The sequence below is a fragment of the Desulforhopalus sp. genome, assembly GCA_030247675.1.
Lineage (GTDB): Bacteria > Desulfobacterota > Desulfobulbia > Desulfobulbales > Desulfocapsaceae > Desulforhopalus_A.
In genome coordinates, this window is sequence record JAOTRX010000006.1 from 115,343 (window position 1) to 230,685 (window position 115,343).

Genomic DNA, 115,343 nt, shown 5'->3' on the forward strand with positions numbered 1-115,343 from the left:
ACCAGCGATGTCACCCTGGTGCGGGTCGATTTCTTCGACATGGGCACCGCCCTGGCAAAAGGCGGCATTGACGCCTTTCTCTCCGGCGAGCCCTTTCCTTCGCTGGCGGTTCAAGAGGGCTATGGCCGGATCATCGCCTATCCCTACTTCGGTGAGTCGGTGGGGACAATCAATGCCGCCCTGCTGGTGACCAGGGAGATGGTCGACAAGCAGCCGGCCAGGGTCCAGAAGCTGGTTGACGCCCATGCCGGGGCGACCAGCCGTCTCAACGGCGATCGCGAGGCCTGGCTGCGGCTGGCGGAGACCTTCGGCACGCCGAGGGCCGTTCTCGAACGAGCCGCCGGCAACATCGAGCTGGCCTGGGCGATGGATGAGGACTATGTCGGCAAGGCCAGAGTTCTCGGCGAGCGGATGCAGGCCCTCGGGGTCATCGACAGGCAGCCGGATTATACAAAGCTCTTTGATCTGCGGTTTGTAAAAAATGTTCCCCAGGCTCCGCCCGGCCGCTAGACTTTTGCGGGAGCGGGGCGAGTGGCGAAAAAAGGAGGGGGGATGAAGGCAAGAGAGACACTGCTGGCACTGCTCCTCCCGGCCTTTGGCCTTGGCGCCTGGTATCTTGCCGCAGAAAGCGGCGCCATGCCCGGCTACCTCCTGCCTCACCCGGCAACGGTGCTTCGTGCCGCTGCCATGTATGTCTTCGGCGACCCCGGCGCCGGCCCATATGCCGGGCGGTTCGCCGGTGATTTTTCCGCCTCGCTGACCAGGGTGCTGCTCGGCTTCTTCCTCGCTGCCCTGCTCGGTGTTCCCCTCGGCCTGCTTTCCGGCCGCATCGCCCTGGTGAACCACCTGCTGTCCTCGACGGTAGGTGGCCTGCGGGCGGTTCCCGGGATCTGCTGGCTGCCGCCGGCGATGATCTGGTTCGGCATCGGCCTTAAAACCACAGTGTTTTTGGTGGCGATGGCGGCATTTTTCCCAATTTATCTCAATGCCCTGACCGGTGCCCGCCTGGTGCCGCAAATCTACCTGCAGGCCGGCGCCATGCTTGGTGTCTCCGGTGTCAGTCGGGTATTTGCCGTCCTCATCCCCCACGCCATGCCCAACATCATTGCCGGTCTGCGCCTTGGCCTGGGGATTTCCTGGGCGTACCTGGTGCTTGGTGAGCTGACTGGTGTCCCCGACGGGCTGGGCGCGGTCATCATGGACGCCCGGATGCTCGGCCAGATTGATATCATTGTCGTCGGCATCATCCTCATTGCCGTCATCGGCAGGCTGTGCGACCGGCTGCTGCTTGTTGCCATGCGCCTCTCTTTTAAAAGCGCCGCGAGGATGCAATGAGTACCGCTGGCTTGGAGGTGGAGGGCGGCGTGGGAAAACAATTCCCGGCGCCGTATCTGGCGGTGGAGGGGATCAGCCACGCCTTTGCCGAGAGGGGTGATGGCCGGTTTGTCCTCTCCGACATCTCCTTTACCGTCGCTCGCGGCGAGTTCGTCTGCCTGCTCGGCCAGAGCGGTTGTGGGAAGACGACACTGCTTAATATTCTTGCGGGGTTTCTGACGCCGACCAGCGGTCGGTGCCTGCTTGAGGGCAGGGCCATAAACGGCCCCGGTCCCGATCGCGGTGTGGTGTTTCAGGAGGATGCCCTTTTTCCCTGGTTGACCCTCCGCGAAAATATTGCTTTCGGTCTGAAGGCGATTCCTGGTGGCGGGCAGCGGGCGACTGAGGTGGACCGCTTTCTTGGCCTGGTCGGTCTGGATGGTTACGGCGATTATCTGCCCCGGCAAATCTCGGGGGGGATGAAGCAGCGGGCGGCGCTTGCCCGGGTGCTGATCCGCTCGCCGCGGATGCTCCTCATGGATGAACCGTTCGGGGCGCTGGACGCCCAGAGCCGCGAAACGAGCCAGGAACTCCTGCAGAATCTGGCACTTGGCCGGGAGCAGACCATTCTCTTTATTACCCACGACGTGCGCGAAGCTGTCACCCTCGCCGACCGGGTACTGGTCCTTGGTCGGCAAAGTCAAGGACTGTGCGGTGAGGAGCCGATCCTCCTCCCCAGGCCGCGCGATCCGGATGGGGAGATGTTTCACACCTACTGCCGCAGGCTCCGTGAGCGGCTCAGAGGGTGAGCCGGTCGAGATGATGGTGCCGCCAGTTCCGGTTACCCGTGCTACCGGCCTGCCATGAGTGGTGGGAATTCAAGGAAACAACCTTTAAAAATGGCCTACGGCAAGGAGCGCAACCGGCCAATTTGCTTTCAAAGTCTTGGATCTATCTTCCCGGGGCCGCCGCATTCAGGGGTGTAGCAGGAGACATTTTTAAAAAAACATTTCTCCTTGCAGCTTGGGCATATTTCCGGTGGAATCGACGCTTGCACAGTATTGCCGCAGCTGCTGCACTTCCAAAAGGCATCGGTGTCTTGCACTTGGCTTACCTTTTCCGTGTTCATAACGTCCTCCCGTGGTTCTTTTGTAAAAGCATCCCGCGCTTGGTGGCTGGCCCCGCCAGATGGTGTTCTACTTTTATAGTATAGTAACGAAAACAATATGTAAGAGACTAACTAGGGCGGGGCGACAGCAACCAGGACCGTCAACGGACAGTCTTAGGGTAGAATATCACGAAATGCCGGGCGATACCAGTGGAGCAAAATCTTTCCTGCCTTCCCTCCCCCGAGATTTTACCAGGCCGTGAATCGCCAGTAGAGCACGCGGTAAAACGATATGTTTCATGCTTAAACGGCATTTTGCCAAAGGTATCAAGCAACTGCAGTTGTCGCCGGTGATTGGAATACCTTCCCATAATAAATCCTTGACCAGGCAACAGGAACTACTTACAATTGGTAGTAGTTCTTAATAACAAAGGATTCCTATGCAGCTGCGCATGACCAATCAAAGGGAGATAATTCTCCGTGAGCTTATCAACAGTCAGAGACACCTGGCGGCGGATGAGCTGTATGATATCGTCAAGAAGATTATGCCGCGCATCAGCCTGGCGACTGTTTACCGGAATCTTGAGATCCTTTCGGAAGCTGGGATTATAGGCAAGCTTGAGATCAGCGGCCGACAGAAGCGCTTTGATTATGACCCCTCGGAGCACGATCATATTTATTGTATGGTCTGTCACCGGGTTGATAACCTGGAAATGGCACATAAGGGCTTAACCACAGAGGAATTCGCTGCGGCGGTTGGCTATTCAATTACCGGATATCGACTGGAAATTGTCGGTATATGCCCGGAATGTCAAAAAAAGACTAATACTAAGGAGAATGAAGCATGAGTGGATGTGGTTGCGGTTGTGGAAGCAAGGGAAAGGGGACGGTCAGTGAGTCCAAGCTCATCCTCGAGGCGCTTGCCAAGTGCCAGGCCCCGTGCGGCACAAAAGATGTTGCCGCGGCGACCGGCTTGGATAAAGATGTGGTCAGCAAGCAGATTGCCGAATTGAAAAAGCAAGGTCTGGTGGATAGTCCGGTACGTTGCAAAATTGGTATTACTCCGGCGGGAAGGGCCTCGATCTAAGGCCATTCTCTTGATGTTCCCGGAAGGCGATCAAGGAATCTTCGATTGTCATCAAGCCCATGGATGAAGCGGTCATTCGTGGGCTTTTTTGTACCTGATACGAGTATTTGCTAATTGCCGAGAATTTTTATTGAATGAAGATGGGCGGCCGTCCTCAGGCCTCCCCTGATTGAGTTTTTAGATATTTCTGCCAATTTTCGATTGAAAATGGTAGGATACCTCATTGTTCAAATATGATGGCCAAGAAGTTTTCCCTCTCCATGGTGCTTTATGCAGGAAATTATCGCAAAAACCAGAACCTTCAGACGTTTTAGCCAAAAAGAACCGATCAGTATGGCGACCCTCCACGAACTCATCGATCTGGCGCGGCTGGGTGGGTCGGCCCGCAACGGCCAGCCCTGGCAGTATATGGTCGTTAATACCCCTGACCTCTGTGCGAAAATATTTCCCTATCTCGGCTGGGCAGGCTATCTGACCGATTGGAAGGGGCCAAGCGAAGGGGAGCGCCCCAGCGCCTACGTCCTCTGTTTTCTCAACAAACAGCGGTTGAAAGGCCCGGAGACCGAGGCCCAGTTCGACCTTGGGGTGGCGACACAAAACCTCCTGCTGGGGGCGATGGAAAAAAGGATCGGCGGCTGCCGCATCGGTGCCTTCAACCCGCAGCTGGCAAACCTCTTCAATGTGCCAGAGCATCTCAGTCTGTCGCTTGTCGTCGCCCTTGGGAAACCACGGGAAACGGTCATCATCGAAGAGTGCAAAACCGATGACGATGTCCGCTATTGGCGCGACGAGCACGGGGTGCATCACGTGCCGAAGAGGCCCCTGGAGAGCTGCCTCCTGACCCTTGCGGAGCGCGACTGATATATCCGTAAACAAGGGTGTGGAGGGCGCAGTTCCACCGCTTCTTCGCACCTTCAGCTATCATTGCCGGCAAAGATTTGGCCAGGCGGTTGGCAAGCTTCCCCTCGATTTGGGTCTTCCTTGCCCCAACCGTCGTCACGGCGGCTGCGTGTTTTGCCGGGCCGAGGGTTTTGCTCCTGCCTATCTGCGTGGCAGCGATACTATTGACCGGCAGCTGGCCGCAGGTAAAGAATACCTCTTAAAGGGGCGCTTTACCAAATATTATGCCTATCTTCAGCAGGAAACATCGACGGCCATGCCGGTCGGTGAACTGTTGCCAATCCTTGCCGGGCTTTTGGCCGATGCCGATTGCCTTGGCCTGATCATTTCCACCCGTCCGGATTTTGTTGCCGATACCCTCCTCCGGCCGCTCGCTGACCTGGTTGCGGCAAGCGGCAAGGACTGTCTGTTTGAGCTGGGGCTGCAAAGTGTCCACGAACGGAGCCTGCAGCTCCTCAACCGTCATCACAGTTTTGCTGATTTTACAGAGGCCGCAGAGCGGATCCTGGCGGCCGGCTGTTTTTCCCTTGGTGCCCATCTGATCTTTGGCATCCCCGGAGAAACTGAGGACGATATGCTGACCTCTCTGAAAACGGTGTGCGCCATGGGCATAACCGCCCTGAAGCTCCACCATTTGCAGGTGTTGCGCGGGACCACCCTGGCCGCTTGGTATGCCGAGGGCCGGGTGCACTGCTTTACCCGGGAAGGCTACCTGGACTTTCTCCTCCGCGCCCTGCCACATATCCCGACCAATGTCACCCTTCACCGGCTCTGGGCGACCGCCCATCCCGACCTGCTGATTGCTCCCCGGTGGAATTGCCTGGCCGGTACACTGAGCGCCCTGCTGCAGAAAAAGATGGCTCTGCGGGGGATCTTTCAAGGCCAGCTGGCACCTCCCGTCGGGAAGTAAAACCGGTGGCATAGGTCGAATTGCCGGATATCGCTATTCCCTGATTGGCAAAGATGCCATGAAAATGGTAGGATACAGCGATTGTACCGATAACGAACAATAAGCGCCATAGCGCGTCAACCACAGAGGGAACATCATGGAAGATACTTTTAAGGTTCGCTACGCCGAGCGTATGAATCAGTTGCCGCCGTACCTCTTCGGCATGATCAATAAAATGAAGATGGAGAAGCGCTGGAAGGGCGATGATGTCATCGATCTGGGCATGGGCAATCCCATGGACCCAACCCCCAGTCCGGTGACCGACAAGCTCTGCGAGGTGGCCATTGATCCAAAGGTGCATCGCTACCCGGTGGCCGGGGGCATGAAGAATCTCAAACGGGAGATCGCCCTCTACTATAAGCGCAACTACAATGTCGATCTAAACGGCGAAGACGACGTCATTTGTACCATCGGCTCGAAGGAGGGAATATCGCATCTCTGTCTCGCCCTGCTTGGCCCGGGTGATACCGTTTTAACCCCGGCCCCGGCCTTTCCGATCCACGTCTATGCCGCGGTCATCGCCGGTGCCAATGTCCTGCGTATCCAGCTCGGCCCCGAGGTGGCGATGCTGGCGCAGATTGTCCAGATGTGCAAATCGCTGTATCCCGGGCCGAAACTGCTGATGCTCAACTATCCCCATAATCCGACGGGGGTCTTGGTTTCCAAGGAGTTCTTCGCCGAGGTGGTGAAACTGGCCAAGGAGTACAACTTCATGGTCATCAATGATTTCGCCTACGGCAAGATCACCTATGACGGCGTGGTCGCCCCGAGCTTTCTTGAGGTGCCGGGGGCCCTGGATGTCGGCGTCGAATTCAGCTCCTTTTCCAAATCCTACAACATGGCCGGCTGGCGGCTCGGCTACTGCGTCGGCAACAAGGCGATGATCGGCGGGCTGGCGAAGATCAAGGGCTATTACGACTACGGCATCTTTTCAGCCATCCAGGTCGCGGGAATCGTTGCCATGCGCGATTGCGACGACAACATCATCGAACAGGTGGCGGTGTACCAGAAGCGCCGCGACGTGCTCTGCGACGGGCTGGTGAAGATGGGCTGGGAGGTGGAAATTCCGAAGGCCGGGATGTTCCTGTGGGTGAAAATCCCCGAGCCGTATATCCGCATGGGATCGATCAAGTTCTCGATCGAGATGATGGAACGGGCCAATGTCGCCCTGGCCCCTGGCGCTGGTTTCGGCGTTGAAGGTGAGGGCTACCTGCGTCTTGCTCTGGTGGAAAATGAGAACCGCATCACCCAGGCCTTAAAGCAGATGCGCCGCGCCCTGAAAGAGATCGACTCCGAGGTTGCCGCCGGTACCTTCCAGCTGGCCCCCTAATCCGGCTCAAGTGTTTTATCCCTCCGAGATCCGCGCCAGGAAGGCCTTGAGGTAGCGGGTCTCGGGGATGGCCGGATGCACCGGATGGTCGGGGCCCTGCATCCCCTCCATGAGGATCTGCACATGGCGGTTTTGCCGCCGACCAGCACCGCGCAGGATGTCGATCAGCTCCTCCCGGCCAAGATGCATAGAGCATGATGCCGAAAGGAGGATGCCGTCCCCTTCGAGCAGCTGCATCGCCGATTCGTTGATACGCTGGTAGGCCAGCAACCCCTCTTTGTGATCTTTTTTCCGCTTGATGAAGGCCGGTGGATCGACAACAATGACGTCGAACCGCTCACCCTCCGCCCTCAGCCCCTTCAAGACGGCGAAGGCATCCCCTTCAATGCCGCTAAAGATCTTGCCGACCCCATTCAGTTCAGCGTTTTTCTCGGCCATCTCCAGAGCCGGGCGGGAGGCATCAACCGCCACCACCTCCCTTGCGCCAAAAGCCGCGGCCTGCACGGCAAAACCGCCGACATAGCTAAAGACATCAAGTATCCTTTTGCCGGGGACAAGGTTTCTCAGCCAGGCCCGGTTCGGCCGCTGATCGTAAAACCAGCCGGTTTTCTGGCCGTCGTGCAGCGGGGCGAGGAGGGGCACGCCGTTTTCAACAAGGTCGACGATCTCGGGGGCCTTTCCCCAGGCGACGGTTACCTCCCGGGGCAGCCCTTCGAGGGTTCTCATGCTGCTGTCGTTGCGGAGGGTAATTGATTGGGGAGCGACGACCTCCCGCAGGGCATCGACGACCTCGCCCTGCATCGCTGCCATCCCGGCAGTATTGAATTGCACCGCCAGGTGGACGCCGAAGCGGTCAACAACCAGGCCCGGCAACAGGTCGCTTTCGCCGTAAACCAGGCGATAAAAAGGCCGGTCGAAGAGCTGCTCGCGCAGCTGCAGGGCCTGTTGCAAGCGGTGCAGTAGCAGGGGACGGCCAAGAGAGCGGTCGTCGCGGCTGACCAGCCGGGCGCAGATCAGCGATTGGGGGTTGACATAGGCAATGCCGAGGGCTTTGCCGCCGTGGCTCTCGACCCGTACCTGCTGACCGGGCCGGTAGTTTTGCAACGGCGTCTCACGGGTATCGACCTCGTTGCTGTAAATCCACAGATGACCGCCCAAAAGACGTCGTTCCTCATGGCGCTTGAGGCGCAGGTTTGGCAATTCCATATTCCTCCCCATTTCCGGGGCAAAGATTGATGTATCGAAAAAATTTACTTGGTGATTAGTGTGCAACCCTGATTTTCTTCTCTTGTTCCCAGAGCTCGGTGGGCCCATAACCGGACAGGGTCTGCATCTGTTTGAAGGTGACGAAGGTGAAAAAGGGGCCCTCACCATCCTTTTGCAGGGCAGCAGCCTTGATATAGCGGAACTCGCCTTGTTGCACCCACCAGTCCTTGTCGACAATAACCAGTTTATCAACCGGATCGATGCCCCGATCCTTGAGGATCTTTTTCATCTCGGCCTCCAAAGACATGCTGGTCATGCCGGCGGCGGGGAAGGGTCTCGGGGCGTTGTCCTGGGCGGTTTTCTTGTCCCGCCACTCGTTATCCTGGCTGCGAACCTTGGCGATATCGCCACTCATGGTGGCAAGGGTTTCTGCCGGGATGCCCGGTAGGGATTTCAGGGATTCGAGCCTTGCAGCCATCTCTTCCATGTCAGTTTTGTTGATAATGTAAATCGGATTGCCGGAAGCCGCCGTCCAGGCTTTGTTTTTTTCAAGGATGCCGAGACTGCGGTCGATCTTGGTGCGCAGTTCGGCTACTTGATTGTCGGTCGCACCTTTTCGACCTTTTTCGTAGCCGTTGACGGCCCGGCGCAGGTCATCGATGGCCTGGCCGAGGAAGTGGGTGGATTGGCCGGTCGGGAATTGTTTGGCGTATTCGGCCAGAATGTTCTTGCCGGTAGCGAGGTTGCCATCCATACGGGCCACCAGTTCAGGTTTGCTCATATCCGGGCCGGACGGGCTGATATAGGCCGGGTCGTTGGCGGTGAGGAGGGGCTTGATCCGCGGCAACCACTGATCGTCGATTCCCGCGGCACCCTTTTCAGCGGCGGCATGGTCAATGGCGTTTTTAAAACTGCTGGCATAACTCTGCAATTCGGCGGGACGGCCGAGCGGGAAGGTTGCCTTTTCATACTCGCTCAGGACATTTTTGGCCTCAGCCAGCAGTTCCGGGTGTTCTCCCAGATATTTTGCCTCGCGCGGGGTGGTATAACCTATAAAAGTCTTGCGCCACTGTTCTATCAGCCGGCTTTGTTCCTCCGCGTCGCTTTTCCCCTTGGCCTGGGCGGTCTGCTGTTGCGCTCCCGCCTGATCGACCTGGACAAGGAGGTTGTCGAGGCGTTGTTTGGCGGCTATGACCTCGGGCTGACTGACGAGAGCCGGGTACCGCTTGGCTATCTCCTCATATTTATCGGCGGCACGGGTAAGGCTTGCCTTGCCGAGATCGCCGGTTCCAGCCTGCATGGTCTTTTCGGCGCGATCAAGGTGGCCGGTCATGCCGTTGACAGCGATTGCCGCGACACCGGCGATGGCCTGGTCGACTGAACTTTTCGCTGGGGCGGGGGCGGCAGCCGTTGCCCCTGGGCTGCTTTCAGCCCTGGGTGGAGGAGGTGCGGTGCTTGCGGCCACCGGAGCGCTCTGGCCGATCTTTCTTTGCAGCTGGTTAAGCTTACTGGAAATGGTGATAAGCTTTTTGTTGGCCGGATCGGCCGCCTTCAGTTCCTCAATCTTGACCACCGCCTCATTGATTATTGCCGCTCCCTCCTGGAGATTGCCGCTGAAAATGTTCTTTTCGGCGCTGCGCAATGCCTTATCAATATCGCTTGCCAATTGATCGCCGTTGCCTGCGGCGGTAGAAACGGTGGGAAGAACCAACGATATGGTTGAGAAAACAAGGCAAAACATGAAAATCAGACAAGGGTTTGAGCGTTGCATGGTCTTTCCTCCTGTTGGTAGGGCATAATCTTCGGGAACGACATGTTTATGCGAAATCATCGTCGCCAGGCTACCACTCGCCGTCACTTTCTGCAAGATGGCCGAGGGCGGTGGAGATGTCAGGCTTCCCAGGCCGGGCATGTATAGCCGGCTTGTCCTCTATGTTTTCTCCATTATTCTTTTCTATGCTGCCTTGAAGTCAGGCGGCAGGCGAATTATTGTGCTCAGGGATTATGAAAAAACTGCCGAAGTTGCAGGGTAATGGCACCACCAGCCGATGATGGAACAGGGTGTCTTGGTCATTCAAATATCAAGAGGAGAAAAAATGGCGACAACGACTGAAAACCTGAAAGAAGCCTTTGCTGGCGAAAGCCAGGCCAACCAAAAATACAAAGCCTATGCCAAGAAGGCGGAAAAGGATGGTTTTGCCAATATTGCCAAACTCTTCCGGACCACCGCCGAGGCCGAGCGAATTCATGCGGAAGGCCATCTTAAGGCCCTGGAGATGATCCACTCAACCGCCGAAAACCTGCAGGCGGCCATCGATGGAGAGACCTTCGAGTTCACCAAGATGTATCCGCCGATGGTCGAGCTGGCCCAGGCCGAGAGCCATAAAGCCAAGACCATGTTCAAATTTGCCGTCGATGCCGAAGAGGTCCACGCAAAGATCTACCAGAAGGCCCTTGATGCGGTGAAAAAGGGCGTGGATATGGACGTCAGCGATTTTTATCTTTGCCCGGTATGCGGCTATATAGAGGTTGGCAGCGCCCCGGAGAAATGCCCGGTTTGTGGTGCCCTGAAGAAGATTTTTGTGCAGGTTGATTGATATCCGGCTGATGTTTCCGGCAGGCTGTCGTTGGAGTTCAGCCTGCCGGAAAATGTGTTCAACAAGGCCCGGCAACGCGTATGCCTTGGTTGACGTTCTACCTGAGATGCTTTTCCCGCAATAGTTTTTTATTGATCTTGCCGACGCTGGTTTTATCTATGGTCTCAACGAATTGGACCTGCAGGAGCAGGCCGAGTTTGTTCAACAGTCCCTTGTCGATAAAGGCCTTGACATGGTTGACAAATTCCTTGAGATCGGGCTTCTTGGCATCGGCCTTGAGGACAATCAGGGCCAGCGGCCGTTCGCCCCATTTATCGTCGGCCATGCCGATGACCGCCACCTCTGATACCGCCGGGTGGAGATTGATGATGTCCTCCAGTTCCAGTGACGACAGCCACTCACCACCTATCTTGATCACATCCTTCATCCGGTCGGTGATATTAATATAGTTGTCCGGATTGATCTGGGCAACATCGCCGGTATGCAGGTAGCCGTTGCGCCAGAGATTTTCCGAGTTGCGACTGTCCTTCCAGTAGCCTTGGGTCAGCCATGGGGCGCGAACCACTATCTCGCCGACGGCGGTGCCGTCTTTGGCAACGTCGGCCATTTCCTGATCAACGACGCGCAGCTGCACCAAGGGCAGCGGCCGTCCGGTCTTGCAGCGGATATCTACCTCCATGGCGTCGGTCAGCTCCTGATTGCCGATGTGGGCCAGGCTCAATACCGGGCAGGTTTCGGACATGCCGTAACCGGAGAAGATATCTATACCCCTGGCCAGCGCCGCCTGACACATCTTCTTGGGCAGGGCGGCGCCACCGATGATTACCTTCCATTTTGTTAGATCGGTCTTGATAAAATCCGGGCAGGCCATGAGCATATGCATGATGGTCGGCACGCAGTGGGAAAAGGTTACCCCTTCCTTGGCGATGAGTTGCAGGAGGGTCGCCGGCGCGTATTTCCCTGGGTAGACCTGTTTGACCCCGACGGTGGTGGCGATGTAGGGAAATCCCCAGGCGTGGACGTGGAACATCGGGGTGATCGGCATATAGACGTCCTGCTGGTGAAAGCGGCCCTGGTGGGCGGAGGTAGCCAGGGCGGTTATAGTGCCGAGGGTGTGGAGGACAAGCTGGCGATGGCTGAAATACACACCCTTGGGCATTCCGGTGGTGCCGGTAGTGTAAAAGGTGGTCGCCCGGGTGTTTTCATCGAAGTCGGCAAAGGGGAAGTGGTCGGGGGCTGCGGTGAGGAGGTCCTCATATTCGCCCATAAAGGGCACATTGGTCTGCGGCCGGGTGGCTTCGTTTGAGAGCAGTACAATGCCCTTGACCGTGTCGATTCGGCCTTTGATTTGTTCAATGATCGGCAGGAATTCACTGTTGACGAGGAGGAAGTCGTCCTCGGCATGGTCGATGGTGTAGATGATCTGTTCCGGTGACAGACGGACATTGACGGTATGCAGTACCGCCCCGAGCATGGGGACGGCATAAAAACATTCGAGGTAGCGGTGGCTGTCCCAATCCATGATCGCCACCGTGTCGCCTGGTTTGACACCGAGCGAGGTCAGGGCATTGGCCAGACGATGCACCCGGGAGCGAAAATCGCGGTAGGTAAAACGATACTGGTCACGATAGATGATCTCCTGCTGTGGATTTTCCACCGCCGGGGCGAGAAAAAGGTTTTTGATAATGAGCGGATAATCGTAAGCGGATGCGGTTCTGCTGATAAGCGTGTTGGACATAGGTGTTTCTCCGTCAAATTTGCTGGGGTATTGCCTGGTTATTCCGGTATGTTCTCACCATCTGCGACAGTTCGCGGGTGATTGACAGCACCTTGCGTGCAAGATCGGGGTGAAGCGACCCCGTACCGCAGGAGGGTGCGATGAAGGTCTGGGCCATCAATTGCTGCTCGCTGAAACCGAAGGCAGTCAAAGACTCCAACTGTACCAACCATTTATCAAAAAGTGAAGCTGCGGATTCCTCCGCCACGGCCAGCGGGTCGCCGGTCGGCACGATTCCCCAGGCGAGGATGCCGCCCCTGGCGAGAAAGGCGGACAGCTGTTCTTTGTACAGGATGAAATTATTAAAATAGGAATAGGCGTCGAAGCTGATGATATCGGTGTCCGAGGTAAGGGGCGGGGCCCAGTCACCGTTGGCGCAGATATGTATCCCGGCAAGCCCTCCGGCACCCTTGATGGCGGCGATGACCTCACCAACGGCCAGGCTGGCCATCTCGCCGGAGACACCGGAAAAGCCACTTGTGCCGAAACTCACCAAACCCGGTTCGTCGATAAAGAGAATCGGATGGGCCCCTTTGGTGAACCGGAGCAACTCACCGACCTGCCAAGCAGCCTTCAAGGCGATATGCTTGATGAGCATATCTCGCAGATTATCGTTGTAAAGGATCGAGTTGCCGCTTTCGTCCTTAACGCCAATGCCGGTAGTGACCGGGCCGGTGACCTGGCCTTTGATGGTCAGCGGTGACGACTGGGTTTTTTCAAGGTAATCGATCAGGGTAAAAAAGCCGGCGGCGGAATCTGCGCCCAGAGCAAAACGGGATGTTTGGAGAAAAGCCGGGCTGGCAATTGCCTGCAGATAGTCCTCGTAAAAGGCGGCCATTTCCTCTGCAAAACCGGGCCCGGCGGAATCGATCCAGTAGCGCTTGCCGTCATCGATCAGCCCTGGGAAACCTGTGAGAAACTGGCGGATCATCCCTTCTCGGGGATTTTTCGGTAGCTGCGGCCACAGGGGTATTTCCGGGGTGTGGGCAAGAATGAGCTGCAGTGCCTCGGCGTGATCGGTAAGAGGCAGACTGCCGATGAGAACAGGTAGGCAGTCTGCGGCGACAGGAGGTTTCATTGGTTCTGCCCGAGGTTTTGTCTTGCCTGCCCGGAACCACAGGAGTCGGGGCAACTGGGCTGTTGCGAAATACCCTGCTCCCTGGTGGACGATGATCGCCTGGTTGGTCTTGTCATATTGATTGAGGGCAATTTGGGATTTTTGCCTGGATTGCAGCTGCTCTTCGCTGTTGCAGTTCTGCCGAATATTGTCTTTAATGGGTGTCGCAAAATGTTGTCTTCGTGTTCATTCCCCCGCATTCTTAGAAAGTGCACGGCAGACTGTCAACAGGGAAATAATCCATGGTTCAAGGAATACCAGATCATATGATACGGGCAATCATCTCTTTTTTAGCGAGTGTGTTGACTGCAGTGCAGGGGGTTCTCTTATACACCGGGGAAAAGGGCCTGTGTCTCAACGATGGTTGCGCAATTGTCGACAGTATGACCAAGGTTTCCCCCCTGGTCTTCAATATCGCCGGGTTTGTGTTTTTCCAGGTCCTCTTTTGGCTGTTCTGGTGTGGCCGAAAGGGTGCCGGCTATTGGCATAAGCTGGCCCGATTGCTTCTCCTTGCCGGGCTGTCGGCTGAAGCGGTACTGGTGTTTTTTCAGCAGGCAATCGCTACGGTATTCTGCTCCTATTGCTTAGTGATCTTTGCAATTATTGTCCTTCTCAACATATGCTGCGGCCTGCTCCAGCTGTTTCGCGGGCTGGTCATTTTTGCTGCCGTCTTCGTCACCTGTCTCAGCTTGCAGTTCAGCAGTTCTGCCGGCGGTAAGGAGAAAACCCTTGACTCGGGAAGCATGGCGATGCTTGCCGGCAAGCAGGGTGGAGCAGGGCTGTATCTCTTCTTCTCCTCTACCTGCAGTCACTGCGAAAAAGTGATTGAGGCTATCGGCAGTGACAATATCTGCAGCGTGCGCTTTAATCCTATTGATGAAATTGAACAATTGCAGGTTACAGGGGCGACGATATTCCCAGACTACGATATACAGGTCAACCGCTCGCTGTTGCAGACCCTGTCAATTAAAGAAATCCCCGTATTACTGGCGATGACGAAGGATGACACCCGTGTGCTCAAAGGAGAAAAACGCATCAGGGATTACCTTGATGAAAATTGCCGGCCTGTCCGGGTCAAGGAGTTTTCAGGAGTTTCCAGTGCTCGTCCTTCAGGGTACTCGTTTCTGCCGGGATCGGAAAAACCTGAGGATGATGCCTGCGCGGTCGACACCGATTGCGATACCCCGCCTCTTCCCGGTGTTGGCGGGACGTCGGGTGATTCGGCAAAGCCGCTGCAATAAAAGCCTTTCTTGACGCGCCCGGCAGCAGACCCGCAGGCGCAGGATAGGAGTTTTGATACGAAGAAGTGTTCCGTCAGCTGAGGAGATCTTGCAACTCTTCTCTGGTGAGCATAGACCGTGGTGTCAGTTTGCGCCGATTGGCTATGACCCTTTGGTCATGGTTTTTCCGCCGGTCTACGCCTAGCCGGGATTTGGTGAGGGAACGTAACCATCCCAAGAAGCCGCGGGAGTGCCTTTCCGTGGCGGTTCGGCGGTCAAATCGCCGCTCCTGGTTGATCCGGCGGTCAGAGACCCTTCGGCAGCTGTGCGGCCGCCGTCTTTCAGTCCCGTCCCAAAGGAGTTTCACTGGAGCATTCATGGTTTTGCTGTCCTGCAAAGTAATTGATAATCTGGTAGTTACCTTACTGAAAACAAAGGCCACGACTCTACACAAACGACAATTCTTTGGCAAGCACTTCCAGTGCATTTCGAAGGCATAAAATGCCCTTCCTTCCCTCCTGCTTTTGAAAACTGTCGGATGCAGGTCGATTAGGCACCAGTATCCCCAAAGGGATCCCCGCTGTCCTAATCCCTGGAAAAAAAACCCAAGGCGCAAGCAAAAACCATTTCCGGGATCTAGGTATAAAATGAAGCCTCATTCATCAATAGCATATTATCTTCCTGGTATAACGTTAAAAAAAGGCTATTGAAAAAATTATCTAATCTGTTAAATATAGTTCCGGAAATGTAGTGGCGAGTCTCCCGCTTGGCCGGGAACGGCTCTGATAGACTGTCTGTGGATAAAGGCTTGCGCCGGCAGTATACCGGTGGGTTTTTTGGCTTGGTATTTTTTCTGCCCGATTCTGCCCGAAAGTATCACGGGCGGGCAAAACTTATTCGACCTTGAAAGAGAAGAAACATGACCTTAATGATTACTGCCCAGACTCAATCATTGCAGGCGATTGAGAAACTCAATGAACTGAGTGGCGAAAGTGTGAAGCTGTGCATGCAATGCGCCACCTGTACCGGTATGTGTCCCATGGCCCAGGAGATGGATTTCAGTCCTCGCAAGGTGATGCACATGGCCCAATTCGGTCTGGTGGAGAGATTGGCGGGTATCAATAGCTTCTGGAAGTGTGCGTCGTGCCACGCCTGTTCGGTGAAATGTCCGAGGGGGATCGATATCGCCAAAGTCATGGAGGCCCTGCGGCAGCAGGTATTGCGCAAGAGCCATAATTATATTGAGCCGTCTCAGCTTCCGCCGGCACTCATTGCCGAGATGCCGCAGATAGCCCTGGTTGCCGGATTTAGAAAATTCACCTGTTAAGGAGAGCAATGAAGATCAGTTACTACCCAGGCTGTACCTTGAAGACCAAAGCCAAGAACCTGGACAGGGCGGCGATTGCCTCTCTGGAGGCTCTGGGTGTCGAGGTGAAAGAAATCGACCGATGGAATTGTTGCGGGGCGGTACACTCCCTGACCGCCGATGATTTGATCCATCAGGTTGGGCCGGTGCGCAATCTGGTGCGCGCCAAGGAACAGGGGGCAGACAAATTGGTGACCCTGTGTTCGATGTGCTACAACACCCTGGCGCGGGCCAACCAGATCATGAAAAACGATGCGGTGAAAAGAGACACCATCAATCGTTTCATGGATGAGGAAATCGATTATGCCGGTGAGGTTGAGGTCGTCCATTATCTGACCTTTCTGCAGGAGGCCATCGGCTGGGATGCTCTGCGGGCAAGGGTCAAGGTGCCCCTCACCGACCTGCGGGTTGCTCCCTACTACGGGTGCACCCTACACCGGCCGGCAGAGGTCGGTATCGAACCTTTCGGCAATTTTAATTTGATGACCGGGATGCTTGAGGCCCTTGGCGCGACGGTGCTGCCCTTTGCCGCCGCTGATAAATGCTGCGGATCCTACCAGGTGCTTGGGACGGCGGCCGGGACCAACAGCGCCGCCGCGGCAATTCTCAATCTCGCAGCCGGGGCCGGCATCGAGGCCTTGGCCACCAGCTGCCCGCTTTGTGAGTATAATCTTGGCAAGCAACAACCGCAGATGCTGGCAGGGGGGCGGATCGGCAAAAACATTCCGACCTACTACTTCAGCCAGCTGCTGGCGGTGGCCCTGGGGCTTGATGAAAAACTCTGCCACTTCGAGCTGAACGACCAGGTCAGTATCGAACTGTTGCAGAGCAAAAAATGTCTGGCCGCAGCGTGAGCAAAGAGGCCGGGATTTCCGCAGGAAACGCAAATTATCGAGCATTATTGGAGATATGAATCATGTGTGAAGCAGACCAGAAAACAACGAAAAAGACTCCCAGAGTAGCAACCGGGGACAGGGCCATTCTGCCGGAAGGTGCCAAGGCCATACCAGTCTATATCATGGGCAAAAGGTACGAGGTGCCGGAAACCCTCACCATCATGAAGGCCATGGAGTTTGCCGGCTTTAAATTCCTGCGCGGTGCCGGCTGTCGCGGCGGCATCTGCGGCGCCTGTCCGACGGTATACCGGATGGCCGGTGACTATAAGCTGCACTTCGGGCTCGCCTGCCAGACCGTGGTGGCAGCGGATATGTATCTTGCCCAGATCCCCTTTTACCCCGCCAACCGCGCCAGCTACAACATTAACGAGATCGGCGGCCTGCCCGAGGCAATTCATGCCCTGTATCCCGAGCTGTTTCGCTGTGTTGCCTGCAACCAGTGCACCAAGGCCTGCCCCATGGACGTTGATGTCCTCGGTTATATCTCCGCCCTCAAGCAAGGCAATATCGAAAAGGCGGCGCGGCTGTCCTTTGACTGCATCCAGTGTGGATTGTGCGCCAGCCGCTGCATGGGAGAAATTCCCCAATACCAGATAGCCCAACTGGCCCGGCGGGTCTATGGCAAATATATCCTGCCCCAGGCGGAACATCTGAAAGCGAGGGTTGAAGCCATTGAAAGCGGCAAATATGAAACCATGCTCAGTGAATTGGCGGCGGCAAGCAAAGAGGAACTGCAAAAGCAATATGTGGAGCGGGAGAGGGAACCCGATTTCGCCGAGAGAGGTTCCTGGCAGCCGAAAGAAACTCGCTACCTATAATGAATTACCATCGATCCTCTGCTTGGATTAAGGAGATATAACAATGGCATACACACCAGAATTACAAGAACTGATTAAAAAAGTCGAGGCGACCCGTCCGGCGCGGGTGGCCATGGCCAAACGCAATGAAAACTATCCGGCCCTCTCCATGCAGGAGCGGGAGGAGGTCCTGTCGAAATTCCATCCTGATTATCAAGAAAGCGGCAAGCGTAAGGTGGCGGTTGGTCCGAATAAAGGTGACATTTATCAGGAAGGCGTCGCCGCCCTGCTCGAGTCGAAATCGATGGTCCGGCCCGACAAGGTTGACCTGACCAAGATCGATTTTGATACCGACGTCCTCGTTCTCGGCGGCGGTGGAGCAGGCACCTCGGCGGCGATCATGGCGGCCGATGGCGGCTGCAAGGTCATCATTGCCACCAAGCTGCGTCACGGTGATTCCAACACCATCATGGCCGAAGGCGGCATCCAGGCGGCAACCCACGAATGCGACTCGCCGTATTACCACTTCATGGATACCATCGGCGGCGGCCATTTTGCCAATCAGCGTGACCTGGTAGCGGCCCTGGCTAACGATGCGCCGCTGTCCATCGCCTGGCTGGAGAGCCTGGGGATGATCTTCAATAAGTACGAAGACGGCCGTACGGTTGTTCGCCACTGCGGCGGCTCGTCGCGCAAGAGACTGCAGTCGTCGGGCGATATGACTGGCGCCGAGATCATGCGGGTGGTACGCGACGAGGTCCGTAACCGGGGCGAGCAAATCACCACCCTCGAATTCAGTCCGGCGGTTGAACTGCTCCTTGACAAGGACGGCAAATGCGGCGGTGCCATCCTCTTCAACATGGAGACCAAAGAGTTCTCCATAGTCCGGGCGAAGGCGGTCATCATCTCCACCGGCGGCTTCGGTCGTCTGCATATCAAAGGTTTCGCCACTACCAACCATTATGGTGCCACCATGGACGGCGTGGTTATGGCCTATCGCGCCGGCGTCGGCAACAAGGATCTGCATTCCACCCAGTATCATCCGACCGGGGTTGCCTATCCGGAGCAGAACGTCGGCCTGCTCATTACCGAAAAAGTCCGCGGCCTTGGCGCCCACGTCCTCAATATCGACGGCGAGCAGTTCTGCTTCCCACTCGAACCCCGCGATGTTGAATCGGCGGAGCTGATCTGCGAGGCAATGGAGAAAGGCAAGGGGATCATCACCCCGACCGGACGGGTTGGCCTTTGGCTTGATTCGCCGATGATCGAGGAATTGCACGGTCCGGGCACTGTGAAGAAAGAACTGCCGGCCAAGTTCATCCAGTTTGAGCGGCATGGTATCGATATCAGCAAGGAGCCGATGCTCGTGTATCCAACCCTGCATTACCAGAACGGTGGTATCAATATCAACGGCAATACCGAGACCGTCGTGCCGGGACTGTATGCGGCCGGCGAGGCGATCGGTGGGGTGCATGGCGAGAACCGGTTGATGGGCAACAGCCTGCAGGATATCATTACCTTTGGCCGCCGTGCCGGCAAGAATGCCGCAGCCTACGTCAAGGCGGGCGTCGAGCTCAAGGCCTTAACCCTTGATCATGTGGTCAAGTTTGAGAAAGAGCTTGCCGATGCCGGAATTGACAATCCGGCGGTGGCGCCGATCCTTCTCCCCGATTACTCAACCGATGAGGTTGCTGAACGTCGTTGGCCGGAGGCGAAGACGGTTGTGGAGACCATCCGCTAAACTGCGTATTAACAGAACGGGGCAGAACGGGTTTTTCCTGCCCGCCAATCAACCGCTGGGGCCGTTCAAGGCCGCAGCGGTTTTTTGTTTTTCAGGTACCCTCCTCAAGCGGGCAGAGGGCTTTATAAAAATGGGCAATGGAATTACGACAGATTCTGTGGTAAACATGTCAGCTTGGGAAACGGGAGATCGACTTCATTTTGTGGTTTTCTGCAAAACAGGGGAGCTGGATGAAAAGCAATTTTATTACCACTGTTTACGGGCCGGCCACTCCGGGAATCATTAAGGTCTTGGCGCAGGCCACCCGCGGCTTGGGCGGAGAGTGGTTGACCAGCAAGCTCATCCGACTTGATGGGCAATTTGCCGCGATAATGAACGTTGTTGTTGCTCAGGACCAGGAAAGTGCCCTGAAGTCGAATTTGGAAGCGAGATTCCCTTCCCTGAGTTTTGTATACGCCCCGGTTAATCCTGCTCCTCGGGAGAAGACCAAAACCATCAAGCTCGTCGTTGATTGTATTGACAGACGCGGGTTGACCGGTGACCTGAGCAGCATTCTCGCCAATCTTGATATCGGGGTAGAAGACATGGAATGCAAGCGGTTCGCCATGGATGGTATTGACGACACCGTTTTTTCGGCGCGATTGACCCTTTCGGTTCCCCTTGATGCGGACAGCGAGATTATCGCTGAGGAGATCGAAACTTTGTCGGAGGACGTGCGGGTAAATATCCTCTGACAAGGCGTTAAAAGAACCTAGGCTTGTCGGAGGTTTTACAAGGAAAAGGGGCGGTACCGAAAATTCGGTGCCGCCCCTTTTTTATGTCATTTTTACATCAAGCGTTACCTGCAGCGGCTACCTCTGTTCAGCTCAGTTCTTCGCAGAGCGCCCGGTGCAGGGAGCGCTGGGCCTGGACAAAATGGTCGCGAAGCACCGTAAACTGCATATTGGTCTGCCTGGTGGTCTGGGATACCGAGAGAATGTTGATGCCTTCATCGGCCAGGGCTTGCGCGGCCCTGGCGAGTATGCCGGGTTTGGCTATATTCGAGCCGATGGCACAGACGATGGCAACGTTTTTGGTGGTGACGACCTCGAAGTGTTTGCGCATATCTTCGACCAGGGATTGCGAGCAGTCCTTTTCGGCGATAATGACGTCAATGGTGTTGGCGTTGGTCGCCTTGTTGATATAGCTGACGTTGTGATCCTGCAGGATCTTCATGATTCGCATATCAAAACCGACCTCGCCGACCATCCGGGTGTCATGAATTTCCAGGCAGGTTACCGTTTTTGAGCCGGTTACGATTTCCGTCTTGGATTGCGGGCAGATATAGTCCTTGGTTATCAAGGTGCCGCTGTGACTGGGGTCAAAGGCATTCATTACTCGAATGGATATCCCGGCAACTTCCAGCGGTTTTGAGGCCTTGGGATGGATGGCTTCCATGCCGACATCGGCCAGCTGATCGGCGACATCAAAGTTGGTATTGCCGACTGGATGCACCTTGCCTTCACCGATGATTACCGGATCCCCCGAACAGAGGTGGTATTCCTTGTGGATCACCGCCTCACTGGCGCCAAGCAGGCAGGCGATTTTTGAAAAGGTCACCTCTGAATAGCCGCGGTCAAACTCCCGCATAATCCCTTCCGTACCCTTGGTGTAGCCGGTGGCGACGCAGATGGTCGTGGTTGGATCGAGTTTTGCGAAGGTGTGGCGAATGCGCTCATCAATGGTCCGCTCGCGCCGTTCCTGCCAGCCGCTCAGATCGACGAAGGTGGCGTTGTATCCGAGGTTTTGCAAAATATTGGCGCTGTTGAAGGCGCTGTGCATCTCACCGATCGAGGCAAGCAACTCCCGAGCGGCCAGGAGGACTTCGTTGCGATTGACGTAACCGGAGGAAATGACGTTGTCCATGCTCTTTAAGATATTGACGGCGAAGGAGATGCGTTCGCAGACAAATTGGTCGGCAATCGCAATGTTGAGGCCGATACTCTCAAAGTTGCGGTTCATTTCACAAAGCCGGTTCTGCAGGCTGATCATCGCCGGTTCGTACTCGGCATTTTGCTGAAAGCTCTGGTAGATTCCCGGTTGACCGGTCTTTTTATGTTCGAGTAGTTCGTTGGTGACTCCGGAATAGGCGGAAACCACGTAGATTCTGTTATAAATGTCATTTTTGTCTTTAAGGATGACGTTTTTCAACACCTCCCCGAACCGGGACATGGTGGTGCCACCGATTTTTTCAATTCGAAGCCTGCTTGCAGCCATTATATTTCACCGAGTGATTAGAGCCCAGCCGCCGATTCCGAGCAAAATGCACAATGAATTCAAGGTAAACACTCATGTGCGGAACAATACATCAAAGGCGCCTGTATCCTATCGCAAAGATTTTCCGCCTGCAACTGATTTCCTGATGGAATGGAAGTGGCGGCAATCGGCCTGTTTTTTCCTTTAGGTAGCATGGAGTAAGACTCTAAGTCCTTGTCAAAAAAACATTTTAAAGATTGGGTATTAAATAATCAGGTTAATTTTTGCCGGCTTCTAAACTTTCGGTCTTAGTCAACCGATACAGACTGGAGCGTGTTTTTTGTTGCATATGTCAAGGATGACTGCACCACGCTCTCCATCCCACAACACCAGCCAGGGAGGGCCGGCTCATGAGAATTGCTGATTCCGCAATCCAGCTGTATTCGAAAAACACCGCATTTGCATCTTATCAAAAACGTGAATCCCTGACCGTTTGGCACAATGGTGGGGAGCCGAGAGTCACTGGGGCAAACGGCCGAAGGGGGCGGGAGCTTGATCCAGACAAAGAGATACATCGTCTGGCCGACAAGGTATCCCTGTCTTCACCAGCTGCGGTAAAAAAACGTGAGGTGCAGCCCGCCGAGCTTGAGATCCCCGAAGAACAGGAGATGATGAGCGATCTCAATCTGCGTATTCTCCAGGCGCTTTTTGAAAAACTCACTGGCCGGAAGTTTCAGACCATCGATCCGCTGAAGGTGTCCGGAGCTGTCGTCGAAAATGCCCCGGTGGTTGCGGGTTCTGAAGGGACCGAGGCAGTGGCACCACCGGAAAACAGCAGTGCCGGGTACGGGCTGGTGTACGAGTATCACGAATCCCAATATGAATATGAGAAGATCGAGTTTGCCGCAGCGGGGGTCATTACCACAACTGATGGCCGGACTATCGATTTCTCGGCAAGTCTCAGCATGAGCCGGGAATTTTACAGCGAACAAAATATCAATATCCGTGCCGGAGACGCTCTGAAGGATCCGCTGGTGGTCAATTTTTCCGGCACCGCCGCCCAGCTGACCGAGCGGAATTTTGCCTTTGATATCGATGTCGATGGCAGCGCCGAGCAAATAGCCTTTGTGTCCCCCGGCAGCGGTTTTCTCGCTCTCGACAAAAATAGTGACGGGATGATCAATGACGGTAGCGAACTCTTCGGTACCGCTTCCGGTAACGGTTTTGCCGATCTCAGCGCCTACGACGCCGACGGCAATAATTGGATTGACGAAAATGATGCGATCTATGAAAGCCTGCGTATCTGGTCACGTAACAGCAGCGGCGAAGAGCAGCTGCTGGCCCTTGGCCAGGTCGGCATCGGCGCCCTGTATCTCGGTCATATCGAAACGGCCTTTTCCGTCAAGGACGCGGAGAATGCACTGCTTGGCCAGGTGCGGGAGACCGGGCTGGCACTGCTGGAGAGCGGCCAGGCCGTCACTATGCAGCAGATCGATCTGGTCGCATAGGCGCTGCTTGCCCATCCATCAGGCCATTTTTGCCAACGGTTCAGCCGGAACAGAGCACTTCCTGTTGTTTTAGTTTCACCTGCTTGCGGCGAGGGTTTCTCGCCGTCGCCACGGTTTGCCGAAGATCTCCAGTCGCACGGAAATGCCGTGGCAGCGAGGTACCATTCATGGTAAATACCCTCCATGGTTGCAACCGTTGCGGAAATCAATCGGCAACGAGCTTGCCTCTTGCAAACCCATGGACTTCTTTAGACTCAAACTCTCGCTTTTCCTCCTGCTAGCGACAATCGCTTTTGGTACTTCCGGATATGTTCTGGTTGAGGGCATGCATTTATTTGATGCCTTTTACATGACTATCATAACCATCAGCAGCGTCGGCTTCATGGAGGTGCAGCCCCTCTCCAACTCCGGCAGAGGAATCACTATCGTTATCATTATCCTGGGCATCAGCCTTTTGACCTATACCCTTGGGCAGGTTGCCCGTATCTTTGTGGAAGGTGAGCTTAGGAGAGTTCTCGGGAGAAGAAAATTGGAAAAACAGATTGCCAAGTTGCAGGACCACTATATTATTTGCGGCTACGGCCGGATAGGCCAGGTCATTGTCAAGGAACTCAAGACTGCAAGGATACCCCTGGTGGTGATCGAGCAGGATCCGGCAAGCATTGAGATCCTGGAAGATGAAGGTGTACTCTATCTCAATATGGATGCCACCTCCGACGAGGCCTTGAATGCCGCCGGCCTCGCCCGTGCCAGAGGCTTGGTGACGGCGGTCAGTTCCGATGCCGACAACGTCTTTATTGCCCTTTCCGCCAAGGGCTTGCGCCCGGACATCTTCATCCTCGCCCGGGCCTCGGATGTGCAGAACGAAAACAAACTGCTGCGGGCCGGGGCCTCACGGGTGGTTTGTCCGTACCAGATGGGCGGGCGGCGGATGGCGGAGATCCTTCACAAACCGACGGTGGTTGATTTTCTTGATCAGACGATGATGCATACCGAACTCGGCCTGCAGATGGAGGAGGCAATCATCGGCAAGGGGTCGCCGATCATCGGCAAGACCTTGGTCAGCAGTAATCTCCGCCAGGATTTTGGCGTTATCATCGTCGCTATCAAAAGGGTTACCGGTGAGATGATTTTCAATCCGGGACCCGGCGAGATCTTTAACGCCAACGATGTCATTGTTGCCATCGGCAAAAAGGCGGAATTGCGACGGATGTCCCAGGTCGTCTACTGATCCTTTTTCAGCTACGCTCTCATCCTCTTCCGGCCGAATATCCTTCCTGGGAGTTTTTTTATAAAGTATCATCTGCAGGCAAGGCTTGTTTTCGAATATTCGCCGTACCGAAGGAGGAAATACCTTATGGTAATGTCGAACGGGACACCGCCTGACAAGGAAGTCCTTGGTCCACCAGCTCCCGGCATTGGCTGTTTGCCCCCTCGGCGGTATAGAAGGCCCCGACATAAAGAAAAAAGCTTTCTTCCACTGTGCCAAGAACATACGGAACAACTCCGGTTGCTGCAGTCTTTTTATAGGTTGCGGCGAGTTCTTCCTTGTTGCTAAAGATTCCGATACGGGCGGCATATGGGGTTTTTTTGACAGATTTTCCGGTGAGATGGTGTTTGACAAGGGCGCTTTTTGCCTCGGCCTCGGTCGCAAAGGCCCCGGTAAAGAGCCGGTATTTATCTCCTTCGTCATCAAGCGAGACCTTCACCCAATAACAGGTCAGGCCTTTTTTCTTGTAGAAGGATATTGCCTGTTGGGCATTGGAATGTTTAGAGAGGGTTTCGAGGAGGATGGAAAATGGGTGGTTGCCTGCAGAGAGGTGTACCATTTCCATACCATTTTTCTCTTCGGCCTGGGTCTTTTTCACCGGTTTTTGTTGCGGTACGGCCTCCGGTTGTTTTCGTGGTGCCCGCTTCACCTGGGTGGAGTAGGGGTCAACCATCTGGTTTTCCTCAGTCTCACCGGTATCGGTGAGGAGGCCGATTAAAACTGGTGGTTGCCGGTCAGCGGGAGTGTCAGGTGCTGCCTGGTGCGGCACGGTGTCCGGAGCGGCGGCAGCGCTGGCCACCTGCTGAGGATCCATGGGGGCAAGGGCAGTTTCCGGTGTAGCAGCAGATTTCGGTTTATCTTCTATAGATATTGACGGTTCAACAGGCACTGTCGGTGTTGCGGCGGGAAGGGCACGTTCCAGGTCTTGTGGTGGGGAAAGCACTGCGACAGGCGTTTTTTCAGCTGGAGCAGCAGGCTTTATCTGCGGCACCGGTAATACCGGAGCCGTCGGGGCTCTGAAGACGATCACCGCGAAAAGTACAACGGCGAGGATCGAGAAGATAAGTATTGCAGCAAAAAGTTTCTTCATCTGTTTTCTTCTTCACAAATAGAGGACATACGGGTGAATCTGATTTAAGAGCCTTTCTTTACCATGGGTTTACGGGACGATCAAGTTGTGCATTACTGGGTTTTTCCGGACCTCCCCGCCGCCCGTCATTCCTGTTGACATGGTTTATTGAAAACTTGTATCTTATCGCCTCGGATTTTCAACATTCGCAGACCATTTTTGGAGGTACTATTTATCATGTGGCAAAATATAACTGCAGCACCCGCCGATTCTATCCTTGGCTTGACCGATGCGTTCAGAAAGGATCCAAACCCAAAGAAGGTCAATCTGGGCGTAGGGGTATATAAGGATGAGGCCGGCAAGACGCCGATACTGGATTGCGTCAAAGCGGCCGAAAAACTCCTGCTTGACCAGGAAAGTACGAAAAGCTATCTGCCGATTTCCGGCGATCCACTGTATGCCACCGAGGTTCAGAAACTGATTTTCGGTGAGGGCAGCGAGGTTATCTCCTCCGGCAGGGCGGTGACCGCCCACGCCCCAGGCGGCACCGGTGCCCTGCGGGTGGGCGGCGACCTGCTGAAGAAATTTTATCCCAATGCCAAGGTATGGATCAGCAAGCCGACATGGGCCAATCATAAGGGCGTTTTTACCACCTCCGGATTTCCCCTCGCCGAGTACGCCTACTACAATGCCGGCACCAAGTCCCTCGATTTTCAGGGGATGATCGCAGATCTGCAGACCGTTCCCGCCGGGGATATTGTGTTGCTGCACGCCTGCTGCCATAACCCGAGTGGCGTTGACCTGAACGCCGAACAGTGGCAAAAGGTAGCGGCAATCAGCGCCGAAAAGGGCTGGGTGCCCTTTATGGACTTTGCCTATCAGGGCTTTGGTGAAGGTCTTGAGGCCGACCGCGCGGGCATTGAGGCCTTTGCCGCCACCGGTGTTGATTTTTGCATCTCCAGCTCCTACTCGAAGAATTTCGGTCTCTACAACGAGCGTACCGGCGCCATCACCATCGTCACGCCAAACGCCGCGGAGGCAGCGGTGGCGATGAGCCATCTGAAGGCCACCATTCGGGTCATCTACTCCAATCCGCCGGCCCACGGCGGGCTGGTTGTCGCCACCATTCTTTCCACACCGCAGCTGCGGGAGCAGTGGCTTGCCGAACTGGCCGGGATGCGCAACCGCATCAAGGCGATGCGCGTTGCCCTGGTTGAGGGGTTGACCGCCCGGGGCGTCAAAGGCGACTTCTCCTCGATCACCAGCCAGCGCGGCATGTTTTCCTTCAGCGGTTTGTCCGATGAAGTTGTCCAGTGGTTGCGGGCCAATAAGAGCATCTACGTAGTAGCCGGGGGCCGGATCAATCTGGCCGGTCTCACTGAGGCCAATATCGGCTATGTCTGCGACGCCATCGCCGAGGCAACGCGAAGCTGATACTGATTGGCGCACCTGTTTCGTAACCAAGGGCAACCAGGAAGCTGGTTGCCCTTTCTCTTTTTCAGGTTTCTTCCGATAGTTGGTTGTTATGTGGGGCAGCACAATAATTCGATATTATCGAATTATTGTGCTGTAATTATCTATTTGTTCTAAGAAACTTCTCTTGGTATGCTCATCCCTTCAGGCTGCCCATCGACAGTTGCAACCATTCTAAATACTTTAAAAGGAGACGAAATTAGATCATGGCCAGGTTATGGAAGAGATTTACCCCGATTTTTATGTTGCTTATCGCCTTTGCCCTCATTGAAGGTGGACTAACCACCGATTACGCCGATGCCCGCTCCAAATCGGGCGGGAAGTCCTTCAGTTCAAGCCCCAGCAAGACTCCGGCCAGCACACCGGCAACGGCACCTGCCGCCGGTGGCGGCTTTGGTCGTGGCCTGATGGGCGGTCTTCTCGGTGGCGCCATCGGCGGAATGCTCTTTGGCTCGATGTTTGGCGGCGGCGGCTCCGGTATGGGAATCCTCCCTTTGCTGATTCTCGGCGGTGTTGGATTCTTTCTCTACCGAAAATTTGCCAAGGCCAGGCAAGGTGCCGGCAATGCGACGCCAAGTCAATATAGCCGGCAGGGAGTTCAGGTACCAAACATCCTGAGTGGCGGGGCTGGTAGTTATTCTCAGCCGCCACCGCCTCCGGTTATCGGCGAAAACCTGGTAGACGATGGCCTTCGGCAGATCAAGGAGAGCGACAGGAATTTTGATCCGACCTATTTCACCGAAGTGGCCTCGGATGTCTTCTTCCAGGTGCAGGCGGGATGGATGCGGCGGGATCTCCAGTCCTATCGGCATCTTCTCGGTGAGCAGTTGGCCCGGGAGTATGAAGAGCAATTTGTCGACATGCGCAGTAAGGGCCATATCAACAAGTTGGAGTCCATTGCCATTCGTGGGGTGGAGATCGTTCAGGCGGGTAGCGACGGCCGCGAAGATTTCGTCACTGTGCTGTTTACCGCCAACCTTCTCGATTATACGGTTGACGACAAGACAGGCCAACTCGTCTCCGGCAGCATGACCGAGCCGGTGAAATTCAAAGAAGAGTGGACTTGGGCAAGAGCTACCGGCACCCAGAATTGGAAGCTTGAAGGCATAGAAGAGAGTTGAGAGTCATCGCCGGCACAAGGCATCTTTCGTGCTCTTGTGCCGGCGGTAATACACCTAAGCTAATTCCTGCTCGGTGCGACTGATGATCTCCTCCTGATGTTCGCGGTCGAGATCGACGAAGTAATCGCTGTAGCCTGCCACTCGGACCAGCAGGTTGCGGTATTCGTCGGGATGCTCCTGGGCGGTGCGCAGGGTCTTGCTGTCGACGACGTTGAACTGGATATGGTGGCCGCCGAGGGTGAAGTAGGTGCGGACCAGGCCGGCGAGCTTGTCGAGATCCTGGTCGGTGGCGAGCACGCTCGGCAAAAAGCGCTGGTTGAGCAGGGTGCCGCCCGATTTCAGCTGGTCCATCTTGCTCAGTGATTTGATGACCGCTGTTGGCCCCTGCCGATCAGCACCGTGTGAGGGCGAGGTGCCATCCGATTCCGGCAGACCGGCAAACCGGCCATTGGCCGAGGCGCCGAGCATCTTGCCGAAATAGACATGGCAGGTGGTGGACAGCATGTTCAGATGGTAGGCCGTGCCCTTGGTATTCTGTTTGCCGTCGATGGCGGCGAACAAGGATTCGTATACCCGCTGCATAATTGTGTCGGCCCGGTCGTCGTCATTACCGAAAAACGGGGTCTTGTTGCGGAGTTTCAACCGCAGAGCCTCATCATTTTGAAAATTGTTTCGCAGGGCGCTGAGCAGTCTGGCCATGGGCAGGCTGCCGTCGTCAAAGACATGGGTCTTGATCGCCGACAGGCTGTCGGTCACCGTGCCGATGCCGCAGCACTGGATGTAGTTGGTGTTGTAACGCGGCCCGCCGTCATAGTAATCCCGGCCATTTTCGATACAGTCATGGATGACCACCGACAGGAAGGGGGCGGGTGAATATTTGCTGTACATCCGCTCGATGTAGTTGTTGACCCGGACCTTCAGATCGACGACGTATTGGAGCTGGCGGGTGAATGCCTGGTACAGCTCGTCAAAGGTCGTGAAGGTGGCCGGGTCGCCGGTGGCGATGGTTATCATCTTGCCAGTCAACTGGTCGAGGCCGTTATTGAGGGTAACCTCTAAGATCTTCGGGACGTTCAGGTATCCGGTGAGGATATAGGCCTCCTTGCCGAAGGCGCCGGTCTCGATGCAGCCGCTGGTGCCGCCCTCCCGGGCATCCTCAACCGTCTTGCCAACCCGCACCTGCTCCATGACCACCGCGTCGCTATTGAACACCGACGGATAGCCGTAGCCCTTGCGAATGACCCTGGTCGCGGCCTTGAGGAAGCGGTCCGGGGTTTTGCTGCTGATATGGACGCTCGGCTGCGGTTGCAGAAGGTGCAGTTCGTCGGAGACCTCCAGACAGATATAAGACACCTCGTTACAGGCATCGGCGCCTGACCGGTTCAGGCCGCCGAGATTGATTTGGGTGAAATCGTTGTAGGTGCCGCTTTCCTTGGCGGTGACCCCGACCTTTGGCGGTGCCGTATGATTATTGACCTTGATCCACAGGCAGCTGATCAGTTCCTTGGCCTGGTCGCGGGTGAGAATTCCCTCGGCTAGATCCCTTTCATAGAACGGCTGGAGGTGCTGGTCGATATGGCCGGGGGTCATGGCGTCCCAGCCATTTAGTTCAGTGATGGTGCCGAGGTGGACGAACCAGTACATCTGCAGGGCCTCGTACAGGGTGCGCGGTTTTTCGGCGGGGACCCGCCGGCATATCGCCGCGATGCGGCGCAGCTCGTCGCGGCGCTCCGGGTCCTTTTCGGCCGCGGCCATGGTCTCGGCAAGGTCGGCGTGGCGGTTTGCAAAGACAATGACCGCATCGCAGGCGATATCCATGGCCCGCAGCTGTTCAGCCTTGTCGGCTGCCGCCGGATCGCCTTCGAAATCGAGGCGGCGCAGCCGATCGGCGATCTTTGCCTTAAAATCAACCATGCCCATGCTATAAATGGTGCCGTCCAGGGCGGTGTGGCCAGGCGCCCGCTGCTCCATAAACTCGGTGAACAGGCCTGCTTCATAGGCAACGCGCCATTCGGCGGGGACGTCCTGGAAGATGCGGTCGCGCATCGAGCGGCCCTGCCAATAGGGGATGACCTCTTCTTCGTAGCGGCGGATGTCTTCATCCGTCACCCGGTAGCTGGCCATGGCCCGGGAGTTGAGAATGCGCAGATCCTCGGCGCTGTGGCAGGTCAGTTCCGGAAAGGTCGGCACTACCTTTGGTCCTGGGCCGCGCTCGCCGACCAGCAGTTCGCCTTCGCCAATATGGATGGTCTTGTGGCTGCAGAGATGGTGAAAGCATTTGGCCCGCAGCACCGGCAGGGAGTATTTGCCGTTATTTTCCTTGTAAAAGGCGGTCTCAAGAAGGGCCCGCTCTATGGAGATTGATGGCTGCGCGGCAAAACTTTCTTGCCGCAGTTTTTGTATCCTGCTGTTCATTCTATCCTCCGATACTGACGTCATCAGTGAAATTTCTCAGTGAATATGCAATAGCATCAATGTGCTCTCGGTCCGGGGCGGTGAAGGTCTCCCCTTTATAAACCCGGCCGAGTTTGCGGTATTTGGCGGTAGCCGAAGGATGGTAGGGCAGGATGTCGATGCCCTGCACCCCAGGGCAGGCAGCGACAAAGGCGCCCATTGCCGCGATATTTTCGGTACCGTCATTGATGCCCTGGATGAGGGGCAGGCGCACCCTGACCGCGTGTCCCGCCTGATACAGTTCCTTGAGATTTGCGAGAATCAGGTCATTGGCGACGCCGGTCAACCGTTTGTGGATTGTGCTGTCCATATGTTTGATATCGTATAAAAAGAGCTCGGTGTGCCGGGCGATATCGAGCAGGGTTGTCGTTGGCGCGAAGCCGCTGGTATCGACGACCCGGTGGATGCCCAGATGGCCGCAGGCCTGCAGCAAGGCGAGGAGGGCCTCCGGCTGGCATAGTGGCTCACCGCCTGAGCAGGTTATACCGCCACCGCTTTGGTCAAAAAACGGCAGATCCTTGGATATTTCAGCAACGATCTCGGCGATGCTCATCTTCTTGCCGGTGGACTCGTGGGCAAGGGCCGGGCAGATCGCCACACAGGAAGCGCAGGAGGCACAGACATCTTGAGCGCGATTGATGCCCTGGGTGGTGTGGTGCAGAGCCCTTTCCGGGCAGTGGTTGACACATTCGCCGCAGCCGACGCATTTTTCCGCCAGGAAAAGGATTTTGGCGTCGAAATCAATTCCCTCCGGATTATGGCACCAATGGCAGGCGAGCGGACAACCCTTGAAAAAGATGGTCGTTCGAATGTTCGGGCCATCGTGCAGGGCATAGCGTTTGATGGCAAAGATGTTGGCAAAAACGGTCTTCATCGGGTTATTTAACAATAAATCTCATTCCTGTACAAGGCAAATACTTGCGGCCGGCGAGAATTACAAGGAATACTCAGACGGCAAGGCCAATAAAAATGGGCGACAAAATAAATGTATACTATATATGTATGCAATATTGGCATCTTCGCCAAGGAAAATAATTGAGCTGACAGAGAACTTGAAGAAATGGTAAAGTCCTAGCAAGAAGGGGGCACAGTCGAGCAAAATGACTGCAGCTAATGATCGGTTGAGCAACTTGTCAGCTCACATGAAACGCATGCCCTTGCGGTGTGCCAAGAGTTGTATTTTTAAATGAAAAACGGAGATAACAATATGAAATTGCTGGTACTCCTGGGCAGTCCCCGCAAAGGCAACAGCGAGACCCTGGCCCGCACGGTAGCCGGGGCGATTGAGGCGGGCGGCGGAACCGTTGAATACAAGCGGTTGAACGAGCTAAGTATCAGGCCGTGTCAGGCTTGCGGCGGCTGCGAAAAAACCGGCAGCTGTGTCATCAAGGACGACATGACGGAGATCTACCAGGCGGCCGACGAGGCTGACCGGATACTCCTCGTCAGCCCGGTCTATTTCTACGCCTTGTCGGCCCAGGCGAAGATCTGCGGTGACCGGTTTCAGGCACGCTGGTCGCGGAAATATCTGCTGAAAGAGAGGTTTCGTCAGGGTGAGGGCCGCAAGGGCTATCTTCTTTCCACCTCGGCTACCAAAGGACCGAAGATTTTTGACTGCAGCATTCTGACCGCCAGATATATCTTTGATGCCATGGACGTCCAATATGGCGGCGAGTTTCTCGTCAAGGGCGTCGATACCCGCAAGGCGGTCCTTGGCTTACCGGATGAAATTGCCAAAGCGGAACAGTTTGGTAGGGATATGCTTGCCGGTAAAGCCTGATTTTCGGTGAACCCTCTGCTCAGCCACGTCCCTGGCGCCGATATAGTTATTTATTTTCAGGGCTAAGTCTGCTATGTATGGACGCGCGTTTTCGGGCGTGGCAGGTACCGGATCCTCGATGCTGCGGGGTTTGGCCGACTGTGCGCGCTTTTTGCCAAATTTTGATATGTTGTAACAATGAACAGGGATTTCAACCAACTCCAGTCGACCCAGTTTGACCTCGTCATTGTCGGCGGCGGGATTCACGGTGCCGTCCTCGCCTATGAAGCAGTGCGGGCTGGCTACCGGGTGGCCCTTTTGGAAAAAGGCGATTTCGGCCATTCCACCTCGGCCAATAGCCTGAAAATTATCCACGGCGGTATCCGCTATCTGCAGCACGGTGATCTGCCGCGAATGCGCGAATCGATAGTTTCCCGGCGCCAGATGATGGCCCTGGCACCGCACCTCGTCAAACCGCTCCGTTGCCTGATGCCCACCTATGGTCACGGCATCAAAGGGCGGGAGATGATGCGCCTTGCCTTTGCTATCTATGATCTGATTGCCTTTGATCGCAATAAGGGTCTGCCGCCCGAAAACCATCTGCCCTGCGGTTCGTCGGTTCCCCGTGATGCGGTGAAATGGATCGTCCCCGGTATCGCTGAGGCCGGACTGACTGGCGGGGCGATCTGGCATGATGCCATCGTTGTCGACAGTGAGCGGCTGGTTCTCGAATATCTGAAGGAAGCGGCGCGTTATGGAGCGGCCACCTTCAATTATGTCGAGGCCACCGATGTTGTCATGGCCGGCAACCAGGTGGCGGCGGTGCAGGTCCGCGATCTGGCGAGCGGTAGGGAGTTCAGGGTCGGCTGCCAGACGGTGGTCAACGCCACCGGTCCATGGCTGGAAGGACTCGGTGGCGGGCAGGCAGGGAAAGGCCGTCAGCTGTGGGCGACCGCCGTCAATATTGTCGTGAAGAAACAGCTCTTTCAGGACTATGCGGTAGGGCTTGAGGGTTACACCGAGTTCACCGACAAGGACGCCCTGATTAAGCGCGGCAAACGCCTGTTCTTTTTTGTGCCCTGGCAGGGCAGATATACCATGATCGGCACGACCTACACCCCCTATCATGGTACGGCCGACGGCTTTTCCCTGGCGCGGGAGGAGGTGGCGAAGGTCCTGGAGGATATCAACAAGATCTATCCGCACGGCCACCTTGGCATGGATGATGTGTCGTTTTATCATGCCGGCCTCCTGCCCATCAAAGAGAGCGACGACAGCGGCGCCGATTCGGTGCAGCTTGACAAGTCGTCGCTGATCATCGATCATGGCCCACAGGATGGCCGGTACGGTCTTTTTTCCATCAAGGGGGTCAAGTACACCACGGCCCCGGACATCGCCGGGAAGATGGTCGGAATTCTCTCAGGCAACCGGTGGCTGGGCAAAAGAAAGAAGGGCAGCTATGTCGCCGTGCCGCCGCGCAACCTCGATTTTGGGCCGGCGATCAGCCAGCTCGGCTGGGGGTTCGAGGTGATCAAGAAACATCTCAGCCTCCGGTATGGAACAAGGTGGCGCGAGGTCTTTGGTTATATCGCCAAAAACTACCCCAAAAGCGGCAACGGCGGGGCGCTGTGGATATCCGATGAACCGGCCCTTCTCGCCTGCGAGCTGCAGTACTTTATCCACGAGGAGATGGCCCTGCACCTGGCCGACGTCGTGTTCAGACGAACCAACCTCGCTGCCGCCGAATGCCCGTCCCGGGAGTTTCTCTTTCTGGTGGCAGGGGCAATGGCGGCGGAGTTGGGGTGGGATGCCGAGGAGCAGCAGCGGCAGATCGATGATGTGCAAAAGGTCTTTGCAATACTTCAGAATAGAGGCAGACAGCAATGTTTTTAGAAACCGCCGATATAGAAACGGCGACGGCCGAATACGCAGCACGCTTCAGCGGTGCGGCGGGCGAATACTTCCTTGCCATGCAGGCGGAGATAACCCTTAATCTTCTCGGGGATTTACCCGGAGCGCGGGTTCTCGATGTCGGCGGCGGGCATGCCCAGCTGGCCGAGCCGCTGATACAACATGGCTATACGGTGACGGTTACCGGCAGTGCCGACAGTTGCCGGACACGCCTTGACGAAAGACTTGCCCCGGGGTCGTTCACCTATCAGACCTGCGACTCCCTGGCCTTGCCCTACGCCGATCGTTCCTTTGACGTGGTCATGGCCTTCCGGCTTCTTCCCCATGTCAGCAGATGGCGGGAAATTATCGCCGAACTGAGCCGAGTAGCTGACAAATGCGTGATCTTTGATTATCCTGACCGGCGATCGACGAACATTCTTTATGAACTGCTTTTCAATATGAAGAAGAAAATGGAAGGCAATACCCGGCCCTTCACCCTTTTTTCCAGGGCCGAGATTGCCGCTGCAACCGCCGAGAACGGCTTTGGCCCACCGGTTTTTCGACCGGAGTTTTTTCTGCCCATGGTGCTGCACCGTAAGCTCGGCAATAAAAATCTGTCAATGGGTCTGGAGCGCTGTTTTCAGCTTACCGGCATTACCCGATTGTTCGGTTCGCCAATAATTTTCAGGAGTAACCGCGAGAGATAATGTTTTATCCGTCCGAGTTTTTTTCCTGAGGAGTACAATTTTGTCAGAGACCACACCCGCAACACGCAACATACTGATACTTTCCCCCCAGCCGTTTTTCCAGAATCGGGGAACGCCGATTGCTGTAAGGATACTTGCGCAGGAGCTTGCCCTGCTCGGCCACAGCGTCCATCTACTTGTATATCATGAAGGGGAGGACATCGATATCCCCGGGGTAGTCTTGCACCGGATTCCCAAAATATGGGGGGTAAATAATATCCCGCCATCGCTGTCCTGGAAAAAACTGCTGTGTGATGTCTTCATGTTCTTTAAGGCTATTCAGCTGCATCGCCGCTATCGCTATGAGATTATTCATGCTGTCGAGGAATCGGCCTTCATGGCCCTGGTGATGAAAAAGATCTTCGGCACCCCCTATATCTACGATATGGATTCCTCCCTGGCCGCCCAGGTTATCGAGAAGTTTTCCTTTCTCCGGCCCCTGCGGCGACTCCTGGAATTCTTCGAGAGGCTGGTCATCAATGAGAGCTTTGGCGTGGTGGCGGTGTGTAAGGCCCTGGAGGATATCGCCCTGGCCTGTTCCTCCGATAAACTCGTGGTCCGTCTTGAAGATGTCAGCCTTCTGGAAACAACGGCCTGCGCCGATGAGTTGCTGCGGCAACGCTATAATATCTCCGGGCCGATAATGCTTTATGTGGGGAATCTTGAAAAATACCAAGGTATTGACCTTCTTCTGGAGGGCTTTCAGCTGGCCCTGCAACAGGGTTGCCAAGGCAATGTGGTGATCATCGGCGGCACGGAACAGACCATCGCTGCCTATAAAAAATATGCCGAGGAACTGGATATTCTCAACCACACCTATTTTTGCGGACCACGACCGGTTGCCCTCCTCGGGTACTATCTGGCCCAGGCCGATATCCTGCTATCGCCGAGGATTCAGGGCGACAACACCCCGATGAAACTGTATTCCTACCTCGATTCGGGCAAGGTGGTTCTGGCCACTAATCTACCGACCCACACCCAGGTGCTGCAGGAGGCCTTCGCCTGCCTGGTCGAGCCGACCAGGGAAGGCATGGCCGGCGGCATGGTGCGCTTGCTGGGCGATGCGGAATTGCGCGATCAACTCGGCAAGAAGGGTGGCAAGGTTGCCCGGGAAAAGTATTCTCTTGCGGCCTTCAAAGTGAAATTAAAACGGTTTTACCAAGAGGTTTCCAGAGGTTTGCAGGCCATGTACCGCACGGTCCTGGTCGCTATTACCCTCAATTACGAGGTGGAAGCGGTGGTGCTGGAAATCTTTGCGGGCGGCACCCAGCTCTGATTCCATCTACTCTCCAACGCAGGGATTTCTTATTTGTTAGGAATTTATGAAGATACTCGTAACCGGCGGCACCGGATTTACCGGCCACAATCTCAGTAAAAGACTCCTCCAGGACGGTCATCAGGTCAGGTTATTGGTGCGCAACACGGCTCGTGTGGCCCTTGAGCCCCAGCCGGGCCTTGAGGTTTATGAAGGGGATATCAGAGACCGGGAAGCGGTTAACAGGGCGGTAGAAGGCGTTGCCAAGGTCTTCAACATCGCCGCGATGTTTCGCACGGCGGGTTCGGTTGACAAGGATTATCACGATATCCATGTCGTGGGCACCCGGCATCTTCTGGAGGCGGCGGTGAAAAACCGCGTCGAACGTTTTGTCCACTGCAGTACTGTTGGGGTGCACGGCGACATTAAAGTGCCGCCGGCAAACGAGGAGGCACCCTATGCCCCTGCTGATATCTACCAACGGACGAAACTTGAAGGGGAGCTGATGGCCCGTGAGTTTGCCGTAAAGAACGGTCTTGCTCTGTCAGTGGTCCGGCCGACGGCCATCTACGGACCTGGTGATTTACGGCTTCTCAAGCTCTTTAAGCTGGCGGTCAAAAAAATTACCCCGGTCATCGGCACCGGCAAAATCTTCTACCACATGGTCTATATCGACGATCTGGTGCAGGGCTTCATCCTTGCCTCGGAAAGGCCGGAGGCGATCGGCGAGGCCTTCATCATCGGCGGCGATGAGAACATGATTCTCGACGATCTGCTTTCGACCATCGCCCGGATAACCGGCAGCCCGGATGTCAAGGTGCATATTCCGGCCCTGCCCTTTCAATTGATCGGCTCACTTTGTGAGAAGATCTGTATCCCCCTGGGAATTAATCCGCCCATCTACCGGCGTCGCGTCGATTTCTTCACCAAGAGCCGCTCCTTTGATATCTCCAAGGCCAAAAGACTGCTCGGTTACACCCCGAAATATGGTCTGCAGGAGGGACTGCGCCGGACCGCTTTATGGTATCAAGAACAAGGGGTGTTGTAGTTTTCCGGCATTTTCCTGTCGCGTCCCGCGATCCTTGGCAGGTAAAAAAAGAAAAATGACTTCATTGCCTTGTGGATGGTCAAAGAAGCCGTTTATAATAGTTTGAAAGCCGCGGCAAAATTTCTGCTTTCCCCGGATTGCCGATAATCGGCGTTCTGCCAAGGTCTGAAAAAGAGCTACCAAACTATGGATGTATTTGTTGCACGACAGCCGATCTTCCGGGCCGACAAAAAATTATTTGCCTACGAATTGCTTTTTCGCACTGGTATGTCCAATGCCTTCCCAGGAATCGATGGCGAGACGGCGACCTCAAGCCTTTTGTCCAGCTCGTTTTTTACGGTGGGGATTGAGCATATCTCCGGCGGCAAGGTGGTGTTCATCAATTTTACCGAAGAGCTGCTGGTGCGGGGAACGCCGTCAATGTTTCCAAGAGAGCAGGTCATCGTTGAAGTGCTTGAGGAAGTTCAGCCCACCGAGGCGGTCATCGCCGCCTGTCAAGAGCTGGTGCAAAAAGGGTATACGCTTGCCCTCGATGATTTTGTTTTTCACAATGATCTTCGTCCCTTGTTGGAGATTACCAAGATCATCAAGATCGACTTCCGTCTTACGCCAATCGGTGAAATTGCCGAAATATTATCGCAATTAAGCCAATATAACTGTGAGTTTCTGGCGGAAAAGATTGAGACCCACGAGGAATTCATGGAGGCCAAGGCACTCGGCTTCAGCTATTTTCAAGGCTACTTCTTTGCCAAACCGGAGATACTGAAAAACAAGGATATCTCGCCGTCGCAGATGACGATCATGCAGCTCATCTGTGAGGTCAACCGGGCGGAGTTTCATGTCAAGAAAATGGAACAATTGATCAATCAGGATGTGTCGATATCCTACAAGCTGGTCAATTATCTCAACTCTGCCTATTTTGGCAGGCGCCACCCGGTGTCGTCCATCCAGCAGGCCATTGCCTACCTCGGCGAGCGGGGGCTGCGAATGTTCATTTCGCTTATTGCCACCAGCCGACTGGTTGATAATAAGCCCGATGAATTGTTGAAGATCTCGGCGATTCGGGCAAAATTTCTTGAGCAAATCGCTATCGACTTGAATATGGACAGCGGCGAGTTCTTTATGCTCGGGCTCTTTTCCCTGCTGGACGCCATGCTCGACAATTCCATGGAGCATCTCGTCGGTCAGTTACCCCTGCAGGCCCATGTCAACCAGGCTCTGGTGATGAAGACCGGCAGACTCGCGCCCTATCTGCGCCTTGTCGAATATTATGAGACCTGCGACTGGACGGCACTTGATGAACAGCTTGCTCAGCTGCATATTGACCCGGAGAAAATCCAGAACTACTATATCAATGCAGTGCGGTTGGCGGACTTCTTCTAAAACCCCATCAGGGGACAGGTACCTCAGATACTTCCATGCATCTTGCAGCTGGCTTTTTCCGCGTTATCGTTTGTTTATCTTTTCTTACCCTTGCCCCGTCGGCTATGGCTCTTGAGATGGGTGGCGGGTATTCCAGGCAATTGCTTAATAACACTGCTATTGAGCAATATGAGATGGTGGTCCGTCAGCCGCTGGCCTATAAAGCTGAGTTGAGTGGCTGGTCTGATCAAACGAAGCGTATGCCCTTGCGCATGGTATTCGGCGGGGAACTGCGGATTTCCTCAGTGGTCGAGATGGCTATGGCGGTAATCCGGGAAGCGGATACCGCCCATCCGGCGGTCGGCAAATTCACCATTATGCCGCAGCTGGTTCTCAGGCCGCATAACAGGCTCCATTGGTTTTTTGGACTGGGAGCCGGTCTTATGGGCGGGGATACGGCATTTACCGAGCATGATCTCGGCGGCAATTTCTTCCTGGCCTCCAAGATCGGAACGCGCCTCCTTCTTGGCGATAACTGGGGCAGTGAACTTGTCTACTATCATCAATCCAATGGCGGAATCTACGACCACAACGCCAGCCTCAATATGTGCCAATTCGCTCTTTTCTACAGATTTTAACCCCTTCTTGGGTCTTCATGAGCACATGGAATTGCCGGCGGGCGAGGAGGCTAGGCTGTCAGATCCAGCGCCGCTTGCGGAAATACAGCAGCTGGCCGAAGACGACGCACAAGACGACCACCACGACAATGGCAAAGGCCCAGGGATAATCGGCGCCGGGGATGCCGCCGACATTAATGCCGAGCAGGCCGGTGAGAAAGCTCAAGGGAAGAAAAATTACGGTAACCAGCGACAGGGTGTACATTCGCGAATTCAACTGTTCCGACAGCAGGCTGACCAGCTCTTCCTGGGCAATCAAGGCCCGTTCGTGAATGGAGTCGAGATCCTCGATAATCCTGGTCAGGCTATTGGTGGTTTCGCGCAGGTGCCGGCGATCTCTGGTGCTGATCCAGGAGATGGTTTCCGCCTGGATGCGGGTGAGGGCCTCGCGTTGCGGTGAAAGGTAACGGCGGAGGAGGATGGCCTTGCGGCGGATTGCCGAGATCTGGGTGCGCAGCCCTTTATTGCCGGACTGCACAACCTGCTCTTCCAGCGAGGAGGCCTGATCATCAATGACGTCGATGGCACTCTCGATGTTCGAGGTGAGGAGTTCGGCGAGCACCTCGATAAAGCCACCGCTGGTGGCCGGACCCTGGCCGGCAAGCAGGCTGTCGGCGATTTCGCTGACCGACAACAGGCGGCGCTTGCGGGTGGAGATGATACGCATTTCCTCGGCCCAGATTCGCACCGAGATCATGTCTTCATGGTCCGAGCCCGGGTTGTGGTTGATGCCACGCAGGGTGAGCAGCAGGCCTTTACCGACAGCTATCGACCGGGGTCTGGTTTCTTCACTGAGCAGGGTCCGGGAAACCACCGGGTCAAGCCCACTCCTTTGCTCTATCCAGGACACCGCCCGGTCAGCGTCGTAGGAGAAATGCACCCACAACCGGCCATCGGCCGGTGTCCAGCCTTCTACCTCCTCCCAGGTGAGCGGGCGTCCGCCGCCCTGGCCATCGAGGAGAAACGCGTGAATCAAGCCCTGGTCTTCCATAGTATTATTCAATCACCGCCGGGCGGAGCCGATGGGCAAAAAATTGCTGGGCGGAAAGCGGTGTTTCGCCGGCGGCAGGCTGCCTTCTTTGGTAGCTGCCATCCGGCTGCATGTCCCAGGAAAAGGTATTGTCACTTTCATAAACGGCGAGAATATCTTCCAATTCCGCCTTAATTTTTGGGCTTTCCACGGGCATGATGGTTTCCATTCGTGATTCAAGATTGCGTTTCATCCAGTCGGCCGAACCGATGAGGAAGATCGGGTCGCCGCCGTTTTCAAAACGATAGATCCGGCTATGTTCGAGGAAGCGGCCGACAATGCTGTACACCCGGATGGTCTCCGACAGCCCCGGCACACCGGCCTTCAGGCTGCACAGGCCGCGGATATTCATGGAGATCGGTACCCCGGCCTGACTGGCCAGATAGAGTTCGCGGATGATCTGCCGGTCCTGCAGCTGGTTCATCTTGGTTTTGATCCCCGAAGGCTTACCGGCCTTATGGTTGATAACCTCCTCGCGGATGAGGGCGACGAAGCGATCGCGCATATTGTGCGGGGCAACCAGCAGCAGGTTGTATTCCTGGGCGGCAATGGCCCCGGTCAGCTCGTTGAACAGCCGGCTCACCTCCCAGCCGAGTTTTTCATGGCAGCTGATGATCCCCAGATCGCCATACAATTTCGCCGTTCCGGTGTGGTAATTGCCGGTGCCGATATGGATGTAGCGTTTGATGCCGTCGCTTTCCTCGCGGACGATCATGGCCAGTTTGACATGGGTCTTTAATCCCTCGACGCCATAGACCACGTGGGCCCCGGCCTGTTCGAGGATCTTGCCCCAGGCGATGTTCGGGGCCTCATCGAAACGGGCGGTGATCTCCACCAGGACGGCAACCTGCTTGCCGCGCTGGGCCGCCTCCATCAGGGCCTTGACGATCGGCGATTGGGTGGCGGTGCGGTAGATGGTCAGTTTGATCGCCAGAACCTTCGGGTCGCTGGCGGCGTGCTGCAGCAGGCGGAGGATCGAGGTGTCGAAGTCATGGTAGGGGAGATGGATAAGCAGGTCGCCCCTTTTAATCTCGTTGAAGAAGGCATTGCAGTCATCGGGATGGAGGTTTTGCAGATCCCGGTGGGTTTTCGGCACATGCGGGGCATCGCGAAGGTCGCCCCTGCCGTCGATCTTCAGTTCGAGCAGGTCTTTATAGCCGAGCATGCCGCCGATGGCCATGGTCTGGGTGACATCGATATCCAGTTGTTCTACCAGCCAGGCACGCAGGTCGACGGGGGTATCTTCACTGACCTCAAGGCGGACGATGCCTGCAAATTTCCGGAAATTCAGCTCGGCGGTGACCATGCCGATGATGCTGCCCGGTTCCATGTCCTCGGTCTGCAGTTCATCAAGACGGGCGCGATCCCAGGGGTTGTCTTTGGCCGCCCGGGTAACGCGAAAGTAATAGCAGGCAAAGGCGACTGCCTTTGGGAAGAGGAGGCGCAGGTTATTGGCGATGACCTCCTCAAGGCGGACAAAACCGCGATTGCCGGGCAAGGCCACCCAGCGTTTGCGGTTGGCCGGCACCTTCAGGCGGACAAAACGGGTTCGGTCGTCTTCCTGGGTGATAACGATGGCGATATTCAGACAGAGATTACTGATGAACGGAAAGGGATGGGCAGCGTCAACGGCCAGTGGGGTGAGGATCGGTAAAACGGCATCCTCGAAGTATTTGGTGAGGAATGCTTGATCCTCCTTATCGATGAATGGGTAGGTTTTAAAGTGGATACCTTCCTTGCCAAGGGCCGGCACCAGAACCTTGTCAAACAGGTCGCTGAGGATGCGCGTCTGCCGCAGCAACTCCTCCCAGCAGAGGGCCAGTTCTTCGCAGGGGGTGAGGCCGTCGTAGCTTTGTTTTTCCGGCTTGGTGCGGTTTTTCTGGTGCAGTCCTCCCAGCCTCTTCATAACAAATTCATCGAGGATCATTCCCATGATGCCGGCAAATTTGACCCGCTCCAGGAGTGGCTGGGCCGGGTCTTCGGCGATTTCCAGAACCCTCCGGGCAAAGGCCAGCCAGCTCAATTCCCGGTTGATATAGGCATCCTGGGCATCAACATCGCGTAAGGTGTGGTCGTTCATGGCAGTCGCAGGGGTAACCGAGATACATACCGCTATTCGGTCAGTGATTGTTTGATGAACAAGATGCCCGGGGCCGGCGCCGAAGTCTGCCGAATGAATGCCGCAAGGTTCACCAAGGTGATCAAGCAGGCACCAGGAATCCGTATCCTTGTTGGCATATGGTACCTCAGAAAGAAGACGCTCCGCAAGCACTAGCAGGTCTTGGGCGCGGTTCTTTTTGCACGAATGCGCCATGGAGGATGCGTCAGCTCGCTGGGATTAGATTATACACAAGAAAGTCCTTGCGAAAACCGCTGCGGCAAGCTAGTTCTTTCACCCAGCCAATCGTCGTCACTTTGTTACTTTCAAAAGAAATTAATGCAATGACAAACAAAATACCCTCCCTAGCCGATTTCTCCGCCAATTCCACTACCCCTTCAAGCCGCATGGCCTGGACGATCGCCCTGACCGTCAGTCTGGTTGCCTTTCTCGCGCCAGCCCTGTGGAATGGCTTTGCCCTGGTTTTCTTTGACACCGGCGGGTATGTCCGGCGGGTCTTGGATATTTCCCTGCTCCCCGGCCGGTCACTGTTCTATGGCCTCTTCCTTTACGGATCGTCGTTTGGCTGGTGGTCGTTTTACGGGCCAATTGCCGTGCAGTCGGGGGCCACTCTTTGGCTGGTATATCTCATGCTGCGTTGCCATGGCCTTGCCGTGGGGCCGAAAATGATCGCGTTTTTCTGCGTCGGTCTCAGTCTTGCCACCGGCCTTGCCTGGTCTGCCGGGCAATTGATGCCCGATGCCCTGGTGCCGCTGGTGGTGCTGGCCCTTTGGCTGCTTGGCTTTCGCCTGCAGCAATTGCGGCCCTTTGAACGGGCCGGCTTGACCGTGGTCGCCTTGCTCGGGCTGCTGTCGCATATGTCGGGCATGGCCCTGGCCATTGGCTTGGTGGTGGTCATTCTTGCGGCACGCCTTATTGTGTCGAAACGACGACTTTCTCTGCCGGTAAATTGGCTGCCGCCGCTGGCGGTGGTGATGGCGGGTCTGGTTCTCATGCCAATGCTCCATCTGCTGCTGGTGAACAAGGCGACCTATACCCCCGGCGGGCCAGTGTATATCTTCGGACGGCTGGTACAGGCGGGTATTGCTCAGCGCTGGCTGGCCGAACATTGCCCTGTTCCCGGTATCAAATTATGCGGCCTGCAGAAGCGCATTCCCAAGACCGGCGATGAATTTCTCTGGGGTGGGACATCGCCCTTTAAAGATCTCGGTGAATGGACCGGCACCGCCGATGCCGAGTTGGGGTATCTGGTGAAGATGTGCTTGAAGGCCTATCCGGGGGCGGTTGCCATCACCGCCCTGCAGGCCACCGCCCAGCAGATGTTCATGGTGAAAACCGGTGATCAGCTGGCGGAGGTGCACCATGACACGCGCAATGTCTTCATCAATATTCTGCCAGCGCGTGTCGGCGAGGCCTTCGCCAAGGCACGCCAGCAGCAGGGTGGTGTGACTCAACCGTTCTTTGATGCACTCAACCGCCTCCATGTCCCGGTGGCGCACTTTTCGGTTTTTTGCCTCCTGGTGGTGGCCGGCTGGGGTATGCGGTCCGGACGGCACGACCTGGCGGCGGCGGCGATGTTTGTGCTGATTGCCCTCCTTGGCAATGCCTTTATCTGTGGCGCCCTGTCCAACCCTCACGACCGCTATCAAAGCCGTCTTGCCTGGCTTGGCCCGTTGGTGGTGGGCATGGCGGCGGTCGGATGGTGGCAGTTGCGGGCGAAAACCAGGCTGCCTTGATGGTCGTTATACCAATGAAAAACTGTGGACAACATTTCTTGTCCCGGAATTTTTCTTGACAATTACGTTTGGTTGTTTTACCAAATAAGATAACGTGAGGTGATGATGAACGCAAAAGAGAAGGCCCTGATTGAGGCCAAGGCAAATGTCCTGAAGGCCCTCGGTCACCCGACCCGCCTGTGGATGGCTGAGCAGCTGGCAGCTGGCGAGAAGTGTGTCTGCGAGCTGGTTGATAATATCGATGCCGATTTCTCAACGGTCTCTAAGCACCTCACCGTTCTTAAACAGGCCGGGGTGGTGGTCGACGAAAAGCGCGGCAAACAGGTCTACTACCGGTTGAAGGTTCCCTGTATCCTTCAGCTCATGCCCTGCATTGAGGCGGTGATTCAGGCGACGGCGCAAACCCATATTGATCTCATGAAGTAAATTTTTTTGGCCAAATATTTGGCTATATCGCCAAATGAAGAGAGCGGAGAACGATGAATTGGAAAAATGAATGGAAGATCCTGCTGCTGACCATTGCCGGTTTTGTCGCCTGCTTTTACCTGCCGATCGGCGCCGCTCGCTTTGACACGGCGATACTTGAGGCTTTTCACCTGGTCAAGTGGTATGCCCGGGAGCACGTGCTGCTTTGTCTGGTGCCGGCCTTTTTCATTGCCGGGGCTATAGGGGTCTTTGTCAGCCAGGCCTCGGTGATGAAGTATCTCGGGGCAAAGGCCAACAAGATACTCGCCTACGGGGTTGCCGCGGTTTCCGGGACTATTCTTGCCGTTTGTTCCTGCACCATTCTGCCGCTCTTTGCCGGCATCTATAAGATGGGCGCGGGTCTTGGCCCAGCCTCGGCCTTTCTCTACTCAGGTCCGGCAATAAATGTCCTGGCCATTGTCCTTACCGCCCGCATTCTCGGGCCGGAGATGGGTATTGCCAGGGCGGTGGGGGCTGTCCTGTTCAGTATTATTATCGGGGTGGCGATGGCCTTTATCTTTCGCAAGGAGGAAAAGGCCAAAATGGCCATCCAGATGGCCATGCCGGTCGAGGAGGTAAAACGGCCTCTGTGGCAGACCAGTCTATATTTTGCAGCGATGATCGGCATTCTGGTCTTTGCCAACTGGGGAAAACCGGAGGAGATGACCGGCCTTTGGGGGGAAATTTATACCAATAAGTGGCCAATCACCGCCGGCTTTGCCGCCGCCTTTGCCCTGATGCTGATTCTCTGGTTTAAAATGCCTGCCTGGAAGGTGGCCCTCACCGCCGTGCCGGTGGTTGCCCTTGCTGCCCTGCTTCCCGACCAGCCTCTTCTCGCCTTCACCGCCGGCTTTATTGGCCTGTCGGTCTTTACCAGTACAGACCAAGGAGAGACCGGTTCCTGGTTTGCCTCTTCTTGGACCTTTGCCAAACAAATTCTGCCTCTTCTCTTGTTCGGGGTGTTGATCGCCGGTTTCCTCCTCGGACGGGTCGGCCACGAAGGAGTGATCCCCGCCGGGTGGGTGGCGGGGGCGGTCGGAGGTAATAGTCTCGCCGCCAATCTCTTTGCGTCTTTTGCCGGGGCCTTTATGTACTTTGCCACCCTGACTGAGGTACCCATTCTGCAAGGTCTGATGGCCAATGGTATGGGCAAAGGTCCGGCCCTTGCCCTGCTGCTCGCCGGTCCGGCCCTCAGTCTGCCGAGCATGCTGGTCATCAATACCGTGCTCGGCCTCAAAAAAACCGTGACCTTTGTCGGCCTGGTCATTGTCATGGCAACCATCAGCGGTATGCTCTTTGGCTATTTTTTCTAACATTATTGGAGGAAACAATGAAAATTCATGTTCTTGGACCGGGCTGCGCCAAATGCAGCCAACTTGCCGATGGTGTTGTCGCCGCAGCGGGGGAATTGGGCATCGACATTGAACTGGAGAAGGTCTCCGATTTCAACATGATCATGTCCTTCGGGGTGATGATGACCCCGGGGCTGGTGATTGACGGTGAGGTAAAGGCGGTGGGCAGGGTGCCCTCGCAAGTCGAGTTGAAGGAAATGCTTAAATCAATGAAATAACGAAACATTATAGGAGAAGACTATGATACCGGTACAAGCCCCATGCAGCTGCGGTTGTGGCACCACCAAGTCTGGGCCAAGATTGATATTTTCCTGTTCCGGAGCGGCCGACGTCGGCGAGCTTGCCGACCGCGCGGCGCGTAATCTGACCCGCGAGGGCCTGGGCAAGATGTTTTGCCTGGCCGGGATTGGCGGCAGAGTCAGCGGCATCCTCAAGACCACCGAGGCGGCCACCGCCCTTTTAGCCATCGACGGTTGCCCGCTCGACTGTGCGAAAAAATCTCTGGAGGAGGCTGGATTTGCCAAGGTGCACCATCTTCGCCTCTCCGACCTCGGTTTTGAGAAGGGCCAGACCTTTATAACCGATCAAAATATTGCCAAGGTCATGAAAGAGGCCCTGCGCTATCTCTGAAAAAGGCGGTAACCATGCAAGGTTTTCAAAAAACATATATGGCGCTGTTCCTCGGTCTTCTTGGCCTCCTTATTGGCGCTACTCTCGGCAGTTTCATGGCCCAGGCCGGAGAAGTCCCGCAGCTCCCGGTCCCCGGTAAGGTGACCTTGGTCGACCTCGGGGCCAAGAAATGCGTGCCCTGCAAGATGATGGCACCGATTCTTGAGGCCCTGGAAAAAGACTATAAAGACCGGGCAGCCATCGTCTTTATCGATGTTTGGGACAATCCGGAAGCAGCGGAGAAGTTTGGTATCAGGGTCATTCCCACCCAGATTTTTTATGATGCCGGCGGCAAAGAGATGCTTCGCCATGAAGGTTTCATGAAGAAAGAGGCGATCATTGCCGAGTTGACCAAACTCGGGGTGAAATAGCCCATGGATCAGGTGTTTCTGACGATCAACTCCTGGATGAGCCAAGGCCTGTTGCTCGGTGGCCTTGGCTGCTTTTTCTGGGGGATTGTCAGCGTGCTCTTCAGCCCCTGCCATCTCGCCTCAATTCCCCTGATTATCGGCTATGTCGGGGGACAGAACCATCTTGTCGAGGGACGCCGGGCGACCCTCTATGCGGTGGTCTTTACCAGCGGATTATTCATTACCATAGCGGCCATCGGCCTGATCTGCTCTCTCCTTGGCCGGATGCTCGGGGATATTGGACCATACTGGACCATCGCCATCGGCCTTCTGCTTCTCTATGTCGCCCTTGATATGCTTGGCGTGGCAAGGTGTTCGCTGTCCGGCGGCCTGATGGCCAGGTTGACGGTTAAGGGTCTTCCCGGCGCCTTTATCCTCGGTCTTGCCTACGGAATCCTGTCCGGTTCCTGCACCTTCGGGTTTATTGCGCCAATCCTTGCTGTCATCTCGGTACAGGCCAAACTCTTTACCGGGCTGGTCTTCATTGTGCTATTTGCTATTGGCCACTGCATCCCTATTGTGCTGGCCGGAAGCTCAACCGCCATGGTCAAGACTTTCCTCACCAACAGTTCCTGGCAGCAGGGGAGTCGCGTCTTTAAAAGGCTTTCGGGCTGTCTCATCTTTCTGCTCGGCTGCTATTTTATCCTCCAGCCGTTTCTGCCGGCATAAACGGGTTTGCCCAAGGGACCTGTATCTCACGGAGAGATCGTATGCAACGAAAATTGAAAATTCTCTACCTCTGTACCGGCAATTCCTGTCGCAGCCAGATGGCCGAAGGTTGGACACGGGCCCTGAAGGGCGATAGTATTGAGGCCTATTCGGCGGGGATTGAGGTCCATGGCCTCAATCCGCAGGCGGTAGCGGTAATGGCTGAGGTCGGGGTGGACATCTCCGCCCAGGTCTCAAAGCACCTCGATGCGCTGCGGCACCTGCCCTTTGACGTGGTCATTACCGTCTGCGACCAGGCCCGTGAGACTTGTCCGTTTTTCCCCGGGGCGAAAAGGATGCTGCATGTCGGCTTTGCCGATCCCCCAGCCATGGCCAAAAATCTGGCCGAGGCGGGTGCCGGGGTGGAAGAACAACGTGACTGCTACCGCCGGGTCCGTGACGAGATTCGTGCCTTTGTCTTGACTCTGCCGGATGCCTTGCCAAAAGACCCGCAGGCCGACTTATAAATATCCTCCGGATGGCCGCCGGCCCAACCCTCCCCGTGTGGCCGGCGCGTTGCTTTCTTGCCTCGCCCGCCTTATTATTTTTAGTATATTTCCCAGGTCCCCGCCGGTCGGGGAACAATCACGGCCGAGAAAATCTTCGCTGAAAATGAACCTTTCTTCTTTGCCGGGAGACTAAAGGGTATGCACCGGAGGCATTGATTGGCATTTATCCTCTTTGCTTTGCCTCCCGGCCTGATGTAAAATGAAAAGATGTTCAGATAATCAAGGGGAAGTCTGGTCCGCCGGGAACCGTTTGGGGATGGCCGGTGGCAGGTCGATCGTTTTTCAATACCGGACACGGTATAAGGCCATGGATGATAGGTGGTCGGGGATCGCTTAGTTAATTCAACAACCGCGGAGGGAATCGATGAAAAAGATCATGCTGGCAGCCGCCGTTCTGCTCGTCTTTAACGGGTCAAATGGCTTTGCCGCCTCGACAGTGGAAGGCGTTGCGGCAAACAATGCAGAGGTTTCACAAGCCGCCAATGTGGCGATCGGCGAGGACAACAAGGCAAGTATGGGCTCGCTGAATATAAAGGAATCACAGATCAAGGGTGTGGTCATCAACAACGCCGAGGTTAAACAGGCGGCGAACGTGGCCATCGGCAAGGGCAACACCGCCACCATGGGTTCGACGCAGATCCAGGACTCCACTGTTAAAGGTGCGGTGATCAATACCGCCAACGTCCAGCAGGCGGCCAACGTCGCCATCGGCAAGGATAACACCGCCAATATGGGATCGACCCAGGTGAAGGGCTCGGAGATCAAGGGTGCGGTGATCAACGTCGGCAATGTCAAGCAGGCCGCGAACGTTGCTATCGGTGAGAAGAACACCGCCAACCTCGGTTCGACCCAGGTCGAGGGCTCCAAGGTTCAAGGCGCGGTGATCAATACCGGCAATGTTCAGCAGGCGGCCAACGTGGCGATCGGCAAGGAAAACACCGCCAATCTCAGTTCGACCCAGGTGAAGGGTTCGGAGATTAAAGGGGCCGTGGTCAACGTCGGTAATACCAGTCAGGCGGCGAATGTGGCCATAGGCGAGAAGAATACCGCCAATCTCGGTTCAACGACGGTCGCCGGTTCGAACATCAAGGGCGCGGTGATTAACGTCGGCAATACCACCCAGGCCGCTAACGTGGCGATCGGCAAGGATAATACCGCCAACCTCGGCTCGACCCAGGTGAAGGATTCCGACGTCAAGGGTGCCGTGGTCAATGTCGGCAATACCAGTCAGGCGGCGAATGTGGCCATAGGGGAGAAGAATACCGCCAATCTTGGTTCAACGACGGTAGCCGGCTCCGACATCAAAGGTGCAGTGGTCAATGTTGGTAATACCGCCCAGGCAGCCAACGTCGCCATCGGCAAGGACAATACCGCCAATCTCGGTTCAACCCAGGTGAAGGATTCCACCGTCAAGGGCGCGGTGGTCAATGTCGGTAATACCAGCCAGGCGGCGAATGTGGCCATCGGCGAGAAGAATACCGCCAATCTCGGTTCAACGACGGTAGCCGGCTCCGACATCAAAGGGGCGGTGGTTAACGTTGGTAATACCGCTCAGGCGGCCAACGTGGCGATCGGCAAGGACAATACCGCTAATCTTGGTTCAACCCAGGTGAAGGACTCCACCGTCAAGGGTGCGGTGGTTAACGTTGGTAATACCGCCCAGTCGGCGAACGTGGCCATCGGCCAGGGAAATACCGCCAATCTCGGCTCAACAGAAGTCAAAGGCTCCGACATCAAAGGCGCGGTGGTCAATGTTGGCAATACCGCCCAGGCAGCGAATGTGGCGATCGGCAAGGATAACACCGCCAATCTTGGTTCAACCCAGGTGAAAGACTCCACCGTCAAGGGCGCGGTGGTCAACGTCGGTAATACCGCCCAGTCGGCAAACGTGGCCATTGGTCAGGGCAATACCGCCAACCTCGGCTCGACGGAGATCAAAGGTTCCGACGTCAAAGGCGCCGTGGTTAACGTCGGCAATACCTATGCCGCAGCCAACGTGGCCATCGGCAAGGATAATGCCGCCAATCTCGGTTCGACCCAGGTCAAAGACTCCACCGTCAAGGGCGCGGTCGTCAATGTCGGAAACACCGCCGGCGCCGCCAACGTCGCCATCGGTCAGGGCACCAATGCCAACATGGGGGCAACCCAGATCAAGGGCTCCGAGGTGAAGGGGGCAGTGGTCAACGTTGGTAACACCGCCGGTGCCGCCAACGTCGCTATCGGCAAGAACGCTGACGCCAATATGGGCGCCACCCAGATCCAAGGCTCAAATGTCAAAGGTGCCGTCGTCAATGTCGGCAACACCGCCGGTGCCGCTAACGTCGCCATTGGCCAGAACAGTAGTGCCAATATGGGATCGACCCAGATCAAGGGCTCTGAGGTAAAAGGAGCGGTGGTCAATGTCGGCAATACCGCGGGAGCCGCCAACGTCGCCATCGGCAAAGGCACCAGCGCCAATATGAGTTCGGTGCAGGTCAAAGACAGCACGGTGAAAGGTGCGATCGTTAACCAGGGTAATGTCGGCGCTGCCGCCAACGTCGCCATCGGCAAGAACAGCGATGCCAACATGGCCTCGGTGCAGGTCAAGAACAGCACCCTCAAGGGCGCGGCGGTCAATCAGGCGAACATCGGCGCTGCCGCTAACGTCGCCATTGGCAGCAACAGCAATGCCAATATGGGGGCGATTCAGATCAAGGATGGCTCGTTGAAAGGTGCGGCAGTCAACCAGGCCAACGTCGGCGCTGCCGCAAACGTCGCCCTTGGCAAGGGGGCGAGTGCCAATATGGGCTCTATCCAGGTGAAGGATTCCAACGTCGGCGGCGGTATTGTCAACGCCGGCACAGTGGGTCTCTCGGCCAACGTGGCCATCGGCTCCGGGTCGACCTCAAACAGCATGTCGGTCAGTTCCGATTAATCATCGCCGGCGGCGGCAGCCTTTTTCGCCATGAGCCGCCGCTACCGACTACCCCACTCTTTGATCCCGGCGGAGACCACTCTCCGCCGGGATCTCCATCCCACAAAGGGCCGGGCTTGGGCACAACCAGGACCGGCTTCCTCTTCCATCAATTGTGAAATCGCCCGCAGATTAAGGGTCAATCTCAGGCCGGTATACGGTTTTTCCCGGCGCGCCTCAATACTCTGCACAACCGTCGGTAAAAGCACGAAGGCGATCAGATAATGGTGGGTATCCCAGACAAGGCGTCATCGCCGAGGAGCAGGCGATTCGTCCCCTGGTCGACCTGACAGAGGCTCGGTTTGTACATGGGGCCTATCGGTTCGATCGATTCTTGCCCCTGGAAAAGTGCCAAGGCGGGGATGGTGGTTGTCCACCCACAACCTGCTGCCGCAACCGCTTTCCTGGCCGCTGAGCGGCAGGGATTCTTATTATAAAGGTTTATTCTCTGAGCCAAAAATGATAAAGAATGAGGTGGTTGATGTTGTGCAGGATATCCATACGTGAAATTTTTGGTCTTCCGTTTTCCAGGTCATCGAATGCCCCTGATTGTTGATAAACTTGCCTTCACCTATCCCGGCGCAGAACACCCGCTTTTTCAAGATGTGTCGTTTCACATGACGGCACCGGGATTCCATTCGTTTTTCGGCCCTTCAGGGGTGGGTAAGACAACGCTTGCCAGGATCATCACCGGCGACAATAAAAGATCGGCAGGCACGGTCGCAACCGACGGGCTGAACACCCTCCTTTATTCACACAACAAGGAGCGGCTCCCAGGTTGGTCCGGGGTGGGCCGTCATCTGACGCGGGTCATCCCGCCGGCGCTGCATGGAGATATTGACCACCTGGTGGAGATCTTCGGCCTGTCCGACTGCATCGATTCGCGCTTTGACCAGTTGTCCATGGGGCAGCAGAACCGGGTGAACCTGATCCGCTATCTGCTGCAGGACTGCGACCTGCTGATCATGGACGAGGGCCTGGCCAACGTCGATGAGCTTACCCGGGAAAAGATAATTCTTGCCATCAAGGCGATGTTCCCCCGCCGCTATTTCATCTATATTTCCCATAATGTCATAGAGGTAGCCAAGTTCTGCGAATCCATCCTGGTGTTTCGCGGCAAGGGCAAGGCGCCACAGACCAGGATGGTCCACGGCTGCAACATCATGAAAAAAGATGATTATTCGCGCGCGGCCCTCGACGCGACTCTCCTGGAGATCATGAATGCTGCCTAGACGCGTCCTCCAGTTCCTGATCATCTACATGCTGTTCCTCAGCGGCTTGATGGCGCTGAAGTACAGCCTGGCGCTGTCCGATTACGTTATTCCCTCCCCTTCCGGTATCTACCAGACGCTGGTCGCCGAATATCGCGGGTACAGCCTTGCCACCCTGAACACCATGACCGTGGCGGTGATCGGCCAGATCCTTTCGGTGGCCATGGCCTTTATTATCGGCATTACCGGCCGCGAGGCATCCTGGCTCGGCTCGTTCATCAAGGTTGCCGCCTACAATTTTCAGGCCTACCCCATTGTCGCCCTGGCGCCGATTCTTTTTATCCTGCTCGGCGATGGCTTTTTGACCCGCCTCCTGATCGCGGCGATGATCTGTTATTTCCCGGTGCTGCTCTCGGTCTTAGGGATCATGTCAAAACCGGTCGACGATATTGAACACTTCTACCGGGTCACCAGCCGGATGCGCTGGCAGCTGGAGGTGAAGATCCGCACCTTTGAAAACCTGTCGCAGCTGACCACCGTTATCGCCGGCAGTGCCACCCTGGCCATGGCCGGGACCATCGTCGGGGAATTTATCGCCGCCAATGCTGGCATCGGCTACAATATCCGCATCGCCCTCTACCAAAGCGATCTCGGCAAGATTCTCATCGCCCTTTTTCTGATCGGCATCACCATCGCCATCTACCAGGCCCTGCTGGAGTCGCTCGGGGCAGTTATAAAACGGGCCTGGACCGGAAGGTAATCGACCCGGCCCTTGACCGCCAAAAAAGGAGGAATGATGCTCAGCATTGCCAAACGTCACATTCTGTCTGCTTGCGTCCTGCTGGCGATAGCGCTACTCGTTACGACCGGCGTCCAGGCGGGCGATAAGGTCGCTTACCGCCTGAAATGGCTGCGCAATGTCAGCGTCGTCGGCGCCTTATATGCCGAAGACCAGCAGCTGTTTGCAAAGGCCGGGCTTGACGTGGAGGTTAAAGCCGGCGGGCCGGAGCGGGATGCGATCAGGGAATTGGAGCTGGGCTATGCCGACTTCGGTGAGGCCTCCGCCGATCAAGTGCTGCGGGCGCGGGCTAAAGGGGCGCCGGTGGTGGTTATCGCCCAGTTGTTCCAGGTCAACCCGCTGCAGTGGATGTATCGCCCGGAGGAGCTGGGGATAGGAAAGCTTGCCGATCTGCGGGGCAAGGTCATCGGCGTCACCTTTGGCGGCAACGATGAAACCATCATGAATACCCTGCTGGCCGAGGCCGGGCTGGGTAGCTCCGACGTCAAGATCTTTAGTGTCCGCTATGATTATACGCCGTTTTACCGGCGCCAGGTGCAGCTCTGGCCGGTCTACCGCAATGCCCAGGGGCCGATCATCGAGGCGCAGCTGGCCAAGGCGGGGGAAAAAACCGCCTTTTTCAATCCGGCCGACTTCGGGGTGAAGTTCGTCGCCAACTGCGTCGTCACCTCATCGCGTACCGTGGCGGAAAGGCCCGAGCTGGTGAAGCGCTTCCTTGCGGCGCTGCTTGCCGGCTGGCAGCAGGCGCTCGATCCGCAAAATGAAGAGACAGCCACCCAGACCCTGCAAAAATACGATCCGGACACGCCACGCCAGATCCTGCAAGAGCAGCTGCAGATCACCCGCGGGCTGGTTCAGCCGGAGGCTGGCCCGGCCATCGGCACCATCGATAGCAAGGGCTGGGAGCAGACCGAGGGGATCATGCGGGCACAAAAACAGTTGGCCGGAGCGGTTGATCTCAAGGCAGTACTGCGGCCGATTGGCGGTGGGGCCGAATAGGGAAGGCGGCAGTTTCTGCCCTGCCGATCGCTCTACTTTCCTAGCGCTTGCACTGTCCTTGTAAACAGATGATCCAGTATGGTTTCTGCCGCCGCAAGCTCCTTTGCCGAGGAGAAGGCGGAGTCCAATTCCCCGAAAATCCGTTCGTAACGGGATGACGGAATACCGGTGGCCTTGCGAAGGACTCCCGGTCTGGGAAACAGGCCGTTCTCAAGAAAATAATTGCAGGGGCCGGAGCAGTCGTCGCGGCGATACGACCAGGTCAACTTGAGTTCGGCAAATGCCGCAAAGGCCTGGCCGGCTCCGCTCGCCTGTGCGAAATCGGTAAGCTCCAGACCTCGTCCGAGGCGGATTGCGACTTCCTCGAAATAGGCGGAGACCAGGGCATGCTCGGTCACGATCAGGCCATAGACATACCAGTCGTCGATTACCCTGGTGACAATCGCCTGGTAAACGGCAGGCAGTTTTCTGGTGGACGGGCAAAAGTAGGTTTGGCAGGCCTGCTGCCCGTACCAGCTGAAAGATCGATAATCAACGCCCTTGTTACCCGGCGCCGTCGGGTGGAGGAGGCAACCGACACAGCCTGCCGTCTCGCCGACCAGCCCCAGAAAGGGACAGTGATGAAATCCCGGGAAGGGCCGTGACAGCCTGGGCGGTCCTTTGTTTCTTTGCTTGAAACGGTAGAGTTCGTCTTCGGTTCTGGCAACCTGGGCAAAGTCCTCGGTTCGCTTGGCCAGCAGGCTTACAAGCCTTGTCCGGGAAAGGCCGGGTAAATTATAAAGGCCGCAGCAGGCCCCGCAGGATACTGCCCCGCTCACCTGGCAGAGGTAGGTGCTATTGCTGCTGGTATCCATCGCTTTCCTGTCGCGTCCGAGGCGCCGATCAACCGTGCAGCCCGTCAGTACCTTGCCCGCGCACCCGGTGATCTTGTGGGTTCAAGCTACCCTTCGAGGTTGTTACTTTTCTGTAAGATCAAAGCAATATAATTGACGTGGTGTTTCGCGTGCTGGGTCAGGAAGTAGGCCCACTGGTAGACGTTGAGATGCCCGAGGTCGCGAACGCTCATCCGTACCTTGCAGAGATTGCCCTGGCCGTCGGCAACTTTTGCCAAGAGCCGGAGAAGGTGCTGTTCCTGGTCCTGCAATTTCTCCTGGATTTCAGCCGCACTGAGACTGTTTCTTGGAATCATATGCTGTGGCGGATGCCATTCGAATAGCCTCGGTTGGGAAATCTCGTCAAGAGCGTCAAGTTCGCCAACCTCTTTCGAGTAGTCCCGCAACTGGGCACGTTTCAAGGCTTTTGCCACACTTTTTTCCAAGGTGAGCAAGAGGAAGGAACTGGCGAGATAGATGTGTTCGAGATGCTCAAGGATTGTCCAGGCCCCCTCGCAGTGCAGCTTCAAGGCAAGCACGTCGGCAGGTTCGGAACATCTGTCTACTGCGAAGGTGTAGGCTGCGTGCAGGGAATGCTGTATTTTTTCAATTGCTTCTTGAGCTTTCATCGCAGCACTTCTGCCACCTTGGTTGAGATACGGTTCGGTCGGGTGCGGGGTTTTTCTGCCTGATGGGCTCGTTGGGAGATGGGACCATGCGAGGTAGATGCTCGGGATTATAGTAAATTGCTCTTAACGAAGGGTGGTGTCGCCACGAATGGCTATTAACCAGGCAATCTTTATCTGGAGTTCTTCGTCGAACGCAAACATTTGCTGCTTGCCCGCAGAATGTTTTGGTTGGAATTAAGAATGCTATCCAGTGAATTCTCACTGTCTTCAGAATTCCCGGAAATCGGGTGGAGATTAGATTGAAGACAATGGCGTAGCCTGTCCAAAGCCGACGCAGAGAGCTTTTTCACCCGCAGGCAAAGGACCAGATGGAGTTGTTTTGAAGGTCATGTTCTATGCTCCTTCAACCAGTCGCGCAACGCATTGTCGATTCTCGTTTGCCAACCTCGGCCAGTGGCTTTGAAGCTGTTCAGTACATCCGGCGATAAGCGGATGCTGACCGCCTTTTTAGGGTTGTCTGAAACAGGCCGGCCCATCTTCACAAGGAATTCCAGTTCCGGAAATTGGTTTGCCGGCTTCATCTTTTTGATCATTTCGGCAGTCAAAACCGTGCCATCTGCAACTGCCTGTCGAGCAATATCCCGCTCTTCGATAGTCGAGGGGAGTATGGTTTTTTTCTTAAGTTTCGGCATAAATATTTACCTCTCGCTTATTGGCTTTGCGCAGGCTGATAACCCTGACCGACTCACCGCGTGTTGTGAAAACCAAATGATACAACCGAACACCAATATAACCGATAGCGCAAAATCGCGTCTCGCCGTACTCGTGCCGGGAATCAGGCCATACCACAGCACTGTCCCACTCAAAGGTTGCTACTAGGTCAAACGGCAAGTCTCGTTCCATCCTGTTTTTTTCGGATTTCGCCTGGTCGAATTCGATTTCCATGCACATATTGTATATACAAAATGTATGATTGTCAAGTTGATACAGCTGCTATCCATCGTCAGAGTAACGACGGACAGGTGCTGTAAGATTGCGAAAAGAAAAAATAACGACTAGTGCTCGGTGGTAAACCGTGTAGGGTTCGTTTGAGTAATAAATAGATCTGCCACCTCTGTTGCCTTCGGCGAAGCATGCCAGCCTGTGCTTGCCTGTCCATCTCGTACGGGTTCATTGCGGCCACCATGGGCAGGCAGCATCCCTGAGGTTTTCTATTATAACTTTGGCATTAGAAAATTTTTGATTTGGATATCGTGTCCCCCATTTAAGTCTCCCATTTATTTAGATATTAAGACGGTTACTGATAGCCGTGCATCAAAGGTCCAGTGCCAAACGACCATATTGATGAAATTGCAGAACATATTTTTGCACCAATGTCCGGCATTCGGCGAACAACTTAATAGTTGGACAAATGAAGATATTGATTTCATAAATGCTCATTTTTCAACTTTGAAGATTCGACCCATATTTTTTTACAAGGTTTCTATAATGCCGGGTTTGGTTACATACATACATATGAGTACGGGATCCCACCGAACTGACAAAAACCCGGGCAGGCATTGACTGTCACTCTTGATCGAGCACATCTTGGTTCAAATGCTATTGGTGACGGGCTAAAACCCCAACAACCGCAAGGCTGCATTACAGTACCTGGCCTTAAAATCGGACCTGAAGTATTTACCACAGGATTTGAATATTGCGGGAGTGCGCTTTGGGGAATAGTGCTAGGATTATTTGTATCGAAACCATCTGAAATATTTAGTAGCTCACGCTCAATGATGTCTGGAGCGCATCGCACAACGTCGCCACCACTGACATAAACGCACCCAGCTTGAACAAGACGTTTTGCAAGTTGATGTGTCTGGACTTTTGCGTTGCCGACTTGGATCCTGGCATCGTTTGGGCCAGCACGAAACTCAAATTGGTTATCATTTTTTATTGAAACATAAGGTTTGATTTCTATTGGTCGTTCTCCCTTAACTGTGGGTATCGCTTCCTTTTTCAGCCATTTTTTTAAACTAGCCATTGATGGAGTAGAAATAATAGTAATTATCAGAAGAATAATAGGGTAAAGATAATATTTTCTCATATTCGCCTCCGTTTATTCTTGGTAATAGTTTGCCTTAGTTGCCAACAAGTAATTCTGCTGGTCTGAATATTCCATCGAAAGGAATAATATGCAGAAAGATGGCACAATCTTCTAACCCGATTGTTGCCGTACGATAGTGCTACGCTCCATAAATACATAACCGACTAAGGATGTATTTCACAGTGAAATTATCACGTGGAATTAAGAAAATGGACCATCTCTCACCAAGAGGATGACACGGCAACATCTGCCTTGCCTTGCTGTCAGGTTCTCTGTTGATGCATTGAATTTTTTGAGGGGCATCACATCGAGTCCCCGGAGCTGAATTACCACAACATTCTCAACCCAAATCCCACACGCAACTTTGCTTTCCTCGCAATGCTTTCTCTGGAATCGGTCGCTTATTGATACAATATTGGGAACCGTGTTTGCCTGAAGCAGACGAGTTGTATGCTGTCTAGCCTCTTGACCTTCGATGATGTCGCCTTAGGCGAAGCATGCCAGCCTGTATTGCCTCTCCACCGCGTACGGGTTCAGTGCGGCCACCATGTACAGGCTGCATCCCTGCGCTTTTCTATTATAACTTCGGTATCAGAAGACTTTGGTTCGGTTTAGGTATGGTGTCCCCCTTTTTAAAAAAATTGGGCGGTGTCCTTGTGAAATTCCGGTAAAGAAGATAGGCTTCTGGTGTTGTTGCATCGGATGCCAGGAAGTCTTCGGCACAGTGCGTCTGTTGCCGAACTATCTGTTTTTATTAGGTGAAATCAAGGTCGTGTTATGGAAAATCCGGTTGTCACCCTCCTCCAGAAGACAGTCCTTGCCCATGGCGACAAGGCGGCGCTCCTTCAGGACGAAAAGAGTCTTTCGTACAATGAACTTTTCCGCAGCATAAAGAGATATGCCGGGCTCCTGAAGGGCAACGGGCTTGGCGATGGTGATCGTGTGGTGATCGCCATGCCGGACTGCCCGGAGTTTATCTGTGCGTTTCTCGGTTGCCTTTATGCCGGGCTGGTGCCGGTGCCGGTCAATGATTCGCTGGGGAGAAGCCTTTTTGAGTATATCCTCAATGATTCTGAGGCAAAAGCTGTTTTTACCGTGGCCGAATGTGCCGCCTCCCAAACCGAATCGGCGGCGCTGAAACGGCGCTATCTCCTGGGTGATGCCGGTTTCCTAAGCGAGCTGGCAAAGGCCTCTTACACGACTCCTCCCGCGCCATATAGCGAATCGACGATCGGCTATATGCTGTACACATCGGGCAGCACCGGTTTTCCCAAAGGGGTCCCGCATTACGGCAAGAACATTTTGCCGCAGGTCAATCGATACGGGGATGAGGTCCTCCATGTCTCCGCCGATGACGTCCTCTTTTCGGTCAGTAAATTGTTTTTTGCCTACGGTCTGCTGAATACCATCACCTATGCCCTTGGCTACGGGGCGACCTCCATCCTGATGTATGAGAAGCCATATCCAGCCAAGATTAAACAGATTTTAATCGAGAAGCGACCGACCATCCTTTTTGCCGTCCCCTCCGTGCACAGCATGTTGATCGAAGAGGCGGCCGCTGTCCTTCAGGGCGGCAGTGTTCGCCTGGCGGTGTCGGCGGGGGAGACGCTCTCTGCCCCCCTGTGCACGCTCTTCCAGGAGAAAACCGGGGTGGAAATCCTCGACGGCTTCGGATCGACGGAAGTCGGGCATATCGTCCTTTCCAATTTCCCGGGCGAGGTCTCCCCTGGACGGACAGGGCGTCCCGTTCCGCCCTGGCAGGTGAGGTTGTTGGATACGAAGGGGCGGGAGGTTCCTGATGGGCATCCGGGAAGCATCAATCTTTCCGGCCCGATGTTGCTCCCCTACTATTGGAAGGACAGGGGGAAATCTCCGAGCGTCATCGATTGGTTCGATACCGGTGACATGTTCGTGCGGGAGGAGGGTGGCTACAGGTATGTCGGACGCAGCAATGAGATGTTTAAATGCGACGGCAACTGGGTTTCACCGGTACAGGTCGAGAAAATCATTGAGAGCCATCCCGCCATCAAGGAATGCGGGGTGACAGGCAGAAAGCTTGTCGGAACCATACGCCCGTTCGCCTATGTGGTTCTCAACAGCGGCTACACAGGGTCCTTGAGGCTGGAAACGGAACTGACCAATTTTGCGCGAAAAACCCTTGCCCCTTCGATGTGTCCGGTCGGATATATCTTCTGCAAGGCCCTTCCAAGGACGGAGACCGGCAAGGTTCAGCGGTTTAAACTACTGGAAATTCAATAAAAAGGATGCAATTATGACGATCACCAGAGAACACATTCTTGAAATCTTCAGGGCACTCGACATCAATGATGCGATTACCGATGATATGCTTTTTACCGATCAAGGGCTTGATTCCATAGACCTGCCAAGGGCAGCGGCGGCCATCGAGAGAAAGTTCAATGTCGATATGTCCGATGCCAAGGCCGAGGATCTCAAGACCATGAACCTCCTCCTCAGCTATCTCAACAACAAAACCCGCGGATGAGCCCTGGCGGGCTGCAGGCTCAGTGACGCGCTCGACGGGCTTTATCGTCAAGGACGATGTCGAGCAATCGCTTGGCCTTTTTACTGTAGAGGTGGATTTCTGAAAGCGGATTGGTGCCGAGGTGCTTCTGCATGAGGATCCCATCCGAATGAAACCAGTTGGGGAGCAGTCCGCCAAAAAAGTAGCCCTGGTCCTGCAAAAAATCGACGGCATATCCCGACCATGATTCGGCGGCGTTGATAAAGAACTGCATGTTCTCAACGCCGTGTTGTGCGCCGAGACGTTCCATCTGGCCGACCTTGCCTTTGAAGTCGGCGCCTACCCTTGTGACATTGCATCTGCCGGTCTGGGCAAATGGGAAAAATTTCCTGTGCAATTCAGTCTTTGAGGCCTTTGGCGGCCTGTCCTTGGCAATCCGCAGGGTCCTTGTCGGCAGATAATCGCCGAGCAGAAACTCCGCCGCCTGGAAATACGACTGAGGGACATAGACATCTGCCGGGGCAGTAGCAAACGACTTGAACAGCATGGTACAGGTCACCCTGCCCTGGGCGCTTTGCTCTTTTTCGTAGGCGGATGCAGGCATCAATCCCAGCTCGACAGCCATATCCGACATGCCGACTGCCGCCGATAATTTTTGCGTGGCAATATGGTTGCAAACCGCCTCGCCAAAGATTCCTTCCGGCTGCAAACCCTTCACCACCTCTTCCGCCAGATAGATGAAGACCTTATAGGTGGCAAAGGTCTCCCGGTATGACGGCAGCGTCAGGCCCAGGCCGATTTCATAGAGCTTTTGCGAAAAGGGCGAGCTGAGGTACAGCGCGCCATGGGCCACGATATCGCCAGCCGGGGTCCTGGCGACAGCGGAACAGATGGTTCTCTGGCGATTTTCACGGATGATTCTTTCTGGATGATAGAAGGTCCGTATCGGATAATCCGGGCCATAAATGGCATAAAAAAGCCCGGCGATGCCTTCTGCGTCCTCTTCCTTGAAAGCGTCTATGACAAAGGTCTGACCCGGCTCGACACGCGTTTCAGAGAGTTTTTTCCGGATGGCAGCCATACAACTCCTCCTTGTAGGGGAAGGGCAAAATCGGGTGTCTTTATATTGCCCTGAGTATCTTCGTCTCAGGTTCTTTGCGGCCACGCCTCTTATGCCGATGGCCTGGGGTTCTCCATAAACATCGCTGTGCAGGACTCCATTTCGGCGACGATGAAATCGATGATAACCCGCACCCGGGCTATCTGCCGTGAATCGGGATTGACCTGCAGCCAGAAGGTTCTTTCGGCATACAGCTCCGGCAGTACCGACATCAGCGTCGATTCGGAATGCGCCATAAAATACGGCAGCACACCCACCCCGTTATCGGCCAGGATGGCGTATTTCTGCCCGACCAGGGTCGAGCTGCGAAACTGCGGCCGCACACCTGGATGAAACTCGTTGATGAAATTCAGGTCCTGGTCATACAACAGATCGTCGATATAACCGATGGTCCGATGGCCCCGCAGATCGTCCTTGCTTTGTACCGGGGGGCGGCCTTCCAGGTACCTGTGGGTGGCGAACAAACCAAAGCGGTACGCCGAAAGTTTTCTGACAATGATATTTCCAGCCGTCGGCTTTCGTACGGTAATAAGGATGTCTATTTCCCGCCGGGCCAGGCTGTAATACATCGGCACGGCAATCAGTTCGACCTCAAGGGCCGGATGCAGGCGCTGGAAGGCGGCAAAACGCGAGGCCAGAAAGCAGTTGCCAAGGCCATCCGGAGCGCCAATGCGGATGGCGCCGGAAAGCTGGGTGTTCCTGCCGGAGATCTCCGCCTCAAGACCGAAGACCGTCGTTTCCAGCTGTTCCGCGTAAGGAAGCAAGGTTTCCCCGGCCTGGGTAAGCCGGCAGCCTTTCTCCGTCCGGAAAAAGAGCTGCGACTGGAGCGCCGCTTCCAGGGTTGAGAGGCGCCTGGAAACCGTGCTGTGGGTGACTTTTAGTTCTGCCCCGGCCGCCACAAAGGATTGTGTGCGGCAAAGCACCAGAAAAAACCGCATGTCATCCCAGTTAAGCTTCATCCTTGGTCCTTTTAGGTGATTATTTATGCACATCTACTGCGCACAAACAGGCGTAGATTGTTTAATAATATATGGTCTAATTGAGATACGGAAGAAATATTTCTTCGTAAGATACAATCTTCAGAGGAGGAAGATCATGCAACAGAACAAAAAAATAGACAAATACACTGGATCCGAGAAACAGATGGCAATAGAGGCACTGCTGCACCGGGGTCAACAGTTACATTCCCAGGCGATTTTTGAGCTGTTTGCCGGGATATTCGCAAGATTTCACAGGGGCAGGCAAGCTCACGTGCTTTCAATGCCAACCGCCCGGGGAAAAGCAGCGTAATCGAGAGCGGTATTGTGGTCATGGACGATTCGCCACTGCCCGTCCTGCAGCTGAAAAACGTAGGTGAGCCAGGTACTGAATGGCTGGTCCTCGGCCTTGGCACGATAGTCATATTTGACAAGGACCATGGCCATATCCTCGCCGACGACTTTGTGGACAACCGTCCCTTCCCAAATCCAGTTCGGATCCTTGAACCATTGCTCATGCAGCTGAATTGACTCGGAAGGCGTGGTGAAGGCATGGCCATTCTGGACAATTGTATACAGGATGTCGCCGCCGGTGAGGTGCGATTTGAAGGCCTCGATATCCCTGTTGGTGATCGCTGAAAAATGCTGTTGCAGTGCTGTATCAAAGTCAGGCTTCATTGATCCGCCTCCGTTGTAGGGTGTTTGATATTCGCCATCACCGTATATCCTTCTCGCCAACATCTCTTGGGTACGGTGCAGTTCCCTGACGTTGCGCCAGGCGCCGCCCAAGCTCGACACGAATTGCCTCGACAGTTAATAATCCTTCAATCTTCATCAGGAACTCTCCCTAAAGCTGGTGTATTATGTCGTAAAATGTGACGATATAAAAGGTTCATATGTGTATATTCGTCAGTAATTACGACTTAGAGAGTGAATTCTTGTCCCAGATGGAAACGATCATTTTGGCCCTCCAAAAGGGCAGGGGGGTCTGTGGTGCGGACTCGGAACACAACTTGAGGGATGGCGATATGGAATTACGGGATGAGTTGAATGACGTCAAGAAACTCTGGTGGTTGCATGACTCCTACTGGCATGCAACCGCTGTTAGGGAACTGGGTGAGGAACATGCCAATAAGCTCAACCTCTTGGCCAATGAGCTGTTTTTTAGAAGATATACCCTGATGCTTCTCAAGTCCGGTCAGATCAAGAAACCGGAAAATATCGAGGACCTGGTCGCCATCTTTAAAAGGATCTGGACGAACTGCTTTTTTGATGAAATGTATATTCACGAGCCGATAACCATCAAAGGAAACGAGGCAACCTGGACCGGCCAGCAGTGCAATGCCTTTGATTCTCTGCAGGCAGGCAATATGACGGCCGGATATGCCTGCGGATGTCAGGCGCTCCGCAACGGTGTGATGAAAGCACTCCGGCTCGAGCCGGTGCATTCCATCGAGGAAAGCCTGGTCAACGGCGATGAGCGGTGTGTCATCAAGTTTTCTTTCGTGCCGAAAAATTAGCGTTCTTGCCAAGGAGCAATGTGAAGCCAAATCCCGAATATATAAAAGAATTGCAGGCGATTGTCGGAGAGGCGCCGTACCCGAAGCATATGGCCATGACATTGACCGAGATCGATGCCGGCCTGGCGACCATCGAGCTTGAACTGAGTACGGTTCATTTGCAGCCTTTTGGCCTCGTGCACGGCGGAGTCATCGCCACCATGATCGACACGGCGACGTTCTGGGCGGTGTTCATGGGTATTCCCGAGGATGCGGGACTAGTGAACGTCGATCTCAAGCTCAACTATCTCAAGTCTGTCACCACCGGCAGACTACGGGCGGAAGGTCGCAGTATCCGCGAGGGCAAAACCATCTGCTATTCCGAGGCGCGGGTCTACGACGGTCTCGGTTCCCTGATCGCCCATGGCACCTCGACCTTGATGGTCCTGCCCGGCAAGGGACTGCGGGTGAAGAACAGGAAATTTCTCCCTGCGTAATTCTAAAGGCTGCTGGCTAGCCAATCATCAATTATTCCTTGAATATCTATTTGATGACCGATATAGTAGCCATTAGTTGTCTTAATGACTATTATTTTGGTCTTTTCGCCAGGGTTGGCTATGATGAAACAAAGAGCATATTCAAAATACGCAAAAGAAGCCGTTCTTTTGCTCGGTCAGCACATCAAGCTCGGACGCAAAAAGCGCAAATGGTCTGAGCAAAACCTTGCAACTAGGGCCGGCATTTCCAGAGCGACCCTCCAGAAGATAGAGGCCGGTGAAATGTCTCCGTCCATCGGGCTGGTATTCGAAGTCGCCGCCCTGGTTGGCGTCCCCCTGTTCGAGCAGGAGAGCCGGGCTCTTGCAACCAGTATCGAACTGATGCAAAGTAAAATCGCTCTCCTCCCCAAACGGATCAAAAACAACACAAAAGCGGTGGATGATGATTTCTAAACCGCAAAATAAACAAGCATTTGTCTGGATATGGCTTCCCGGAGAAACGCAGCCCGTGGTCGCCGGTAAGCTTGAAGCGGATAACGGCACTATCCATTTCAACTATGGCAAAAGCTATCTTGATCGGGCAGACGACAAGAATCCGGCCATTGCGATTTATGAGCCGGAATTGCCTCTGAGGGCCGGAATTTTACCCCTGCTTGGCGACCTGGAGATGCCGAATTGCATTCGGGATGCCGCGCCTGATGCCTGGGGGCGGCACGTTATCATCAACAAACAATTCGGGCTGAAAGGTCGAGATGCGGATACCGGCAATCTTGATGAGCTCACCTATCTCTTGGAATCGGGGTCCGATCGGATAGGTGCGCTTGATTTTCAGCGATCACCTACCGAGTTCGTTCCAAGAACTCCACATAATGCCACCTTGGAAGAGTTGCTGGAGTCGGCCGATCGGGTTGAGCAAGGTGTTCCATTAACAGCCGAGCTTGATCAGGCGCTCTTCCATGGCAGTTCCATTGGCGGCGCCCGCCCCAAGGCCTTGCTGGAAGATCGGGGCGCCAAGTATATTGCTAAATTTTCGTCCAGCAGTGATCTCTACAGTGTTGTCAAAGCCGAATACCTTGCCATGAGATTGGCTGCAATTGCCGGGCTTACGGTCGCGCCCGTCAAGCTGGCTAAAGCGGCCGCTAAGGATGTTTTGTTGATTGAGCGATTCGACCGTATTGCGCTCGATTCCGGATGGGCACGAAAATCGATGGTTTCTGCCCTGACCCTGTTCGGCTTAGGTGAGATGACGGCACGTTATGCCAGTTATGAAGACCTTGCCGAAATCATTCGACATCGCTTTGCGCAACCGGTAGAAACCCTCAAGGAGCTTTATGGCCGGCTGGTTTTTAATATCCTGTGCGGCAATACCGATGATCACGCCCGCAATCACGCCGCTTTTTGGGATGGGAAAGAGCTGACCTTGACGCCGGCCTATGATATTTGCCCTCAAGGTCGTACCGGCAATGAAGCGACCCAGCAGGCCATGCTCATAACCGGCGAAAACAGGTTCAGTCAGCTCAAAACCTGCCTCGCTGCCGCGCATCATTTCCTGCTTTCCCGGCAGGCGGCCGTGGGGGTAATTGACCGGATCGAGACCGCCATTCGTGACAATTGGCAGAGGGTCTGCGAGGAAGCGGAGCTTAGCCAGGTTGATAAAAACTATCTGTGGGGACGTCAATTTCTCAACCCGTTTTCCATTGAGCGATGACCCGGAAGAATAAGAGATAAGGGAATTGGCCCTATTTCCCGAGGAATTAGATAAACTGTCCCTGGAATTCGTGTCCCTGGAATTCGGTCTGGAATTCCAGTCCTTTTGCTCGGCGTGGGCCGGTTTTGATGTTCAACTGGATGGTTGCAGAAAATCAGGGAAACCATTGTCGCAGGGCAAAGTAAACCAAGGGCAGGAAGATAGCGGGGAGCAAATTGCCGACCCGTATTTTTGTTATATTTAACATATTGAAACCGATAGCCATGATGAGCAGTCCGCCGACAGAGGACATCTGCGCTATTGTTTCCGGCACCAGGAAGTTTTTCATAAATCCTGCGGTTATTGTTATCAGGCCCTGGTAGAGAAACACGGCGGCACTTGAAAACATCACCCCCAGACCCATTGTTGAGGCAAAGATGACGGAGGTCACCCCATCAAGCACCGATTTGGCGAACAAAGTCTGGTGATTGCCGGTTAAACCGCTTTCCAGGGAACCGATAATAGCCATGGAGCCGACGCAAAACACCAAGCTGGCGGTGACGAAACCTTTGGCAAACGATCTCCTGTCACTACTTTTAGCGGCAATTTTGCTTTCAAGGAAGTTGCCGACAGACTGCAGTTTTGTCTCGATCTTCAGGCCTTCGCCGAGCAATGCGCCGATGACCAAGGAAAAAATAACCACCATGAGATCATTGGAAACCAGAGCGTTTTTGATCCCGATAAGCACCACCGAGAGGCCTACGCCGCTGAGAATTATTTCTTTATAATTATCGGCAATCCCCCGGCTGAAGAGAAGTCCTAATACGCTGCCGGCGATGATAGCCAGAGCATTTGCTATTGTGCCCAACATATTCGTTGCCAACCCAAATTAAAAAAAACGAGAAGGAAATTTCACGATACAACCATTGTCCGCACTCCCCCTCAGCAAGAGCGGAGTTATACCATTAGAAGTCAAGATTACAAATTGCGTGTTATTAACTCTTCAAGCTCATAAACTAGCATGCATCCTGCATTGCGAGCATCCTCCTCGTAACTACCATGTTGCCCCAACACTTGCGAGAATACCAATCATCCGCGCATTAGCCTTTCCCACCTGTGGATCACCAATATGCTGAATGATACGGACATAGGATTGGGTAAAGCGCTGCATAAGTAATTCCAGCTCATTCCTGAACTGTATGTGCCGAACTGGGATCCTCTGTTCATACTCAAGTCCTGGATATTTCTTTGAAAGTTGCCTGACTTTTGGGACAAGTTCTTCCATTTTGTCACAAAGCTGATTCATAGCGATAGCTAACTCCAGAGGATTATCGGTATTTTCAGCAACTTTGAGGTATCTTTTCATCGCTGGGATGTAAGGCTTTAACACCACTGCCGCTTCATCGTATTTGTCTGCTGAAAATCCATACCCAGGCAAAAGCCACAGAATTGAAAGTACAAGTAATGCTATGTTTTTTTTCATAAAAAATATCAAAAATAACTACTATTAAGAATGGGGATTGAATGCCAGTTAGACCTCGATTTCTAATTTAACCAAAGGATGTGGTTAACGACAGGAAATTCTATGATATTTTGGACAGTAAACTGAGTTTCTATGAAAGGGGAGATCTCCACAGGCATGCCTTTGTGACGGTTGATAATCAGAACCTGAGGTTTTTGCTGAGTATTTTTAGTTGGTAGCGGCCATAGAAAGTGTTTTCAGGTAGTTCTGGACTCCAGCTTCCGCGGGAGTGATGTTCAGTCAGAACGTATTGTGAATTGACTAACCCACCTATTTGACGTCACCTTTCTCGTTCAATTGCTCCAGCAATCTGTGGCCTTAATCCGAGCCGTATTCTTTCGTCACAGGCCATCCACTTGGTGAATGACAGACAACACTGCTTCGGCAAATTCCTGAGGGGTTTCCTGCGGGGGATTATGGCCGATTCCCCGCAGCACCCGATGCTCATGCCTTCCCGAGAAAAACGGGCGATGGCTTGCTGTGCCACCGGGAGGGAGAACGCCATCGACTTCGCCATCAAGCGTTATAGTTGGCACGGAGATTTTTGGAAGCTGCGTCAGGCGCTGTTCGGTTTCTTCGACTGCAGGATCGCCAGGAACCAGGCCGAAGCGATGCCGATACGAGTGAATCACCACATCGACAAAATCCGGATTGTCAAAGGCCAGGGCCGATTGCTCGAACTCCGCATCGGTGAATTTCCAGGTCGGCGACCACAATCGCCAGAGGAGCTTGCAGAGTTCGCGGCGATTTTTTGTTAACCCGGCTCGGCCTCTCTCGGAGTGAAAATAGTACTGGTACCAGAATCGGTACTCATTTTCCGGTGTTGAGGGCAGGATCGCTCCCGGAATATCCTGGATGTTATAGCCTCCCACCGAAACGAGGCCGAGTATCCGCTCGGGCCACAGGGCCGTCGCGATGCACGCCGCCCGGCCACCCCAGTCAAAACCGGCCACAACCGCCCTGGCGATTTTCAGTGCGTCCATCAGGGCGATGAGATCGTGGGCAAGCACCGCTTGCTGACCGGACCGCGGTGTATCTGCAGAGAGGAAACGGGTAGGCCCGTAGCCGCGAAGATACGGTGTAATCACCCGACAACCATGGCCAACGAGAAGTGGAGTCACTTCATCAAAGGCATGGATATCATAGGGAAAGCCATGCAGAAGGAATACCGGGACCGCGCCTTCGACATTGTTGTCATAGAAAGAAACCTCAAGTTTGTCCGTCGTAATGTGGTGGAGCATGGTCTGCAGACCTCCTTTTACCCTGAATGAGGGCGTGGCAATTGATTGGGAATTTAAAAAATGGCCTGACCTTAGAGAGCGAGGGTATTGTTCCTCTCGTCAAATGTCTTCTGCGCCTCGATGACCGCGTCGTAATGTTCTTCGGCCCAATGCGTCACGATATGCACGGTATCGGACAGCGTCTTGCCCAGGTCGGTGATGGAATACTCGACGGTCACCGGAACCGTCAGAAAGGCCTCCCGCCGAATCAAGCCATCGCGTTCGAGGTTTTTCAAGGTCTGGGAAAGGACCTTCTGGGAGATGCCATCGATTTCCCGGCGCAGTTGATTAAACCGCACCGTTTCCACCCGCAGGCGATTGAGGATCAGCATCGACCACTTATTCGAGATCCGGTCGAGGATCATTCGGCTGGGGCAATTTTTTGCATACACGTCACATTTCATCTGCCAAACTCCTTTATCGGTTACATCAAGGTAACCAGAATACGTTAAAGTGCCTTCTTGCCACCTGATGTATATTTCATATTATATAGCTAATCAACACTAGGTTACATTTAGAAACCTAGGATCATATAATGTACATCAAGGAGTCGGATATGTCAGAAAAAATTTTAGTGACTGGAGCAAGTGGCCAACTCGGCCATCTGGTGATCAATGCCCTGTTGAAAGACCTGCCGGCGCAGCAGATTGTCGCCGGTGCACGGACTGTCGGCAAAGCCGGCGACCTGGCGGCGCGTGGGGTGCAGGTGCGGGAGATCGATTACGAGCGCCCGGAGACTCTCGATGCTGCCCTTGTCGGAATCGATAAGCTCCTCCTCATTTCCTCCAGCGAAATAGGCAGGCGTGCCCCGCAACACAAGGCTGTCATAGAGGCGGCGCGGAAGGCCGGCATCAAACTCCTTGTCTATACCAGTGTCCTGCATGCCGATACCTCGGTCCTTGGGCTTGCCGGGGAGCACCGACAAACCGAGCAGTATCTGGCGGCCTCAGGGGTTCCCGGCGTCATTTTGCGCAACGGCTGGTACACGGAAAATTATGCGGTATCGATTCCGGCGGCAGTTGCCCATGGCGTGTTTCTCGGTAGCGCCGGGGATGGCCGGATTGCCTCGGCGGCGCGGCGGGATTACGCTGAGGCGGCGGCAAGGGTCCTTGTCTCTCGGGAGGAACAGGCCGGAAAGATTTATGAGCTGGCGGGAGATGAGGCCTACACCCTGGCTGAGCTGGCGGCTGAGGTGACTCGCCAGTCCGGCAGGACGCTTGCCTATCAGGACCTGCCTGAGGAGGAGTATCGTAAGGCCCTGATCGATGCCGGACTGCCCGGACCGGTTGCCGTGCTCCTCGCCGATTCCGATGCTCGTGCTGCTGGAGGGGCGCTTTTTGATGACAGCCATACCTTGAGCCGTCTGATCGGGCGGCCGACCACAACCCTTGCCGAGGTGATCGCGGCGGCGCTTGCTTCATAGTTATCGCCAAGAACAAGAGAAAACAGCCGGGCAGTCAACACGTCAAGACAGTGCCCCGTCTCAAGATGGGGCATGTTTGATTCCGTTACGCCGGATTTCAGGTCCGGTAAGATGTCGAGGGCTTGGGGAGGGAGACATGTGGATTACCCAGTGATAGAAGGGTAGCGGGGTTGAAAGAATCTACTTTCTACCACAAGGGCATAAGTTTCGTACGAGCAGACGAGCTGCTCAACTCAGCTTTATCCCACCCCCTCCTCTATCTGGAAATATCCTTCGGAGGTCTCTGTCGCTCAGAGTCCATCCGGTAGCTGATGACCCGAGCCTTGGCCTTTGCTTTTTCCGTATCACATTCGGACGATCAGGCAATAATCAAGGAGGATCAGTCTACCGGTTTTTCGTTCGTCTGCACTATAGTTGACCCATCACTCACTGGGATCTTCTGCGCTGAATAGAGTTCTAAGGAAGCAAGTAACAACCAAACCTTGGAGCCAAAAAAGGAGAAAAAAGAATGCAAAAGAACAAAAAGGTATTGGTTTTGGCCGGGAGTCCCAGAAAAGGGGGAAACTCCGACCTGTTATGCGATCAGTTTCTGCGTGGGGCCGGGGATGCCGGTCATTATGCGGAAAAAATATATGTGACGGACAAGGAGATCAACCCCTGCACCGGCTGTGGAGCGTGTTTTGAAAAGAAAGGCGATTGCGTTCAGGAGGACGATATGGCTGGGATCCTGGATAAAATGGTCGCTGCCGACGTCATCGTCATGGCAACCCCCGTCTATTTTTACTCCATGAACGGGCAGATGAAGACCCTCATCGACCGGACCTGTCCCAGGTATACTGAAATCAGCAACAAGGAAATGTATTTTATCATGACTGCAGCGGTCGAGGGAAAGGAGCTGCTGGAAAGAACCCTGGAAGGCTTCAGAGGTTTTACTTCCTGTCTGAGCGACGCCAAGGAAAAAGGAATGATCTACGGCACGGGAGCCTGGAATGTAGGGGATATCAAAGGGAGCGCGGCGATGATTGAGGCATATGAAATGGGAAAGAACGCGTAGAAGACGGAGAGCACGGTATGAGCACGAATGATATGAGTAAAAGAGTCAAACCATATTGATGAGCACAAGATAATGCGACTTGCAATCCCCTCTCTGGTTCTCTTCATTTATATTGTTGGCAGTTTGATTACCTTCTTTCCTTGCCGCCCTCTGATAAAGGCGGTTGCCAGTATTGCGCTTCTGGTCATAAGCCAGAAATATCTCATTTATGAAAGGCTCGGTGGCTCCTTTATCGCCCCCGATTTACCGGGTCCTGTGCTGCTGGCCCTGGAAATACTCTATGCCGCCATGGTCATCCTGGTCTTTCTGTTGGTACTGAAGGACGGACTGGCGCTCCTGCTCTGGCTGAGCCGCTGGCTGGGGACTTCCTGGCATCTGCCTTTTACCCCTGCGATCCGGGGCATCGGTCTGGCGGTTATCGCCCTGGTCCTCTGCCTCTATGGGACCTGGCAGTCCATCCGCGTTCCGGGTGTCCGCACGGTGGAAATCACTCTGCCGAAATTACCGGTAAGCCTCGATGGATTCTCCATTGTCCAGCTTTCCGATATCCACATCGGACCCTTTCTAAAAGGTGCCTGGCTCCGGGAGGTGGTGGCGAAGACCAACGCCCTGTCGCCAGACCTGGTGGCCGTTACCGGCGATATGATAGATGGTTCTCCGGAGGAGTTGACGGACGACGTGGCGCCCTTTGGGGATCTGCGGGCCAGGTATGGCGTATACGGGATTACCGGTAATCACGAATATTACTTCCGGGTCGAGGAGTGGCTGCCGGTTTTTGCGAAGCTGGGTATCACCATGTTGATGAATGAACACCGGATCCTGGCTGCCGAAGGTGGCGGGGAGCTGGTCATCGCCGGTGTGGCCGACCAGGCCGCACAGCACTATGGCGGGGCAGGCCCGAATGTCACCACAGCTCTTGCCGGTGCGCCGGATGCGGTCAGGGTGCTGCTGGCCCATCGACCCAATGGCATAGCGGGAAGAAACAATGCCGATCTTCAGCTCTCCGGCCACACCCATGGCGGGCACCTGTTTTTTCTCAAATGGCTGATCTCGGCCTTCAACGGCGGGCTGGTGGGTGGCCTGTACGAGGTCGTCGGCACGAAACTCTATGTCAGTCCGGGCACCGGGCTCTGGGCCGGCTTCTCCTGCCGTCTGGCCGTGCCGGCGGAAATTACCCACATTGTTTTACGAGCGCAGGCACACTAATATTTGCTTATTATTGAAAATCCGAAGTTTTTACCGATAGATAAAGAGGACTTTGGCTGTCCTTCGGCACTGCATAGACATACAATCCAAGGTTGATTCGGAGTATCAGGCAAGAATCAAAGAGGATCGATCTACCGCTTTTACTTTCCCGTGATGTAGTATTGATACAAGCTGACTGAGCGGCTTGGTCTGTTCCAAGAAAGCCTAGCCCTTGGCTAGAAACAGAAAGAAGCAACTGAGAAGCCACAATCGATCACAAGGAGATCATCATGAAATTCGAATTCTATAATCCCACCCGCCTCATCTTCGGTGCAGGAAGTCTCTCCCGTCTAGGCGAGGTCGTACGACAAAAGGGCAAGCGTGCCCTGGTAGTCACCGGCGGCGGCAGTGTCAAACGCAACGGCACCTTCGGCCGGGCGGTTGCAAGCCTTGAGGCGGCTGGCGTCACCGTGGTGGAATGCAGCGGCATCGAGCCCAACCCGCGCATCAGTTCGGTGATTCGCGGCGCGCAGATCGCCCGTGACGAGAAGTGCGAGGTCATTGTCGCCCTTGGCGGCGGCAGCACCATGGATGCCTCGAAGGTCATTGCCGCGGCCGTTCATTATGACGGCGATCCCTGGGACATGATTCTGCACGGTCAGGAGAAAGTGTACGTTCCGACGAAGGCCATGCCGGTGATCACCGTGCCGACGCTCGCCGCCACCGGTTCGGAGATGAATTGCGGGGCGGTTATCAGTAATGCCGAGACAACTACCAAGTCGTTTATCATGAACGAATGCCTGTATCCCTTCGCGGCGGTCGTCGATCCCGAACTGACCATGAGCGTGCCCAAGGACCAGACCGCCTACGGGGTCTGTGACCTGATCACCCACGTCACCGAGGGCTATTTCAACGGGGTCGACGGCACGCCGATCCAGGACCGTTTTGCCGAAGGGGTCATCCAGACCGCCATGGAATGGGGCCCGAAGGCGGTGGCCGATGGCAGCAATCTTGAAGCGCGCGCCCAGGTGCAATGGGCCTCGGTGGTTGCCCTGAACGGCTGGGTACAGGTCGGCACCGATGGCGCATTTCCGGTGCACTTTATCGAGCACACCCTGTCCGCCCACCATGATGTCACCCATGGTGCCGGTCTGGCCGTCGTCAATCCGGCCTGGATGCGTTTTGCCGCAAAAGCCCGCCCGGAAAAATTCGCGCAATTCGCCCAGCGCATCTTCGGGTTGCCGGCCGGAAAGAGCGACCTGAGCTGCGCCCTGGAAGGGATCGACCTCTTTGAAAGATTCCTCCGTTCCATTGGCTGCCCGACACGCTTGTCAGAGCTGAATATCGGCGAAGACATGCTTACACGCTATGCCCAGGATACCCTGAAGATTGTAAGCGACGGCAAAGGCAATCTGCCGGGGCGGCCATTGATGAGTGAGGCCGACATCGCCCTGGTGCTGCGCTCGGCCCTGTAATCACTGAGATGCCCATCAACATGTACAGGTAAAAAAGGAGGCCTTATATGTCTGACTCCATTACCCGCCGGACGTTTATCAAAGGCAGCACCGCTTTCGGGGTCAGTTCGATCCTTGGCGGCGGTATTGACGGCTGGATCCACCGGCCGGCACTCGCCGCCGCCACCGCCGATATCGTGGTGGTGCAGGGGGCCGATTATTTCCAGAGCGCTATGCGGGCCGTGGAGCTCCTCGGCGGCATGGGCAGATTCGTCGCCAAAGGTGCGAGGGTGGGATTGTTGATCAATTCGCCCTGGGACAATCCGGGCAGTTACGTGCGGCCGGATATTGTTCTGGCGGTGCTCCGCATGTGCCGGGAAGCCGGAGCGAAGGAAATCGGCGTTTTCAAGGAGCTCAGCAGCAGTTACTGGAAACGCAGTCCCCTGGCCGCGAAGTTCGCTGACGATATCAAGAGTATCACCACTATTGGTGGTGACCATATGGAGGTGGCCATCCCGCGCGGCAAGACGCTGAAAAAGGCCGATGTCGCCAAGGCCCTTCTCGAATGCGATGTGTTCATCAATATCCCTATCGCCAAAGACCACAGTGGGCTCGGCTTTACCGGCACCTTGAAGAACATGATGGGCCTGACCTCGTTTGCCACCAACATGTACTTCCATCACGGTTCGGGCAAGCTCGGCTGGTATGACGATGTCGATTTCCTGGCTCAGTGCATTGCCGATATCAATCTGTTGCGCAGGCCCGATCTCTGCATCTTCGACGGCACCGAGATCCTTGCGACCAACGGCCCGCGGGGGCCGGGAAAGCTCGTCAAACCGCAGAAGGTCTTCGCCGGTGTCGACCGGGTGGCCCTTGATGTCTATGGTGCCAACCTCCTCGGTATCAAAGGCGATGAGGTGCGCACCGCCCAGTTGGCGCATGAGCATGGGCTGGGGGAGATTGATCTGACGAGATTGCGCATTGAAGAGGTGATGGCATGAGATGGCGGTTGCCGGGAGGGCAGCTCGCCCTCCTCTTGTTCCTTTTCGTGGCAAGCGCTACGGCTGGGCAGGCGGAGGACCTTACCGGTCTCCTGCCGGCGGACGGCGAGGTTGCCGGTCTAACGCAAAGCGACACGCCACAGGTCTTCCACGGCGAAGACCTCTATCAGATGATCGACGGCGGGGCGGACATCTACCATGAGTACGGCTTTCGCCAGGTGTTGAGTGCCGAGTACGCGGGCGATCCTGATAAAATCATCAAGCTCGAACTGTACGAGATGGCAAGTCCGCTGGCTGCCTACGGCCTCTATAGCTTCAAGGTCGGGGAGGGAGGTAAGGAACTTGCCATCGGTCGGGAAGGGCGCCTCGAAGATTACTACCTCAATTTCTGGAAGGGCAACATGCAGGTGACGCTGATCGGCCAGGACGCGGGCGAAGAGACGGTGCAGGGCGTCGTCGCGCTGGCGGAGGCGATTGCCGCCAAAATCACGGCAACCGGTGCCCGGCCGGAGCTGGCCGACCTCCTGTTACGGGAACCGCTGGCCTTTTCCCGGGCCAAGTACCTGCGCGGGCCGATTGGTCTGATGAACAGCTATGTCTTTGACCGGGAGGATATTTTCCGCGTCCGTGATGGGTTTGCCGGCCGGGTCGAGGCTTGTCTGGCCATGGTGTTTCGCTACCCAGGCGCCCCTGAGAGCGCCGGAGCCTATGAATACGCCACGAGCAAGCTCTTGGCCGGGACCAGGTTTTCAAAGCAAAGCCAGCAGGAAAATCACTTCACCATGGTTGACCGCAAGGCAGAGCACATTATGATTACGCAAACGGGGCGGCATATAGCTATCGTTATCGGCAAAGACGTGAGAAAGGTACAATCTATCTCAGCGGGCTTGGTTGCAAAGCTGAAACTCTGAAAACTCGGGAGGATACCATGGACCGTCGTGATTTTATGAAAAAAGCCATCGGCACCGGCATCGTTGCCGGATCGACCGTGGCCTTAGGTGACTACGCCGGGCTCTTTGCCGCAACGGACGCCCCACCGGTCTACGATCTTGTTGCCGTCAAGGGCGGCGAACCGGAGGCCATGTTTGATAAGGCCATTGCCTCCCTTGGCGGCATCGGGGAGTTCGTACCCAAGGGCAGCAAGGTCCTCGTTAAACCGAATATCGGCTGGGACGTCACCCCCGACCGCGCCGGCAACACCCATCCAAAACTGGTCGGCCGCATCGTCGAACAATGCCTTGCCGCCGGGGCCAAGCAGGTCTCGGTTTTTGATCATACCTGCGACCCCTGGGCGCAGTGCTACCGCAACAGCGGCATCGAGCGGGCGGTAAAGGATGCCGGCGGGAGGATCGTTTCCGGCGACAGCGAGGGTTACTACCAGAAGGTCGCCGTGCCGAACGGCAAGCGGCTCAGGGAGGCGAAGGTGCACGAGCTGCTCCTCGAAGCCGATGTCTTTATCAACGTGCCGATACTCAAGCATCACAGCTCGTCGCTGGTCACTATCGGCATGAAAAACCTCATGGGCGTGGTCTGGGATCGCGGCTTCTGGCACCGCAACGACCTGCACCAGTGCATCGCTGACTTTGCCTCGTACCGCAAGCCGACCCTGACCGTGGTCGATGCCTATAATGTCATGAAGCAGAACGGCCCGCGCGGGGTGTCGGCAGGCGATGTCGTGGCGATGAAATCGTTGATCGTATCCAGGGACATGGTGGCCGCTGACGCCGCCGCGGCCAAGCTCTTCGGCGCCGAACCGATGGACATCCCCCACATCCAGCTGGCATCTGAGATGAATCTCGGGCGGATCGACCTCGGTAGACTGTCGATCAACCGCATCAAGCTGTAATGATATGCGGTTGTACCGGTTAAAAACCCTGCGCGTCGGCGTGGCGCTGGTCGTTTTCACGCTGATCGCCTTGGTATTTCTTGATGTCCATAACCTGGTCGCGCCTTCCGTCGCAAAGGGCCTGCTTTACCCGCAGTTCGTGCCGTCGCTGCTGCAGTACCTGGGCGCTCCGGTGCTTGCGGCAAGCGGCTTTATCGTCGTAGTTGTTTGCACCCTGCTATTTGGCCGGGTCTACTGTTCGACCCTTTGCCCGCTTGGAACGCTGCAGGACGCCATCGGTTTTGTCGCCCGGAGAAAACGACGACGGCGCGGTTTTCAATATTCTGAGGAGCATACTGTCCTGAGGTATACCATCCTTATGGTGACGGTGCTTTTGCTCCTGTCCGGCAGCGGCCTGCTGCTTAACCTGCTTGATCCATTCAGCAGCTTTGGCCGGATCGCCACCAATCTCTTTCGCCCGGTGCTCCTCTTTGTAAATAACCTCACCGCCGCTGCCTTCGAGCAGTGGGGAGTGTACGGCCTGCCCCGGGTGCGCTGGGCGGTATTTGCTCCGGCCTCCGTCGGTGTCTCCCTGGCGACCCTGCTGCTGATTGCCTGGTTTGCCGCACGGCATGGCCGCCTCTACTGCAACACCCTCTGCCCGGTGGGGACGCTGCTCGGGCTTCTTGCCGGGATCTCCTGGTTGCGCCTTACCATCAACCGCGAAGGCTGCAAGGGCTGCAAACTCTGTGAAGATGTCTGTAAGGCCGGTTGTATCGATTCCGGCAGGAAAACGGTGGACAGCCGCCGCTGCGTCAGCTGCTATAATTGCCTGACTGTTTGCCGCAAGAATGGCCTGCGTTTTGAAAATAATTGGCGCAGGCGCATCGCCGAGACCCCTCCAAACGAGGAGCGGCGAGGGTTCCTCGTGCATTCCGGGATCTTCCTTTTGGGACTTGCCGGTCCCCCTGAAGACACCAAGGTCATCGTCCAAAGCAAGCCGACGACGATTGTCCCGCAGGTAACCAGTCCAGCCTCGCCGCCAGGTTCCGGCAGCATCGCCCGCTATACCGCCACCTGCACCGCCTGCCATCTCTGTGTCAGCGCCTGCCCGTCGCGGGTGCTGGTGCCTTCGCTCTTTCAATTTGGTACGGATGGCCTGCTGCAGCCGCAGCTGAACTTTCACACCGGTCATTGCAATTACGAGTGCACGATCTGCATGGAGGTCTGCCCGAGCGGCGCCCTGGTGCCGATGGGCGTTGCGCAAAAAAAACTGACCCAACTGGGTGTTGCCAAGTTTATCAAGGAAAACTGCGTCGTCTATACCGACAACACCGCCTGCGGCGCCTGCTCCGAGCATTGCCCGACCAAGGCGGTGGATATGGTGCCCTATGTCAACCCTCTTGCCAGCCTTGTGGGTCCGGCCACCAAGGATCTGAAGATCCCGGAGATGAAGCCGGAGTACTGCATTGGCTGCGGCGGCTGCGAGCACGCCTGTCCCACCAAGCCCTACAAGGCGATTTTTGTCGACGGCAACCCGGAACACAAGCTTGCCAAGAAACCGCTGGTGAAAAAAATCGAAGTTCAGGTTGATAACAACGAGGACTTTCCGTTTTAATACCGTACTGAAGATGTGAAACCCATGGAAAGCTGAAGAGGTAATATGAATCACGGTATTCTTTTTGATCATTGCCGCACTGCCCGCATCGGTCTGCCGGAGGCGGTGTTCTGCGAGGGCAAACCTGCGGCGGCGGTGGTCGAGCTGCTGTCGCGGTTCGGCAGGGGCTCCGGCCATCCGGTCCTCTTTACCCGTCTCGCCCCGGATGTGTTTGCAGAGGCGCCGGAGACGGTTCGCAGCGGCTTTGACTATCACCCCTTGTCGCGCACGGCCTTCGGCGACACCCTGCCATCAAAGGGCAAGGGTCGGGTGGCGGTGGTCTCCGCCGGGACCGCCGATAGCTTCGTGGCCTGGGAGGCGGTGCGGACCCTTAGCTATCTCGGTATCGAGCAGAAGATCTTCGAGGATTGCGGCGTTGCCGGACTGTGGCGGCTGGCGGAACGGCTGGAGGAAATCAACACCTTTGACGCGCTGGTGGTCGTGGCAGGACTTGACGCCGCCCTGATCAGCGTCCTGGGGGGGCTGACGCCCAAGCCGGTCTTCGGCGTGCCGACTTCCGTCGGCTACGGCGTGGCCCAGGGCGGCAAGGCGGCGCTGATGAGCATGCTTGCAAGCTGCGCCCCGGGGGTGGCGATCATGAATATCGACAACGGCTATGGCGCGGCCTGCGCCGCCGCCAGGGTGGTGAACAGTCTGTGAGTGGCGATGAACAGCTTTGACGCCGAATAGCCTCGGTGTTTTCTGGGTCAGTCAGATGGTCCTTCAGCAGCCGCATCCGCAGGAGCCGCCACAGCCGCCATGGGAGAGCCCCTTGGCGACTGCCTGCGCTACTTCCCGGTCGGTGGCATCGGTTACCTCGGCGATTTCGATTGCCAAAGTGAATGTTTCCGGCATGATCTGTAAACCAAGTGCCTGACGTAAAGGGGAGAGAAGATGTCCGAAGAAATCGCCGGCTTTGGCCTTGGTGACGGGTATATGCAGGTCATCACCAACCTGTTTGTCGCAGAGTGCCGCTTCAAACTGGCAGATGCCGCCGCTTCCCACCCCGTAAATGAACTCGAAGGGCACTGGCGAATCAGTCAGGCCCGGCGATTGGGGTTCGCCGCCACTTTTCAGGAGGAGCGCCACTTTTTTCAGATATTGTACAGTCGCAGTCACCTTCATCTCCTTCCAATTCTTACATTTGTCCTGTGAAAGCGTGGTGCACCGCAAAGGCATATGAATAATCTATGTCCCTTTGTAAGCACTGCTGGGCTTTTCTGCAATAGTTCTCCGCTATAGTGTCTTCAGGGTTTCACGGAGAGCAAGATGTCGAGGCTGCGCCGTGTGTGGGATTTACCCTTGGACGTGAATTGCGACAGCACAACGATCAGGCACCGTCCCGATGAAGGGCCTCTCGGATCTTGCTTGCCAATCCTTGTCTGGTGAAGGGTTTCTGTAGAAAGAACACCCCCTCGTCGAGGACTCCGTGATCGGTGATAACATCGGCGGTGTGGCCGGAAATATAGAGTATTCTGAGGCCTGGAGAAGTAGACAACAGGGTTTTGGCCAGGGTGCGGCCATTCATGTCCGGCATGATCACATCGGTTATCAATAATTGAATCTTACCGGCAGAGTTCCGCGCATGCAGCATCGCCTCAGCGGCGGTATTTGCCGTCAAAACCTGATAACCGAGCTGCTCCAGCATTATTGCGGTCATGGTAAGGATGGCTTTTTCGTCCTCCACCAGCAAAATGGTTTCACTGCCGTGGCTGACGGGAGTGACATGGTCTGCAGTGTACTCCGGTGTTTTCTTATCCTGGTGCCGAGGCAGATATATCCGGAAGGCCGTGCCTTTTCCCAGCTCACTGTGAACATGGATAAAGCCGTAGTTTTGCTTGACGATGCCATAGATCGATGCCAGACCGAGACCGGTCCCTTTGCCCACGTCTTTGGTGGTGAAGAAGGGTTCAAACAGCCTCTTCCGGGTTTCTTCATCCATACCGCATCCGTTGTCACTGACAGCAAGCAGCACATATCTTCCCGCCTGGAAACCTTCGTCCAGGTCCCTATAGGTCTCGTCGACATCGACATTGCCCGTCTCGACGGTGATCCTGCCCATGGTGCTGATTGCATCTCTGGCGTTGACGCAGAGGTTGGCCAGGATCTGGTCGATCTGCGAGGGATCAATTTTTACCGGGCCCAGTTCCTTGCCCGGTTTCCATATCAGTTCAATATCTTCACCGATGAGTCTTCGCAGCATGGCCAGCATGCTTTCCACCGTATCGTTGAGATTCAGCACCTTGGGCGCCACTGTCTGCTTGCGGGCAAAAGCCAGGAGCTGTTTGGTGAGTTTTACCGAACGTTGGGTGGCCCTCTGGATTTCCAGGAGAGCGGCATGGATGGCCTGATTTTCCACAGTTCCCTCAAGAATTATTTCCGTGTATCCTTGAATCACTCCCAACATATTATTGAAGTCATGGGCAACCCCGCCGGCCAGTCTTCCCACCGATTCCATCTTCTGCGCCTGGGTAAGCTGTAGCTGCAGCGCTTCTTTTTCCGTGTCCACCTGCTTGCGTTCGGTGATATCCTGGAATGATCCACTGATTTTCACTACCCTGCCGTTTTCGACGAACGGGTATCCTATGGTTCGTACCCATTTATGATTTCCTTTGGCGGTGATCATTTCCAACTCCAGGACATATGGCTTTTTCAGTTCGTTTGCATCGTGAATCGCCTGGATAAGCATTGCTTTCGATTCATCTGTATAAAAACTGATCCCGAGCTCGACATTGGTTGGCAACTCGGGATCAAGCTCATGAATTCTTGCCACCTCCTCCGTCCAGGTGCCCTTTCCGGTAGCCGGATTAAATTCCCAACCGCCAATCTTGGCAGCCTTACCCATCTCTTTCATAAGAAAGGTGTAGTGCTGCAAAGCATCTTCTGTTTCCTTACGTTTGGTTATATCCAGGACAAACTTATCGATGATCGGATAGCCGTTCTGCCCTTCCGCGCTCTCATCGGAGGCCAGTCGGGCATGAATTGACACCCAGATATTCTCGCCGTTTTGTTTTTTCCACTGACATTCGAAATGCTTTATTTTTCCGTGGGTCTGGAGTTCGTGGATTTCCGCCAGCCGCCTGCTGGGATCAACATACACCTGCTCAGCCAGGTTGGAATAGCCGGCTAAAACCTCAGCAGGCGATTCGCAGCCAAGCATGATCGCGCCATCCCTGTTCACCATCAAGACCTTGCCGCTCGTGGTGGTTCGGAAGATTCCAAGGGGCGAATTCTCGAAAAGATGGCGAAACCAGCGCTCGCTCTCAGCCAGCTGCCGGGTGCGTTCGGCGATTTTTGCCTCAAGATCGCCAACCAGCTCCCGTATCCTGCCAACCATCATGTTGAAGGTCCTGCTCAATTGTCCGAGTTCATCCGCTGAATCGTCTTGCCCGGCAATATCCAGGTGACCCTGGCGCAGCTGAGCAGCCACTCCATTCAGATGGAGTATTCGCATGGTGATACTGCGATTAATCGTCCTGACAATAAAGAATCCCCAGACCAGGGCCAGGCCGATCAAGGTCGCAATCAGAAGAAAGGTTACCTGGCGGGAACGAGATATCTTGCCCTTAACTCTCCTGACTTCGAGGTGGGCGGATTCAACCAAGGCTTGCGCAACAGGGATGACGTTTTGTTCCTGCAGAGAAAAATCGTTAAATATTCCCTTGATGGCATTGTCGGTAACAACAATTTCATAGCCAAGCTGCTCCAGAGAAGCCAGCATGGCAGCGACATTTCCTGTGTCGGCCCGAGAATCAAATTCCGCAGTTTGAAGCTGTTGATTGAGGATGTAGATGACATTGAAGGCAGACTGCATGACATGTCGCTGTCGCGAGACCTTGTATTGCAGGTAAAAGGCCATGATCTCATGCAACCGGTCCTTGACCTTCGCTGCATCGGCGGCTTCCTGCATCAGGGTGGCTGCGAGCTTTTCAAATCGATGCTCAAGGCCGTACTCAGGCGCGACCATGCGAGTCAAAAGTTCTATGGATTGGATGGAGGTGTCGGCGAAGCGCCTGGCTGAGGAAAGATAGAGGTTCAGATCAATATTACGATTTTTAAGGGAATGCTTTATGCCGGTCTGGGCAATTTTTGCCATCAGGTCGGAGCTTATGCCTACGGCTTGAGAAATCAGCCTGACCGAAGGCTGGGCATATTCGATATGGGCCTCATTAAGACCGATCCTGGCTTGATACAGGAAGAAGTTGCGATGGAGAAGTTTGGCTTTTTCCAGCTTGCGATCCATATCGAGAACGTTGTTCTCAATTTCTCGGCAATGGTCGATTGCTGTTTCCAGGCGATTCTCCCGTATAAGGGAGACTAGCCAGGCAACCAGTATCATGGCAATCAGCAGGAAAAAACCCAGAAAATTAAGCTGTAGCCGCGCAGCTATTGTTCGATTATTCCAAAAATCCAGCCACCTTGTCATGGGAATGATTTCCTCTGGAAACAACTTTTATTGTGACAGAGAATACGTGTATTTGATGTTTTTCTGTAAAGCGGCGACTCCTTCGCCGGGGTTTTCCATCTGCAGGATATTAAATATTGGAACGGCACAGTCGCCAAACTCATCGCAGGTCAGATGGCCGGTTATGCCGGGGAAGGCGCGGGTTGTATAGAGTGCTTCACGCAGTGCCTGCCTGCCGATATGCAGGGTTCCATCGGGTTCTTTGACGGCCACTTTGTCTATTGCCTTAAAAAGGAGATTGACCGCGTCATAGGCCCGCAGGTAGTAATTAACGGCGGGGGTGGTCTTGAATTTCTCCCGGTAGCGGACATCCAGTAGTTTTACCGCCTCGGATTCAACTGTACTGGGCCCGACAAAATACATGCCTTGGGCCAAATCGCCCATATCGGCGATGAACGAGTTTTCAATGAGAGCTCCGTCTGCCATTAGTAGCACATTTTTCAAGGACTCGAGCTCCCTCGCTTTACGGAGTATGAGATTACCTTCCGGTTGAAAAAGCGGGAAAAAAAGTAATTGTGCTTTGGTATTGGCAACGGCAGTCAGCACCGGCAGCATCTCCCTATCGCCCTTATTGATGGCGGTATCAAGGACGATGGTGCCGCCGAGGGCGCTGAAGACCTTCTTGAAGCCCTCCGTCAATCCTTTGGTATAGATGTCCCCATCATTGATGGTGGCCGCGTTGTGTATGCCGAGAACTGTATAGGCATAGGTTGCGGCCGCCTTGCCGGCAATTTCTTCGTTGTTGGCGGTTCTGAAATATCCCGGATGCCAGTGGGGACCACGCTTGCCGTCGATGGAGGTGAGAAAAGGCGCGCTGTTGTTACCCGAGATCATCGTCAAGCCGGCGTCGGCCATAACCTTGGCAGCCGTGGTCGCTGATCCGGAGCACGTGGTGCCGAAGATGGCGACAGTTTTAGGATCGGCAACAATCTTCAACGCGGCATTTGCGCCACCCTCGCTGCTGCAACCGGTATCCTCAGTCTGTATTTCGACAGAGTGTCCGGCCACCTTGCCCTGCCAGAAGTCCAAGGCAAGTTCAAGCCCGTAGAGCTGCTCTTTACCAAGGGGTGCAACCCTGCCTGACAGTGCCTGGATGACGCCGATTTTAATTGGTTCATTGCCAGAAAGTGATACGCAGCCAATGGCATCAACACACACAAATGGTTGTTTTTCTTGTGAACAACCCAACAGAAGGAGCGGGATGACAAGTATACAGCCCTGGAGAAACGGGAGGATTTTTCCTCTATTATTCATATTCGTCTCGCATGGATGACAGGGAGGTCTGATTGAATAACATACAGAAGAAGCATATTCCACTGCCGGGATATTTTCCAGGGACATTCAATATGTAATAATGTTTTATCCGGTTGGGGGTGTTCTCACAAGAAGACAGCGTACAGCTTGGTTGAGCAGCGGTTTTGCTCTAACGAAACGTATGCCCTTGTGGTGGAAGGTACGAGACTTTCGAAAAAAAGCGGAGCGGCGAAGGATTAGGCGGGCGAGATCGCCTTGCGCTCAGTCGCCGAGTGATGACGCAGACAGGTAGAGATTGATCCTGTCTACGCTGGGCTGCTGGCAGAGGGCATCACCGTGTTGCCGGAGCAAGGATCTGCTTGAGAAAGAGCTGGCTGCGGGGGTTTTGCGGGTTGGTGAAAAACTCGCTGGGCGAGGCCACCTCAACGATCGCCCCCTGGTCCATAAAGACCACCTTGTCGGCGACCTCGCGGGCAAAGCCCATTTCGTGGGTGACCACCACCATGGTCATACCCTCCCGTGCCAGGGTTATCATAACCTCCAGCACCTCGTTGATCATCTCCGGGTCGAGGGCCGAGGTTGGCTCGTCGAAGAGCATGATCTTCGGCTCCATGGCCAGGGCGCGGGCGATGGCTACCCGTTGCTGTTGACCGCCGGAGAGCTGAATGGGGTAATGGCTGGCCCGATCGCCCATGCCGACCTTGTCGAGCAGGGCCATGGCCAGGGCTTCCGCCTTGTCGCGGGCCATTTTTTTAAGCTTGATCGGGGCAAGGGTGAGATTTTCCAGGACCGTCTTATGGCGAAAGAGGTTAAAGCTCTGGAAGACCATGCCCACCTCCATGCGGATGCGGTTGATGTCCTCACCTTCGCCGTACAGATTATGACCATCGACGTGAATGGTCCCGGAATCTACTGATTCGAGGCGGTTGATGGTACGGAGCAGGGTCGATTTGCCTGATCCGGATGGGCCCAGCACCACAACCTTGTCGCCGGTCTTGATGTCGAGGCTTACCTCATTCAAGGCCTTGAAGGTGCCGAAGAACTTGGTGATGCGATGCAGACGGATGATTGGGTCAGCGGCGTTCATAGTGGCTCAACCTGTGCTCCATTATGCTGATGAGTTTTGACAAAACGAGGGTGATCAGGAGATAGATCAGGGCGATCATGGTGTAGGTCTCGAAATAGTTGAAGCTTTCCGAGGCATACTCCCGGCCGCGCCGCAGGATGTCAGCCACCGCCAGGATCGAAACCAGGGAGGTGTCCTTGAGCAGGGCGATGAACTCGTTGCCCACCGGTGGCAGAATGGTCCGCCAGGCCTGGGGAAGAATGACATAGGCCATGGTCTGCCGGCGATTAAAACCAAGAGAGAGGGATGCTTCCGTCTGGCCATAATCGATGGACTTGATGCCAGCGCGAAAGACCTCGCCCATGTAGGCCCCATAACAAAAGGACATGGCGATCACCGCCGCCACCAGGTCCGGCACCCGGACAAAACGGCCCAGGGCGTAATAGATATAAAAGAGCTGCACCAGGAGCGGAATGCCGCGGACCACCTCGACATACAGGGAGGCGATCAGGTTGATGAAGCGGTTGCTGGAAATTCGCCCCAGGCCGGTCAGCAGTCCAATGACAATTGCCAGGGAGATGGAGAAGATCGTCACCTCGAAGGTGATGACGATGCCGTCGGGAACGAAGCGCAGGATGTTGAGGTAGGGATCCGGCTTGAACCATGGCAGGAAGATGAGCAGGCCGATGGCGCCGATGAGGGCGAGCCACCAGGCGGAAACCAGGCCCTTGTCATCCGGGCTGGGGATGGCTGCGCCTTCTCCGACATCGATTTTGGTGATTCCAGGGTCAGGCATGGCTGTTCCGTCCTGAGGTTTGGATAAAAAAAACCGGGCCCAAAGGCCCGGCAAGCGGAAGATCGAAACAGGCCTTTATTGGCCTATCCATTTTACCTTGAGCTCTTTGTCCAGCCCCTTGGCCTTGACCGCGGCGATCCCCTTGTTGATCAGCTCCAGGGTAGCGGTATTGCCCTTGTTGACGGCGATGCCGTAATTCTCGGCCTCACCGGATTCGATGATAGCGGCGATTTTCAGTTTTTCCTTATACTTATCCAGGGCATAGTTGGCAGCTACCGGATCATCACAGACCACGGCGGCAATACGGCCGACATTCAAATCCTCCATCGCCAGGCCGACCTCATCATAGGATTTGGCCTCGACTCCGGCCGCGGCCTTGATGGCAAAATAGCCGGTGGTGCCGATTTGGCCGCCCACTTTCTGCCCCTTCAGATCGGCAAGGCTTTTGGCTGTTGAGGCCTTATCGACGATCAGGGCCTGGCGGACAGTAAAGTAGGGCAAGCTGAAATCCATCTTTTTTTGCCGTTCTTCGGTGATGGAAACGGAACTGACGATGGCGTCATATTTTTTTGCCTCCAGTCCGGCAAAGATACCGTCCCAGGCAGTGTTCTTAAAGACCGGAGTAAAGCCTGCTTCCTTGCCGGCGGCGGTCATGAAAGCGATGGAATAGCCAACCACCTGTTTTTGATCGTTGACGAACTCCATGGGAGGCCAGGTGGCGTCGGTGGCGAAAACGATGGTCGGTTCGGCTGCAGCCGGTTTACACAGGGCCAGGAGCAGCAGGCAAGCGGTAAATAATCTGGTAATCATGTATTCCTCCGTAAAGTAAAAGTGATTGGGGTTTTTCTCCATCTACCACTCAACTGCACTGCTCGCAAGAAAAAGGTGGCAGGTGAGAAGGTGGATGAGGTGAGCAGTAATCACTTTCCCGGGCTTCCCCAAAGAAGACTAGTCCGGTGGAGGACGATCTGAACCAATACGGTATCTTTGAAGACAGGTTTTACAATAATTCTGATTTAGGAGACGATAATCAGCTCGACACGGTATAAAGCTCTGTCGGAATAAATAAAGCTGGATGTTTCAGAACTGTCCGTTGCTTTGGTCGTTGGTTGTTGATTCAAGAAAAAAAACTGCATCTCAATACCATACAGGCAATGGAAAAGTTGCAAAATCTAACACAAAATGGTAGCTTTTGGCCGATGTGTCAGATTAATTTATACAAAGGAGGCGATTTTTTTGAATCACGAATGCAGCTGTTGATCAACGACTTGCCGGTTAGCGCCATAAAATGAATACCCTGCTCCAGATGGAGAGAGCAGAATCGGCAAGTGAGGATCTACCTTAAGCGGCTGCAAAATTTTGAAAACGATGTGAAGAGATTCATGATCGATTTTATTGTTCCATCTCAAACTGCCAGGCTGAAAACGACCTGCGCATGATCAAGGTTCATGCAAAAGGAATCGGGATGTTTCAGCTCGATGTGCGGTACCAAAAAAATTCTGCCGCATGGGCAGTTCCCCTCAATCTGAAGGCCACAGGATATTGCTGGAACCAAAGCTGTGCAAGTGCTCTTCCAGGGAAAGCAGCCATCGTTGAGATCGAAGAGGGGTCCGTCTATCAATATTGAATAGTTGTTGATTGTTTTTCATTTTATATCTTCACACCGCGAACACAAGCCATTGACTATTGATATTCACGCGACCAGAGGACATGACTCTTACGGCTTGATGATATGCCGTTTTTTCATTTGGGTCTGTGTTATGGCGTAAGAAGAGAGGATGCTTTGTCCTCCTTCAGTAGTTCAAACCCAGGTACTCAAGCCTGTGAGCTTTGTGATGGAATTTCAATTAAATGGAAGAAAATATCGGCTAATATCAGCCCAACTGAGCACCGCTGATGCCGAAAAGGATCTTTCCCATCTTTACGCAGGTGAGCTCATTATTGGCACCCAGCGCTACCATGTTCTGGAAGCGCCGCGACAGGCAGCAACACTCTCCGATGGGGCTGTAAGATCCTTGACCAAGCGAGAGATCCAGATAGTCGTGCTTGTTGCCGAAGGTCTGCCAAACAAGCAAATCGCCTATAAGCTGAACATCAGCGAATGGACCGTATCCACTCATTTACGCCGTATTTTTGCCAAGTTAGGCGTCGATTCACGGGCCGCCATGATCTACCGGTCAATAGAGTTCCTGCCGTCGCACATTTAAGCTACCCCGCATCAGGTACCAGTATCGTGTGACTTGAGAAAGGTTGCATGGACGCCGTATATTTCTCCTCAGGCAACGGAGAAGCGAACCTTTCGCCCTCTCCGGATCGCACCTTTTTTTCACATGAGGAGATGAAAAATGAGCGACAGACTGGAAGAAGATCTCATGGAAGATCTGGCGTATGATGAGGCCGAGGGCGCCTCGGAGATGTTCGATGAAGGAGAGGAATTTGAGGGGTTCGATGCCGCCGATGAGGACCTGGCGGAGATGAATGAATTCGAGGATTTCGATGACGGCTTTGAGGAGGGATTTGAAGAGGAGGGATTCCTTGACGAAGGCGACTACGGCGACGAGGCTGATTATGGCGACGAGGATTCCATGGAGGAAGCCATGGCCTTTGCCCTGGGCGCCGAAGATACCGATGAATTCTGGCGTCGGGTTAGGCAGGGCGTGCAAAGGGTTGCGCGTGGCGCGCGCAGGGTAGGCCGCGTCGTCGGTCGGGTAGCAAGAACCGCCGCACCGATAGCTCAAAATCTGGGGCAGATTGCCAGCGCCATTCCGCATCCATATGCTCAAGTTGCTGGCCGGGCACTGGGAATCGCCACTCCGGTTCTCAACTTGCTTGGCCGGCTCAGGGCAGAGGGCGCGAGCGAAGAAGAGGCCATGGATGCCTTTGCCGAATATGCCATGTATGACGAGTCAGCCCGTCCTATCCTGGCCGGTCTTGCGGCCCGGACTATCGTCAGGGCGCGCGGCGCAAGGATGCCGCTGCCGGCCCGTCGCATTGTCGTGCGCAGTCTCGGTTCGGCAGCGAGAACCCTTGCCCAGCGCCGGGGGCCCACCGCCGTCAGAGCCCTGCCGAGAATTATCCGCAGCGTGCGTCGCACCGCGGTCGCCCGCAGAACTCCCACCAGGGCCATTCCGCGGATTGTAGGCCGGACCGTCGCCAATGTGGCGCGTAACAATCAGCTGGCGAGAAGGCTGTCAAGGCCGATCCCGGCGGCCGTACGCCGCGTCAGGGCAATTGTCACCCGGACCCCGATGCTGGCGGGAGGCGGTGGACGCAGTTTCACCCTGCGCGGACCTGTTCGCATTACGATCTCAAGCGCTGCCTGATAAAAACAGCTTTAGCCGAGGTGATGATGTCGACGCCTGCTATTAGAAAATTCCTGCAAACCAAGGTTACGGCTCTCACGGCCCGTGCCCGGCGTTTGGCGGAGCTGGAGCCGGGTACGGTGGGTATCCGGCCTCAGGATAGATCATTTGCCCCTTCAACGGCGCACTTTGCCGCAGCAAATCGGCGTTTGGCTCATATAGACCGGGCTATCCAGCATCGTCTGCAATTTTTGCAGGCCCATTGGCATGCAGCACCTGCCCAGACCGCCTTGGTATATATCGCCCTTGTCGAACGCGAAGTGGACCGAGCCAGGCGGGCATTCGGCATGTTTTTTGAGCTTTTCAGTCAGCGCGGCTCGGTTTTCGCACCGGCCCTGGCAGCCCATGATGTGATCGCGGCGGACTGTTACGCGGCCATCCGCAAGGCGGCCCCGCTCATTTTTCGGGGCCCGCTGTTAAAACCGCTCACCTATATGGAGCATGGCTATTCACCGGCGACCATGCGCCGCGGCGTTACCCTGCGGCGGCTGCTGGGGGAAAACAATCCCTTCCCGGTCATCCGCATCCCCTGGGATCGCGATAATCCCTGGCAGGCAGTGTTTCTCCATGAGGTGGCCCATAATTTACAGGCGGATCTGGGTATCTGGCACGAAAACAGCCAGGCCGTGGGTGAACGAGTGCTCAAAGCAATCAGCGATCCTCTCTTGACCACCGTTTACCGCCGCTGGCACAAGGAAATCTTTGCCGACCTAGCGGCGGTCCTTCTGGGTGGCCCGGCCTCGGCCTGGGGCATGATGGATTTTCTCGCCCATCCGGGACCCCGGTCGCTGACCTACCGGCCTGGCGGTGCCCATCCCACCGGGTATCTGCGCGGTTTGATCCTCGCCGAGATGTTGCAGCGTCTGGGGTTTTCGGAGGAGGCTGCTAAAATCCTCGCGGTTTGGAAGGGATTCTACAATCCGCAGAAAGGCCACCGGATTCCCCGGCGATTGCTGGAGGGTTCGGTGCGGACGATTCCCCATGTGGTGGATGAAATCGCCTTTCAAACCAGGCGAAATCTCGCGCAACGGGCACTTGTCGATGTCATTCCGTTTCGCCGGGAGGATGAGGCGCTGATCAGGCGTGGCGCCATGGCTCTTATCCGCGGACGGGTGCCGACGGACATTCCGCCCCGCTTTTTCGTAAGCGCCAGCCGCTATGCCATTCAGGGAGGCGCTCAACCCCAACAACTCGCAAACAATGTCATAACCTATTTATCTTCCATGGCTTCCGGACTGAGCATACAGAGGGGTACCCGGAAGGCGATGGCCTCATAAAGACACAGGGGTGAAGCATTATGCCAATGGAACAGCTAAAAACCGGCGATAAAATCAACATGTTTCGTGATCGCTCTCCAGACGCGGTTGCACTCGACAATCTGATCCGTAAGACGCTCAGGGTGAGTGACCCGGCCAATGCCGGAGAAATGGCCAAGGCCCTGCGCAATTACTATCCCACGGACCGTGAGTTTATGGCCCGCGAGGCCGCCGGCATGCCCTTCGTCAGCGCCCCTGTCCAGGCGGTGGCGCCGCAGGCTGTGACCTCCACCAGCGCCGAGGTGGAACAGGCGGTCTCGGATGTCGAGCAAGATCTCTCGGCGTTGACACACAACGCGATTCTGAAGGATATCGAACCCGAGCTCAGAGGCTGGGCCACAGCGGTACGCACTGCCATCGCAAGTGGCATCCACGCCGCCAGGTTCGCTCTTGATCCACGCCAGAGGGACAGCGCCTTTGCGGCCCGCAGGCATCTTGGCAATTATGCACGGATGGCCCGAGCGGTCGGCACTCTGACCCCGGCTGCTAATCCTCTCTTTAGAAGCTTTGCCCAGAGCATAGATGAAGTGGCAGCGGTCATCCTCGTCCTCATCGGGGAGTCTTTGGCTAATGCCGGTATTGGGGGAGGCAAGTTCATCCTGCAAGCTCCAGTAAGCGAGATTCAGGCGCGAAGGGATGCCGTGATCTATTCGCTGAGAAATCTGGTGGGATCAACCCAGGATGCCTACGGACCAAACGAATGGCCCAGAGGGCTCCAGGCATACCAGCAACTGATGAAACATTTGGGCAATAATGCCCAGCATGATCTGCGAGCGCTTTTCCAGGAAAGCGAGTTGGCTGAGTTGATGGATGAACTGATTCATCTGGCGGTTGGCAGCACCGCCGAAGGATACCGCGCGCTCGGATCGACCGCCATGATGGCTCTGGAACGTTTTAACCGGCTTATCCATTTTGGCCAGGATGTTGTTAAACCGGAGTCGCCGCCTCTTGCATCCTTTGTCATGTCGTTGAAGCTCTTTTTGAATGCTTTTGACAATGGAAGGCAAGGACATCGCTTGATGACAATCGCCAGGCCGCCAATCCTTTTCTATGGTCTTTATGGAATGAAACAGGATTCTGCGAGTCAGCGTTTACTGCAGATAATTATTCATCGTGGCCAGCTCGCGGAAGAATTGGATTGCTGCTCTTCAAACAAGCTTTCAATGAAAAAAAGAAACCTTTCATTTCAAAAGGACGACCATGATAAACCTATATTTCTAACCAATGAAGAAAGCCAGATCTGCCTCGATAAAATTCTTTATGATATCGATCGGACTATCGACCTCTATGCCCTAGGCACTGAGAATTTCGGCAAGCCAGAAAAGAGAGCCGGAGCATGTGCTTGCATTATAAAAACTCTGTCTATAACTCCGGCAATTTACTCCTTAAGTGGTATTAGAACTCTGATCCTTAAAGCAGGCCAAACTGGTTGGGTCAGCAAGGAAAAAGAAATTCTTTATCAAGAACTTAGAGCTCAGCAAAAAGCTGAATATGGCTATGATTCATTGCTCCAGGCAATGGCACCTTCTTGCTTTAATATTTTAGGTAAGCAGATTAATCCAGTGATTTTGCTTATACAAAAAACAATTAATCAGCTCGATTATAATCAACCAAAGACCAAAAGAATTCCTCAAAATTACGAATCGAGTCTCGATAAAGCTGTTTCTTTCATCGATAAGATAGATAAAAAAGGAGACAGAGAGCTAAAAATAAAATCGCAGAACACGGCTCAAGAAGCAGCACAAATTGCACCAGATAAAGAGGAAATTGATCCTGGTAATTCGGATAAACGAGTTTAGGAACACAATTAAACGACGTTTTATCAACTCTTAATCCGCGATGCCTGACGGGTAGAAGTACTTATAAGGAGAGAGAACCATGGCATATGAAAATTTTGAGACCATCAGCCGCCTGTGGCAGAAGTTCCTGCGCGAACAGCTGGCCACGATGCAGCCCGAAGACAGGCAGAAGTACGAACATCTGTTTGAGGACAGGTTTCAGGAACTCCTGAAGGGAGCGGCGGGCGATGGCATGAACGGGTTCCTTGACCTTGTGGGTTTCGGCGGCAAGGGCACCCCGCCTTTTGAAGAAGTGCCCTATCCCTATATTTCACCGGACTTCGACGAATCGGTCATCCCCAGCCAACTGCACGCCTCGGCCGAGCTTTACTTTATCTATCAGCACGAAAGGATGAAGGTCTTCCAGGTCATTGATGTTCTGCGGCGGCTGTTCCGGGAGGGGCGTATGCGCATCCAGCGCGGTCCCGGGGCCAGGGGACTGTATATCCTGGAAAAATGGAAGCCCCTGCGCTATTCGCTGCGTGACCGGATGATTGCCTACCGGCGCGTCTTCAACTTCGGCTCGGCGCCTTCGCCTGCCGGGGCAATCGTCAACCGCAACTTTCAAAGTCAGCTTCTGGCCTTCATGACTGCCCTGGCCCAATATTTCAGGGACTTGCTGATCGGTGAAGTCATCCGTGGCGGGCCGATGATCGAACAGCGGCCCTTCGGCAGCGTCGCCACCGTGCAAAGGCTGGGGATCGATCTGCGTTTTGCCCTTGACCGGGCGAGCTACGGCAATATTCTCGCCCTGACCCATGAAACCGGTCATTACCTGAAAACGGCCATTGAACTCTTCGACACCCCGGATATTAAAAAGGTATTCGACGCCAACACCAAATGGGATGTCGTGGAAATCGTCTCCAACCGCTATCTGGGCGGTATGGGCGAGATCTCCCAGCGCTCGAAGATGGCGGAAAGCGGCCGCAGGGTGCTGCAGTGGGTGGCGGACAACGACTTTAAGACGGCCATTGACCCCATCCTTTTCCAGTCGGATGCGCGGCCTTTTGGTCCCCATGCCGAGGCCTGGATCGCTGCCTACCGCATGACGCCCGAAGGCCGGGGGTTCCGCGGCGTAGTCCCGACGCTGCGGCGGAAATTGGGGGAACCGGCTCTGTCGGCGGCCTAACAGGTGCCGGAAATGTCCATCCTGCCGTCTTCCCTCGCACTTACCGTGCATACCCGACGAAGGGCCTGTGTCCTCGATACGCAACTGGCCCTGTCGCCCTATGGTTTGCTGCTTGCCCGACGCCTGGGCGAGGTCTTGGACCTGTGGCTGGTCAGGGAACTCTGGCAGATTCTGGACAGCACTTACTACTACCGGTCGAACCCCAGCCAGCTCATCCCGCCGATACCCGGCACCGCAACAATTACCGCTCCGAGCGGCAATTGCCAGACGATAGGCACCGTATTGGCCCAATGGGACCTGGCGCGCGCCGCCACCGATCTCGCCGGACTCAAGGTGTATTGGGTGGGAGATGCCCTGAATGAATCGCTCCTGCCGGCGGGCACTGACACCCATCTGATCAGTCGCTTCGAGACCCTGGCGGCGGCCCTGGAATCAGCGGTTCCCAATGCATTTCAGAATGATGAACAACCGCATCTTTTCAGCGACTGTTCTCGTGATACTGCGGCGTTGGCCGCGGCGCTTATTCCCTATAAAGGATTTATCCTTACCTCGGGGAGCAAGGGCGACGAGCCCGAACCCTTGCTCTGCACCTATTTGAAGGAACATTTTCATATTTCCTGCGTTAAGCTCGGTCGCAAGCAAAGCCGGCTTGAACGCGATTTTCTTAATTCGATACTGGCCGAGGCAGCACTTTCTGAGCTGTTATGGGCTGGATTGAAACTCGCAGCCCTGCATTTGGTTGTGCCCGGGGCGGTGATGATGCCTGTCAACGACAAATCGGAAGAGACATTTCCGCACGATTTCGACCTGCCGGCCGAGGCGACCGGGGAACATGAGCAGCAATGGTGGAAAGATGCTCGCTGTTTCTGGTATCCGGTCGGACCATAGGCGGTTGCGGGGGGAAGCAAGCACCATGAAGACAAACCAGGTGGGCGCACCGCGGATGAATGAAAAGGATCTGGTCATGGTCACCGTCATGGGACAGATCGCCCATCCCATCGGTCGCCCGAACCCCTACCGCATTGGTTATGACGGGGTGCCCCGCATTTTACCCGGTACCGGCGGCATCGCCATTAACCAGCGCGTCGGAAATCGCTGTGTCGGGCTTGCCGGCGACCATATCGAGCCCGGTGTATCGCTGCATAATAACAATCGTGAAATCGTCGGCGATAAAAACGGACCCAACCTGGCACTGCTCACCTACTGCTGCGTCGGCAACATCGCCCAGGTCGTCACTGGCCCCTGCGCCGGAAAGCAAGGGGTGGTGACAGGAAAGCACGGCGGCATTGAGCACCTCCTCATCGATTTTCCAACCGATGTGCTGCGGCGGCTGCGCATTGGCGACCGGGTGCAGATTTTCTCATTCGGGCTTGGGCTTCACTTGCCTGATCATCCGCGAATTCAGGCAATGAATTGTTCCCCCCGGCTGATCCGCAGGTGGGGCGTCCGCGCCGACAAGCAGTGTCTGCATGTTCCGGTGACCCATCTGGTCCCTGCCAAGGTCATGGGTTCGGGTATCGGCCAGAACAACGCGATTCGAGGGGATTATGATATTCAGCTCTTCGATCCTAAGACTACCCGCCGGTTCAATCTGGATACCCTTCGTTTCGGCGATTTTGTCGCCATTATTCATTCAGACTCACGCTTTGGCCGGGCGTTTCGTCATAATGCAATTACCATCGCCGTGGTTGTCCACGGCGACAGCACGATCAGCGGACATGGTCCGGGAGCGATGGCCCTGTTGACCGGAGATCGTCGCTGCCTCATTCCTATCAGGGACAGAAATGCAAATCTGGCGCAGGTGTTGCGGATCAGGCAGTTACCTCCGCTGCGTCAATTCACTCCGTTGATAAAGCTGAGTTGAGCGGCTTGCCTGCTCGTACGAAACTTATGCCCTTGCGGTATAAAGCTGAGTTGAGCAGCTTACCTGCGCAAACGAAATGTATGCCCTTGGCGTGTAAGGAGAGAGAAAACAGCGTAAAGGAGGAAGGCAATGACTCATCGTGACAGTGAAGCGTTCTGTGACCGGGAACTTTCCCGGATTATACTCAGCGAGTTTGACCGGGTGGAGAAAAAGATCAAGAAACATCGCCATCCCGGCAATAGCCCGAGAACGGACGAAATGGCCACAGCTGTCTCTGAGGATATTGATATAACCGATGGTTCTGATTTGCTCAGCGACGAGGAACAAAGCTTCATCACTGAAACCACTGCCTGGCTCAGGCCGCGGGACAACAAAGATACCATTCTCGGGAGAATATGGACTTTGCTGACCGAAGAGGACCCGGACGCCTATTTCCAGCCACCGGAGACCGAGAGCCGGGAAACACCGGCGACCGCTACCGATACTGGAGAGGAAGATCAAAGCATGCCGGAGCCCAACGAGAAAACGCCATGACCTCTGACCTTGATCTCGCCATTGATTATGCCGTTATCGGGCCCCATGACAGCCGCACCCACGAAATTCGCACCACACGCTTTCCCTTCAATACCATTTGCCACGTGGAAAGGGATTTCGGCGATGGGATCTGGCGGGGCTGCAGCGGCACCCTGATCGGCCCGCAAAAGGTTTTGTGCGCCGGCCATTGTCTTTATAACCACCGTTTGAAAAGGGCGCCGGTGCGCATCCGGATCAGCCCGGGCCGGGCGGACCGTGACACGCGACCGTATGGATCTATTATGGTCCTGCGGTCGTATGTGCCCCGGCGCTATGTCCACCCCCGAACCGTCAGTGATTTACGCAATTATGATTACGGCCTGGCAATCCTTCCGCAACCTTTTAAAGGCTTGCATACCTTTATGGAGGTGCGTGCCCTGTCCAATGCCCAACTGGAAAAGATGCGCCATCAAAGGCTCATCAGCATTGCCGGTTATCCGGCTGATCGTCCGGTGGGAACCCTTTGGCGGCATTCGGAAAGGCTGACACGGACCGGGCCCCGGCGACTCTACTATACGGTCGATACCTGCCCCGGCCACAGTGGCAGCTCAATTTGGTTTTTATGCCCGCGCCATGCTCGGCGGCATGTCATCGGGGTACATACCTCTGGCCCCATCGATGAGGCCGGACGGGCCTTCGGATGCTCGCCGGGGACGGTTTTCGCCCCCCAAGGCTTCATGAATAGCGGGGTGCGCATTACAGACGAGGTGCTGGCAAATATTAACAACCCGGCGCGCAAGGTGGGAGGCGTCGGCAAAATGATCCGTTTTCCCTGATATGGGTGGCATGGCGGCTGAGGCTGATCCCGTCCAACCCTATACCATCTTTGCCCGGATCTACGATCAGGTCATGGGAAGCTCTACCTTTCCGATGATCAAACAAGGCTTTGAGGAAGCGCTCCGGAGGTATGGAATCAACTTCCGGTCCGCAGCTGATGTGGGCTGCGGGACAGGGACCTTTTTACGATATTTGCGTACCTATGGCGTGCCGGTCATCGGAGTCGACAGCTCGGCCGCCATGCTCGCCCAGGCGGCCGATAAAAACCGTGGTATTGGTACGGTTTTGCTGCGCCAGGATATGCGGGAGCTGCAACTGCCCCGGCGGGTGGACCTGATCACCTGTAATTTTGATACCCTTAATTATCTGCTGTCCGGCCCCCAGCTGGCGAGAACATTACAACGGTTCCAGGCGAATCTGACGGCAGGGGGCCATGTGATCTTTGACATACTTTCGACTCCGGTAGGCCCTGCAACAAATCATCGAATGGTTCAGCAAATCAGGGTTCCCGGTCTTTCTACCACTTGGCGGATTTGCTGGAGTCCGCACAAGCGGTGGAGCAGGGTTAGCATGCTCTACAGATTTAAAAATGCAGCAAATAAACCGGTGAGCCACAGGGAAGAACACGTCCAGCGCTGGTACCCGCGTTCCTTTGTCAATACGGCTTTGAGGAACGCTGGTTTCAGGATCAGGGGCATCCACGACAGCGAAACGTCCCTTCCAGCAACCAAAGACAGCGGCTGGCTCCGCTACATTGCCGAAGTAATGCCGGCCGATTACCAGGAGGTGATACATGGACGATTACCACCGCATGGACGAAGCTTTGCTTTGCAGGGATATTGGTAACGACCGAGGCGGGCATTGGCATTGTCACGCCCTTACCCCCGGTGGCGAACGTGTTCATATTTGGTACGGACAAACCAAACTCAAAACAACCTTCTCTTTGAATGAACAAGGCATTTGCTGAAATTCAGATCGGCAGAGAAACCTATCTGCTTGTCCCGGCAAACCTGGCCACTGCAGGCCTGGATGTCGACAGGCGGGCTGTTGTCGGCGAGATGCGCATCGGCGATGCCAATTTCATGGTCGTTCATCCCCATGCCGGTCAGCCGGCGCAGAACGCCACTGAGGTCGCATTCCTCCTTACCCGCCGAGAGCTGCAGATCGCCATGTTGGTAGCCGAAGGTCTGGTAAACAAGCAAATCGCCGATCAACTGAAGATCAGCGAATGGACTGTCGCTACCCATCTGCGCAGGATTTTCAATAAATTACAGGTTACCAGCCGAGCCGCCATGGTCAACCGCTGTTTCGAAACACTGCGGCGGGTTAATGCTCGCCACCCGGTGGCGCCAAAGGCCTGAGCCCCTCTAAGTTGAGCAGCATGCCTGCTCAAACGAAACTCATACCCTTTTGTATATACCTTGCAGCCTTTCCCAAAAGGCGGAGCTATACAGCCCGCAGCTTGATGCAAGTATCAGGCGCCCCTGATTGCTGAAGCGCGCCACGAAATTTTTTAAGGATTCGATCTCCATCTGTTGAGGGGAATCCGTTTCCAGAAGAGGGGCCTCGATGCCGGCAATAAACAGCCCTCCAATCTCCCTGTCCAGAAGATCCAGATCATTTTTACCGATCTGAATGGCGGCCAAGCCGTCAAAATTCCATGATTTTATCAATGGGACGAGCTGGCCGAGATTGCCGCAGCAATGGAGAAGGACTAACATCCCGGCATCCCTGATCAGTGGAACCGCCCGGGAATAAAACGGGGTGCAGGCCGCATCCAGCTCCAGGGGATTTATGAGAGGCGCTTTCTCTCCGGCCAGGTCATCGGCAAGGATTATTGCATCAAAGCCCCTTCCCAGGCAGTGGTCGATGAGCTCCAGAGCGATCTGCTCCTCGACTGCATAGGCCGCCATCATTGACTCCTTGTCCTCGACCCAATCCATCAGCACCGGCATGAGCCCGCGCTGATTGACCATTCTCTGGAAGGGGCCATCGATCACCGCAACCAGCAGGCGGGTGCGGTCTCTCAGGTCGCGGTTCAGTTCCTGTGGTAGAAAGTACCGGTAACCCATACTGGCATTCTGCTCCGGCCTTTCCAAAACCGGCAGGCAGACCATTTCATGGCCGAGTTGCGCTGCCAGCCGAAAATGGTTGACGAGAGTGTCATCCAGACCCGACCGGGCAAGGAAGGCTGAACTCATCCAGATTTCTCCCTTTGGAGCCTGGCAGGGGCCCCGGTTTTCCATGAGGTTTTTCAGCCTGTTGGTTGCAGTGCGTGCAGGTGTCTTGTCCATCGTACCCTTTTTTTCTGACTATTTTCCCGGCCCCGGTGCCGCGGCATTGCCGGGTGATCATCCGTTACGAATGCTGAAGGTTCAGATTATCGATAAACATATTCTGAAAATCAACATTGCAGGCAAGGTCAACGATGGCAATCTGCGCCGCCAGCTGGGCTGCCTGATCAATATACGTCTCATCGCAAAGGGCCATCACCGCCCCTGAACCGGCGGCATTCCCGACCATCTCGATATCGCCGAGGGCAATGTTGGGGATAATACCAAGACGTATCAGATCGGTTTTGCGCAGATGCGAACCGAAGGCGCCGGCGATTAGAATTTTCCTGGGCCTGTTGAGCCCCGCTTTTTTTAAGAGAAATTCAATGCCGGTGATCAGGGCCGATTTTCCCAGTTGCACCGACCGGATATCCTTCTGACTGATGGAGATAGCGGGTTGGCCAAGGGCCTGGTTTTCCTCCACGAGAATGTAACTTTTCCGGCTGGTGGTAAAGACCCCGCTCGGCGAAATTATCTGTTTTTCACAGAATTGCGCCACCGCGTTAATGACCCCGGCACCGCATATCCCCGTTGGATTTTTCTCTTTTGCCCCGGATGACTGGATTGTCGAGAATCCGGAAAGTGTCTGATCGTCAGCGATTTGCACCGCATTTATCGCCCCGGGGATGGCCTGCATGCCGCAGGACAGGGATGCCCCCTCAAAAGCCGGTCCGGTGGCGCAGGAGGTGGCGTAAAATTGGTCCTTACCTTTCAGGATCAGCTCGCCGTTGGTGCCGAGATCGACCAGGAGAGTCCCCTCCGTTTGCCCTGTAAGGTCGACTGCCAGAGCGGCCGCCAGGAGATCACCGCCGATAAATCCAGAGACCTGCGGCAGGGTCAGCAGGGGGAAATCCGCCATGGCAAATCCCAGGACGCCGGAGCGAAAGGTGGCCGCATGATAAAAGGCCGGTCGGTATGGTGACACCCCAATGGATTGAGGATCAACGCCCGCCAAGATATGTATCATTGTCGGATTGCCGACAGCCACCATCCGGGTAATGGTGGTCCCCACATTCCCGAAAGCACGTAAGAGTTCCTGCATTCCCCATTCGATGCTTTTAACAACGAGCTTTTGCAATCTCCCGAGATTTTCGGGGTTCTGGCCGATAACCCCGATGCGGCTCATGACATCATCACCGTAGATCGCCTGGGGATTTTTAATGGCAAGAGTGGAGATGATCTCCCCCTTCAGGATATTACAGAGATAGACGGCAATGGTCGTGGTCCCGAGATCGACGGCAATGCCGTAGGCATCTTCACCTCCTTGCTGTCGCAAGCGCTCTCCGAATGCCGGCGGAAAGACAACCGGCGCCTTGCTCATGATATGCGAAGAGAGCATGGAACTCTCCGGTATTTTAATGGATATTTCATCAGCGACCACATGGTTGCAGGCCTTGATGGTTTCATAGCTGCCGTCGTCTCTTTTTCTTTCCACCATGCATTTGCCGCAGGTTCCTTTGCCGCCGCAATCAGAACGCAGGAAAATGCTTTGGTGAATGAGGGCTTCCAATACGGTTTGCCCGGAGCTGGTCTTGATCTGTCTGCCGTGCGGCAATATCCGAATCGATGGTTCGTTGTGGTGCATGACACATCCTTTATTCTGTCGGGGCGCGATGCCCGCAGGCCCATTTTGCCAATGAAAGCCGCACTTCTTCATCATCGAGTAGTGTCGACAATCGTCGCGGACCTCCGAATGGAGTCGCGCAGAGGAGAGATATAGGAAGGCTTTGTGCTCCGGTCAAGTACTCGTTCGGTCTTGATTTTCACTGTTTTCATCCGACAATGTCCGGATTAACCCTGCCTTTCCTGAACAAAAACTCCCCTGACCGTAACGAATTAAGGTTATTTCACGATATATCGTATTTTCTGTTCCGGGTAATCGCCGGGAAACATAGTGTATCTTCTTTATATAACGGAATAATTCAAATATGCCCCGGATGGCGTGCCTTTTGCTCTGATAGGATACCGAGCCAGTTTGGGACGAAACCGTTTTTTAATACTCACGACAATGGCGCCAAGCACACCTTGCCGCCGCTGACACTGACAGGTGAAGGAGAACTTTATGGAGCCCGAGAAAAAAGGACTGAAAAAATCGGTAATCAACCTCTATGGATTACCATCGTTTGGATTTCAGCTCTTTGTAAGCATGGAAATCTTTTTCTTTGCCGCATTCCTGACGGATTACGCAAAGATCCCCGTAGCCCTGGCCGGAACCGTACTGATGGTCACCAGTATCTTTGACATCCTCTGGGTACCCACCGCCGGGGTGATCCTGGAAAAAAGCAATATGCGCTGGGGCAGATATCGCTCCTGGATGCTTGTCGGCCCCCCCTTGGCGGTTGTTTTCTTCATGCTGCAATTTACCAAGTTCGGTGACCCGACAACCAATGCCATCCTCATCTCCGTCGGCTTCATTGTCTCCCACCTGATCTGGAATATCTTTTATGCGGGCCACGTGGCCATGAACAACTCGATGACCACGATACGGGAGGAGCGGATTTCCATGGCCTCCAACCGCGGTATGTTTAACGCCTTGGGCTCCCTGGTTTTTTCCATGATCGGCGCCAAGACCATTAAAATGCTGGGCAACGGCGATCAAGCCATGGGCTGCACCCTGACCGTTCTCGCCGCCGGAGCCGTCATGATCCTCTGTTACTGGATACTCTTTGCCATGACCAAGGACTATGCCTTCCTGGGAACCAAGGGCAATACCCCGGTAGAGGCAAAAGACAAGATGACCATCGGCGAGATGCTCAAACAGATCATTGTCAACCCGCCGCTCATGGGTCTGATGATGGCGGAATTGGGGCGCTTCTTGGGACGGTTCATCATCTTTGGAATGGCCTTTTACTATTTCAAGTACGTGGTCGTCAATCTCGGTTCCATCGCCATATTCTTCACCGGTCTGACTGTTGCCGCCTTCTTTGGGGCCATGGTCTCTGCCCCTCTGGCGAAAAGAATCGGTGAGCGAAACACCTATATCGTCTCTTTAATTCTCTTCATTATTGGATTGTTGGCGGTATGGGCACTGCCGATGAATTATATGTCCTTTATGGTCGTGATGTTTGTTGCCTATCTGGGCTATGGCATGCCCGATGCCCTGAGCGTTGCCATGTACTCGGCAACTGTTGATTACGGCGAGTGGAAGACCGGCAAAAATGCCCGGGGATTTATCATGTCGCTGATCAGCTTCCCGATCAAGACCGCCATCTTCGTCAGAAGCGTCATCATCACCAGCGTGCTTGTGTCGGCTGGCTATGTCGCCGATATGGCACCCACGCCTGAGCTTATTTCCGGTATTAAAACCGGGATTGCCCTGGTCCCGTCGCTGTTTATCGGCGCCGGTCTTCTGATCATTTTTATCTTTTATCGAATTACCCCGCAAAAACATCAGGAGATGCTGGAGGAGATTGCCGCACGTAAATAATCTTTCACCCTAAGCCGGATAGTGGGCAAAGCCCTTGCTCTGTACACTATCCGGAAAGGATCAAGCGGACTGAACAACGATTTTGTAAATGGCTAAGCGGAGAAAGATATGAAAGATCCCAGAACCTATCTTGATAAGGAAAAGATGAGCCGCCTGCAAATAATTGTAGTGGCCATCACCACTTTATTGAATGCCATCGACGGATTTGACGTCCTTTCCATCAGCTTTGCCGCGCCGGGCATTGCCAAGGAATGGGGCACGACGCAGGCAGCTCTGGGCATTGTCATGTCCATGGAACTCATCGGCATGGCCATCGGATCGTTTATTTTAGGAGGGGTGGCCGACCGCATCGGCAGACGGCGAACCCTTCTGGGCTGCCTGATTGTCATGACCGGCGGCATGCTCTTAGTCACCACGGCTGCCAATGCCGTTCAATTGTCGATCTGGCGGGTGCTTGTCGGCCTTGGCATCGGCGGCATCCTGGCCTGCGTCAATGCCGTGGTCGCCGAATTCTCCAGTGTCAAACGACGCGGTCTGTGCATATCGATCATGGTTATCGGCTATCCTCTGGGTGGGACATTGGGCGGCATGCTCGCCTCCTTCTTGCTCCAATCCCACGACTGGCGGGCAATATTTTACTTTGGCGCCATCATCACCGGTATTTGTGTGCCGCTGGTATTTTTTCTGGTACCGGAATCCATCCACTGGTTATGCCAAAAACAACCGAAAAATGCCCTGGAGAAGATCAATACCACCCTTGCCAGAATGGCATTTCCACCAGTTACGAGCCTTCCGGAAAAAGAGACTCGTGTGGAGAAAAAATCAATCGGCGGCATCTTCTCGCCATCGCTGGCAACCGTCACCGTGCTGATGACCGCCGCCTATTTCCTCCATATCACAACCTTTTACTTTATCCTGAAATGGTCGCCGAAGATCGTTGCCGATATGGGTTTTGCGCCTTCTCTTGCCGGCGGCGTCCTGGTGTGGGCGAATTTGGGCGGTGCCATCGGCGGTGCCATATTCGGCTGGCTGACTACCCGCATCGAGCTGAAAAAACTCACCATTATCATCATGCTGCTGACCTGGGTTTTTGTCGCCTTGTTCGGCCGGACCACGGCTGATCTTGACCAGATAAAACTGCTGGCAGCCTGCGCTGGATTTTTCGGAAATGCCGGTATCTCCGGGCTCTATTCCCTCCTGGCCATCGCCTATCCCACCGAGTTCAGGGCAACCGGATCAGGCTTTGTCATCGGCATGGGCCGGGCCGGGGCGGTAATCTCGCCGATATTGGTAGGTTTTCTCTTTCAGGCAGGCGCGGGATTGCCGACAGTCGCAATGGTCATGGGCCTGGGTTCGCTTCTGGGGGGCCTGGTTCTGGCTGTTTTTAAGCTGAATCGAGCAGCTTGATTGCTCGAATGAAACGTATGCCCTAGCGGTATTAAGATACGTACACACTAAAGCCAAGATGCTTATTGGCTGGTTTATTTGCTCAACCCCAACGAAAAAGGAGAACCGAATAATATGATAATTATCGGCGAAAAAATAAACGGCGCCATTCCGGCCGTAGCAGAAGCAATTGCCAAAAAGGATGGCGACTTCATCAAGGATCTTGCCAAAACCCAGGCGGAGGCAGGGGCACATTTTATCGATGTCTGCGCATCGACGGATGTGGCGATCGAACTGGAAACCATGAAGTGGCTCATTGACCTTGTCCAGGAGGCAACCGACACCCCCATTGCCGTCGACAGCCCGAGCGTTGAGATCTGTGCCGAAGCTATGAAATTCTGCAATAAGCCCGGCCTGGTGAATTCGGTATCCCTGGAGGGCAATAAAATCGATTTGATTTTCCCCCTGATCGCCGACAGCAAGTGGCAATGCGTCGTCCTTCTCAGTGACGATAAAGGCATCCCGAAGAGTGGCGAAGAGCGGCTGGAGGTCTTTGCGGCAATCATGGAAAAGGCCAAGGAATACAAAATCAGCCCGTCGCGCCTGCATGTCGATCCGCTGGTGGAGATGCTCTGCACCTCCGAGGACGGCATAAACATGATTCTCGAGGTGATCAGGAAGATCAAGAAACAATATCCTGCCATCCACGTGACAGGCGGGGCAAGCAATATCTCCTTCAACCTGCCGGCCCGCAAGTTCGTCAATCAGGCTTTCCTGGTTCTGGCCATCGGCGCGGGAATGGACAGTGCCATTATCAATCCGCTGCACAAGCATATGATGGGTCTGATATATGCCGCTGAGGCCTTGGCCGGCCTGGATGAATACTGCATCGAGTTCATCGGCGGATACAGGAAGGGCCTATTTGGTCCGGTAAAATAACATACTAACAAGCCAACAATTACAGATAAGGAATCACATCATGTCGAAAATTGAAGATGTCAGGGCAAATGTAGAGATCGGCAAAACCAAAATCGTCCCCGTACTGGTACAGGAGGCCCTTGATGAAGGCAGCTCCGCCGGCGACATCCTGCAGGCCATGGTTGATGGCATGGGGGTCGTGGGCGACAAGTTCTCAAGCGGTGAAATCTTTGTGCCGGAGATGCTCATCGCCGCCAAGGCCATGGCCAAGGGCGTTGAGGTCCTCAAGCCACATCTGGCGGGTGAGGCATCCACCTCTCTCGGGACCTGTATCATCGGCACCGTGCAGGGCGATCTGCACGATATCGGCAAAAACCTGGTGGCCATGATGGTTGAGAGTGCCGGATTTACCGTGATTGATCTGGGGGTAGACGTCCCGGCGGAAAAATTCATCAATGCTGTCAAGGAAAACAGCCCTGTCAACCTGGTCGCCTGCTCTGGTCTGCTGTCTACCACCATGCCGGCGATGAAGGCGACCGTTGCCGCCCTGAAGTCCTGCGGACTGCCGGGCTTCAAGGTCCTGGTCGGCGGGGCCCCGGTCACCCAGGAATTTGCCACTGAGATCGGCGCCGATGCCTATGCCCCGGATGCCGGCAGCGCCGCGTTAAAGGCCAAAGAACTGGTAATGGCAGCATAAACAATACCCAAGGAGACGCGCATCATGCTCACCAGAAGACAGAATCTACTCGAAACCATCAGGGGTGGCAAACCGGACCGGTTTGTCAACCAGTATGAATTTTTGGATATAATCCTCGAAGCACCGCTGAGAACCCGGCCGCAACGGGGCCAGACCATCACCAACGAATGGGGTATCACGATCTCCTGGCCGGAGGACCAGCTGGGGCCTTTCCCGGTCCACGATGAAGCCCACATCGCCATGAAGGATATCACCAAATGGCGGGAGACCATCAAATGCCCCACCGTCGACTTTTCCGATGAGCGGTGGGCGCCGGCGGTGAAACATGCCGCCTCCGTCGATCGCGACGACAAATACGTCACGGTCTTCTTTGCTTCCGGCACCTTCGAGATGACTCATTTTCTCATGGGCATGGAAGATGCCATGATGAATCTCTACGAAGAACCGGAGCACATGCATGATCTCATCGACTTCCTCACCGACTATGAGATCCGCTATGCCGAGCAGATTATCAAGCGCATCAAGCCGAATGCTCTGTTCCATCATGACGACTGGGGCTCGCAGATCGCCTCGCTGATGTCGCCGCAGATGTTCAAGGAGTTTTTCCTGGAACCTTATAAAAGGGTCTATAAATTCTGGAAGGACAACGGCATCGAGCTGATCGTCCACCACAGCGATTCTTATGCCGCCAACCTGGTGCCCTTTATGATCGAGATGGGCATCGACATCTGGCAGGGCGTGATGACCACCAACAACACCCCGGAACTGATAAAAAAATACGGCGGACAGATATCCTTTATGGGCGAAGTCGACAGCGGCCCTCTCGATCACCAGAATTGGGACGCCAAGGTGATTGCCGAGCATGTCGAGAGGGCCTGTACGACCTGCGGCAAGCACTACTTTATCCCTTGCCTGACCCAGGGCTTGAATGTCAGCTCCTTCCCCGGTGTCTATGAGGCGGCAAGCAAGGCCATCGATGAGATGAGCAAGAAGATGTTCTGATACCAAAAAGAAGCGGAACACCATCCCATAAAACGGCACGGGCAGATCTTTCGCCGTGCCGTTTTTCGTATGCACGTACACGGGCGATGCTGAGCAAGTTTGGTGCACTGAGTGCACCCTACGAAAACATATCCCCCCTTGCGAGGAACAGTCCGCCTAGCCGATCTTATAGGCGTCTCTTTTAATTCCCAGGCGAAGCATCATCGAATGGAGGGTGGTGGGTTTGATCTCCAAGAGCTCCGCCGCGCCGCCTTTGCCGGTGACCTTTCCCCGGCATCTGGCCAGGGCACTGAGGATATGCCGGGCCTCCATCTCCCGGAGCGGCAGGATCGTTTCATCCTTGCCGGCAATCCGCAGCGGGCTGGTATCGAGCGGCGGGATATGCAGCCGGCCGTTTTTGCTGAGCAGTACCGCTCGCTCTATGACGTGCCGCAGTTCGCGGATATTGCCGGGCCAATGGTAGCTCATCAACAGCTCCAGCTCTTTTTTGGCGATCCGGTCAAACTGCTTGGCAAATTTCTTGCTGAATATCTCCAGGAAATAGCGGGCTAAAGCCGGGATGTCGTCAGCACGTTCGCGCAGGGCGGGGACGCGTATGGGGAAGACATTGAGGCGATAATAAAAGTCGGAGCGGAAAAGACCTTTCTCGACCAGCTCTTCGATGTTCCTGTTGCTTGCCGCCAGGAGACGGAAGCGGGTCTTGATGGTGTGGGTGCCGCCCACCCGTTCGAATTCCCTGGCCTCTAAAACCCGCAGCATCTTCGCCTGAATATCGAGGGAAAAGGCATCGATATCATCGAGGAACAGGGTCCCCCGGCTGGCCAGTTCAAAGCGGCCCTCCCGTGATCCGGTAGCTCCGGTAAAAGAACCCTTTTCATGGCCGAAGAGCTCGCTGGCCATGAGCTCCGGGCTGAGTGACACGACATTGACCGCGATAAATGGCCCTGAAGCCCGGTTACTGTTGTGGTGGATGGCCTGTGCCACCAGATCCTTGCCCACCCCGGTTTCGCCGGTAATCATGACCGTTGTATCCGATTTGGCAACCTGGCTGATGAGACCCAGCATCTGTTTGAACGGCCCAGCCCGGCCGATCATCGGAGTTTTCAGCAGGCTCGGCTCAAAGGCCTCCCGGTAGTAATTGGCCTCCGCCTCCAGGGTGCTTTTCAGATCGACGATTTCTTCATAGGCCTCGAGATTTTGCAGGGCTATCGCCGCCTGATTGGCAATGATCCGCAGCAGGGATATCTCATCCTCCGGAAGCTGCAGCCGGGTTGGCCCGCCATCCATGAAGATCACACCCATGACCTTGGTCTTCAGCCGGATGGGAAAGCAGCCGGTCCAGCCGACAGCGCTCAGATATTCGGTATACCCCAGGGGCATGCGGCGCGTTTGGGCAGACGGACCGTGCAACTCTGTGCTATCCGCCCGGCCGTACATGTTGGCCTCTTTGACAATTTCGGTACCGTTTTGAAAGACCTGTTCGATGAGGTCCCTTTGGTAGGAAAAAGCCTCGGGGGAGGTATCGGAGGTCTCAAAGTTACGGCTGGCTACCATTTCCAGTTGCTTGTCCTGCTGGAGGAAGATGGCACCCCGCTCGGCCCCGGCGATGCGCACGGCCTGCATGATAATCTCGCTGAGCAACTCGTTACGGCTGCGTATGGAACCGAGGGCATTGCCGACGTTGACGAGGGACTCAACCCAAAAGGCATGTTTTGATGCCCGGTCGAGGGAGGATTTGAGGTCCTTGGGAAAAAGGTTCGGGTTCACCTTGGCGAGGGTGTCCCAGGCCTCTTTCAAAAGTTTTTCCGCGGCCCCACAGTTATTTTCACCCAGGCGCAATCGGGCCAGAAGAATTTGGGCGTGGGCTAATTCAATCTTCGCTCCGGCTTGGGTCAACAGCGCCATGCTTTTTTGCAGATCGGCCACAATCGAAGTCAGGGGTTCTCTCCTTTTATAGGCGGCAAGCGCCCGGAAGCGCAAGGCCACGCCCTGCATATAAATGTCTGGCCAGTTGAGCAAGTGCTCGATATCTGAATTAAAATTCCATTCAGGATGGACCATGCCCCGTTCTTCGAGGCCGAGCATGACCTCCAGGTTGTCCGGTCCGCGGTGGTGCGGCGTTCCCAGGACCTTGGCATTCTCCCAAGCGGCACTGAGATATTCGAAGGCCTTCTGGTAATTACCCCGGCAATAGGCAAAATAGGCCCTTTTGCCGTTACCTGGCCAAAGAAAATACTGGTCCAGCAATTCTTCGGGGGTGTGGAAGATTTCCTCCAGGATGGTCTCGCCCTCATCGATCCTCCCGGCATCGCCGAGGATGAGCACCAGGATGAGCTTGGCATGACGATCAAGGTCCGGGGCATTCAATTCCCCTGCCTTCCGGCAGACCGTCTTGAGCAGTCCGACCCCCCTGGCTGTCTCGCCGGCAACGCCGTAGGTCCATCCCAGCCGTATGCAGCTTTTCAGGGTTTCCACGTCGGAAGGCAATTCTTCATGATTGCCGATGACCGACTCGTACCGTTCGATAGCTTTGGTGACATAGCCCTGCCAGAAAAGCAGTTCGGAATTGGCCAAGGCCACCTGCAGCCGGACATCACCCGGCACCTCATGGTTGACGAGCATCTGCCAGGCCCGTTCAAGGTGCCCGGTCGCTTCGTCGGATCGGGAGGTCTTAATGAAGGTCTTGGCGATGAGGACCCGCAACCGTATCTCCAGGACCGGGTCTTTATCGGAAGAAACCAGCTGCAGAGCGCGGCTGAGATATTTTCTCTGGATTTCCGGAGGTAGGGCGCTGTCGCGGCAGGTGCATATGCCGATGGCGGCATCGATAAAGCATTGCCGGTCCTTCGGGCAAAGCTCGAGAGTCGCCATACCATCCAGGGCCATGCGGTAATAGGCTGCGGCATCGATGGGCAGATTCAGATCTAAACAATAGTGACCGGCCAGCACCAGCTCATGGCAATGGGCCAGCGGCAGGCCGGAGGTCTGGTAGATATGCGCCAGATTCAGCCATCTTTGCGCACCGTCCGGCATATTCTTGAAAACGCCGGCAATGGCCTGCTCGGCGGCCCTGAACACGGTTGCCTGGGGGATGTTGGCTAGAGACTTTTTTGCCGCTTTATAATCAGCGAGATAATAATATCCAGCACCTTTTTCCTTATATTTCAAAAGGTAACCGGATTTTACCAGGTCTTCAACCTTCTGCAGCACCTCGACCGGCCCGTCACCGGTGAGCGTACACAGGGTATTCAGGGAGATGGGCGGCGGCAGCAGGGCGATAAGCAGAGCAATGGAGAGATCAATAGCATTGTGGTCTTCGGTGTTGCCGTCAGTTCGTGTCACTGTTCAACTCCTGTACCTGAGATATCACCATATCAGGTCATAACCATGACCAAAAACGTCGAGAAAATATCGGGAACTCGAATATAGAGGCAATATACCCAATAAAGAGACAGAAAAGGAGCATGAATGTGCTGCTTTGAAGATAAGGGATCAGAAAAGTGCGGCGGTAATCGTTACTTGGCGAACTTTTCAAGCAAGTCGAAATACGAGGCGGTGAATACGCCCCCCACTGCGATCCAGACCTTTGAAGCACAGTCTTGTGAGAACTTGAGCCGTTCTCTGAAATCCTTGTCGTTCTTCTGTTCATCGGTGGCCAGATAGGTGTACTCGAACCAGAACCAGATGGGGGGCAAAACCGTCCAGGCGACCGCTATCCAGCAACGTACGGATTTTGACGTTTGCGGCAAGTATACGGAGAAGGCTGCGCCCACAAGGGCCAGAACAACCATGACAACTATGACTATCCTATGACGAGCATTCATACATCCTCCATTTTTTAAAGGAATTTACGAAGTGCACTGGATTCTACAGTTATTGGCGTCAAAGAAGATGGCAAGGCAATTGCCTGAAAGGTATCTCTCGGCGACACCGATTATTACGCTCTGTTGAAAAAGGTACGTGGGTCGTCGTCTTACGCAGGCTGCAGAACATAGCCCGGTGCCGCTTGGCCTGGCCACAATTCGTATAAAACTTCTGGTTCGGAGGTGCCACCGTGGCGAGGGCTTGGCGGGATGCCCAATGCCCTCGCGGCAGTAATGCTCATCTCGCCGACTTTAGAGCTGGGGCCGCGGTCTGCAACAAGGCATTCGACGCTGTTTCCGCGATAGGTTGCTCTGGCACGGCAGCCTCTGACAATTCCGGCAGTTCGTTGGACGATCAGTGGCGGAACCACGATATATGGCACAGTCTCCGCATCGACATATGCGGAGTGGTCGGTAGCTGCTTTGCCCGGGTGTCGATACCAAGTCATAGACGCAATGATCCCGCCCGGGAAGACTTTCGGTTCGTTGTCGTCATCCAGGATGACAATGTCTCGAGCCCAGGCGTGTGCGCAGACGATCTTGCCGTCAACGAGTTTCATTCCACCATTGGCGAGCGCCTCAGATCCGGAATCATCGACGCGGTAAGCTGCCTGCTCACCGTTCTGACCATTTGCGCCGTCTGCATCGATATCGGCATCGCCAACGAAATGGACTCTGCCGTCTGTGTCCTCCAGTATTTGACAGACAAACCCTTCTCCGGTAATCGAGCCTAGCAGTCTTGTCATTGCAGCCTCCAATTTAAAAAGGGTCAGAGTAAAATTAAAATAACTTTTCTTGGTAAAGCAAAAGATCCTCTGGCCATCTTTATGCGTAGGGAACGGATACGATGTCCAATATTTCCAAACAATTCACCTTTTACCTTCGCACCACCGAGCGCAGCTGCCGGTCATGCCAATTCCCAAGTAGAGTGAGCGCCGCGATCGCTCCAAGGAGGGCCAGAGCCATGTCCGACTGGGTGTCCCAGATATATCCCTGGGTACCGAGGAAGGCCTCGGCACCCTCGCCGGTAGCGGCAGCCACCCACCATTCAACAAGCTCGTAGCTGGCGGAAAAGGCAAGACAGAATGAGACGATGACGAATTTCAACCAACTCCGGCCGTTTACCACCTGTTTACGGATCAGCAGTTCCCTGGCAATCATCGCCGGGACAAAGCCCTGGGCAAAATGGCCGACCTTGTCGTAGCTATTGCGGGTGAAGCCGAAGAGTGTCTTGAAATAGTCGAAAAGAGGCACCTCCGCGTAGGTATAATGGCCGCCGACCATGAGGATGATGCAGTGGACGAGGATCAGAAAATAAACCAGCGGAGTGAGGCGGAAGGTTCGATAGGTGGCGGCCAGCACTATCACCCCGATGATGGCCGGCACGACTTCGAGAAACCAGGTAAACCGGTCCTTTGGAAAAATTCCGGACCAGATGAAGACAGCGGCGAAGATACAAATCCATAGATTTTTCATAGCAATTTTTAGTTGTAATTATTGGTGATAATTTAACCGAAGTAAAAAGTTGTGCTTTTAATGTTTCTCTGACCCCAATTACCTTTTACCCTCTCCACCAAACGTGGGATACCGTGAGCTTGGTCGCGGTTTGTCGCCGGGGTGGTGGTGGGAATCCAGCCCCGTCATCTATTTTTTCTCCATGCGCGTAGCAGTCGGTTTGTGCGTAAAACCAGCGAAGCGAAAATAAAAAGCATCTGCAGCGAAGGAAAAACTCTTATCTTGCCAAAACAGAATTGACTCCTGTTGATTAATTCAACCTCATATAATGCCCTTAAGTCAAACCTGACCCTAGCCCGACCCCATTCTCGGACCGTACCCTCTCGGCCTTCCGCTCTCGCCGAGCTGTATCAATCACCTGGGGCTGTGAAGTGGTTTGAAATATGCTTGGTGGTAATGGGAAACCTCCGCTTTCCCATTGATAAAACTTATCATGAATGTTCCCAGAATATGTCGTAATTTCCGTTTTCCCGTAACAATTTTCCGAATAAGAAAAAATAAAAAACCAGTTTTAGAAATGCTATGTTACTAAAAATCTGTAATTATTAGCAATAAAAAAACACATAAATGTAGCGATATTTGCTAGGTTTTTGCAGAGCGAAAATACATTAATATTAAAATATCTGGAGGAGGATTTTTCAAAAAAATTATTTTTAAGGGGGGCGGAATGAAAAAAAATAATCTCTCACTGCTAGTATTGGTTGTAACGATTCTCTTTATGCAAGTAACGTCAACCGTATGCTTTGCAATGTTGACATCGTACTTTGTTACAGCTGCAAAGGTGGGGCCTATTTCAACTGGTTATTTTAACGACGCCTGGCTCAATAACATTTATATAGACCCTTCTGTTACAAACTGGATCGCTTGGCATGATGCTCCAACTCCAACTGAAGTTGGTGGAGTCGAATATGTGGGAGATTATAATAACTGGCTAGGTGTTGATGATCTGTTATATGTGACAATTACTGGCCCAGCAGGAGAAAGCACTGGCCTAACACTTATGGATCGAAATAATGCATACGGTGGATATATAGGTATACAAGCAGTATTTTACGGATCCGCGGCTGATGCACCGAATGTGACTCGCGCTGTGGGTAGTACATGGCCCCCACCGATGACAATCATTGATGAAGCCGGTCTTTTTAACGCATTCTTTGATTCAGCCGGAGCAGGCCTTTACTCATTTCATTTTCAGTTTTACAACCAATACTCTGGGTCTTCTTACAATCCTGACTTTTATATCTTGATGGACACAGAATCAGCTCCAGTTCCTGAACCAACCGCAATGTTGCTCATTGGAACCGGACTAGCAGGATTGCTAGGATTACGCTTCAGAAAAAAGAAGGGATGAAATCATTCCGAACAATCCTTGTGTCACCCTCTATCTACTCACAGATAGAGGGTTTTTCGTAACATTTTAGCCCTTTCTTTTAGTCAGTTATTAAACCCTGGTCCTAGGGACCGGGTCAGAGATAATTGGCTCATCCGTAAGCCGTTGCAACAGCACTAACTGGGGTCAGCACTAACTGGGGTCAGAGACAAATTAAAATTCTTCGAATTGTCAGATCTAATTATACTTTGACCCTAATGTCCTGGCCCTAATCTCCCAGATATCGTCCCCCTTTCTGCTAGTCGATTTCTTTTCAGCTCCAGCTCTGCCGACTCCAGTTTTTGCACTACCTGCACAATTGCTCTGTTTCGGCGCCCACAGCAACACCCAGCAATCACGATATAACGTCAATAGACGAAATATCGCACATCTCCCTTTCGTTCACAAGCGATGTATATCCCCTGAAACCCCGCTATGCTTGCGTTTTTTGGTTTTTCTAAGCTGGCATGTCTTTTGCTCAAAAAGGGTAGGGAGCTTAACGGTTAAGGGCCTCATTCCATTGGAAAGGGGGTGGAATGGGACCTTGCCGAGATGATTTTCAAGAATACGAGGGATTCATTTTTTAAGTCACTACAAGGAGGGAAAAGGATGGGTAAAGACACTTCAATGGAACAAAGGGAAGTGGATCGCTATACCGAGGAGGTGCTCGAACACGGCATCTCGCGGCGCAGCTTTCTGTCACGCACCGCTATCGGTGCAGCAGGTATCGGGATGTTGGGGCTTACCGGACTTGTGGCCAAACAAGCACAAGCGGCTCCGGCGGAAGAAGCTCTTGAATTTGCCAAGAGTTCCGACGGCGGGGCAACGCTCAACTTCATGCCGAAGCCGAAACCAATTGCCGATAAGGATATCAAGACCACCTTGACCTTCGACGTGATTGTTGTCGGTGCCGGCGCCTCGGGCGTTCCGGCCGCCCTTTCCGCCGCCGAAAACGGTGCCAAGGTGGCGGTGATCCAGAAGCACCCCATGCCGGTTTCCCAGGGCAACACCGGCTCGGGCATCGATCTCGCAACGAGCGATAAGGCAGGGATTGAGGCGCTTGTCGCCAAACTGATGAACGACAACAACCACCGCTGCAACCCAGCACTGCTCAGGCAATGGGCCTACAACTCCGGTGAAGCTGTCAAGTGGGTCATCGACCGCGCCAAGCAGGGCGGCTCGCCGGTTGTCGATCAGGGGAGCGGGCCGCAGTTCGCTATCCGCAAGGTCAATGGCTACACCCTGAATTACGTCACCTCGTTCTTCGGACCAAAACCGTACACCACCGGCGACGGCATGCGCGCCCTGGCCAAGACCGCCGAGAAGGCTGGCGTTCAGTTCTTCTTCAACATGCCGGCACAGCAGCTGGTCCAGAGCAAATCCGGCGAAGTCGTCGGCGTCATTGCCAAGGGAAGGGATGGAAAATACACCAAGTTTCTTGCCAAGAAAGGGGTCATCCTGGCTACCGGTGATTACCAGAACAACGAGGCGATGTGCAACTACTTCATCCCCGATATCAAGCATTTCGGTCGGAAGATGATGGACCGCACCGGCGACGGTTTTGCCATGGCCTACTGGGCAGGCGGGGTCATCGAGCCGATCGGTCACACCAAGATGCTCCACGACTTTGATGCCGGACCGGCCTCGATGTGCGACATGCCGTTCTTGGCGGTCAATCGTCAGGGCAAGCGTTTTATCAATGAGACCGTCGAGATGTCGCTGTTCAACAACTACCTGCGCGATGCGGCCAACGCCGGCCATTATGCCCAGGTCTTCGACTCGAACTATATGACCCAGGCCGAAGGATGGCCCGGCAAACTGGTTCCGCCCGAAGGGCTGAAGAATTATATGCCCGATGACCCAAGCCCGAAAAAGGGCGTCTTCGAATCGCAAGTCAATACCCAT

At 54.8% G+C, this 115,343-nt stretch carries 107 protein-coding genes (2 of these 107 running past the window's edge); 71 read left to right on the plus strand and 36 right to left on the minus strand.

The features are described 5' to 3' along the window. The 8 genes from OEL83_13800 to OEL83_13835 form a co-directional block, all read left to right on the plus strand. Positions 1–510, plus strand: partial view of an NrtA/SsuA/CpmA family ABC transporter substrate-binding protein gene (locus OEL83_13800; GenBank protein ID MDK9708111.1) — the 3' portion only. It extends 465 nt beyond the left edge of the window; only the last 510 of its 975 coding nucleotides appear in the window; its start codon lies beyond the left edge, outside the window; the stop codon is at positions 508–510. A 21-nt stretch (positions 511–531) separates the two neighbouring features. Then, entirely contained in the window at positions 532–1,335 is an 804-nt protein-coding gene (locus tag OEL83_13805) for an ABC transporter permease (protein MDK9708112.1), read from the plus strand. Then, positions 1,332–2,123: an ABC transporter ATP-binding protein gene (locus OEL83_13810; protein ID MDK9708113.1), complete on the plus strand. Its 792-nt coding sequence runs from the start codon at positions 1,332–1,334 to the stop codon at positions 2,121–2,123. The genes OEL83_13805 and OEL83_13810 overlap by 4 nt, the downstream gene beginning before the upstream one ends. A 751-nt stretch (positions 2,124–2,874) precedes the next feature. Beyond that, positions 2,875–3,270 (plus strand): transcriptional repressor, encoded by a 396-nt coding sequence (locus OEL83_13815; GenBank protein ID MDK9708114.1) that lies wholly within the window; start codon positions 2,875–2,877, stop codon positions 3,268–3,270. Continuing rightward, on the plus strand, positions 3,267–3,509 hold the full coding sequence (locus tag OEL83_13820; protein ID MDK9708115.1) for a MarR family transcriptional regulator: 243 nt from the start codon (positions 3,267–3,269) through the stop codon (positions 3,507–3,509). Before OEL83_13815 ends, OEL83_13820 begins: the two co-directional genes overlap by 4 nt. 270 nt (positions 3,510–3,779) lie before the next feature. Continuing rightward, positions 3,780–4,370 carry a nitroreductase family protein gene (locus OEL83_13825; protein MDK9708116.1) on the plus strand — a complete coding sequence of 197 codons (591 nt, stop codon included), beginning with the start codon at positions 3,780–3,782 and terminating at the stop codon, positions 4,368–4,370. A gap of 19 nt (positions 4,371–4,389) precedes the next feature. Beyond that, entirely contained in the window at positions 4,390–5,319 is a 930-nt protein-coding gene (locus tag OEL83_13830; GenBank protein MDK9708117.1) for a TIGR01212 family radical SAM protein, read from the plus strand. Between the two features lie 136 nt (positions 5,320–5,455). Then, the gene (locus OEL83_13835) at positions 5,456–6,688 is read left to right on the plus strand and encodes an aminotransferase class I/II-fold pyridoxal phosphate-dependent enzyme (protein MDK9708118.1); all 1,233 of its coding nucleotides are present in this window, start codon (positions 5,456–5,458) and stop codon (positions 6,686–6,688) included. 15 nt (positions 6,689–6,703) lie between these two features. Here the strand turns inward: OEL83_13835 and OEL83_13840 are convergent, their stop codons facing one another. Both OEL83_13840 and OEL83_13845 read right to left on the minus strand, forming a co-directional pair. Continuing rightward, on the minus strand, positions 6,704–7,894 hold the full coding sequence (locus tag OEL83_13840; GenBank protein ID MDK9708119.1) for a class I SAM-dependent rRNA methyltransferase: 1,191 nt from the start codon (positions 7,892–7,894) through the stop codon (positions 6,704–6,706). A gap of 55 nt (positions 7,895–7,949) precedes the next feature. Then, entirely contained in the window at positions 7,950–9,665 is a 1,716-nt protein-coding gene (locus OEL83_13845; protein MDK9708120.1) for a hypothetical protein, read from the minus strand. Between the two features lie 325 nt (positions 9,666–9,990). Here OEL83_13845 and OEL83_13850 point away from each other — a divergent pair, with 325 nt between their 5' ends. Continuing rightward, positions 9,991–10,491 (plus strand): rubrerythrin family protein, encoded by a 501-nt coding sequence (locus OEL83_13850; protein ID MDK9708121.1) that lies wholly within the window; start codon positions 9,991–9,993, stop codon positions 10,489–10,491. Between the two features lie 97 nt (positions 10,492–10,588). Here OEL83_13850 and OEL83_13855 read toward each other — a convergent pair whose 3' ends face one another. Further along, the gene (locus OEL83_13855) at positions 10,589–12,229 is read right to left on the minus strand and encodes a fatty acid--CoA ligase (GenBank protein MDK9708122.1); all 1,641 of its coding nucleotides are present in this window, start codon (positions 12,227–12,229) and stop codon (positions 10,589–10,591) included. Between the two features lie 13 nt (positions 12,230–12,242). After that, entirely contained in the window at positions 12,243–13,346 is a 1,104-nt protein-coding gene (locus tag OEL83_13860) for a hypothetical protein (protein MDK9708123.1), read from the minus strand. Between the two features lie 305 nt (positions 13,347–13,651). Here OEL83_13860 and OEL83_13865 point away from each other — a divergent pair, with 305 nt between their 5' ends. After that, positions 13,652–14,626, plus strand: a complete 975-nt coding sequence (locus OEL83_13865; protein MDK9708124.1) for a hypothetical protein — start codon at positions 13,652–13,654, stop codon at positions 14,624–14,626. A gap of 73 nt (positions 14,627–14,699) precedes the next feature. On the opposite strand, the gene OEL83_13870 is transcribed toward OEL83_13865, so the two are convergent. Beyond that, entirely contained in the window at positions 14,700–14,984 is a 285-nt protein-coding gene (locus OEL83_13870; protein MDK9708125.1) for a hypothetical protein, read from the minus strand. Positions 14,985–15,524: 540 nt separating this feature from the next. Between OEL83_13870 and OEL83_13875 the strand changes: the two genes are divergently transcribed. The 5 genes from OEL83_13875 (at position 15,525) to OEL83_13895 (ending at position 20,139) form a co-directional block, all read left to right on the plus strand. Then, a complete protein-coding gene (locus OEL83_13875; protein ID MDK9708126.1) occupies positions 15,525–15,932 on the plus strand; it encodes a 4Fe-4S dicluster domain-containing protein in 408 nt (135 codons plus the stop codon). Positions 15,933–15,940: 8 nt separating this feature from the next. Next, complete coding sequence (locus OEL83_13880) at positions 15,941–16,825, plus strand: CoB--CoM heterodisulfide reductase iron-sulfur subunit B family protein (protein ID MDK9708127.1); 885 nt, start codon at positions 15,941–15,943, stop codon at positions 16,823–16,825. Positions 16,826–16,887: 62 nt separating this feature from the next. After that, a complete protein-coding gene (locus OEL83_13885) occupies positions 16,888–17,685 on the plus strand; it encodes a 4Fe-4S dicluster domain-containing protein (GenBank protein MDK9708128.1) in 798 nt (265 codons plus the stop codon). A 43-nt stretch (positions 17,686–17,728) separates the two neighbouring features. Continuing rightward, positions 17,729–19,405: an FAD-binding protein gene (locus OEL83_13890; GenBank protein ID MDK9708129.1), complete on the plus strand. Its 1,677-nt coding sequence runs from the start codon at positions 17,729–17,731 to the stop codon at positions 19,403–19,405. A 230-nt stretch (positions 19,406–19,635) separates the two neighbouring features. Further along, positions 19,636–20,139, plus strand: a complete 504-nt coding sequence (locus OEL83_13895) for a hypothetical protein (protein MDK9708130.1) — start codon at positions 19,636–19,638, stop codon at positions 20,137–20,139. Positions 20,140–20,266: 127 nt separating this feature from the next. Here OEL83_13895 and OEL83_13900 read toward each other — a convergent pair whose 3' ends face one another. Then, complete coding sequence (locus OEL83_13900; GenBank protein MDK9708131.1) at positions 20,267–21,661, minus strand: aspartate kinase; 1,395 nt, start codon at positions 21,659–21,661, stop codon at positions 20,267–20,269. Positions 21,662–22,050: 389 nt separating this feature from the next. Between OEL83_13900 and OEL83_13905 the strand changes: the two genes are divergently transcribed. Further along, on the plus strand, positions 22,051–23,148 hold the full coding sequence (locus tag OEL83_13905) for a hypothetical protein (protein ID MDK9708132.1): 1,098 nt from the start codon (positions 22,051–22,053) through the stop codon (positions 23,146–23,148). Between the two features lie 40 nt (positions 23,149–23,188). Here the strand turns inward: OEL83_13905 and OEL83_13910 are convergent, their stop codons facing one another. After that, positions 23,189–23,317, minus strand: coding sequence for a hypothetical protein (locus OEL83_13910; GenBank protein MDK9708133.1), 129 nt, complete (start codon positions 23,315–23,317; stop codon positions 23,189–23,191). Between the two features lie 69 nt (positions 23,318–23,386). Here OEL83_13910 and OEL83_13915 point away from each other — a divergent pair, with 69 nt between their 5' ends. Next, positions 23,387–24,379 (plus strand): NAD-binding protein, encoded by a 993-nt coding sequence (locus OEL83_13915; GenBank protein MDK9708134.1) that lies wholly within the window; start codon positions 23,387–23,389, stop codon positions 24,377–24,379. A gap of 124 nt (positions 24,380–24,503) precedes the next feature. Here the strand turns inward: OEL83_13915 and OEL83_13920 are convergent, their stop codons facing one another. Continuing rightward, on the minus strand, positions 24,504–25,508 hold the full coding sequence (locus OEL83_13920) for an SPOR domain-containing protein (protein ID MDK9708135.1): 1,005 nt from the start codon (positions 25,506–25,508) through the stop codon (positions 24,504–24,506). Between the two features lie 216 nt (positions 25,509–25,724). Here OEL83_13920 and OEL83_13925 point away from each other — a divergent pair, with 216 nt between their 5' ends. Then, entirely contained in the window at positions 25,725–26,921 is a 1,197-nt protein-coding gene (locus OEL83_13925; GenBank protein ID MDK9708136.1) for an aspartate/tyrosine/aromatic aminotransferase, read from the plus strand. A gap of 245 nt (positions 26,922–27,166) precedes the next feature. Continuing rightward, on the plus strand, positions 27,167–28,081 hold the full coding sequence (locus OEL83_13930) for a Tim44 domain-containing protein (protein ID MDK9708137.1): 915 nt from the start codon (positions 27,167–27,169) through the stop codon (positions 28,079–28,081). Between the two features lie 54 nt (positions 28,082–28,135). Here OEL83_13930 and OEL83_13935 read toward each other — a convergent pair whose 3' ends face one another. Together OEL83_13935 and OEL83_13940 are read right to left on the minus strand one after the other, a co-directional pair. Next, positions 28,136–30,496 carry a glycyl radical protein gene (locus OEL83_13935; GenBank protein ID MDK9708138.1) on the minus strand — a complete coding sequence of 787 codons (2,361 nt, stop codon included), beginning with the start codon at positions 30,494–30,496 and terminating at the stop codon, positions 28,136–28,138. Between the two features lies 1 nt (position 30,497). Then, a complete protein-coding gene (locus OEL83_13940; GenBank protein MDK9708139.1) occupies positions 30,498–31,424 on the minus strand; it encodes a glycyl-radical enzyme activating protein in 927 nt (308 codons plus the stop codon). Between the two features lie 318 nt (positions 31,425–31,742). On the opposite strand from OEL83_13940, the gene OEL83_13945 reads away from it, so the two are divergent. The 7 genes from OEL83_13945 to OEL83_13975 all read left to right on the plus strand — a co-directional run bounded on the left by OEL83_13945 (position 31,743) and on the right by OEL83_13975 (position 39,236). Further along, positions 31,743–32,315, plus strand: a complete 573-nt coding sequence (locus OEL83_13945; GenBank protein ID MDK9708140.1) for a flavodoxin family protein — start codon at positions 31,743–31,745, stop codon at positions 32,313–32,315. Positions 32,316–32,492: 177 nt separating this feature from the next. Continuing rightward, positions 32,493–34,187 (plus strand): glycerol-3-phosphate dehydrogenase/oxidase, encoded by a 1,695-nt coding sequence (locus OEL83_13950; GenBank protein ID MDK9708141.1) that lies wholly within the window; start codon positions 32,493–32,495, stop codon positions 34,185–34,187. After that, on the plus strand, positions 34,178–34,894 hold the full coding sequence (locus tag OEL83_13955; protein MDK9708142.1) for a class I SAM-dependent methyltransferase: 717 nt from the start codon (positions 34,178–34,180) through the stop codon (positions 34,892–34,894). The genes OEL83_13950 and OEL83_13955 overlap by 10 nt, the downstream gene beginning before the upstream one ends. Positions 34,895–34,934: 40 nt before the next feature. Further along, on the plus strand, positions 34,935–36,209 hold the full coding sequence (locus OEL83_13960; protein MDK9708143.1) for a glycosyltransferase: 1,275 nt from the start codon (positions 34,935–34,937) through the stop codon (positions 36,207–36,209). A 46-nt stretch (positions 36,210–36,255) separates the two neighbouring features. Next, complete coding sequence (locus OEL83_13965) at positions 36,256–37,236, plus strand: NAD-dependent epimerase/dehydratase family protein (protein ID MDK9708144.1); 981 nt, start codon at positions 36,256–36,258, stop codon at positions 37,234–37,236. A 186-nt stretch (positions 37,237–37,422) separates the two neighbouring features. Then, complete coding sequence (locus OEL83_13970) at positions 37,423–38,619, plus strand: HDOD domain-containing protein (GenBank protein ID MDK9708145.1); 1,197 nt, start codon at positions 37,423–37,425, stop codon at positions 38,617–38,619. A gap of 35 nt (positions 38,620–38,654) precedes the next feature. Continuing rightward, positions 38,655–39,236 carry an acyloxyacyl hydrolase gene (locus OEL83_13975; GenBank protein MDK9708146.1) on the plus strand — a complete coding sequence of 194 codons (582 nt, stop codon included), beginning with the start codon at positions 38,655–38,657 and terminating at the stop codon, positions 39,234–39,236. A 58-nt stretch (positions 39,237–39,294) separates the two neighbouring features. On the opposite strand, the gene OEL83_13980 is transcribed toward OEL83_13975, so the two are convergent. Then, entirely contained in the window at positions 39,295–40,278 is a 984-nt protein-coding gene (locus OEL83_13980) for a zinc transporter ZntB (protein MDK9708147.1), read from the minus strand. Continuing rightward, positions 40,271–42,619 (minus strand): polyphosphate kinase 1, encoded by a 2,349-nt coding sequence (ppk1, locus tag OEL83_13985; protein MDK9708148.1) that lies wholly within the window; start codon positions 42,617–42,619, stop codon positions 40,271–40,273. Before ppk1 ends, OEL83_13980 begins: the two co-directional genes overlap by 8 nt. Before the next feature lie 128 nt (positions 42,620–42,747). Here ppk1 and OEL83_13990 point away from each other — a divergent pair, with 128 nt between their 5' ends. From OEL83_13990 to OEL83_14045, 12 genes are all read left to right on the plus strand, one after another. Beyond that, positions 42,748–44,160, plus strand: a complete 1,413-nt coding sequence (locus tag OEL83_13990; GenBank protein MDK9708149.1) for a hypothetical protein — start codon at positions 42,748–42,750, stop codon at positions 44,158–44,160. Positions 44,161–44,262: 102 nt separating this feature from the next. Next, positions 44,263–44,586 (plus strand): metalloregulator ArsR/SmtB family transcription factor, encoded by a 324-nt coding sequence (locus tag OEL83_13995; protein MDK9708150.1) that lies wholly within the window; start codon positions 44,263–44,265, stop codon positions 44,584–44,586. Positions 44,587–44,639: 53 nt separating this feature from the next. Further along, positions 44,640–45,938, plus strand: coding sequence for a permease (locus tag OEL83_14000; GenBank protein ID MDK9708151.1), 1,299 nt, complete (start codon positions 44,640–44,642; stop codon positions 45,936–45,938). A gap of 17 nt (positions 45,939–45,955) precedes the next feature. Further along, complete coding sequence (locus tag OEL83_14005; GenBank protein ID MDK9708152.1) at positions 45,956–46,195, plus strand: thioredoxin family protein; 240 nt, start codon at positions 45,956–45,958, stop codon at positions 46,193–46,195. Between the two features lie 22 nt (positions 46,196–46,217). Further along, the gene (locus tag OEL83_14010; GenBank protein MDK9708153.1) at positions 46,218–46,607 is read left to right on the plus strand and encodes a putative zinc-binding protein; all 390 of its coding nucleotides are present in this window, start codon (positions 46,218–46,220) and stop codon (positions 46,605–46,607) included. Between the two features lie 14 nt (positions 46,608–46,621). Then, a complete protein-coding gene (locus OEL83_14015) occupies positions 46,622–47,017 on the plus strand; it encodes a thioredoxin family protein (GenBank protein ID MDK9708154.1) in 396 nt (131 codons plus the stop codon). A 3-nt stretch (positions 47,018–47,020) separates the two neighbouring features. Beyond that, positions 47,021–47,725 carry a cytochrome C biosynthesis protein gene (locus OEL83_14020; protein ID MDK9708155.1) on the plus strand — a complete coding sequence of 235 codons (705 nt, stop codon included), beginning with the start codon at positions 47,021–47,023 and terminating at the stop codon, positions 47,723–47,725. A gap of 41 nt (positions 47,726–47,766) precedes the next feature. Next, positions 47,767–48,231 (plus strand): arsenate reductase ArsC, encoded by a 465-nt coding sequence (locus tag OEL83_14025; protein MDK9708156.1) that lies wholly within the window; start codon positions 47,767–47,769, stop codon positions 48,229–48,231. A gap of 406 nt (positions 48,232–48,637) precedes the next feature. Then, the gene (locus tag OEL83_14030; GenBank protein MDK9708157.1) at positions 48,638–51,187 is read left to right on the plus strand and encodes a hypothetical protein; all 2,550 of its coding nucleotides are present in this window, start codon (positions 48,638–48,640) and stop codon (positions 51,185–51,187) included. A gap of 542 nt (positions 51,188–51,729) precedes the next feature. Then, entirely contained in the window at positions 51,730–52,458 is a 729-nt protein-coding gene (locus tag OEL83_14035) for an ATP-binding cassette domain-containing protein (protein ID MDK9708158.1), read from the plus strand. Then, the gene (locus OEL83_14040) at positions 52,448–53,197 is read left to right on the plus strand and encodes an ABC transporter permease subunit (GenBank protein MDK9708159.1); all 750 of its coding nucleotides are present in this window, start codon (positions 52,448–52,450) and stop codon (positions 53,195–53,197) included. Before OEL83_14035 ends, OEL83_14040 begins: the two co-directional genes overlap by 11 nt. Positions 53,198–53,230: 33 nt before the next feature. Continuing rightward, on the plus strand, positions 53,231–54,235 hold the full coding sequence (locus OEL83_14045) for an ABC transporter substrate-binding protein (protein ID MDK9708160.1): 1,005 nt from the start codon (positions 53,231–53,233) through the stop codon (positions 54,233–54,235). A gap of 32 nt (positions 54,236–54,267) precedes the next feature. On the opposite strand, the gene OEL83_14050 is transcribed toward OEL83_14045, so the two are convergent. The 5 genes from OEL83_14050 to OEL83_14070 all read right to left on the minus strand — a co-directional run bounded on the left by OEL83_14050 (position 54,268) and on the right by OEL83_14070 (position 57,825). After that, positions 54,268–55,089 (minus strand): hypothetical protein, encoded by an 822-nt coding sequence (locus OEL83_14050; GenBank protein ID MDK9708161.1) that lies wholly within the window; start codon positions 55,087–55,089, stop codon positions 54,268–54,270. Positions 55,090–55,175: 86 nt separating this feature from the next. Next, complete coding sequence (locus tag OEL83_14055; protein ID MDK9708162.1) at positions 55,176–55,736, minus strand: DinB family protein; 561 nt, start codon at positions 55,734–55,736, stop codon at positions 55,176–55,178. A 386-nt stretch (positions 55,737–56,122) separates the two neighbouring features. Next, entirely contained in the window at positions 56,123–56,428 is a 306-nt protein-coding gene (locus tag OEL83_14060; protein MDK9708163.1) for a BrnA antitoxin family protein, read from the minus strand. Then, positions 56,415–56,681 (minus strand): BrnT family toxin, encoded by a 267-nt coding sequence (locus OEL83_14065; GenBank protein ID MDK9708164.1) that lies wholly within the window; start codon positions 56,679–56,681, stop codon positions 56,415–56,417. The genes OEL83_14060 and OEL83_14065 overlap by 14 nt, the downstream gene beginning before the upstream one ends. A 556-nt stretch (positions 56,682–57,237) precedes the next feature. Then, complete coding sequence (locus OEL83_14070; protein ID MDK9708165.1) at positions 57,238–57,825, minus strand: hypothetical protein; 588 nt, start codon at positions 57,823–57,825, stop codon at positions 57,238–57,240. Positions 57,826–58,602: 777 nt separating this feature from the next. On the opposite strand from OEL83_14070, the gene OEL83_14075 reads away from it, so the two are divergent. Both OEL83_14075 and OEL83_14080 read left to right on the plus strand, forming a co-directional pair. Then, entirely contained in the window at positions 58,603–60,084 is a 1,482-nt protein-coding gene (locus tag OEL83_14075; GenBank protein MDK9708166.1) for a benzoate-CoA ligase family protein, read from the plus strand. A gap of 13 nt (positions 60,085–60,097) precedes the next feature. Further along, the gene (locus OEL83_14080) at positions 60,098–60,328 is read left to right on the plus strand and encodes a phosphopantetheine-binding protein (protein MDK9708167.1); all 231 of its coding nucleotides are present in this window, start codon (positions 60,098–60,100) and stop codon (positions 60,326–60,328) included. 19 nt (positions 60,329–60,347) lie between these two features. Here the strand turns inward: OEL83_14080 and OEL83_14085 are convergent, their stop codons facing one another. From OEL83_14085 to OEL83_14095, 3 genes are all read right to left on the minus strand, one after another. After that, positions 60,348–61,388, minus strand: coding sequence for a hypothetical protein (locus OEL83_14085; protein MDK9708168.1), 1,041 nt, complete (start codon positions 61,386–61,388; stop codon positions 60,348–60,350). Positions 61,389–61,477: 89 nt separating this feature from the next. Next, on the minus strand, positions 61,478–62,386 hold the full coding sequence (locus tag OEL83_14090; GenBank protein MDK9708169.1) for a LysR family transcriptional regulator: 909 nt from the start codon (positions 62,384–62,386) through the stop codon (positions 61,478–61,480). Positions 62,387–62,674: 288 nt separating this feature from the next. Then, on the minus strand, positions 62,675–63,082 hold the full coding sequence (locus tag OEL83_14095) for a nuclear transport factor 2 family protein (GenBank protein MDK9708170.1): 408 nt from the start codon (positions 63,080–63,082) through the stop codon (positions 62,675–62,677). 350 nt (positions 63,083–63,432) lie between these two features. Here OEL83_14095 and OEL83_14100 point away from each other — a divergent pair, with 350 nt between their 5' ends. The 4 genes from OEL83_14100 (at position 63,433) to OEL83_14115 (ending at position 66,108) form a co-directional block, all read left to right on the plus strand. Beyond that, positions 63,433–63,924 (plus strand): hypothetical protein, encoded by a 492-nt coding sequence (locus OEL83_14100; protein ID MDK9708171.1) that lies wholly within the window; start codon positions 63,433–63,435, stop codon positions 63,922–63,924. 20 nt (positions 63,925–63,944) lie between these two features. Then, complete coding sequence (locus OEL83_14105) at positions 63,945–64,400, plus strand: PaaI family thioesterase (protein MDK9708172.1); 456 nt, start codon at positions 63,945–63,947, stop codon at positions 64,398–64,400. Between the two features lie 120 nt (positions 64,401–64,520). Beyond that, on the plus strand, positions 64,521–64,853 hold the full coding sequence (locus tag OEL83_14110; GenBank protein ID MDK9708173.1) for a helix-turn-helix domain-containing protein: 333 nt from the start codon (positions 64,521–64,523) through the stop codon (positions 64,851–64,853). 55 nt (positions 64,854–64,908) lie between these two features. Continuing rightward, complete coding sequence (locus OEL83_14115; protein ID MDK9708174.1) at positions 64,909–66,108, plus strand: type II toxin-antitoxin system HipA family toxin; 1,200 nt, start codon at positions 64,909–64,911, stop codon at positions 66,106–66,108. A 154-nt stretch (positions 66,109–66,262) separates the two neighbouring features. Here OEL83_14115 and OEL83_14120 read toward each other — a convergent pair whose 3' ends face one another. The 4 genes from OEL83_14120 to OEL83_14135 form a co-directional block, all read right to left on the minus strand. Continuing rightward, positions 66,263–66,958 carry a DUF554 domain-containing protein gene (locus OEL83_14120; protein MDK9708175.1) on the minus strand — a complete coding sequence of 232 codons (696 nt, stop codon included), beginning with the start codon at positions 66,956–66,958 and terminating at the stop codon, positions 66,263–66,265. Between the two features lie 183 nt (positions 66,959–67,141). Further along, positions 67,142–67,570, minus strand: coding sequence for a hypothetical protein (locus OEL83_14125; protein MDK9708176.1), 429 nt, complete (start codon positions 67,568–67,570; stop codon positions 67,142–67,144). Positions 67,571–67,950: 380 nt separating this feature from the next. Further along, positions 67,951–68,850 (minus strand): alpha/beta hydrolase, encoded by a 900-nt coding sequence (locus tag OEL83_14130; protein MDK9708177.1) that lies wholly within the window; start codon positions 68,848–68,850, stop codon positions 67,951–67,953. 71 nt (positions 68,851–68,921) lie between these two features. Continuing rightward, a complete protein-coding gene (locus OEL83_14135) occupies positions 68,922–69,293 on the minus strand; it encodes a helix-turn-helix transcriptional regulator (protein ID MDK9708178.1) in 372 nt (123 codons plus the stop codon). 152 nt (positions 69,294–69,445) lie between these two features. On the opposite strand from OEL83_14135, the gene OEL83_14140 reads away from it, so the two are divergent. The 9 genes from OEL83_14140 to larB all read left to right on the plus strand — a co-directional run bounded on the left by OEL83_14140 (position 69,446) and on the right by larB (position 79,148). Further along, the gene (locus OEL83_14140; protein MDK9708179.1) at positions 69,446–70,312 is read left to right on the plus strand and encodes an SDR family oxidoreductase; all 867 of its coding nucleotides are present in this window, start codon (positions 69,446–69,448) and stop codon (positions 70,310–70,312) included. Positions 70,313–70,820: 508 nt separating this feature from the next. Then, complete coding sequence (locus OEL83_14145) at positions 70,821–71,366, plus strand: flavodoxin family protein (GenBank protein MDK9708180.1); 546 nt, start codon at positions 70,821–70,823, stop codon at positions 71,364–71,366. A 72-nt stretch (positions 71,367–71,438) separates the two neighbouring features. Continuing rightward, positions 71,439–72,572, plus strand: coding sequence for a metallophosphoesterase (locus OEL83_14150; GenBank protein MDK9708181.1), 1,134 nt, complete (start codon positions 71,439–71,441; stop codon positions 72,570–72,572). A 269-nt stretch (positions 72,573–72,841) separates the two neighbouring features. Continuing rightward, complete coding sequence (locus tag OEL83_14155) at positions 72,842–74,026, plus strand: iron-containing alcohol dehydrogenase (GenBank protein MDK9708182.1); 1,185 nt, start codon at positions 72,842–72,844, stop codon at positions 74,024–74,026. A gap of 47 nt (positions 74,027–74,073) precedes the next feature. Then, positions 74,074–75,006 (plus strand): DUF362 domain-containing protein, encoded by a 933-nt coding sequence (locus tag OEL83_14160; GenBank protein MDK9708183.1) that lies wholly within the window; start codon positions 74,074–74,076, stop codon positions 75,004–75,006. Next, positions 75,003–75,917: a hypothetical protein gene (locus OEL83_14165; GenBank protein MDK9708184.1), complete on the plus strand. Its 915-nt coding sequence runs from the start codon at positions 75,003–75,005 to the stop codon at positions 75,915–75,917. The genes OEL83_14160 and OEL83_14165 overlap by 4 nt, the downstream gene beginning before the upstream one ends. 17 nt (positions 75,918–75,934) lie before the next feature. Continuing rightward, positions 75,935–76,852, plus strand: a complete 918-nt coding sequence (locus OEL83_14170) for a DUF362 domain-containing protein (protein ID MDK9708185.1) — start codon at positions 75,935–75,937, stop codon at positions 76,850–76,852. A gap of 4 nt (positions 76,853–76,856) precedes the next feature. Further along, positions 76,857–78,449, plus strand: coding sequence for a 4Fe-4S dicluster domain-containing protein (locus OEL83_14175; protein ID MDK9708186.1), 1,593 nt, complete (start codon positions 76,857–76,859; stop codon positions 78,447–78,449). Between the two features lie 45 nt (positions 78,450–78,494). Further along, positions 78,495–79,148, plus strand: a complete 654-nt coding sequence (larB, locus tag OEL83_14180) for a nickel pincer cofactor biosynthesis protein LarB (GenBank protein ID MDK9708187.1) — start codon at positions 78,495–78,497, stop codon at positions 79,146–79,148. 63 nt (positions 79,149–79,211) lie between these two features. Here the strand turns inward: larB and OEL83_14185 are convergent, their stop codons facing one another. The 6 genes from OEL83_14185 to OEL83_14210 all read right to left on the minus strand — a co-directional run bounded on the left by OEL83_14185 (position 79,212) and on the right by OEL83_14210 (position 86,879). Continuing rightward, positions 79,212–79,607, minus strand: a complete 396-nt coding sequence (locus OEL83_14185) for a hypothetical protein (GenBank protein MDK9708188.1) — start codon at positions 79,605–79,607, stop codon at positions 79,212–79,214. 211 nt (positions 79,608–79,818) lie between these two features. Then, positions 79,819–82,914 carry an ATP-binding protein gene (locus OEL83_14190; protein ID MDK9708189.1) on the minus strand — a complete coding sequence of 1,032 codons (3,096 nt, stop codon included), beginning with the start codon at positions 82,912–82,914 and terminating at the stop codon, positions 79,819–79,821. Positions 82,915–82,941: 27 nt separating this feature from the next. Next, the gene (locus OEL83_14195; GenBank protein ID MDK9708190.1) at positions 82,942–84,207 is read right to left on the minus strand and encodes a branched-chain amino acid ABC transporter substrate-binding protein; all 1,266 of its coding nucleotides are present in this window, start codon (positions 84,205–84,207) and stop codon (positions 82,942–82,944) included. Between the two features lie 331 nt (positions 84,208–84,538). Beyond that, entirely contained in the window at positions 84,539–85,276 is a 738-nt protein-coding gene (locus OEL83_14200; protein ID MDK9708191.1) for an amino acid ABC transporter ATP-binding protein, read from the minus strand. 4 nt (positions 85,277–85,280) lie between these two features. Continuing rightward, a complete protein-coding gene (locus OEL83_14205) occupies positions 85,281–86,069 on the minus strand; it encodes an amino acid ABC transporter permease (GenBank protein MDK9708192.1) in 789 nt (262 codons plus the stop codon). Between the two features lie 75 nt (positions 86,070–86,144). After that, positions 86,145–86,879 (minus strand): basic amino acid ABC transporter substrate-binding protein, encoded by a 735-nt coding sequence (locus OEL83_14210; GenBank protein ID MDK9708193.1) that lies wholly within the window; start codon positions 86,877–86,879, stop codon positions 86,145–86,147. 1,025 nt (positions 86,880–87,904) lie between these two features. On the opposite strand from OEL83_14210, the gene OEL83_14215 reads away from it, so the two are divergent. The 11 genes from OEL83_14215 to OEL83_14265 all read left to right on the plus strand — a co-directional run bounded on the left by OEL83_14215 (position 87,905) and on the right by OEL83_14265 (position 98,289). Further along, positions 87,905–88,276, plus strand: a complete 372-nt coding sequence (locus OEL83_14215; GenBank protein MDK9708194.1) for a LuxR C-terminal-related transcriptional regulator — start codon at positions 87,905–87,907, stop codon at positions 88,274–88,276. A gap of 138 nt (positions 88,277–88,414) precedes the next feature. Further along, positions 88,415–89,392 carry a hypothetical protein gene (locus tag OEL83_14220; GenBank protein ID MDK9708195.1) on the plus strand — a complete coding sequence of 326 codons (978 nt, stop codon included), beginning with the start codon at positions 88,415–88,417 and terminating at the stop codon, positions 89,390–89,392. Between the two features lie 23 nt (positions 89,393–89,415). Then, positions 89,416–90,708, plus strand: coding sequence for a hypothetical protein (locus tag OEL83_14225; protein MDK9708196.1), 1,293 nt, complete (start codon positions 89,416–89,418; stop codon positions 90,706–90,708). Between the two features lie 26 nt (positions 90,709–90,734). Further along, positions 90,735–92,546, plus strand: a complete 1,812-nt coding sequence (locus OEL83_14230) for a hypothetical protein (GenBank protein MDK9708197.1) — start codon at positions 90,735–90,737, stop codon at positions 92,544–92,546. Positions 92,547–92,625: 79 nt separating this feature from the next. Beyond that, positions 92,626–93,714 (plus strand): hypothetical protein, encoded by a 1,089-nt coding sequence (locus OEL83_14235; protein MDK9708198.1) that lies wholly within the window; start codon positions 92,626–92,628, stop codon positions 93,712–93,714. A gap of 12 nt (positions 93,715–93,726) precedes the next feature. Next, positions 93,727–94,602 carry a hypothetical protein gene (locus tag OEL83_14240; protein MDK9708199.1) on the plus strand — a complete coding sequence of 292 codons (876 nt, stop codon included), beginning with the start codon at positions 93,727–93,729 and terminating at the stop codon, positions 94,600–94,602. A gap of 25 nt (positions 94,603–94,627) precedes the next feature. Further along, positions 94,628–95,578, plus strand: coding sequence for a DUF4438 domain-containing protein (locus tag OEL83_14245; protein MDK9708200.1), 951 nt, complete (start codon positions 94,628–94,630; stop codon positions 95,576–95,578). Positions 95,579–95,707: 129 nt separating this feature from the next. Then, a complete protein-coding gene (locus OEL83_14250; protein MDK9708201.1) occupies positions 95,708–96,112 on the plus strand; it encodes a hypothetical protein in 405 nt (134 codons plus the stop codon). Next, positions 96,109–96,927 carry a serine protease gene (locus OEL83_14255; GenBank protein ID MDK9708202.1) on the plus strand — a complete coding sequence of 273 codons (819 nt, stop codon included), beginning with the start codon at positions 96,109–96,111 and terminating at the stop codon, positions 96,925–96,927. The genes OEL83_14250 and OEL83_14255 overlap by 4 nt, the downstream gene beginning before the upstream one ends. A 10-nt stretch (positions 96,928–96,937) precedes the next feature. Then, a complete protein-coding gene (locus OEL83_14260; GenBank protein MDK9708203.1) occupies positions 96,938–97,774 on the plus strand; it encodes a class I SAM-dependent methyltransferase in 837 nt (278 codons plus the stop codon). Between the two features lie 101 nt (positions 97,775–97,875). Next, positions 97,876–98,289 (plus strand): helix-turn-helix transcriptional regulator, encoded by a 414-nt coding sequence (locus tag OEL83_14265; GenBank protein ID MDK9708204.1) that lies wholly within the window; start codon positions 97,876–97,878, stop codon positions 98,287–98,289. A 39-nt stretch (positions 98,290–98,328) separates the two neighbouring features. Here OEL83_14265 and OEL83_14270 read toward each other — a convergent pair whose 3' ends face one another. Together OEL83_14270 and OEL83_14275 are read right to left on the minus strand one after the other, a co-directional pair. Beyond that, positions 98,329–99,129: a hypothetical protein gene (locus tag OEL83_14270; GenBank protein ID MDK9708205.1), complete on the minus strand. Its 801-nt coding sequence runs from the start codon at positions 99,127–99,129 to the stop codon at positions 98,329–98,331. A 157-nt stretch (positions 99,130–99,286) separates the two neighbouring features. Beyond that, positions 99,287–100,846, minus strand: a complete 1,560-nt coding sequence (locus OEL83_14275) for an ASKHA domain-containing protein (protein ID MDK9708206.1) — start codon at positions 100,844–100,846, stop codon at positions 99,287–99,289. 477 nt (positions 100,847–101,323) lie between these two features. Between OEL83_14275 and OEL83_14280 the strand changes: the two genes are divergently transcribed. From OEL83_14280 to OEL83_14300, 5 genes are all read left to right on the plus strand, one after another. Then, entirely contained in the window at positions 101,324–102,688 is a 1,365-nt protein-coding gene (locus OEL83_14280; protein ID MDK9708207.1) for an MFS transporter, read from the plus strand. Positions 102,689–102,796: 108 nt separating this feature from the next. Continuing rightward, positions 102,797–104,095, plus strand: a complete 1,299-nt coding sequence (locus OEL83_14285; GenBank protein MDK9708208.1) for an MFS transporter — start codon at positions 102,797–102,799, stop codon at positions 104,093–104,095. Positions 104,096–104,209: 114 nt separating this feature from the next. Continuing rightward, positions 104,210–105,013 carry a methyltetrahydrofolate cobalamin methyltransferase gene (locus tag OEL83_14290; protein ID MDK9708209.1) on the plus strand — a complete coding sequence of 268 codons (804 nt, stop codon included), beginning with the start codon at positions 104,210–104,212 and terminating at the stop codon, positions 105,011–105,013. A 40-nt stretch (positions 105,014–105,053) separates the two neighbouring features. Then, positions 105,054–105,689 carry a corrinoid protein gene (locus OEL83_14295; GenBank protein ID MDK9708210.1) on the plus strand — a complete coding sequence of 212 codons (636 nt, stop codon included), beginning with the start codon at positions 105,054–105,056 and terminating at the stop codon, positions 105,687–105,689. A gap of 24 nt (positions 105,690–105,713) precedes the next feature. Further along, on the plus strand, positions 105,714–106,691 hold the full coding sequence (locus tag OEL83_14300; GenBank protein ID MDK9708211.1) for a hypothetical protein: 978 nt from the start codon (positions 105,714–105,716) through the stop codon (positions 106,689–106,691). A 156-nt stretch (positions 106,692–106,847) separates the two neighbouring features. Here OEL83_14300 and OEL83_14305 read toward each other — a convergent pair whose 3' ends face one another. The 4 genes from OEL83_14305 to OEL83_14320 all read right to left on the minus strand — a co-directional run bounded on the left by OEL83_14305 (position 106,848) and on the right by OEL83_14320 (position 112,030). Continuing rightward, positions 106,848–110,033, minus strand: a complete 3,186-nt coding sequence (locus tag OEL83_14305; GenBank protein ID MDK9708212.1) for a sigma 54-interacting transcriptional regulator — start codon at positions 110,031–110,033, stop codon at positions 106,848–106,850. Between the two features lie 173 nt (positions 110,034–110,206). Continuing rightward, positions 110,207–110,482, minus strand: coding sequence for a hypothetical protein (locus tag OEL83_14310; GenBank protein ID MDK9708213.1), 276 nt, complete (start codon positions 110,480–110,482; stop codon positions 110,207–110,209). Between the two features lie 182 nt (positions 110,483–110,664). After that, positions 110,665–111,300, minus strand: coding sequence for a glycoside hydrolase family 75 protein (locus tag OEL83_14315; GenBank protein MDK9708214.1), 636 nt, complete (start codon positions 111,298–111,300; stop codon positions 110,665–110,667). Positions 111,301–111,430: 130 nt separating this feature from the next. Further along, the gene (locus OEL83_14320; protein MDK9708215.1) at positions 111,431–112,030 is read right to left on the minus strand and encodes a DUF2238 domain-containing protein; all 600 of its coding nucleotides are present in this window, start codon (positions 112,028–112,030) and stop codon (positions 111,431–111,433) included. Between the two features lie 706 nt (positions 112,031–112,736). On the opposite strand from OEL83_14320, the gene OEL83_14325 reads away from it, so the two are divergent. Next, positions 112,737–113,420 (plus strand): PEP-CTERM sorting domain-containing protein, encoded by a 684-nt coding sequence (locus tag OEL83_14325; protein MDK9708216.1) that lies wholly within the window; start codon positions 112,737–112,739, stop codon positions 113,418–113,420. Positions 113,421–114,047: 627 nt separating this feature from the next. Beyond that, positions 114,048–115,343 carry the 5' portion of an FAD-binding protein gene (locus OEL83_14330; protein MDK9708217.1) on the plus strand. Its footprint extends 396 nt past the window's final position, so 1,296 of the gene's 1,692 nt are visible here — the first part of the coding sequence; the start codon lies at positions 114,048–114,050; the stop codon falls past the right edge of the window.

Excerpts from the sequence above, each read along its gene's own strand:
- OEL83_13810 (MDK9708113.1), top strand. The coding sequence starts at position 1,332 with ATGAGTACCGCTGGCTTGGAGGTGGAGGGCGGCGTGGGAAAACAATTC.
- OEL83_13815 (MDK9708114.1), top strand. The coding sequence starts at position 2,875 with ATGACCAATCAAAGGGAGATAATTCTCCGTGAGCTTATCAACAGTCAG.
- OEL83_13820 (MDK9708115.1), top strand. The coding sequence starts at position 3,267 with ATGAGTGGATGTGGTTGCGGTTGTGGAAGCAAGGGAAAGGGGACGGTC.
- OEL83_13825 (MDK9708116.1), top strand. The coding sequence starts at position 3,780 with ATGCAGGAAATTATCGCAAAAACCAGAACCTTCAGACGTTTTAGCCAA.
- OEL83_13835 (MDK9708118.1), top strand. The coding sequence starts at position 5,456 with ATGGAAGATACTTTTAAGGTTCGCTACGCCGAGCGTATGAATCAGTTG.
- OEL83_13840 (MDK9708119.1), bottom strand. The coding sequence starts at position 7,894 with ATGGAATTGCCAAACCTGCGCCTCAAGCGCCATGAGGAACGACGTCTT.
- OEL83_13845 (MDK9708120.1), bottom strand. The coding sequence starts at position 9,665 with ATGCAACGCTCAAACCCTTGTCTGATTTTCATGTTTTGCCTTGTTTTC.
- OEL83_13850 (MDK9708121.1), top strand. The coding sequence starts at position 9,991 with ATGGCGACAACGACTGAAAACCTGAAAGAAGCCTTTGCTGGCGAAAGC.
- OEL83_13855 (MDK9708122.1), bottom strand. The coding sequence starts at position 12,229 with ATGTCCAACACGCTTATCAGCAGAACCGCATCCGCTTACGATTATCCG.
- OEL83_13860 (MDK9708123.1), bottom strand. The coding sequence starts at position 13,346 with ATGAAACCTCCTGTCGCCGCAGACTGCCTACCTGTTCTCATCGGCAGT.
- OEL83_13865 (MDK9708124.1), top strand. The coding sequence starts at position 13,652 with ATGATACGGGCAATCATCTCTTTTTTAGCGAGTGTGTTGACTGCAGTG.
- OEL83_13870 (MDK9708125.1), bottom strand. The coding sequence starts at position 14,984 with ATGAATGCTCCAGTGAAACTCCTTTGGGACGGGACTGAAAGACGGCGG.
- OEL83_13875 (MDK9708126.1), top strand. The coding sequence starts at position 15,525 with ATGACCTTAATGATTACTGCCCAGACTCAATCATTGCAGGCGATTGAG.
- OEL83_13880 (MDK9708127.1), top strand. The coding sequence starts at position 15,941 with ATGAAGATCAGTTACTACCCAGGCTGTACCTTGAAGACCAAAGCCAAG.
- OEL83_13885 (MDK9708128.1), top strand. The coding sequence starts at position 16,888 with ATGTGTGAAGCAGACCAGAAAACAACGAAAAAGACTCCCAGAGTAGCA.
- OEL83_13890 (MDK9708129.1), top strand. The coding sequence starts at position 17,729 with ATGGCATACACACCAGAATTACAAGAACTGATTAAAAAAGTCGAGGCG.
- OEL83_13895 (MDK9708130.1), top strand. The coding sequence starts at position 19,636 with ATGAAAAGCAATTTTATTACCACTGTTTACGGGCCGGCCACTCCGGGA.
- OEL83_13900 (MDK9708131.1), bottom strand. The coding sequence starts at position 21,661 with ATGGCTGCAAGCAGGCTTCGAATTGAAAAAATCGGTGGCACCACCATG.
- OEL83_13905 (MDK9708132.1), top strand. The coding sequence starts at position 22,051 with ATGAGAATTGCTGATTCCGCAATCCAGCTGTATTCGAAAAACACCGCA.
- OEL83_13910 (MDK9708133.1), bottom strand. The coding sequence starts at position 23,317 with ATGAATGGTACCTCGCTGCCACGGCATTTCCGTGCGACTGGAGATCTT.
- OEL83_13915 (MDK9708134.1), top strand. The coding sequence starts at position 23,387 with ATGGACTTCTTTAGACTCAAACTCTCGCTTTTCCTCCTGCTAGCGACA.
- OEL83_13920 (MDK9708135.1), bottom strand. The coding sequence starts at position 25,508 with ATGAAGAAACTTTTTGCTGCAATACTTATCTTCTCGATCCTCGCCGTT.
- OEL83_13925 (MDK9708136.1), top strand. The coding sequence starts at position 25,725 with ATGTGGCAAAATATAACTGCAGCACCCGCCGATTCTATCCTTGGCTTG.
- OEL83_13930 (MDK9708137.1), top strand. The coding sequence starts at position 27,167 with ATGGCCAGGTTATGGAAGAGATTTACCCCGATTTTTATGTTGCTTATC.
- OEL83_13935 (MDK9708138.1), bottom strand. The coding sequence starts at position 30,496 with ATGAACAGCAGGATACAAAAACTGCGGCAAGAAAGTTTTGCCGCGCAG.
- OEL83_13945 (MDK9708140.1), top strand. The coding sequence starts at position 31,743 with ATGAAATTGCTGGTACTCCTGGGCAGTCCCCGCAAAGGCAACAGCGAG.
- OEL83_13950 (MDK9708141.1), top strand. The coding sequence starts at position 32,493 with ATGAACAGGGATTTCAACCAACTCCAGTCGACCCAGTTTGACCTCGTC.
- OEL83_13955 (MDK9708142.1), top strand. The coding sequence starts at position 34,178 with ATGTTTTTAGAAACCGCCGATATAGAAACGGCGACGGCCGAATACGCA.
- OEL83_13965 (MDK9708144.1), top strand. The coding sequence starts at position 36,256 with ATGAAGATACTCGTAACCGGCGGCACCGGATTTACCGGCCACAATCTC.
- OEL83_13970 (MDK9708145.1), top strand. The coding sequence starts at position 37,423 with ATGGATGTATTTGTTGCACGACAGCCGATCTTCCGGGCCGACAAAAAA.
- OEL83_13975 (MDK9708146.1), top strand. The coding sequence starts at position 38,655 with ATGCATCTTGCAGCTGGCTTTTTCCGCGTTATCGTTTGTTTATCTTTT.
- ppk1 (MDK9708148.1), bottom strand. The coding sequence starts at position 42,619 with ATGGCGCATTCGTGCAAAAAGAACCGCGCCCAAGACCTGCTAGTGCTT.
- OEL83_13990 (MDK9708149.1), top strand. The coding sequence starts at position 42,748 with ATGACAAACAAAATACCCTCCCTAGCCGATTTCTCCGCCAATTCCACT.
- OEL83_13995 (MDK9708150.1), top strand. The coding sequence starts at position 44,263 with ATGATGAACGCAAAAGAGAAGGCCCTGATTGAGGCCAAGGCAAATGTC.
- OEL83_14000 (MDK9708151.1), top strand. The coding sequence starts at position 44,640 with ATGAATTGGAAAAATGAATGGAAGATCCTGCTGCTGACCATTGCCGGT.
- OEL83_14005 (MDK9708152.1), top strand. The coding sequence starts at position 45,956 with ATGAAAATTCATGTTCTTGGACCGGGCTGCGCCAAATGCAGCCAACTT.
- OEL83_14010 (MDK9708153.1), top strand. The coding sequence starts at position 46,218 with ATGATACCGGTACAAGCCCCATGCAGCTGCGGTTGTGGCACCACCAAG.
- OEL83_14015 (MDK9708154.1), top strand. The coding sequence starts at position 46,622 with ATGCAAGGTTTTCAAAAAACATATATGGCGCTGTTCCTCGGTCTTCTT.
- OEL83_14020 (MDK9708155.1), top strand. The coding sequence starts at position 47,021 with ATGGATCAGGTGTTTCTGACGATCAACTCCTGGATGAGCCAAGGCCTG.
- OEL83_14025 (MDK9708156.1), top strand. The coding sequence starts at position 47,767 with ATGCAACGAAAATTGAAAATTCTCTACCTCTGTACCGGCAATTCCTGT.
- OEL83_14030 (MDK9708157.1), top strand. The coding sequence starts at position 48,638 with ATGAAAAAGATCATGCTGGCAGCCGCCGTTCTGCTCGTCTTTAACGGG.
- OEL83_14040 (MDK9708159.1), top strand. The coding sequence starts at position 52,448 with ATGCTGCCTAGACGCGTCCTCCAGTTCCTGATCATCTACATGCTGTTC.
- OEL83_14045 (MDK9708160.1), top strand. The coding sequence starts at position 53,231 with ATGATGCTCAGCATTGCCAAACGTCACATTCTGTCTGCTTGCGTCCTG.
- OEL83_14050 (MDK9708161.1), bottom strand. The coding sequence starts at position 55,089 with ATGGATACCAGCAGCAATAGCACCTACCTCTGCCAGGTGAGCGGGGCA.
- OEL83_14055 (MDK9708162.1), bottom strand. The coding sequence starts at position 55,736 with ATGAAAGCTCAAGAAGCAATTGAAAAAATACAGCATTCCCTGCACGCA.
- OEL83_14060 (MDK9708163.1), bottom strand. The coding sequence starts at position 56,428 with ATGCCGAAACTTAAGAAAAAAACCATACTCCCCTCGACTATCGAAGAG.
- OEL83_14065 (MDK9708164.1), bottom strand. The coding sequence starts at position 56,681 with ATGGAAATCGAATTCGACCAGGCGAAATCCGAAAAAAACAGGATGGAA.
- OEL83_14070 (MDK9708165.1), bottom strand. The coding sequence starts at position 57,825 with ATGAGAAAATATTATCTTTACCCTATTATTCTTCTGATAATTACTATT.
- OEL83_14075 (MDK9708166.1), top strand. The coding sequence starts at position 58,603 with ATGGAAAATCCGGTTGTCACCCTCCTCCAGAAGACAGTCCTTGCCCAT.
- OEL83_14080 (MDK9708167.1), top strand. The coding sequence starts at position 60,098 with ATGACGATCACCAGAGAACACATTCTTGAAATCTTCAGGGCACTCGAC.
- OEL83_14085 (MDK9708168.1), bottom strand. The coding sequence starts at position 61,388 with ATGGCTGCCATCCGGAAAAAACTCTCTGAAACGCGTGTCGAGCCGGGT.
- OEL83_14090 (MDK9708169.1), bottom strand. The coding sequence starts at position 62,386 with ATGAAGCTTAACTGGGATGACATGCGGTTTTTTCTGGTGCTTTGCCGC.
- OEL83_14095 (MDK9708170.1), bottom strand. The coding sequence starts at position 63,082 with ATGAAGCCTGACTTTGATACAGCACTGCAACAGCATTTTTCAGCGATC.
- OEL83_14100 (MDK9708171.1), top strand. The coding sequence starts at position 63,433 with ATGGAATTACGGGATGAGTTGAATGACGTCAAGAAACTCTGGTGGTTG.
- OEL83_14110 (MDK9708173.1), top strand. The coding sequence starts at position 64,521 with ATGATGAAACAAAGAGCATATTCAAAATACGCAAAAGAAGCCGTTCTT.
- OEL83_14120 (MDK9708175.1), bottom strand. The coding sequence starts at position 66,958 with ATGTTGGGCACAATAGCAAATGCTCTGGCTATCATCGCCGGCAGCGTA.
- OEL83_14125 (MDK9708176.1), bottom strand. The coding sequence starts at position 67,570 with ATGAAAAAAAACATAGCATTACTTGTACTTTCAATTCTGTGGCTTTTG.
- OEL83_14130 (MDK9708177.1), bottom strand. The coding sequence starts at position 68,850 with ATGCTCCACCACATTACGACGGACAAACTTGAGGTTTCTTTCTATGAC.
- OEL83_14135 (MDK9708178.1), bottom strand. The coding sequence starts at position 69,293 with ATGAAATGTGACGTGTATGCAAAAAATTGCCCCAGCCGAATGATCCTC.
- OEL83_14140 (MDK9708179.1), top strand. The coding sequence starts at position 69,446 with ATGTCAGAAAAAATTTTAGTGACTGGAGCAAGTGGCCAACTCGGCCAT.
- OEL83_14145 (MDK9708180.1), top strand. The coding sequence starts at position 70,821 with ATGCAAAAGAACAAAAAGGTATTGGTTTTGGCCGGGAGTCCCAGAAAA.
- OEL83_14150 (MDK9708181.1), top strand. The coding sequence starts at position 71,439 with ATGCGACTTGCAATCCCCTCTCTGGTTCTCTTCATTTATATTGTTGGC.
- OEL83_14155 (MDK9708182.1), top strand. The coding sequence starts at position 72,842 with ATGAAATTCGAATTCTATAATCCCACCCGCCTCATCTTCGGTGCAGGA.
- OEL83_14160 (MDK9708183.1), top strand. The coding sequence starts at position 74,074 with ATGTCTGACTCCATTACCCGCCGGACGTTTATCAAAGGCAGCACCGCT.
- OEL83_14165 (MDK9708184.1), top strand. The coding sequence starts at position 75,003 with ATGAGATGGCGGTTGCCGGGAGGGCAGCTCGCCCTCCTCTTGTTCCTT.
- OEL83_14170 (MDK9708185.1), top strand. The coding sequence starts at position 75,935 with ATGGACCGTCGTGATTTTATGAAAAAAGCCATCGGCACCGGCATCGTT.
- OEL83_14175 (MDK9708186.1), top strand. The coding sequence starts at position 76,857 with ATGCGGTTGTACCGGTTAAAAACCCTGCGCGTCGGCGTGGCGCTGGTC.
- larB (MDK9708187.1), top strand. The coding sequence starts at position 78,495 with ATGAATCACGGTATTCTTTTTGATCATTGCCGCACTGCCCGCATCGGT.
- OEL83_14190 (MDK9708189.1), bottom strand. The coding sequence starts at position 82,914 with ATGACAAGGTGGCTGGATTTTTGGAATAATCGAACAATAGCTGCGCGG.
- OEL83_14195 (MDK9708190.1), bottom strand. The coding sequence starts at position 84,207 with ATGAATAATAGAGGAAAAATCCTCCCGTTTCTCCAGGGCTGTATACTT.
- OEL83_14205 (MDK9708192.1), bottom strand. The coding sequence starts at position 86,069 with ATGCCTGACCCTGGAATCACCAAAATCGATGTCGGAGAAGGCGCAGCC.
- OEL83_14210 (MDK9708193.1), bottom strand. The coding sequence starts at position 86,879 with ATGATTACCAGATTATTTACCGCTTGCCTGCTGCTCCTGGCCCTGTGT.
- OEL83_14215 (MDK9708194.1), top strand. The coding sequence starts at position 87,905 with ATGGAATTTCAATTAAATGGAAGAAAATATCGGCTAATATCAGCCCAA.
- OEL83_14220 (MDK9708195.1), top strand. The coding sequence starts at position 88,415 with ATGAGCGACAGACTGGAAGAAGATCTCATGGAAGATCTGGCGTATGAT.
- OEL83_14225 (MDK9708196.1), top strand. The coding sequence starts at position 89,416 with ATGATGTCGACGCCTGCTATTAGAAAATTCCTGCAAACCAAGGTTACG.
- OEL83_14230 (MDK9708197.1), top strand. The coding sequence starts at position 90,735 with ATGGAACAGCTAAAAACCGGCGATAAAATCAACATGTTTCGTGATCGC.
- OEL83_14235 (MDK9708198.1), top strand. The coding sequence starts at position 92,626 with ATGGCATATGAAAATTTTGAGACCATCAGCCGCCTGTGGCAGAAGTTC.
- OEL83_14240 (MDK9708199.1), top strand. The coding sequence starts at position 93,727 with ATGTCCATCCTGCCGTCTTCCCTCGCACTTACCGTGCATACCCGACGA.
- OEL83_14245 (MDK9708200.1), top strand. The coding sequence starts at position 94,628 with ATGAAGACAAACCAGGTGGGCGCACCGCGGATGAATGAAAAGGATCTG.
- OEL83_14250 (MDK9708201.1), top strand. The coding sequence starts at position 95,708 with ATGACTCATCGTGACAGTGAAGCGTTCTGTGACCGGGAACTTTCCCGG.
- OEL83_14255 (MDK9708202.1), top strand. The coding sequence starts at position 96,109 with ATGACCTCTGACCTTGATCTCGCCATTGATTATGCCGTTATCGGGCCC.
- OEL83_14260 (MDK9708203.1), top strand. The coding sequence starts at position 96,938 with ATGGCGGCTGAGGCTGATCCCGTCCAACCCTATACCATCTTTGCCCGG.
- OEL83_14265 (MDK9708204.1), top strand. The coding sequence starts at position 97,876 with ATGAACAAGGCATTTGCTGAAATTCAGATCGGCAGAGAAACCTATCTG.
- OEL83_14270 (MDK9708205.1), bottom strand. The coding sequence starts at position 99,129 with ATGAGTTCAGCCTTCCTTGCCCGGTCGGGTCTGGATGACACTCTCGTC.
- OEL83_14275 (MDK9708206.1), bottom strand. The coding sequence starts at position 100,846 with ATGCACCACAACGAACCATCGATTCGGATATTGCCGCACGGCAGACAG.
- OEL83_14280 (MDK9708207.1), top strand. The coding sequence starts at position 101,324 with ATGGAGCCCGAGAAAAAAGGACTGAAAAAATCGGTAATCAACCTCTAT.
- OEL83_14285 (MDK9708208.1), top strand. The coding sequence starts at position 102,797 with ATGAAAGATCCCAGAACCTATCTTGATAAGGAAAAGATGAGCCGCCTG.
- OEL83_14290 (MDK9708209.1), top strand. The coding sequence starts at position 104,210 with ATGATAATTATCGGCGAAAAAATAAACGGCGCCATTCCGGCCGTAGCA.
- OEL83_14295 (MDK9708210.1), top strand. The coding sequence starts at position 105,054 with ATGTCGAAAATTGAAGATGTCAGGGCAAATGTAGAGATCGGCAAAACC.
- OEL83_14300 (MDK9708211.1), top strand. The coding sequence starts at position 105,714 with ATGCTCACCAGAAGACAGAATCTACTCGAAACCATCAGGGGTGGCAAA.
- OEL83_14310 (MDK9708213.1), bottom strand. The coding sequence starts at position 110,482 with ATGGTTGTTCTGGCCCTTGTGGGCGCAGCCTTCTCCGTATACTTGCCG.
- OEL83_14315 (MDK9708214.1), bottom strand. The coding sequence starts at position 111,300 with ATGACAAGACTGCTAGGCTCGATTACCGGAGAAGGGTTTGTCTGTCAA.
- OEL83_14320 (MDK9708215.1), bottom strand. The coding sequence starts at position 112,030 with ATGAAAAATCTATGGATTTGTATCTTCGCCGCTGTCTTCATCTGGTCC.
- OEL83_14325 (MDK9708216.1), top strand. The coding sequence starts at position 112,737 with ATGAAAAAAAATAATCTCTCACTGCTAGTATTGGTTGTAACGATTCTC.